The sequence below is a fragment of the Methylorubrum suomiense genome, from assembly GCF_022179765.1.
In the GTDB taxonomy this organism is placed as follows: Bacteria; Pseudomonadota; Alphaproteobacteria; order Rhizobiales; family Beijerinckiaceae; genus Methylobacterium; species Methylobacterium suomiense.
In genome coordinates, this window is record NZ_BPRE01000006.1 from 166,017 (window position 1) to 281,359 (window position 115,343).

General features: G+C 70.1%; 94 protein-coding genes (2 of these 94 cut by a window edge). 60 read left to right on the forward strand and 34 right to left on the reverse strand.

All coding sequences use genetic code 11. The features are described from left to right. The 13 genes from MFF26_RS11395 to MFF26_RS11455 all read left to right on the forward strand — a co-directional run. Positions 1-85: the 3' end of an efflux RND transporter periplasmic adaptor subunit gene (locus MFF26_RS11395; protein WP_238307994.1), read on the forward strand. The gene continues 1,064 nt to the left of window position 1, outside the view; 85 of the gene's 1,149 nt are visible here — the last part of the coding sequence; its start codon lies beyond the left edge, outside the window; its stop codon occupies positions 83-85. 38 nt (positions 86-123) lie between these two features. After that, positions 124-1,260, forward strand: coding sequence for an efflux RND transporter periplasmic adaptor subunit (locus MFF26_RS11400; protein ID WP_137828607.1), 1,137 nt, complete (start codon positions 124-126; stop codon positions 1,258-1,260). A 103-nt stretch (positions 1,261-1,363) separates the two neighbouring features. After that, entirely contained in the window at positions 1,364-4,420 is a 3,057-nt protein-coding gene (locus tag MFF26_RS11405) for an efflux RND transporter permease subunit (protein WP_137828608.1), read from the forward strand. Positions 4,421-4,457: 37 nt separating this feature from the next. Next, the gene (locus MFF26_RS11410) at positions 4,458-5,309 is read left to right on the forward strand and encodes a DUF2490 domain-containing protein (RefSeq protein ID WP_137828609.1); all 852 of its coding nucleotides are present in this window, start codon (positions 4,458-4,460) and stop codon (positions 5,307-5,309) included. A 246-nt stretch (positions 5,310-5,555) separates the two neighbouring features. Beyond that, positions 5,556-6,890, forward strand: coding sequence for an MFS transporter (locus MFF26_RS11415; protein WP_137828700.1), 1,335 nt, complete (start codon positions 5,556-5,558; stop codon positions 6,888-6,890). A gap of 109 nt (positions 6,891-6,999) precedes the next feature. Next, entirely contained in the window at positions 7,000-8,133 is a 1,134-nt protein-coding gene (gene cyoA / locus MFF26_RS11420) for a ubiquinol oxidase subunit II (RefSeq protein ID WP_238307995.1), read from the forward strand. Between the two features lie 38 nt (positions 8,134-8,171). Next, a complete protein-coding gene (gene cyoB, locus MFF26_RS11425) occupies positions 8,172-10,181 on the forward strand; it encodes a cytochrome o ubiquinol oxidase subunit I (RefSeq protein ID WP_137828611.1) in 2,010 nt (669 codons plus the stop codon). A gap of 77 nt (positions 10,182-10,258) precedes the next feature. Continuing rightward, positions 10,259-10,834 carry a cytochrome o ubiquinol oxidase subunit III gene (cyoC, locus tag MFF26_RS11430; protein ID WP_238308031.1) on the forward strand — a complete coding sequence of 192 codons (576 nt, stop codon included), beginning with the start codon at positions 10,259-10,261 and terminating at the stop codon, positions 10,832-10,834. Then, positions 10,831-11,238 carry a cytochrome o ubiquinol oxidase subunit IV gene (cyoD, locus tag MFF26_RS11435; protein WP_137828613.1) on the forward strand — a complete coding sequence of 136 codons (408 nt, stop codon included), beginning with the start codon at positions 10,831-10,833 and terminating at the stop codon, positions 11,236-11,238. Before cyoC ends, cyoD begins: the two co-directional genes overlap by 4 nt. Positions 11,239-11,248: 10 nt before the next feature. Further along, positions 11,249-11,971 (forward strand): SURF1 family protein, encoded by a 723-nt coding sequence (locus MFF26_RS11440; RefSeq protein ID WP_137828614.1) that lies wholly within the window; start codon positions 11,249-11,251, stop codon positions 11,969-11,971. Between the two features lie 370 nt (positions 11,972-12,341). Further along, entirely contained in the window at positions 12,342-12,641 is a 300-nt protein-coding gene (locus MFF26_RS11445) for a hypothetical protein (protein ID WP_238307996.1), read from the forward strand. Positions 12,642-12,826: 185 nt separating this feature from the next. After that, a complete protein-coding gene (locus tag MFF26_RS11450) occupies positions 12,827-13,552 on the forward strand; it encodes a TVP38/TMEM64 family protein (RefSeq protein ID WP_137828616.1) in 726 nt (241 codons plus the stop codon). Next, positions 13,549-15,081 (forward strand): phospholipase D-like domain-containing protein, encoded by a 1,533-nt coding sequence (locus MFF26_RS11455; RefSeq protein ID WP_137828617.1) that lies wholly within the window; start codon positions 13,549-13,551, stop codon positions 15,079-15,081. Before MFF26_RS11450 ends, MFF26_RS11455 begins: the two co-directional genes overlap by 4 nt. 169 nt (positions 15,082-15,250) lie before the next feature. Here MFF26_RS11455 and MFF26_RS11460 read toward each other — a convergent pair whose 3' ends face one another. The 3 genes from MFF26_RS11460 to MFF26_RS11470 all read right to left on the reverse strand — a co-directional run bounded on the left by MFF26_RS11460 (position 15,251) and on the right by MFF26_RS11470 (position 17,998). Next, a complete protein-coding gene (locus MFF26_RS11460) occupies positions 15,251-15,859 on the reverse strand; it encodes a phosphatase PAP2 family protein (protein ID WP_137828618.1) in 609 nt (202 codons plus the stop codon). Positions 15,860-16,013: 154 nt separating this feature from the next. Further along, positions 16,014-17,069 (reverse strand): asparaginase, encoded by a 1,056-nt coding sequence (locus MFF26_RS11465; protein ID WP_137828619.1) that lies wholly within the window; start codon positions 17,067-17,069, stop codon positions 16,014-16,016. Between the two features lie 104 nt (positions 17,070-17,173). Next, a complete protein-coding gene (locus MFF26_RS11470) occupies positions 17,174-17,998 on the reverse strand; it encodes an endonuclease/exonuclease/phosphatase family protein (protein WP_137828620.1) in 825 nt (274 codons plus the stop codon). A 211-nt stretch (positions 17,999-18,209) separates the two neighbouring features. On the opposite strand from MFF26_RS11470, the gene MFF26_RS11475 reads away from it, so the two are divergent. The 6 genes from MFF26_RS11475 to MFF26_RS11500 all read left to right on the forward strand — a co-directional run bounded on the left by MFF26_RS11475 (position 18,210) and on the right by MFF26_RS11500 (position 25,814). After that, entirely contained in the window at positions 18,210-19,097 is an 888-nt protein-coding gene (locus tag MFF26_RS11475; RefSeq protein WP_137828621.1) for an N-acetylmuramic acid 6-phosphate etherase, read from the forward strand. Next, positions 19,094-20,110, forward strand: a complete 1,017-nt coding sequence (locus MFF26_RS11480) for an SIS domain-containing protein (protein ID WP_238307997.1) — start codon at positions 19,094-19,096, stop codon at positions 20,108-20,110. The genes MFF26_RS11475 and MFF26_RS11480 overlap by 4 nt, the downstream gene beginning before the upstream one ends. Next, complete coding sequence (gene nagA, locus MFF26_RS11485) at positions 20,107-21,312, forward strand: N-acetylglucosamine-6-phosphate deacetylase (protein WP_238307998.1); 1,206 nt, start codon at positions 20,107-20,109, stop codon at positions 21,310-21,312. The genes MFF26_RS11480 and nagA overlap by 4 nt, the downstream gene beginning before the upstream one ends. A gap of 31 nt (positions 21,313-21,343) precedes the next feature. Continuing rightward, on the forward strand, positions 21,344-21,607 hold the full coding sequence (locus MFF26_RS11490) for a hypothetical protein (RefSeq protein ID WP_137828624.1): 264 nt from the start codon (positions 21,344-21,346) through the stop codon (positions 21,605-21,607). Between the two features lie 84 nt (positions 21,608-21,691). Then, positions 21,692-23,533: a glycoside hydrolase family 15 protein gene (locus MFF26_RS11495; RefSeq protein ID WP_238307999.1), complete on the forward strand. Its 1,842-nt coding sequence runs from the start codon at positions 21,692-21,694 to the stop codon at positions 23,531-23,533. A 130-nt stretch (positions 23,534-23,663) separates the two neighbouring features. Further along, on the forward strand, positions 23,664-25,814 hold the full coding sequence (locus MFF26_RS11500; protein ID WP_238308000.1) for a protein-disulfide reductase DsbD family protein: 2,151 nt from the start codon (positions 23,664-23,666) through the stop codon (positions 25,812-25,814). Here MFF26_RS11500 and MFF26_RS11505 read toward each other — a convergent pair whose 3' ends face one another. Beyond that, positions 25,815-27,818: an OPT family oligopeptide transporter gene (locus MFF26_RS11505; RefSeq protein WP_137828627.1), complete on the reverse strand. Its 2,004-nt coding sequence runs from the start codon at positions 27,816-27,818 to the stop codon at positions 25,815-25,817. 163 nt (positions 27,819-27,981) lie between these two features. Between MFF26_RS11505 and MFF26_RS11510 the strand changes: the two genes are divergently transcribed. The 6 genes from MFF26_RS11510 to hflX all read left to right on the forward strand — a co-directional run bounded on the left by MFF26_RS11510 (position 27,982) and on the right by hflX (position 36,475). Then, positions 27,982-28,578: a DUF1989 domain-containing protein gene (locus MFF26_RS11510; protein WP_137828628.1), complete on the forward strand. Its 597-nt coding sequence runs from the start codon at positions 27,982-27,984 to the stop codon at positions 28,576-28,578. Positions 28,579-28,745: 167 nt separating this feature from the next. Then, positions 28,746-30,383, forward strand: coding sequence for a DEAD/DEAH box helicase (locus MFF26_RS11515; RefSeq protein ID WP_137828629.1), 1,638 nt, complete (start codon positions 28,746-28,748; stop codon positions 30,381-30,383). A gap of 79 nt (positions 30,384-30,462) precedes the next feature. Next, positions 30,463-32,835 carry a sensor histidine kinase NtrY-like gene (locus MFF26_RS11520; protein ID WP_137828630.1) on the forward strand — a complete coding sequence of 791 codons (2,373 nt, stop codon included), beginning with the start codon at positions 30,463-30,465 and terminating at the stop codon, positions 32,833-32,835. Then, positions 32,832-34,202 (forward strand): nitrogen assimilation response regulator NtrX, encoded by a 1,371-nt coding sequence (gene ntrX, locus MFF26_RS11525; RefSeq protein ID WP_137828631.1) that lies wholly within the window; start codon positions 32,832-32,834, stop codon positions 34,200-34,202. Before MFF26_RS11520 ends, ntrX begins: the two co-directional genes overlap by 4 nt. A gap of 278 nt (positions 34,203-34,480) precedes the next feature. Beyond that, positions 34,481-34,735, forward strand: coding sequence for an RNA chaperone Hfq (gene hfq, locus MFF26_RS11530; protein ID WP_003600267.1), 255 nt, complete (start codon positions 34,481-34,483; stop codon positions 34,733-34,735). Positions 34,736-35,077: 342 nt separating this feature from the next. Next, entirely contained in the window at positions 35,078-36,475 is a 1,398-nt protein-coding gene (gene hflX, locus MFF26_RS11535) for a GTPase HflX (protein WP_137828632.1), read from the forward strand. Positions 36,476-36,585: 110 nt separating this feature from the next. On the opposite strand, the gene MFF26_RS11540 is transcribed toward hflX, so the two are convergent. The 4 genes from MFF26_RS11540 to MFF26_RS11555 all read right to left on the reverse strand — a co-directional run bounded on the left by MFF26_RS11540 (position 36,586) and on the right by MFF26_RS11555 (position 40,804). Then, positions 36,586-38,148 (reverse strand): SulP family inorganic anion transporter, encoded by a 1,563-nt coding sequence (locus tag MFF26_RS11540; protein ID WP_137828633.1) that lies wholly within the window; start codon positions 38,146-38,148, stop codon positions 36,586-36,588. A gap of 11 nt (positions 38,149-38,159) precedes the next feature. Beyond that, the gene (locus MFF26_RS11545) at positions 38,160-38,864 is read right to left on the reverse strand and encodes a carbonic anhydrase (RefSeq protein ID WP_137828634.1); all 705 of its coding nucleotides are present in this window, start codon (positions 38,862-38,864) and stop codon (positions 38,160-38,162) included. Positions 38,865-39,350: 486 nt separating this feature from the next. Continuing rightward, positions 39,351-39,665 (reverse strand): hypothetical protein, encoded by a 315-nt coding sequence (locus MFF26_RS11550; protein WP_137828635.1) that lies wholly within the window; start codon positions 39,663-39,665, stop codon positions 39,351-39,353. 368 nt (positions 39,666-40,033) lie between these two features. Continuing rightward, positions 40,034-40,804 carry a hypothetical protein gene (locus tag MFF26_RS11555; RefSeq protein ID WP_137828636.1) on the reverse strand — a complete coding sequence of 257 codons (771 nt, stop codon included), beginning with the start codon at positions 40,802-40,804 and terminating at the stop codon, positions 40,034-40,036. A gap of 243 nt (positions 40,805-41,047) precedes the next feature. On the opposite strand from MFF26_RS11555, the gene MFF26_RS11560 reads away from it, so the two are divergent. Together MFF26_RS11560 and MFF26_RS11565 are read left to right on the forward strand one after the other, a co-directional pair. Further along, the gene (locus MFF26_RS11560; protein WP_137828637.1) at positions 41,048-42,349 is read left to right on the forward strand and encodes an MFS transporter; all 1,302 of its coding nucleotides are present in this window, start codon (positions 41,048-41,050) and stop codon (positions 42,347-42,349) included. A 90-nt stretch (positions 42,350-42,439) separates the two neighbouring features. Beyond that, positions 42,440-42,865, forward strand: coding sequence for an organic hydroperoxide resistance protein (locus MFF26_RS11565; RefSeq protein ID WP_137828638.1), 426 nt, complete (start codon positions 42,440-42,442; stop codon positions 42,863-42,865). Between the two features lie 196 nt (positions 42,866-43,061). On the opposite strand, the gene MFF26_RS11570 is transcribed toward MFF26_RS11565, so the two are convergent. Then, positions 43,062-43,625, reverse strand: a complete 564-nt coding sequence (locus MFF26_RS11570; RefSeq protein WP_238308001.1) for a CoA-binding protein — start codon at positions 43,623-43,625, stop codon at positions 43,062-43,064. A gap of 44 nt (positions 43,626-43,669) precedes the next feature. Between MFF26_RS11570 and MFF26_RS11575 the strand changes: the two genes are divergently transcribed. After that, positions 43,670-44,101, forward strand: a complete 432-nt coding sequence (locus MFF26_RS11575; RefSeq protein WP_238308002.1) for a PaaI family thioesterase — start codon at positions 43,670-43,672, stop codon at positions 44,099-44,101. A gap of 1 nt (position 44,102) precedes the next feature. Here the strand turns inward: MFF26_RS11575 and MFF26_RS11580 are convergent, their stop codons facing one another. Beyond that, a complete protein-coding gene (locus MFF26_RS11580) occupies positions 44,103-45,425 on the reverse strand; it encodes an MFS transporter (RefSeq protein WP_137828640.1) in 1,323 nt (440 codons plus the stop codon). 299 nt (positions 45,426-45,724) lie between these two features. Here MFF26_RS11580 and MFF26_RS11585 point away from each other — a divergent pair, with 299 nt between their 5' ends. From MFF26_RS11585 to MFF26_RS11615, 7 genes are all read left to right on the forward strand, one after another. Further along, positions 45,725-47,032: an N-acetylmuramoyl-L-alanine amidase gene (locus tag MFF26_RS11585; RefSeq protein WP_137828641.1), complete on the forward strand. Its 1,308-nt coding sequence runs from the start codon at positions 45,725-45,727 to the stop codon at positions 47,030-47,032. Between the two features lie 155 nt (positions 47,033-47,187). Continuing rightward, the gene (locus MFF26_RS11590) at positions 47,188-49,611 is read left to right on the forward strand and encodes a penicillin-binding protein 1A (RefSeq protein ID WP_137828642.1); all 2,424 of its coding nucleotides are present in this window, start codon (positions 47,188-47,190) and stop codon (positions 49,609-49,611) included. 443 nt (positions 49,612-50,054) lie between these two features. Next, positions 50,055-51,155 (forward strand): dimethylsulfone monooxygenase SfnG, encoded by a 1,101-nt coding sequence (gene sfnG, locus MFF26_RS11595; protein WP_137828643.1) that lies wholly within the window; start codon positions 50,055-50,057, stop codon positions 51,153-51,155. 177 nt (positions 51,156-51,332) lie between these two features. Continuing rightward, entirely contained in the window at positions 51,333-52,592 is a 1,260-nt protein-coding gene (locus tag MFF26_RS11600) for an SfnB family sulfur acquisition oxidoreductase (protein ID WP_137828644.1), read from the forward strand. A 161-nt stretch (positions 52,593-52,753) separates the two neighbouring features. Next, a complete protein-coding gene (paoA, locus tag MFF26_RS11605; protein WP_137828645.1) occupies positions 52,754-53,404 on the forward strand; it encodes an aldehyde dehydrogenase iron-sulfur subunit PaoA in 651 nt (216 codons plus the stop codon). An 11-nt stretch (positions 53,405-53,415) separates the two neighbouring features. Then, positions 53,416-54,390 carry an FAD binding domain-containing protein gene (locus MFF26_RS11610; protein ID WP_238308003.1) on the forward strand — a complete coding sequence of 325 codons (975 nt, stop codon included), beginning with the start codon at positions 53,416-53,418 and terminating at the stop codon, positions 54,388-54,390. Positions 54,391-54,484: 94 nt separating this feature from the next. After that, positions 54,485-56,719, forward strand: coding sequence for a xanthine dehydrogenase family protein molybdopterin-binding subunit (locus MFF26_RS11615; protein ID WP_238308004.1), 2,235 nt, complete (start codon positions 54,485-54,487; stop codon positions 56,717-56,719). A 185-nt stretch (positions 56,720-56,904) separates the two neighbouring features. Here MFF26_RS11615 and MFF26_RS11620 read toward each other — a convergent pair whose 3' ends face one another. From MFF26_RS11620 to MFF26_RS11630, 3 genes are all read right to left on the reverse strand, one after another. Then, positions 56,905-57,504 carry a cysteine hydrolase family protein gene (locus MFF26_RS11620; RefSeq protein ID WP_137828648.1) on the reverse strand — a complete coding sequence of 200 codons (600 nt, stop codon included), beginning with the start codon at positions 57,502-57,504 and terminating at the stop codon, positions 56,905-56,907. A 315-nt stretch (positions 57,505-57,819) separates the two neighbouring features. Beyond that, positions 57,820-59,151 carry an efflux RND transporter periplasmic adaptor subunit gene (locus MFF26_RS11625; protein WP_137828649.1) on the reverse strand — a complete coding sequence of 444 codons (1,332 nt, stop codon included), beginning with the start codon at positions 59,149-59,151 and terminating at the stop codon, positions 57,820-57,822. Continuing rightward, a complete protein-coding gene (locus MFF26_RS11630) occupies positions 59,144-62,380 on the reverse strand; it encodes an efflux RND transporter permease subunit (RefSeq protein ID WP_238308005.1) in 3,237 nt (1,078 codons plus the stop codon). Before MFF26_RS11630 ends, MFF26_RS11625 begins: the two co-directional genes overlap by 8 nt. A 335-nt stretch (positions 62,381-62,715) precedes the next feature. Between MFF26_RS11630 and MFF26_RS11635 the strand changes: the two genes are divergently transcribed. From MFF26_RS11635 to MFF26_RS11655, 5 genes are all read left to right on the forward strand, one after another. Beyond that, positions 62,716-63,057, forward strand: coding sequence for a hypothetical protein (locus MFF26_RS11635; protein ID WP_137828651.1), 342 nt, complete (start codon positions 62,716-62,718; stop codon positions 63,055-63,057). 5 nt (positions 63,058-63,062) lie between these two features. After that, complete coding sequence (locus MFF26_RS11640; protein ID WP_137828652.1) at positions 63,063-63,536, forward strand: prepilin-type N-terminal cleavage/methylation domain-containing protein; 474 nt, start codon at positions 63,063-63,065, stop codon at positions 63,534-63,536. Next, a complete protein-coding gene (locus MFF26_RS11645; protein ID WP_137828653.1) occupies positions 63,533-64,336 on the forward strand; it encodes a PulJ/GspJ family protein in 804 nt (267 codons plus the stop codon). Before MFF26_RS11640 ends, MFF26_RS11645 begins: the two co-directional genes overlap by 4 nt. Positions 64,337-64,338: 2 nt before the next feature. After that, positions 64,339-65,283 (forward strand): type II secretion system minor pseudopilin, encoded by a 945-nt coding sequence (locus MFF26_RS11650; RefSeq protein ID WP_238308006.1) that lies wholly within the window; start codon positions 64,339-64,341, stop codon positions 65,281-65,283. Positions 65,284-65,691: 408 nt separating this feature from the next. Beyond that, positions 65,692-66,330 carry a heme-binding protein gene (locus MFF26_RS11655; RefSeq protein ID WP_238308007.1) on the forward strand — a complete coding sequence of 213 codons (639 nt, stop codon included), beginning with the start codon at positions 65,692-65,694 and terminating at the stop codon, positions 66,328-66,330. Positions 66,331-66,344: 14 nt separating this feature from the next. On the opposite strand, the gene MFF26_RS11660 is transcribed toward MFF26_RS11655, so the two are convergent. The 8 genes from MFF26_RS11660 to MFF26_RS11695 form a co-directional block, all read right to left on the reverse strand. Further along, positions 66,345-67,688: an NTP/NDP exchange transporter gene (locus MFF26_RS11660; protein ID WP_137828655.1), complete on the reverse strand. Its 1,344-nt coding sequence runs from the start codon at positions 67,686-67,688 to the stop codon at positions 66,345-66,347. Continuing rightward, entirely contained in the window at positions 67,685-68,401 is a 717-nt protein-coding gene (locus tag MFF26_RS11665) for an NADPH-dependent F420 reductase (RefSeq protein WP_137828656.1), read from the reverse strand. Before MFF26_RS11665 ends, MFF26_RS11660 begins: the two co-directional genes overlap by 4 nt. After that, positions 68,391-69,308, reverse strand: a complete 918-nt coding sequence (locus MFF26_RS11670; RefSeq protein ID WP_137828657.1) for an aldo/keto reductase — start codon at positions 69,306-69,308, stop codon at positions 68,391-68,393. The genes MFF26_RS11665 and MFF26_RS11670 overlap by 11 nt, the downstream gene beginning before the upstream one ends. A 79-nt stretch (positions 69,309-69,387) precedes the next feature. Beyond that, positions 69,388-69,942 carry a 16S rRNA (guanine(966)-N(2))-methyltransferase RsmD gene (gene rsmD, locus MFF26_RS11675; protein WP_238308008.1) on the reverse strand — a complete coding sequence of 185 codons (555 nt, stop codon included), beginning with the start codon at positions 69,940-69,942 and terminating at the stop codon, positions 69,388-69,390. Between the two features lie 34 nt (positions 69,943-69,976). Continuing rightward, entirely contained in the window at positions 69,977-71,881 is a 1,905-nt protein-coding gene (locus MFF26_RS11680) for a pseudouridine synthase (protein ID WP_137828659.1), read from the reverse strand. Positions 71,882-71,982: 101 nt separating this feature from the next. Beyond that, positions 71,983-72,159, reverse strand: coding sequence for a DUF1328 domain-containing protein (locus MFF26_RS11685; protein WP_082552349.1), 177 nt, complete (start codon positions 72,157-72,159; stop codon positions 71,983-71,985). 147 nt (positions 72,160-72,306) lie between these two features. Continuing rightward, positions 72,307-72,510 carry a CsbD family protein gene (locus tag MFF26_RS11690; RefSeq protein ID WP_137828660.1) on the reverse strand — a complete coding sequence of 68 codons (204 nt, stop codon included), beginning with the start codon at positions 72,508-72,510 and terminating at the stop codon, positions 72,307-72,309. A gap of 162 nt (positions 72,511-72,672) precedes the next feature. After that, a complete protein-coding gene (locus MFF26_RS11695) occupies positions 72,673-74,763 on the reverse strand; it encodes a putative bifunctional diguanylate cyclase/phosphodiesterase (protein ID WP_238308009.1) in 2,091 nt (696 codons plus the stop codon). Between the two features lie 273 nt (positions 74,764-75,036). Here MFF26_RS11695 and MFF26_RS11700 point away from each other — a divergent pair, with 273 nt between their 5' ends. After that, positions 75,037-75,951 (forward strand): alpha/beta fold hydrolase, encoded by a 915-nt coding sequence (locus MFF26_RS11700; RefSeq protein ID WP_238308010.1) that lies wholly within the window; start codon positions 75,037-75,039, stop codon positions 75,949-75,951. Between the two features lie 10 nt (positions 75,952-75,961). Here the strand turns inward: MFF26_RS11700 and MFF26_RS11705 are convergent, their stop codons facing one another. Together MFF26_RS11705 and MFF26_RS11710 are read right to left on the reverse strand one after the other, a co-directional pair. Then, positions 75,962-76,663, reverse strand: coding sequence for an SDR family NAD(P)-dependent oxidoreductase (locus MFF26_RS11705; protein ID WP_137828663.1), 702 nt, complete (start codon positions 76,661-76,663; stop codon positions 75,962-75,964). Between the two features lie 93 nt (positions 76,664-76,756). Continuing rightward, entirely contained in the window at positions 76,757-77,962 is a 1,206-nt protein-coding gene (locus tag MFF26_RS11710) for an HD-GYP domain-containing protein (protein ID WP_238308011.1), read from the reverse strand. Between the two features lie 90 nt (positions 77,963-78,052). Between MFF26_RS11710 and MFF26_RS11715 the strand changes: the two genes are divergently transcribed. The 4 genes from MFF26_RS11715 (at position 78,053) to cls (ending at position 83,077) form a co-directional block, all read left to right on the forward strand. Next, positions 78,053-78,469, forward strand: a complete 417-nt coding sequence (locus MFF26_RS11715; protein ID WP_137828664.1) for an HIT domain-containing protein — start codon at positions 78,053-78,055, stop codon at positions 78,467-78,469. Beyond that, the gene (nudC, locus tag MFF26_RS11720; RefSeq protein WP_137828665.1) at positions 78,469-79,398 is read left to right on the forward strand and encodes an NAD(+) diphosphatase; all 930 of its coding nucleotides are present in this window, start codon (positions 78,469-78,471) and stop codon (positions 79,396-79,398) included. Before MFF26_RS11715 ends, nudC begins: the two co-directional genes overlap by 1 nt. A 285-nt stretch (positions 79,399-79,683) precedes the next feature. Then, the gene (locus MFF26_RS11725; RefSeq protein WP_373324464.1) at positions 79,684-81,456 is read left to right on the forward strand and encodes an MFS transporter; all 1,773 of its coding nucleotides are present in this window, start codon (positions 79,684-79,686) and stop codon (positions 81,454-81,456) included. A 184-nt stretch (positions 81,457-81,640) separates the two neighbouring features. Beyond that, positions 81,641-83,077 carry a cardiolipin synthase gene (cls, locus tag MFF26_RS11730; RefSeq protein ID WP_137828667.1) on the forward strand — a complete coding sequence of 479 codons (1,437 nt, stop codon included), beginning with the start codon at positions 81,641-81,643 and terminating at the stop codon, positions 83,075-83,077. Here the strand turns inward: cls and MFF26_RS11735 are convergent. The 4 genes from MFF26_RS11735 to MFF26_RS11750 form a co-directional block, all read right to left on the reverse strand. Then, complete coding sequence (locus tag MFF26_RS11735; RefSeq protein WP_137828668.1) at positions 82,968-83,741, reverse strand: endonuclease/exonuclease/phosphatase family protein; 774 nt, start codon at positions 83,739-83,741, stop codon at positions 82,968-82,970. The genes cls and MFF26_RS11735 overlap by 110 nt on opposite strands. 359 nt (positions 83,742-84,100) lie before the next feature. Further along, positions 84,101-84,430, reverse strand: a complete 330-nt coding sequence (locus MFF26_RS11740; RefSeq protein WP_137828669.1) for a sulfur globule family protein — start codon at positions 84,428-84,430, stop codon at positions 84,101-84,103. Positions 84,431-84,704: 274 nt separating this feature from the next. Next, a complete protein-coding gene (locus tag MFF26_RS11745) occupies positions 84,705-85,496 on the reverse strand; it encodes an enoyl-CoA hydratase (RefSeq protein WP_137828670.1) in 792 nt (263 codons plus the stop codon). A 31-nt stretch (positions 85,497-85,527) separates the two neighbouring features. Then, positions 85,528-85,974, reverse strand: a complete 447-nt coding sequence (locus tag MFF26_RS11750; protein WP_137828671.1) for an Rrf2 family transcriptional regulator — start codon at positions 85,972-85,974, stop codon at positions 85,528-85,530. An 84-nt stretch (positions 85,975-86,058) separates the two neighbouring features. On the opposite strand from MFF26_RS11750, the gene MFF26_RS11755 reads away from it, so the two are divergent. After that, entirely contained in the window at positions 86,059-86,850 is a 792-nt protein-coding gene (locus MFF26_RS11755; RefSeq protein WP_137828672.1) for a class I SAM-dependent methyltransferase, read from the forward strand. Positions 86,851-86,871: 21 nt separating this feature from the next. Here MFF26_RS11755 and MFF26_RS11760 read toward each other — a convergent pair whose 3' ends face one another. Then, positions 86,872-87,270 (reverse strand): RidA family protein, encoded by a 399-nt coding sequence (locus MFF26_RS11760; RefSeq protein WP_137828673.1) that lies wholly within the window; start codon positions 87,268-87,270, stop codon positions 86,872-86,874. 145 nt (positions 87,271-87,415) lie between these two features. On the opposite strand from MFF26_RS11760, the gene MFF26_RS11765 reads away from it, so the two are divergent. The 3 genes from MFF26_RS11765 to MFF26_RS11775 all read left to right on the forward strand — a co-directional run bounded on the left by MFF26_RS11765 (position 87,416) and on the right by MFF26_RS11775 (position 90,469). Then, the gene (locus tag MFF26_RS11765; protein WP_137828674.1) at positions 87,416-88,012 is read left to right on the forward strand and encodes a TetR/AcrR family transcriptional regulator; all 597 of its coding nucleotides are present in this window, start codon (positions 87,416-87,418) and stop codon (positions 88,010-88,012) included. A gap of 99 nt (positions 88,013-88,111) precedes the next feature. Then, positions 88,112-88,723: a nitroreductase family protein gene (locus MFF26_RS11770; protein ID WP_137828675.1), complete on the forward strand. Its 612-nt coding sequence runs from the start codon at positions 88,112-88,114 to the stop codon at positions 88,721-88,723. Between the two features lie 120 nt (positions 88,724-88,843). Beyond that, on the forward strand, positions 88,844-90,469 hold the full coding sequence (locus MFF26_RS11775) for an acetate--CoA ligase (RefSeq protein WP_137828676.1): 1,626 nt from the start codon (positions 88,844-88,846) through the stop codon (positions 90,467-90,469). A 159-nt stretch (positions 90,470-90,628) separates the two neighbouring features. Here the strand turns inward: MFF26_RS11775 and MFF26_RS11780 are convergent, their stop codons facing one another. After that, positions 90,629-91,639: a glycosyltransferase gene (locus MFF26_RS11780; protein ID WP_210236191.1), complete on the reverse strand. Its 1,011-nt coding sequence runs from the start codon at positions 91,637-91,639 to the stop codon at positions 90,629-90,631. Between the two features lie 380 nt (positions 91,640-92,019). On the opposite strand from MFF26_RS11780, the gene ahcY reads away from it, so the two are divergent. The 9 genes from ahcY to addA all read left to right on the forward strand — a co-directional run bounded on the left by ahcY (position 92,020) and on the right by addA (position 107,029). Next, positions 92,020-93,426, forward strand: a complete 1,407-nt coding sequence (ahcY, locus tag MFF26_RS11790) for an adenosylhomocysteinase (RefSeq protein ID WP_137828678.1) — start codon at positions 92,020-92,022, stop codon at positions 93,424-93,426. Between the two features lie 499 nt (positions 93,427-93,925). Next, positions 93,926-96,553 (forward strand): sensor histidine kinase, encoded by a 2,628-nt coding sequence (locus MFF26_RS11795; protein ID WP_137828679.1) that lies wholly within the window; start codon positions 93,926-93,928, stop codon positions 96,551-96,553. A 186-nt stretch (positions 96,554-96,739) separates the two neighbouring features. Further along, a complete protein-coding gene (gene tsaE, locus MFF26_RS11800; protein ID WP_137828680.1) occupies positions 96,740-98,353 on the forward strand; it encodes a tRNA (adenosine(37)-N6)-threonylcarbamoyltransferase complex ATPase subunit type 1 TsaE in 1,614 nt (537 codons plus the stop codon). Between the two features lie 19 nt (positions 98,354-98,372). Further along, positions 98,373-99,122: a nucleotidyltransferase family protein gene (locus MFF26_RS11805; RefSeq protein ID WP_137828681.1), complete on the forward strand. Its 750-nt coding sequence runs from the start codon at positions 98,373-98,375 to the stop codon at positions 99,120-99,122. Positions 99,123-99,175: 53 nt separating this feature from the next. Continuing rightward, positions 99,176-99,646, forward strand: coding sequence for a tellurite resistance TerB family protein (locus MFF26_RS11810; RefSeq protein WP_137828682.1), 471 nt, complete (start codon positions 99,176-99,178; stop codon positions 99,644-99,646). Between the two features lie 44 nt (positions 99,647-99,690). Next, positions 99,691-99,978, forward strand: a complete 288-nt coding sequence (locus MFF26_RS11815; RefSeq protein WP_137828683.1) for a hypothetical protein — start codon at positions 99,691-99,693, stop codon at positions 99,976-99,978. Then, the gene (locus MFF26_RS11820) at positions 99,978-100,439 is read left to right on the forward strand and encodes a PIN domain-containing protein (protein WP_137828684.1); all 462 of its coding nucleotides are present in this window, start codon (positions 99,978-99,980) and stop codon (positions 100,437-100,439) included. The genes MFF26_RS11815 and MFF26_RS11820 overlap by 1 nt, the downstream gene beginning before the upstream one ends. Positions 100,440-100,457: 18 nt before the next feature. Further along, positions 100,458-103,589, forward strand: a complete 3,132-nt coding sequence (addB, locus tag MFF26_RS11825) for a double-strand break repair protein AddB (protein ID WP_137828685.1) — start codon at positions 100,458-100,460, stop codon at positions 103,587-103,589. Beyond that, positions 103,556-107,029 carry a double-strand break repair helicase AddA gene (addA, locus tag MFF26_RS11830; RefSeq protein WP_238308012.1) on the forward strand — a complete coding sequence of 1,158 codons (3,474 nt, stop codon included), beginning with the start codon at positions 103,556-103,558 and terminating at the stop codon, positions 107,027-107,029. Before addB ends, addA begins: the two co-directional genes overlap by 34 nt. 85 nt (positions 107,030-107,114) lie before the next feature. Here the strand turns inward: addA and MFF26_RS11835 are convergent, their stop codons facing one another. Beyond that, positions 107,115-108,413 (reverse strand): PQQ-dependent sugar dehydrogenase, encoded by a 1,299-nt coding sequence (locus MFF26_RS11835; protein WP_238308013.1) that lies wholly within the window; start codon positions 108,411-108,413, stop codon positions 107,115-107,117. A 357-nt stretch (positions 108,414-108,770) separates the two neighbouring features. Here MFF26_RS11835 and trxA point away from each other — a divergent pair, with 357 nt between their 5' ends. Continuing rightward, positions 108,771-109,091 (forward strand): thioredoxin, encoded by a 321-nt coding sequence (gene trxA / locus MFF26_RS11840; RefSeq protein ID WP_137828688.1) that lies wholly within the window; start codon positions 108,771-108,773, stop codon positions 109,089-109,091. Between the two features lie 184 nt (positions 109,092-109,275). Here trxA and MFF26_RS11845 read toward each other — a convergent pair whose 3' ends face one another. The 4 genes from MFF26_RS11845 to trpA form a co-directional block, all read right to left on the reverse strand. Next, positions 109,276-110,169 (reverse strand): outer membrane protein, encoded by an 894-nt coding sequence (locus tag MFF26_RS11845; RefSeq protein ID WP_238308014.1) that lies wholly within the window; start codon positions 110,167-110,169, stop codon positions 109,276-109,278. Positions 110,170-110,317: 148 nt separating this feature from the next. After that, entirely contained in the window at positions 110,318-111,643 is a 1,326-nt protein-coding gene (locus MFF26_RS11850; protein WP_137828690.1) for a bifunctional folylpolyglutamate synthase/dihydrofolate synthase, read from the reverse strand. Positions 111,644-111,777: 134 nt separating this feature from the next. After that, entirely contained in the window at positions 111,778-112,671 is an 894-nt protein-coding gene (gene accD, locus MFF26_RS11855) for an acetyl-CoA carboxylase, carboxyltransferase subunit beta (protein WP_137828704.1), read from the reverse strand. A 120-nt stretch (positions 112,672-112,791) separates the two neighbouring features. After that, on the reverse strand, positions 112,792-113,622 hold the full coding sequence (trpA, locus tag MFF26_RS11860) for a tryptophan synthase subunit alpha (RefSeq protein WP_238308015.1): 831 nt from the start codon (positions 113,620-113,622) through the stop codon (positions 112,792-112,794). Between the two features lie 278 nt (positions 113,623-113,900). Here trpA and MFF26_RS11865 point away from each other — a divergent pair, with 278 nt between their 5' ends. Then, positions 113,901-115,343: the 5' portion of an ATP-binding protein gene (locus MFF26_RS11865; protein WP_238308016.1), read on the forward strand. Its footprint extends 666 nt past the window's final position; only the first 1,443 of its 2,109 coding nucleotides appear in the window; the start codon lies at positions 113,901-113,903; its stop codon lies beyond the right edge, outside the window.

Consider the following 115,343-nt stretch of genomic DNA (forward strand, 5'->3'; position numbering starts at 1 on the left):
GATCCAATTCCTGCGCCCCGGCCAGCGCGTCGCGGTGGCGCCACCGGCGACCGCGGCCTCTGCCGGCGGGGAGGGCGGACGATGACGCGCGGGCCTCTCTTCCCAACATCGTCGGCGGCGATCATGCCCCCCGTCCCGAGGCCGCGTGCGAGCGTCGAACTGTCACGCGGAACGGCGCGCTTCGCCTCGCTCGCCCTTCTGCCTCTCGCCCTCGCCGCCTGCCAGCCCTCGCAGGAGGAGCCCGGCCCGCCGCCGGTGCGGCCGGTGCTGACGGCCCTCGCCGAACCCACCGAGAGCGTTCTCTTCGGGCCCTTCGCCGGCACGGTGGAGCCGCGCTACCAATCGCAGCTCGGCTTCCAGATCGGCGGGCGGGTAGTGGCGCGCGACGTGACCGTCGGGGACGTGGTGAAGAAGGGGCAGCGCTTGGCCGCCCTCGACCCGATCGTCTCGCGCTTCGACCTGACGCGGGCGGAGGCCGAACTCGCCGATGCCCAGGCCCAGTCCGAGAACGCCGCCGCCACCGAGGCCCGTACCCGACGCCTGACGGAGGGCGGCAACGTCACCCAGGCGCAGCTCGACGCGGCCGTGGCCCGGCGCGACACGGCCCAGGCGCGCTTGGCCCAGGCCAGCGCCAGCCTCCAGAAGGCCCGCGACCAGATCGGCTATACCGAGCTGCACGCGGATTTCGACGGCGTCGTCACGCAGCGCCTCGCCGAGATCGGCCAAGTCGTGAGCCCGGGGCAGGGGATCGTCACCCTGGCCCGCCCCGAGACCCGCGAGGCCGTGGTCGATATTCCCGAAACGCTGGTCGGGGCCATGCCGCAGGACGGCGTGTTCACGGTCGCGCTTCAATCCGCACCGGAGGTGACCGCCCGCGGCCGGGTGCGCGAGATCGCGCCCTTCGCCGATACCGGAACCCGCACCCGGCGCATCCGCATGACGCTGGAACATCCGGGCCCGGCCTTCCGGCTCGGCGCCACCATCACGGTGTCCCTGATCCGCCCGACCGCCCGCCGCTTCCTCCTGCCCGCCACCGCGCTCTTGGACGCCGATGGGCGCCGCTCGGTCTGGATCGTGTCGGAGGCGGCGGGCGGCCAGCGGCAGGTGACGCGCCGCGACGTGACGCTCGCCGCCGAGCCCGATGGAGGGCCCCGCATCGCCGTGGGCGGCGGACTGCAACCCGGCGAGCGGATCGTCGTCGCCGGCGTCCGCTCCCTGAGCGACGGGCAATCCGTCCGCCTGCCCGACGAACCGCGCTAGGGGCGGCCCAGCCCCTTAGGCCCCTTGCCAGGCGGCTCTGTTCGACGAACCGGCCCCCGCCGCGTCGGACGGCACGCCCGCTGGCGGAAGAAGGCTCTTTGCCGTGAAGGACTTCAACCTCTCCGACTGGGCGCTTGCCCATCGCTCGCTGGTCTGGTTCCTGATGCTGGTCTGCTTGGCGGCCGGCGCGATGGCGTATGCGGGGCTCGGCCGCGAGGAGGATCCGCCCTTCGCCATCAAGACCATGGTGGTCCAGGCGACGTGGCCCGGCGCGACCATCAAGGACACCCTCGATCAGGTCACCGACCGGATCGAGAAGGAATTACAGCAGATCAACGCGCTCGACTACGTCCGCAGCTACACCACGCCGGGCCAGTCGACCGTCTTCGTGCAGTTCCGCGACACGACGAAGAAGGAGGAGATTCAGCCGGCCTTCTATCAGGTGCGCAAGCGACTGGGGGACATCCAGCACACCTTCCCGCAAGGGGTGCAGGGTCCGGCGTTCAACGACGAGTTCGGTGACGTCTACGGCAACGTCTACGCCTTCACCGCCGACGGCCTGACCCACCGGCAACTGCGCGACTACGTCGAGGGCGTGCGCACCGAAATCCTCAAGGTGCCCAATATCGGCAAGACCCTGCTGATGGGCGTGCAGGGTGAGACGATCGACCTCGATTTCTCGACCCGCAAGCTCGCGGGCTACGGCATCGACATCCAAGCCCTGATCAAGGCGCTGCAATCGCAGAACGCGGTGGCCGCTTCCGGCGTCGTCCAGGCGGGGCCGGAGCGCGTGAGCCTGCGCGTCAGCGGGCAATTCTCGTCCGAAGAGTCGCTGCGCAACGTCAACCTCCGCTTCAACGACCGCTTCTTCCGCCTTGCCGACGTGGCCGAGATCTCGCGCGGCTACGAGGATCCGCCCGCCGCCATGTTCCGCGTCGACGGCAAGCCCGCGATCGGGCTCGCCATCGCCATGCGGCCCAACGCCAACCTCCTCAAATTCGGCGAGGACCTGAAGGCGCGCATGCATGTGATCGAGGGCAAGCTGCCCATCGGCGTCGGCATCCACCTCGTCTCGGACCAGCCCAAGATCGTCGAGGAGGCGGTCGGCGGCTTCACCAAGGCCCTCGTCGAGGCGGTGGTGATCGTGCTCTTCGTCAGCTTCGTCAGCCTGGGGCTGCGCGCCGGCCTCGTGGTCGCGATCTCGATCCCTCTGGTGCTCGCGATCGTCTTCGTGATCATGCAGATCATGGGGGTGACGCTCCAGCGCATCTCGCTCGGCGCCCTCATCATCGCCCTGGGCCTCCTCGTCGACGACGCGATGATCACCGTCGAGATGATGGTCGCGCGCCTCGAACTCGGCGACAACCTCAAGAAGGCCGCGACCTTCGCCTACACCTCCACGGCCTTCCCGATGCTCACCGGCACGCTGGTGACCGTGGCGGGCTTCCTGCCGATCGGCTTCAACGGCTCGTCGGCCGGCGAGTACACCTACTCGCTCTTCGTCGTGATCACCGCCTCGCTCCTCGTATCCTGGGTGGTGGCGGTGCTGTTCGCGCCGCTCCTCGGCGTGACCATCCTGCCCAAGAGTGTGAAGCATCATGCCGAGAAGCAGGGCCTGTTCACCCGCATCTTCATGGCGGTGCTGCGGGTGGCGATGCGGCTGCGCTGGATCACGGTCGCGATCTGCGTGGGTCTGATGGCTCTCGCCGTCGTCGGCATGGGCCACGTCCAGCAGCAGTTCTTCCCGTCCTCGGATCGCGCCGAACTCCTGGTCGATCTGACGCTGCCGCAGAACGCCACCATCCGCGAGACGAAGGCGCAGCTCGACCGGTTCGAGGCCAACCTGAAGGGCGATCCCGATATCGAGCGCTGGAGCTCCTATGTCGGGCAGGGGGCGGTGCGCTTCTACCTGCCGCTCGATCAGCAGCTGGCGAACGCCTTCTACGGCCAGATCGTGATCGTGACGAAATCCCTCGAACTGCGCGACAAGGTCATGGCGCGCCTGCAGAAGGTTGGCCGGCGCGACTTCGTCGGCACCGACGTGCTGGTGCAGCCGCTCAATCTCGGACCGCCGGTGGGCCGCCCGATCCAGTACCGCTTGTCCGGGCCGGACATCCAGGAGGTGCGCCGCCTCGCCCTCAAGCTCGCCGACGTGGTGGCGAGCGACAAGCGGCTCGCCGTGCCGACCTTCGACTGGAACGAGCCCGGCAAGGTGCTGCGGGTCGAGATCCTGCAGGACAAGGCGCGTCAGCTCGGCGTGACCAGCCAGGACATCGCCGGCATCCTCAACGGGGTCGTCGGCGGTCAGGCGATCACGCAGGTGCGCGACTCGATCTACCTCGTGAACGTGATCGGCCGGGCGCGCGCCATCGAGCGCACTTCCCTCGACACGCTCCAGAGCCTGCAGGTCACCCTCTCGAACGGCTCCGTCGTGCCGATCCTGGCCTTCGCCCGCATCGATTACGATCTGGAGCAGCCGATCGTCTGGCGCCGGGACCGGGTGCCGACGCTGACGGTGCGCGCCACCATCAATGACGCGACCCAGCCGCCCACCATCGTGACCGCGCTCCAGCCGGCCATCGATGCCTACGTGAAGGCGCTGCCGGAGGGCTACACGCTGGCGATCGGGGGCGCCGTCGAGGAGGCCGGCAAGGGTCAGGGACCGATCGCGGCGGTCGTGCCGGTGATGCTGCTCGCCATGGCCCTGTTCCTGATGATCCAGCTCCAGAGCTTCCAGAAGCTGTTCCTGGTGTTCTCGGTGGCGCCGCTCGGCCTGATCGGCGTGGTGCCGGCGCTCCTGCTGTTCGACAAGCCGATGGGTTTCGTGGCGATTCTCGGCATCCTGGCGCTGATCGGCATCATCGTGCGCAACGCCGTGATCCTGGTCAGCCAGATCGAGGAATGCGAGGCCGAAGGGATGAGCCCCTGGGACGCCGTGGTCGAGGCCACGCGTCACCGCATGCGCCCGATCCTGCTGACGGCGGCGGCCGCCAGTCTCGGCCTGATCCCGATCGCCCGCGAGGTGTTCTGGGGGCCAATGGCCTACGCGATGATCGGCGGCATCCTGGCCGCGACCTTCCTGACCCTCCTGTTCCTGCCCGCCCTCTATGTCGGCTGGTACCGGATCAAGCCGCCGCCGCGGGGTGCGGCACAGGGTTAGCCGGCGAGGCCCCTCTCCCAGCATGCGGGGAGAGGGGATGCACCGCCCAGGGAGGAGCCTGTCGCCGAAGCGTCACAGCGGCGCTGCCACGGCTCCGACGCGGCGCAAAAAGCTGGACCGCGCCGCCGCCAAGCCCGACATCTGGGCCCGTGCCGCAGACGGATTGCGGGCCAACGCCGCGGAAAGTCCCCTCTTGCCCAGCCGGAAGCGCCTCCTCCTCGCCGCCCTGGCCCTCGCATCAGCCGACCCGGCCGCGGCACAGACGACGCAGGACACCCAGCTCTGGCTCAACACCACGCTGTTCGGCAGCCACGGCGACTTCGTCTATTTCGCCGAAGTCCAGCCGCGTTTCGGCAGCGACATCTCCCGGCTCGATCAGCTCATCCTGCGCCCGGCCGTCGGCTGGAAGCTGAACGACGCGCTGACGGTCTATCAGGGCTACGCCCGCGTCGAGAACACGCCCGTGGGCGCGCCGAGCTTTTCCGAGAACCGCAGCTTCCAGCAGCTCAGCTGGGAGATCGGCGAGTTCGCAAAATTCAAGCTGTCCTCGCGCACCCGGTTCGAGCAGCGCTGGCAGTCCGACGGGCGGGACGTGGGTTTTCGGTTCCGCGAGATGCTGCGCGCCTCGCATCCGATTTTCGACGAGGCGAGCGGCCTCAGGGCAGTGGGCTGGAGCGAGGTTTTCGTGGCGTTGAACGACACGGATTGGGGGGCGCAGGCCGGCTTCGACCAGATCCGCACCTTCGTCGGGCTCGAGATCCCGCTCCAAGATAAGGCGCAGGGCAAGTCGACCGTCGAGGTCGGCTACCTGAACCAGACGGTGAACGCCCCGGCCGCACGGGTCGAGATCAACCACATCCTCTCGCTCAACCTATCCCTGCGCTACTGATCGCCCGGCACGGTTCGGGCGAATCACAAAGTAGTCCAATGCTAGCTTAATTATGCATGTGAGGGCTGGATTTAGGGACAAAATGCCCAATCCATGCCGTCGTTGCATGGCCGGACTGCCGGGCCTCCCGCGACGCCGAAACCTCTTTGCGGATTTTATCCCATCCGCTAGGCACGTGCCGAACGCCGCGTGAACACCGAGGACGGGCGCGGCCACAGCATGCGAGAGGCGAGCCGGCTGCCCGCGATGACCACCGAACCCGCAACGGCCAATTCCCGCCCCCTCGAGCGCGACGCCCAGGTGGCCATGAGCCACCACGACGTGAGCCCGAACGACATCGCGCTCGGCGTGGTGATCGGGCGCGCTTCCGAATACTTCGACTTCTTCGTGTTCGGCATCGCCTCGGTGCTGGTGTTCCCGAAGGTGTTCTTCCCCTTCGCCGACCCGCTCACCGGCACGCTCTATTCGTTCGCCATCTTCGCGCTGGCCTTCATCACCCGGCCGATCGGCTCGATCCTATTCATGAGGATTCACGCCCGCTACGGCCGCGGCGTGAAGCTCACCAGCGCCCTGTTCCTGCTCGGCGGCTCGACCGCGGCGGTCAGCTTCCTGCCGAGCTACAACTCCATCGGCCAAGTATCGATCGAACTCCTGGCCTTCCTGCGCATTCTCCAGGGCCTGGCGCTGGGCGGCGCCTGGGACGGGCTCGCCTCGCTGCTCGCCCTCAATGCCCCGCGCGAGCGGCGCGGCTGGTACGCCATGATCCCGCAGCTCGGCGCGCCGATCGGGTTCATGGTGTCGAGCGCCCTGTTCTCCTTCTTCGTCGTCAACCTGACGACGGACGATTTCCTCGACTGGGGCTGGCGCTTCCCGTTCTTCTGCGCCTTCACCATCAACGTCGTGGCACTGTTCGCGCGGCTGCGCCTGATCGCGACGCCCGAATTCACGCGGCTCCTCGACAAGGGCCATCTCCAGCCCGTCGGCATCGTCGATCTCGCCCGGCACCATGCCCTCGATGTGTGGATCGGCGCCTTCGTGCCGCTGGCGAGCTTCGCCCTGTTCCACCTCGTGACGATCTTCCCGATCGCCTGGAACACCCTGCACAGCGATCGCTCGGCGGGCGACTTCCTGATGGTGCAGTTCTCCGGCGCCATCATCTGCGCCGGCGCGGTCGCTGCCTCGGGGCTGATCGCCGACCAGATCGGACGGCGCAACATCCTCATCATCACCGCCGGCCTCATCGCCGCCTTCGCCTTCGGCTCGATCCTGGCGCCGCTGATCTTCGGCGAGAACGCCATCGGCCAGACCATCTACGTCAATATCGGCTTCATGCTGCTCGGCCTGTCCTATGGGCAGACCGCGGGCGCCGTGACGTCGCGGCTCGGCACCCGCTACCGCTACACCGGCGCGGCCCTGACCTCCGATCTGGCCTGGCTGTTCGGCGCGGGCTTCGCGCCCCTGGTCGTGCTGTATCTCTCCAACGAGTACGGCCTCGCCGTCGTCGGCGTGTACCTGCTGTCGGGCGCGCTCGCGACGCTACTGGCGCTGTCCCTCGACCGCTCCGAAATGCGGCAGATGTGATGATCCCGTCCCGGCCCTGGCGCCGGGACGAACCGAACGCGGTCGCCGCGGCGCGACCCATGAGATGGAACGAAGACCCGTGGCAGGACCCCCGGTGATACCCTCGGCCATGCAGACTTCCCGCCTCCCCGGACACGGCGCCCGTCGGCTCCTGCGCGGCCTGCTGCTGCTGCCGCTGCTGCCGCTGCTCGCGGGCTGCAACCTGCAGGTCATGTTCCCCTCGGGCGACGTGGCGATGCAGCAGCGCAATCTCGTCGTGGCCTCGACCGGCCTGATGCTGCTCATCATCCTGCCGGTGATCGCGCTGACCCTGCTGTTCGCGTGGCGCTATCGCGCCTCGAACACGGCGGCCCGCCACGATCCCGATTGGGACCACTCGACCGCGCTCGAGGTGGTGATCTGGACCGCGCCGCTGATGATCATCATCGCGCTGGGCGCTCTCACCTGGATCAGCACCCACACCCTCGATCCGTTCCGGCCGCTCTCGCGCCTGGAGCCCGGCAAGCCGGTCCCGGCCGAGACCAAGCCGCTCGAGGTCCAGGTCGTCGCACTCGATTGGAAATGGCTGTTCTTCTACCCAGAATACGGTGTGGCGGTCGTCAACGAGGCGGCGGCGCCGGTGAACCGGCCGATCACCTTCAGGATCACCGCCTCCTCGGTCATGAACGCGTTCTACATCCCCGCGCTCGCTGGTATGATCTACGCCATGCCCGGCATGGAGACCAAGCTGCACTCGGTGATCAACAAGGAAGGCGAGTATAACGGCCTGTCGTCGCACTATAGCGGCACGGGTTTCTCGCGGATGACCTTCAAGTTCCACGGCCTCGAAAACGATGGCTTCGACGAGTGGATCGCCAAGGTGAAGAGCGAGGGCAAGGACCTGTCGCGCGATGCCTATCTCGAGCTGGAGCGCCCGAGCGAGCAGGTGCCGGTGACCTACTATTCCTCGGTCGCCGACGGCCTGTTCGGCTCGATCCTCGGCATGTGCGCCATCCCCGGGAAGATGTGCATGCACGAGATGATGGCCATCGACGCCAAGGGCGGTGCCGGCAAGGACAGCCGCGAGAACGTCGAGCGGCTGCAATACGACAACCGCCACGCCGAGCGCGGCGACGAGGCACCGGGTGCCAACGGCCCCGCCTCGCACCACGCGCCGCGCAGCGACAAGCCGTCCGAATCCAAGGACCACGGTCCTCACGGCAAGGGCGAGAACTCGCCCGCGCCCAACCAGCTCAACAACTGATCCGTCGGCGACGCCAAGTCCCCTAACGAGACGATCCCATGTTCTCTGACACGGACCTCCAGAAGCTTCTCTTCGGGCGCCTGACGCTCGCGGACATCCCGTATCACGAGCCGATCCTGCAGGTGACCTTCGCGGGCGTCGCCGTGGGCGGCCTCGCGGTGCTCGCCGCCATCACCTATTTCCGGTTCTGGGGCCCGCTCTGGCGGGACTGGCTGACCTCGGTCGACCATAAGAAGATCGGCATCATGTACGTGGTGCTGGCCCTCGTCATGCTGCTGCGCGGCTTCGCCGACGCGATGCTGATGCGCGCCCAGCAGTCCGTCGCCTTTGGGGCCAACGAAGGCTTCCTGCCGCCGCATCACTACGATCAGATCTTCACGGCCCACGGCGTGATCATGATCTTCTTCGTGGCGATGCCGTTCGTCACGGGTCTGATGAACTACGTCGTGCCGCTGCAGATCGGCGCCCGCGACGTCGCCTTCCCGTTCCTCAACAACTTCTCCTTCTGGATGACGGTCTCGGGCGCCGTCACCATCATGATCTCGCTGTTCGTCGGTGAGTTCTCCCGCGCCACCTGGCTCGGCTACCCGCCGCTGTCAGGGGCCGACATGAGCCCGGGGGTCGGCGTCGACTACTGGATCTGGGGCCTGCAGATCGCGGGTATCGGCACGACATTGTCGGGCATCAACCTGATCGCGACCATCGTGAAAATGCGCGCGCCCGGCATGTCGATGATGAAAATGCCGATCTTCACGTGGTCGTCGCTGTGCACCAACGTGCTCATCGTCGCCGCCTTCCCGATCCTCGGCGCCGTCCTCGTGCTGCTGACGCTCGACCGCTACGTCGGCACGCACTTCTTCACCAACGACCTCGGCGGCAACCCGATGATGTACTTCAACCTCATCTGGATCTGGGGCCACCCGGAGGTCTACATCCTCATCCTGCCGGCCTTCGGCGTGTTCTCGGAGATCATCTCGACCTTCTCCGGCAAACGTCTGTTCGGCTACACGTCGATGGTCTACGCGCTCGTCGTCATCACGATCCTGTCCTACCTCGTTTGGCTGCACCACTTCTTCACGATGGGCTCGGGCGCCAACGTGAACTCGTTCTTCGGCATCACGACGATGATCATCTCGATCCCGACGGGTGCCAAGCTGTTCAACTGGCTGTTCACGATGTACCGCGGCCGGATCCGGTTCGAGGTGCCGATGCTGTGGGCCGTGAGCTTCATGGTCACCTTCACCATCGGCGGCATGACAGGCGTGCTGCTTGCGGTGCCCCCGGCCGACTTCGTGCTCCACAACTCGCTGTTCCTGATCGCCCACTTCCACAACGTGATCATCGGCGGCGTGCTGTTCGGCATGTTCGCGGGCGTGAACTACTGGTGGCCCAAGGCCTTCGGGTTCAAGCTCGATCAGTTCTGGGGCAAGGTCAGCTTCTGGTTCTGGACGATCGGCTTCTACGTCGCCTTCATGCCGCTCTACGTGCTCGGCCTGATGGGCGTTACCCGCCGCTCGCAGCACTTCGACGATACCTCGCTTCAGCCCTGGTTCCTCGTCGCGGCGCTGGGCGTGGGCCTGATCGCGCTCGGCATCGGCGCGATGATCGTGCAGTTCGCCGTCTCGATCAAAAATCGCGAGGCCCTGCGCGATGTGACCGGCGACCCGTGGGGCGGCCGGACGCTGGAATGGTCCACCTCCTCGCCGCCGCCGGACTACAACTTCGCCTACACGCCGGTCGTGCACCAGCTCGATGCGTGGTGGCAGATGAAGGCCCGCAACTTCCGGCGGCCGGTGACGGGCTTCCAGTCGATCCACATGCCGAAGAACACCGCCACCGGCGTGATCCTCGGCGTGATCAGCATCGCCTTCTCGTTCGCGATGATCTGGTACATCTGGTGGCTGGCTGCGCTCACCTTCGCGGCGACGCTGGTGGTCTCGATCGCCCACACTTTCAACTACAACCGTGACTACTACATCCCGGCCGAGACGGTCGTCCGCACCGAAGGGCAGCGGACCGATGCGCTGGCCGTGGCGGGACGGACCTGATCGAGATGGCGACGTACGCAACCGACGCGCTGCACCGGGACCCGGTGGCGGAAGCCGACGAGCTTTCGTTCCAGGACATGGGTCACGAGCATCACCCGGAAGGGAGCACGATGCTCGGCTTCTGGCTCTACCTGATGAGCGATTGCCTCATCTTCACGGTGCTGTTCGCGACCTACGCCGTGCTCGGCCGCAACTACGCGGCCGGGCCCTCGCCCAAGGACCTGTTCGACCTCAGCCTCGTCGCGGTGAACACCGCGATGCTCTTGTTCTCCTCCATCACCTACGGCTTCGCCATGCTGGCGATGGAGCGCGGCGACCAGAGCAAGACGCAATTGTGGCTGGCCGTCACCGGCCTGTTCGGCGCGGCCTTCATCGGCATCGAACTCTACGAGTTCGCCCACCTGATCCACGAAGGTGCCACGCCGCAGCGCAGCGCCTTCCTGTCCTCGTTCTTCACCCTGGTCGGCACCCACGGCCTCCACGTCACCTTCGGCCTGATCTGGCTCGTGGTGCTGATGCTGCAGGTGCAGCAACGCGGGCTGATCGTCGAGAACCAGCGCCGGCTGATGTGCCTGTCGATGTTCTGGCACTTCCTCGACGTGATCTGGATCGGCGTCTTCACCTTCGTCTACCTCATGGGAGTCCTGCAATGAGCGGCGCGAGCGGTCACGCCGCAAACCACGGTCAAGCTCACGGTCACGGTGATCACGGCCACGGCGCCGTGCACGGCCACGGCTCGTTCAAGGACTACGTGACAGGCTTCGTCCTGTCGGTGATCCTGACCGCGATCCCGTTCTGGCTGGTGATGGGCGGCGTGATCGCCGACAGCCTGATCACCGGAATCGTCATCCTCGGCTTCGCCATCGTGCAGATCATCGTCCACATGATCTACTTCCTGCACATGAACACGAAGTCGGAGGGCGGCTGGACCTTCCTGGCGCTCATCTTCACCGTCACCATCGTCGCGATCACCCTCAGCGGCTCGATCTGGGTGATGCACCACCTCAACACCAACATGATGCCGATCACCGCCGACGACGCGCGCCACGCGCCGTAAGCCGGGGCCGATGTCGCGAGGTGTCAATGTCCGGCGGGCCGTCCTGGCGCTCGCCGGGCTCGGCCTCGTCGGCGTCTTCCTGGCGCTCGGCACGTGGCAGATCCAGCGCCGGGCGTGGAAGCTCGACCTGATCGCTCGGGTCGAGGCACGCCTGCACGCGGAGCCCATCGCACCGCCCCCGCCCGCCGAATGGGCGCATCTCGACCCGGATAAGATCGAGTATCGCCGGGTCCGCCTCTCGGGTCGCTTCGCGCACGATCGCTCGGCCCTGGTCCAGGCTCTCACCGAACGCGGCGGCGGCTTCTGGGTCCTGACTCCGCTCGTGCAAGCCGATGGCACCACCGTGCTGATCAATCGTGGCTTCGTTCCCGGCGACCGCAAGGAGCGGGCCGATCGGGCCGTTGGCGAGACGACGGACGAGGTCACCGTGACCGGCCTGTTGCGTCTGCCGGAGCCCGGCGGCGGTTTCCTTCGCCACAACGATCCGGCCAGCGACCGCTGGTACTCGCGCGACGTGGCGGCCATCGCCGCCGCGCGGGGCATCGGTCCGGTCGCGCCCTACTTCGTCGATGCGGACGCCACCCCCAATCCCGGCGGCCTGCCGATCGGCGGCCTCACGGTGGTCGCTTTCCGCAACGACCACCTCGTCTATGCTCTGACGTGGTACACGCTGGCCCTGATGAGCGCGGCCGCATCGATCTACGCCCTGCGGCGACCGCGCCCGGAGGTCTGACCGCCCTTTTGCTCACGGCGTGTCCCGCGCCAAGCGTAATCTGCAAAGAAGTTTTCCAGTCGTGCTGCCTCCGAGCCGGTACACCACCGTGCTTGGCTGTTATTCCTAAATTGCGGTTATCGATTCGCAACGGGCGCCGGGATCGCGCCCTGCGATGAAAAAATGTCCAAGAAATCCCACCGTTCAATCACGGAATGGGAAACCGTCGGACGATCGGGGGTTTGGCTCAGTATCCTCATCGAGCGGAGCAGACATGCACGTGCCGCCTGCCCGAGACAATTCGAGTCCGAAGCCGGCGGATCTTTCGCTTCGTCCGGCGGGCGATCGGTCCAGTCCCGTGCCGGCTCCTCTGGCAGGGCTGATCGTCAGCATGGATCGGACGCTCGCCCGTCTCGCCGACGAAGGGGGTGGACGCGCCGAGATGCACGCCCTGCGCAATCATTTGTCCGACCTCTGTGTGCTGACCGAGGAAGCGCCGCGCATTCTACGGGCGGTCGATCGGCTGGTCTGCGCGGGTGATCGGCTCGGCGAGGCCGTGCTGGCGACCCGCGGCCGCGATTGGCGCGCGTCCCGGCTCGTCAAGGCCAGGGCGGCCCTGGCGGCCCTGGAGCGGACCTTGTCCGGCGCCCGCCCGAGCCGGATCGCCACCCGCCTCCAGCGGGATTGGTGAGGCGGCCCGTCGCGTCCCGATCCGAACGCGGCTGAATCCTCGTGCCGGATCTTGAATCCGGCACACTGCTGAAGGTTCTTGCGCCACATCGGCTATTTTCCGAAAGCCGGCTCCCACCTTTCGGGCCGATGCTCTAGAGCCGGGCTACGATCGTTCCGCGTCCCGAGCCTCCGAGCCGCCCCCTCATGGACAATGCCCGAAGCTGGGTCCGCACCGGGCTCCTGACCGGCGCCGCACTGGCCGTCTGCGTGGGCGCCTGGATCCTCCTGCCGGTCGAGGACTGGCTGCGGGTCTTCTCACGCTGGGCCAACGGCTTCGGCCCCTACGGCCTCCTCGTCTTCGGCGTGCTGTTCTTCCTGGCGACGCTGTTGATCGTGCCGGGGACGCCGCTCACCATCGCGGGCGCCGTCGCCTATGGCTGGGCGGTGATGCCGGTGATCCTGGTCTCGGCGACACTGGGCTCCTGGCTCGCCTTCTTCGCCGCCCGCCACCTGTTCCGTGAGCGGGTGCGGGCCCTCATCGCCCGCAAGCCGGGACTGAAGGCCACGGTGGAGGCGGTGGGCGACGGCGGCTGGCGGCTGCTCACCCTGATGCGGCTGAGCCCGTTCGTGCCGTTCAACGCGCAGAACTACGTCCTCGGGGTGACGGATGTCCGCACCTCCGCCTATCTGGTCTCGACGGTGATCGGCATGCTGCCGGGCACGGTGGTCTGCGTCTATCTCGGCGCCATCGGCCGCCGGGCCGGCGGCGACGAGCCGACCCACTGGATCACCCTCGGTCTCGGGCTCGTTGCCACCGTCGTGGCGGTGGAACTGACCCGGCGGCGGGTGAAGGCCAAGCTGGAGAGCGCCAAGATGGACGGAGCGAAGGGCAGGATGGGCAAGGCGGACGGGACCGGCGCGGGCGCATGAGACGGGACATCGAGGCGGGGGAAGGCTCCGCCGCACCCGAGGGCTGGCTGAGGCCGGGCGTGACCTGCTGGCGGCGGGAGCGGGCGCATCGCGCCGCCGTGCTGCATGACGGCGCCGCCTATTTCGCGGCCGCCCGCGGCGCCCTGGTGAAGGCGCAGAAGACCATCACCCTCATCGGCTGGAGCTTCGATCCGCGGGTGCGCCTGCTGCCGTCCGCGGGCGATCCCGATTCCGACCAGACCCTGGCGGATCTCCTGCGCGCCCTGAAGGCGGCGCGGCCGGACCTGACGATCCGCATCCTGATCTGGGACATGCCCTGGCCGATCTCGGCGGGCAACGACCACACCCCGGAGAGCGTGCGCGCGAGCCTCGGGCCCGGCATCGATTTCCGCATCGACAACACGCTGCCCTTCGGCGCCTGCCAGCATCAGAAGATCCTGGTGATCGACGACGCCGTCGCCTTCTGCGGCGGCAGCGATTTCGAAGTGAACCGCTGGGACACGCCGGCCCACCGCGACCGGGACCCGCGGCGCCGACTGCCCTCGGGCGAGGATTACCCGCCCCGTCACGACGTCATGATGCTGGTGGACGGCCCCGCCGCGGGGGCGCTCGCCGACCTCGCCCGCGAGCGCTGGCGCCGCGCCACCGGCGAGGTGCTCGCGCCGCCCACCCCCGCCGAAAGGGGCGTCGATCCCTGGCCGGAGACGGTCGCGCCGCTGCTGACGGAGGTCGAGGTCGCGCTCTCGCGCACGGAGCCCGCCCAGGATGGGCGCGACGCCGTCGCCGAGAACGCGGCGCTCTACCTCGCGACGATCCGCGGCGCGCGGGAATTCCTCTATCTCGAGAACCAGTACCTCGCCTCGCCGGTGGTGGCCGACGCACTTCGCGCACGCCTCGCCGAGCCGGACGGCCCCGAAATCGTGATCGTCCTGTCCGAGCGAAGCCCCAACGGCTTCGACCAGCTGACCATGGACAGCGCCCGCCGCGGCCTCATCAAGGGCCTGCGCCGGGCCGACCGGCACGGGCGCCTGCGGGTCGTCGCGCCTCATACTCCGAAGGGTCAGCCGATCCTGATCCATTCGAAGGTCGCGATCATCGATCACCGCTTCCTGCGGATCGGCTCGACCAACCTCAACAACCGCTCCTTCGGCTACGACACCGAGTGCGACCTCTCGATCGAGTTGCGCGCCGACGATGCAGCGGGCCGCGCCGCCCTCGACCGCGTGCTGCACGCGCTGCTCGGCCATCACGGCGGCTGCCCCTCGGACACCTTCGCGCAGGCCTATGCCGAGCGGGGCACGCTCCGCGCCGTCATCGACGATCCCGCGCTGATGCCGTCGCCGCGTCTCTGCACGCTCGTCCCCTCCCACCGTGGCCCGATCGCCCGCTTGGTCGAGGCGTATCACCTCGGCGACCCGGCCGGCTCCGAGGACGCCTGGCGCCCGTGGCGGCGGCGCAAGGTGCTGCGCCGGGCGCGCGCGGCGATTGCGGTGGAGACGGTGCCCCCGGTGAAAACGGTGGAAGCGTGATGGATCTGGGGGGAAGTCCTCAGTGTCGAATCTAGAATACTTCCCCAAGTTATTGTGATGCCTCGGTTTCTTCACGAAAGCCGGCACCCACATCTCGGGCCGATGCCCTAGGTTATTGTGACGCATCGGCTTTTTCCGAAAGCCGGCCCCCACCTTTCGGGCCGATGCGCTAAGCCTCCGGCCAGCGCGCCGAGATCACCCGGTCCGTCACCGCCTCCGCGGCCACGCCAATGGCCGCGCCCACCGCCACGTCGACGGGGAAATGGGCGCCGCGCACGAGTTGCACCGCGACGACGCCCGCGGCGGTCGCGTAGGCCGCACCCGCCAGTTCCGGCCGGGACCGGGCCACCGCGCGGGCGACCGCCGTGCTGAGCGCGGCATGGCCCGAGGGAAAGGATTGCCACGGCCCGTCGTTCGGCCCCATCGGGCCACGGACATAGCGGCCGGTATCCATCAGGACGTTGGGCCGGGTGCGGTGGAGCGTGCGCTTCAGGCTGGTCTTGACGAGGCTTGCCAGCGTCCCGGCGGCGAGCATCCGTCCGCCGGTCGCGGCGAGCGCGCGGTCGCGCGTGAGCAGGCCCCAGGCGAGGGTGCCGGCGGACATCGCCAGCAGCGACTCCCAGCTGCCGACCTCGCCCGCGGCGATGACCGTGGGCATGATCGGATGATCCTTGGCTCCCGCCAGCGCGACCCCGGCGCGGATATCCGCGGCTTCCATCGCGCCGACGGAGTCCGCCGCCCGTTCGGTCGCAGTCTTGATGTCGTTGCGCGCAAGCATGGCCCCCAACGCGCGAACCGAGCGGATCGATGCTTGGCCATTCTCCGCCAGCTCCAGGCGTCCACAGCCACGTCCGCAGGCGCGTCCGCGGCCTACCGTGTTCGCTCCGCGCCCAGCGATCCGGTGCCGTCGCTCCTGCCGGGCGCTGGCCGCCTCAGCGGTCGAACAGGGCCTGCAACGCCCCGCGGTCCTTGTTGGTCGGCAGGGCGATCAGCGTGAGGATGCGGGCCTTGTCCGGGGTCAGGTCGCCCGCGAACACGGCCCCGGCCTTGCGCAGGGTGCTGCCGCCGCCCTTGAAGCCGTAGACCGGCAGGGCGCGGCCGTCATAGACCTTGGTCGCCACGATCACCGGCACGCCCTTGGCGATGACCTCGGCGATGGCATCGTGCATCTCGGCGTTGACGTTGCCCCAGCCATAGGCCTCGACCACGATCGCCTCGGCGCCGCTCTCGGCGGCGTGGCGGACCTGGGAGCCGTCGGCACCGGCATACATCGCCACGAGATCGACCCGCGGCATCCGCTCGGGCAGGGGCAGCGTCTGCCGCCGCAGCGACTTGCGGCTGAACACGACCCGATCCTCGTCGACGTAGCCGAGGATGCCGGCATCGCCGGAATCGAAGGTCTCGACATTGCTCGTATGGGTCTTGCGCACCTCGCGGGCGGCGTTGATGCGGTGGTTGAGCGTCACCGTCACGCCCATCTCGGCGGCGCCCTCGGTCAGGATCTGGCGGGCGGCGTTGAGGAGGTTGCGCGGGCCGTCGGCATCGGCGTCCGAGGCGTTGCGCTGGGCGCCCACCAGAACCACGGGCTTGGTGCTCGTCAGGGTCAGGTCGAGGAAATAGGCGGTCTGGTCGAGGGTATCGGTCCCGTGCAGCACGATCGCGCCGCGGATCTCGGGATCGGCCAGGATCGCGTCGAGGCGGCGCGCTAGGGCCGGCCATCGGTCGGGCCCCATATAGTCGCTCGGCACATTGCTGAACTCGGTCACCTGAATCGTGGCGATGTCCTTCAGCTTCGGCACCGCCGAGACGAGATCCTCGCCCGAGAGCGCGGGCACCGGCGCATGGGTCTGCGGGTCGAGCTTCATCGCGATGGTGCCGCCGGTCGCGACCACGGCGATCTTCGGCGGCGCGGCGGCGGCGGGTCCGGCGCCAAGGGTGGCGGCGGCCATCAGGCCGAACGCGGTCAGGTTGCCGATCGTCTTGGTCATCGTCGCAGTCCCGTTCACGGTCGCACGGATCGCCCGGTATAGCGATCCGGGTCGCGAAAGGGATCATTCCTTTCGCGGATCCGGGGCAGCGCCTGGGGACCCCGTCACCGGTCGTCGAGACGGATGTCGGCGAACACCGGCAGATGATCGGAGGCGCGGCGGGGCAGGGGGCCATCGACCACCGCCAGGCGCTCGACGGTCAGCCCCTCGCCGACGAAGACGCGATCGAGGCGCAGCAGCGGGAAGCGGCTTGGGAAGCTCGCCCCACCGCGGCGGCCCTCATTGCGTCCGGCAATGCGACGCGCGTCGGTGAGGCGGCGGGTGAGACGGTGATAGGCGCGGGTCCAGCTCGTTGCGTTGAAGTCCCCGAGCAGAACGGTGGGGGCGCGGCAGGCGGGATCGCCGAGCCAATCGGCGCCGAGCAAAGCCTCGGTCTGCGCGATGCGCTCCGCCCCGAGCAGGCCGAGATGGGTGGTGACGACCTGCAACCGCAGGGCGCCGACCGCGATCTCGACCCAGAGGGCACCGCGGGGCTCCAGCCCCGGGCGCCGGACGAGGCCGGGCAGGGGACCGGCCCGCATCAGCCGCGAGGGGAGGCGGGTCAGGATTGCGTCGCCGTAGCGCTCCTCCTCGATATGCAGCGCCGGATGGAAATGCGGGGTCATGCCCAGCAACCGGGCGATCTCGTCGGCCTGATCGAGGCCGCCGGTGCGCGCCCGGCCGACATCGACCTCCTGCAGCGCGACGATGTCGGCCCCCGTGGCGGCGATCACCTCGGCCACCCGCTCGGGCGCGACCCGCCCGTCGGTGCCGCGGCAATGGCGGATGTTGTAGGTGAGGATCCGGACTCGGCTGCCCGCCACGGTCGCGGGCTCCGGCCCGGTCCCGGCGGCGCCCGCCCGTCCTTCCGCGATTGCCCCCTGATCCACGCGCGCTCCCGATTGCCCCCGCCACCGTGCGGGGCCGCGCGAACCGAACGCCGCGGGACGCGAACCGATCCCTCGCGCCAGCTCTCGCGTCTTGGCCCGGCCGCGCCATATCGGGGCGGACGCGGCGGTGCGGGATCGCGCGGCGGCGCGGCGACTTGTTGGGACGTGAGGCCGAGGACGGGCCGGTTGGACGGGCGAGGGTGACGGGAGAATGAGGACCGAGGACGCCAGTGCCCGCTACGCCGATCTCGACGCCTGGGCGGGCGGCGACATCCTTCAGGCGTTGTGGGAGGGACAGCTCGCCGCCGTCGCGGCGGTGGGTCCCGCGCTTCCCGCCATTCAGGCGGCGGCCGCGGCGGCGGAGGTCGGCCTGCGCGCCGGCGGCCGCCTCGCCTATGTCGGCGCGGGCACTTCGGCTCGCATCGGCGTGCAGGACGGGGCCGAATTGCCGCCGACCTTCGACTGGCCGGGCGAGCGCCTGGCCTTCGCCATCGCGGGGGGCGAGGGCGCTCTGCTCAGGGCCGTGGAGGATGCCGAGGATTCGGGCGAGGCCGGGGCCGCCTGGGTCGTCCGCGCCGAGATCGGACCGGGCGACGTCGTGGTAGGACTGGCCGCGAGCGGGACCACGCCGTTCACCCTGGCGGTGCTCGCCGCCGCCCGCGCCCGCGGGGCGGTGACGGTGGGCATCGCCAACAATCCCGGCACGCCGATCCTGGAGACGGCCGAGCACGGCATTCTCGCCGCCACGGGCGCGGAGGTTCTGGCGGGCTCGACCCGGCTGAAGGCCGGGACCGCGCAGAAGGTGATCCTCAACCTGTTCTCGACGCTGCTGATGATCCGCCTCGGCCGGGTCTATCGCGGGCGCATGGTGGCGATGCGCTCCACCAACCGGAAGCTCCGGGCCCGCGGCATCGCCATGGTGGCCGAACTCGCCGGCTGCGACGCGGGCGTCGCCGAGCGGGCGGCGGCGGAAGCCAACGGCGACGTGAAACTCGCGGTGCTGATCGCGGGCGGCGCGAGCCGCGAGCGGGCCGAGCGCCTGCTCGCCCGCCACGACGGCAACCTGCGCCGGGCACTGGCCGAAAGGGGCGGGGAATGACCGCGACACCGACCTTCATGGCGCGGGAGATCGCCGAGATCCCGCGGGCCGGCGAGCGTCTCCTGGCGGCGGGGGACGCGGCGCGCCTCGCCGAGGTCCTGAAATCGCGGGAGATCCCGTTCGCGGTGATCTGCGGGCGTGGCAGTTCCGGGCATGCTGGCGTGGCCCTGCGCTACCTCATCGAGACCCGGCTCGGCCTGCCGGTCTCGGCCTCGGCGCCCTCCGTGGTGACCGGCTACGCGCGACCCCCACTGGTCGCCGGCGCGCTGTTCGTCGTCGTCTCGCAATCGGGCCGCTCCCCCGATCTCGTGGCCGCGACGGAGGCCGCCCGGGCCGGCGGCGCACTCACCCTGGCCCTCGTCAACGATCCCGATTCGCCGGCGGCACGGGCGAGCGATCTCGTCCTGCCGATCCTGGCGGGGCCCGAGAAAGCAGTGGCCGCGACCAAGACCGTGACCAACTCGATGATCGCGGGCGCCGCCCTGGTCGCCGCCTGGGCCGACGACCAGGATCTCGCCGCCGGCCTCGCCGCCCTGCCCGGGCGTCTCGACGCCGCGCTCGCCCTCGACTGGTCGGATTGGGGCGCCGATCTCGACGGGGCGCCGGCTGCCTTCGTCACGGGGCGCGGCCATGGGCTCGGCACCGTGCGCGAGATCGCCCTAAAGCTCGCCGAGACCCTGCGGCTCCCCGCCCTCGGCTATTCCGCGGCCGAACTGCGCCACGGGCCGCGCGCCTCGGTCTCGGCATCGACGCCGGTGCTGGCCCTGCGCCAGGCGGATGAACTGGCCGAAGGCATCGACGCGCTGGTGCGCGACCTGCGGCGCGACGGGCTGCGGGTCCGGGCCTGCGGCGGGCCGGCGGGCACGCTGCCCTGGCTCGGCGACGGGCATCCGGCCTGCGATCCCATCGCCATGCTGGTGCCGGCCTACCGCGCCATCGAGGCGCAGGCCCGTCGCCGCGGCCTCGATCCGGATGCGCCCGTGGGCCTGACCAAGGTCACGGAGACCCTGTGAGCGAGGCGCCGGACCATGCCATCGCCGCCGCGCGCGTCTTCGACGGCGAGACATTCCTGAACGACCGCACGGTGCTCCTGCGCGGCGGCCGGATCGCGGATGTCACCGCCGATCCGCCGACGGGCATCGCGACGACGCGCCTGCCGCCGGGGGCGATCCTGGCGCCGGGCTTCGTCGATCTTCAGGTCAATGGCGGCGGCGGCGTACTCCTCAACGACGACAGCAGTCTCGCGGGCATCGGACGCCTCGCCGCCGCCCATCGCCGCGGTGGCACCACCGCCCTCCTACCGACCCTGATCACCGACACCCGTCCCGCGATCGCCCGCGCCATCGAGGGGGTCGCGGCGGCGATCGCCGCGGGCGTGCCCGGCATCCTCGGAATCCATCTCGAAGGGCCGTTCCTGAGCCCGCACCGGATCGGCATCCACGATCCCGCCCGTCTCGCCCGCTTCGGCGAGGGCGATGCGGCGCTCCTCGCCGGTCTCGGCGCGCGGGGCCTCACCCTCGTGACGCTCGCGCCGGAAGAGGTGCCGCCGGGCGCGGTGGCCGACCTCGTCGCCCGCGGTGTCCGCGTCTGCGCCGGCCACACCGCCGATGACGGGGCGGCGATCCGGCGGGCGCTGGCGGAGGGGCTCACCGGCTTCACCCACCTGTTCAACGCCATGTCGCAGATGGGCCCGCGGATGCCCGGGGCCGTCGGAACGGCGCTCGGCGATGGACATGCCTATGCCGGCATCATTGCCGACGGCCACCATGTCGGCGATCTCCAACTCCGGCTGGCGCTGACCCTGCTCGGCCGCGACCGCCTGATGCTGGTCACCGACGCGATGCAGCCGGTGGGCGATCCCGGCGGCAGCGACGGGTTCACCCTGTTCGGCCGACGCATCCGCCGCGACGGCGACCGGCTCAGCGGCGAGGACGGCACCCTGGCGGGCGCGGCCATCACCATGATCGAGGCGGTGCGCCACATGAGCCGGCGCGGCGGCGCCACATTGGCCCAGGCCCTGGCGATGGCCTCGCTCACCCCCGCCCGCTTCCTCGGGCTCGACGGCCGGATGGGCCGGATCGCACCGGGATACGATGCCGACCTCGTGGCGCTGGGGCCGGATCTGACGGTGGAGGAGACGTGGATCGGCGGCCGGGTCTCGGCAGCGGGCCGACGCGGGAACACCGTCGGCCCGGCGCGGTTCGCCCCTCGGTAAGCTCACAGACCCGTGATCGGAGAGCGCCCCGATGCCGAACCCGAAACGCTTCTTCCCCCTCGCCCTCGCGGCGGGGCTTCTCCTCGGCGGGGCCACGCTCGCGCCGGCCCAGGACGGCAACGCCAATGCCGGCAGCGGGCTCTCGCCGGGGGCGAGCGCCACCGGCAACGACCGCTCGGCCGGCGTGAACAACGGCAATTACCGGCCGCCGGGCAGCTACGGCACGCGCCGCTCCCTGCGCTCCGGCTTCCATCGCTCGCGCCGCCTCGCTCCGCACCGCCGCCGTCACCGCTGACGGGCGCCGGACACGCCCGGGTGTCGCAGGGAGCAACTTGGCCTCATTCCGAACGTTGCCGCGCCGCGCAACCGGGACGAGGCCGTGACGGACAGACCTATCGCCGACTACGCCGTGATCGGCGATACCTGCACCACCGCCCTCATCGCCCGCGACGGATCCCTCGACTGGCTGTGCTGGCCCCGCCACGACGGGCCGGCCGTGTTCCTGGCACTGCTCGATCGTGACGCGGGCGGCACCTGCCGTCTCGTCCTCGACGGCCTCACCGGCACCGAACGCCGTTATCGCCCCGGCACCAATATCCTGGAGACCATCCTCACCACGCGGACCGGCCGGGTCACGCTGATCGACTTCATGCCGATCGCGCGCCACGAGCCGGTGCCGGAGGAGGGGCCGGACGGGCATCCCGAGGGCCGAGTGGTGCGCCGCCTCGTCTGCGAGTCCGGAACGGTCTCGGGGCATTGGCGCGTGCGGCCGACCTTCGACTACGCCCGCGCCGCGACCGAGGCGACGGGACAGGCCGATGGGAGCATTCTGTTCCGCGGCGGCGGCGACGCGATGCAGGCGGCCGCGTCGATCCCGCTGACGGTCGGGGAGGGCGCGGCCGAAGGCGGGTTCGCCCTCTCCGACGGGGAACGGGTCGACCTCGTCCTCGCCCATGGCGCGGAGGGCGCGGCGGGGCTCGACCGGGTCGAGGCCTGGCTCTCGGCGACGGAGGATTACTGGTGCGAATGGTCGGGCCGCTGCACCTATCGCGGGCCCTACCACGAGACGGTTCTGCGCAGCGCGCTGACCCTCAAGCTCCTCACCCACGCCCCCTCCGGCGGCATCGTCGCCGCCGCCACCATGGGCCTTCCCGAAGCGGTGCCGGGCAATCGCAACTACGATTACCGCTATGTCTGGATGCGGGATGCGAGCTTCACCGTCACGGCCTTCGTCAATCTCGGCTACGATCGCGAGGCCGCGGAATTCCTGCGCTTCATGCGCGACGCCGATCCCAGCCGGGGCCGCCATCTCCAGCTAATGTATGCCCTCGGGGGGCCGATGCCGGAGGAGACGCTCCTCGATCACCTGCGCGGCTGGCGCGGCACCCGCCCCGTGCGCCTCGGCAATGCCGCCAGCGACCAGCGCCAGTTCGACATCTACGGCGAATTGCTCGTGGCCCTGCACCATTATCTGGAGGCGGTCGCGTTCGATCCGCCGGTCAAGGTCAACGACCATCTGCCGGAGGTCCTGGCCCACCTCGCCGGTCACATCATGGATGTGCGCCATGAGCCCGACCACGGCATCTGGGAACTGCGCGGCCCCATGCGCCAGATCCTGCACACCAAGGCAATGCTCTGGGTCGGGCTCGATTGCGCGGTGCAGATCGCCCGCTCCGATTCCAGCCACCGCCTCGCCGCGCCGGACCAGATCGCGCGGTGGGAGCGCGAGGCGGAGAGCATCCGGGCCGAGTATCACGCCGAGGGCTGGAACGCCGACTTGGGCGCCTACACCATGGATTACGGCTCGACCGATCTCGACGCGGCGGTGCTGCGCGCCGTGCTGTTTCGCGCCTTCGACGGGCATTCGCCGCGGGTCGCGGCCACGCTGGATCGGGTCGGCGAGCAGCTCGGTGCGGGCGACCTGCTCTACCGCTACCGCCTGGACGACGGCCTGGAGGGACAAGAGGCGACCTTCACCGCCTGCGCCTTCTGGCGGGTCGGCTGCCTCGCCATTGCCGGACGCCAGGACGAGGCGACCGCCCTGTTCGAGAGGCTCGTCGCCCGCGGCAATGATCTCGGCCTGTTCGCCGAGGAGATCGATGCCGAGACCGGCGAGCAGCGCGGCAACGTCCCCCAGGGCTTCACCCATATGGCGATCATCAACCACGCGGTGCGTCTGGCGCAGACGCAGGACACGGAACGCTCCCCCGCGGATACCTGAAGACCTTAGGGATCATCCTCGGCGGGACGCCGCTTCGCGGGGTCGCGGGTGGGTCCGGCTCCCGCCGGAGCCGCCGCTCTGCTAACCTCCGGCGGACCGGCCGAGGCGTCGGGGCCATCAAGAACGCGACATGCTCCGCCTGCTCCTCCTGGTCCTCCTCCTCGCCGCCCCCGGCCTCGCCGCGGCGCAGGGAGGCAAGGCGCCGAAGGATCTGGTCCGGGCGCGCCTCGTCGCCGAGGCCGCCGCCCTCGCCCCGGGCCGCACGGTGACACTCGGCCTCCATCTCGCGATGAAGCCGGGCTGGCACGTCTACTGGCGCAATCCCGGCGATTCCGGGCTGCCGCCCGAGATGGCGTGGCGCCTGCCCGAGGGGTTCTCGGTCGGGCCGACGCAATGGCCGGCGCCGGAGCGCATCCCGGTCCAGACCCTGATGAATTTCGGCTACGAGGGCACGGTCACCCTGCTGGTGCCGCTCCATGTGCCCGAGACGCTGCCGGAGAGCCTGCGCGCGGGCGGTCGCGTGCCCCTGTCCGGCACGCTGTCCTACCTCGTCTGCGAGGAGATCTGCATCCCAGGGACGGCCGAGCTCGCCCTCGAGATGCCCCTCGTCTCCGATCCGGGCGCGGCCCGAGAGCCCGATCCCGCCCAGGCCCGCCTCTTCGCCGAGGCCCGCGACGCCCTGCCCGTGCCGGCGCCCTTCCCCGTCCGCGCGGTCCGCGAGGGCGAGACCCTCGCGCTCCACCTCGATCGGCCGGACGGCGCCCCGCCGATCCGCGACGCCGCCTTCTTCCCCTACGCGGAGAGCGCCCTCGACAACGCCGCCGAGCAGAACCTTCAGGGAGAGGCGGGCACCCTGCGCCTGCTGCTGAAGCCCGGCGAGGCGGCGGTGGCGCCCGAGGCCCTGGGCGGCGTCCTCACCTTCGACGAGGGCGGGACCCGCAGGGCCTACGCGGTCGGTCCCGAGCCCGCCGCGACCCCGGCCGCCGTTCCGGCCGCAGCGCCCTCCGCCACGCCGCCCCCCGCGCCCGCCACGGCGACGGCGGAGGCCGAAACCCTGACCCTGTGGAGCGCCGCCGGACTCGCCCTGCTCGGCGGCCTCGTCCTCAATCTGATGCCCTGCGTCTTTCCGGTTCTGTCGATCAAGGTGCTGAGCCTCGTGAAGCAGGCGGGCGAGGCGCGCGGGCGGGTGCGCCTGCACGGGCTCGCCTACACCGCGGGCGTGGTGGCGAGCTTCCTGGGTCTCGCGGGCCTCCTCATCGCCCTGAAGGCCGGCGGGGCCGGCATCGGATGGGGGTTCCAGCTGCAATCCCCCGTCGTCGTGATCCTGCTCGCCTACGGGCTTTTCGCCGTGGGCCTGAGCCTGTCGGGGGTCGTGCATGTCGGCGGGCGGCTCGCCGGGCTCGGTGACGGGCTGACCCGGCGCTCCGGCTATCAGGGTTCGTTCTTCACCGGCGTGCTGGCGACCCTGGTCGCCACCCCCTGCACCGCGCCGTTCATGGGCGCGGCGGTGGGTTTCGCGCTGACGCAGCCCGCCTGGGTCGGCCTCCTCGTCTTCGCCTGCCTGGGCCTCGGCCTCGCCCTGCCGTTCCTGGCGCTCACTGCCTTTCCCGGCGCGCTGAGCCTGCTGCCGCGGCCCGGCGCCTGGATGGAGACGGTCAAGGGCGCGCTCGCCTTCCCGGTCTACGCCACCGCCGCGTGGCTCGTCTGGGTGCTGGCCCAGCAGGTCGGGCCCAACGGGCTGCTCGGCGCGCTCGGCGGCCTCGTCCTCGTCGGCCTCGCCGCCTGGGCCTGGGAGCGGGCACGCGCCGCCGGGCGCATCGGCAGCGGTCTCGGCCGGGCCACCACCGTCCTGGCCCTGGCCGGCGCCCTGGCGCTTGCCGCCGCCCTCGACGGGCAGCGGGGCGGAGCCGCGGGCGTGCAGCTCGCCGGCATCGAGGAGCCCTTCACGCAGGCGCGCCTCGACGCGCTCCGGGCGGAGGGGCGCACGGTGTTCGTGGACATGACGGCGGCGTGGTGCATCACCTGCCAAGTCAACGAGCGGATGGTGCTGTCGCGCGAGGCGGTGCAGGCGGCGTTCCGGGCGGGGTCCGTCGCCTATCTCAAGGGCGACTGGACCAACCAGAACCCGGAGATCACGCGCCTCCTGGAGAGCCACGGCCGCTCCGGGGTGCCGCTCTACCTCGTCTACAAGGGCAAGGGCGAGGCGCGGGTGCTCCCGCAGATCCTCACCGAGGCCCTGGTGATCGCCGAGGTCGGCGCGGACAGACTCGCCGCGCGGTGATCATCCCGTCGCCCGGCCGGGATCGGCCGCGATGACCCGGAAGAACACGGCGAGGCCGGTGACGAACACCGCGAGCCCGAGCGCCGTCGCGTAGGGCTCGAAGCCGGGACCGACGAGGGCGAGCGCCGCGCTGCGCCCGGCGAGCGTGTCGCCCGCGGCGAGCACGACGCCGACGAAACTCTCGCCGACGAGGAAACCCGAGGCCAGCAGCACGCCGCGGCGGCGCGCGCCCTCCACCGCCTGCGCCTCGTCCGCCTCGCCGCGCGGGCGTGCCCTGTGCCGCAGCCGCCGTTCCGCGAGCCAGGCCAGCACGCCGCCGATGGCGATCGTCATCTCGACGGCGAGCGGCAGGTACATGCCGATCCCGACGGTCAGCGCCGGGAAGGTGAGCCCGCTCCTGCGCAGCCGGGTCTCGACCGCGACCAGCACGCAGCCGAGCCCGGCGCCGATCAGCACCATGGTCCAGGGCAGGGTCCGGTGGACGATGCCAACGGCGATCTGCGACGTCAGCGCCGCCTGGGGCGCCGGCATGGCGTTGGCCGCCTCCATGCCCTCGCGGGGCAGCGCGCCGACGAAGCCGTAGGCCTCGTACAGGAGCGACAGCAGCGGCCCGATCACCGCCGCGCCGACCAGCACCCCGGCGATCAGGGCGACCTGCTGGCACCAGGGCGTCGCCCCGACGATCCGACCGGTCTTGAGATCCTGGAGATTGTCGTTGGCGATGGAGGCGGTGGTGACGATGACGGAGGCCACCAGCAGCGCCGCCGCGATCACGAAACGGTCGCCCTCCGGACCGGCGGAGGTGCCGATGAGCAGCGGCAGCAGCACGGCCGCCGCCATGGTGGTGAGGATGCCGATGCCGGAGATCGGGCTCGACGAGGAGCCGAGCAGGCCCGCGAGATAGCCGCAGGTCGCCGCCATCAGGAAGCCGAAGACGATCGCGAACACGGTGAGCGCCGCGACCATCACGGTGTGCAGGCCGCCGAGTTCGGCGCTCCCGGAAAACATCCAGAACAGGCCAGCGAGGGGGGCCGCCAGCACCAAGGCCGCGCCCAACACCCAGGTGATCGGCAGATCGCGCTCCGCCCGGGGCTGGTCGTCCCCCGGCATCCCGGAGCCGCTGGCGCGCGCCGAGGCCAGGGCCGCGCGGATGCTCGTGACGATCGGGCGCGCGAGCGAGCCCACGGTCCAGAGCCCGCCCACCGCGATGATGCCGGCCCCGATCAGCCGAACCTGGCCCGACCACACCGACTCGGCCATCTCCGACGCCGTGGCGCCCTCGCCCTGGCCCAGGACCGTCAGGAGCGGCACCGCGATGCCCCAGGCGATGACGACGCCGGTGAGCAGGGCGAGGCAGGCGCCGATGCCGACGAGGTAGCCGACGCCGACCAGCGCCAGCGAGAAGCCGGTGCCGAGGCGGAACGCCGCCCCGCCGACAGCGACCGCCCCGTGCAGGCCTTCGCCCAGAACCCGGAAGCCGGTGGTGGCGAGCCCGATCGTCCCGGCCGCGGCCGCCGCCGTGAGAAGATCGCGCAGGCCCCGCGCGCCGGTCTCCCCCTGGCCGGTGCGCAGGACCTCCGCGGCGGCGACGCCCTCCGGGTAGGGCAGCTCCTCGCCGGAGACGAGGGCGCGCCGCAGGGGGATCGAGAAGGCGACGCCGAGCAAGCCGCCGATGCCGCAGACGGCGGTCGTCTGCCAGAACGGGAAGCCCTGCCAATGCCCGATCAGCACGAGGCCCGGCAGGATCAGGATGACGTTGCAGAGCGTGCCCGCGGCGGAGGCCTGGGTCTGGACGATGTTGTTCTCGAGGATGCCCGACCCGCCGAAGAGCCGCAGGCTGCCCATGGCGATCATCGCCGCCGGGATCGAGGACGAGAACGTCATCCCAGTCTTCAAGCCCATATAGACGTTGGCCGCCATGAACACGACGGTGATGGCCGCCCCGAGCAGGAGCCCGCGAAGCGTGATCTCGACATGCCGCGAGGGCGGACTGGGCGCGTGCATGGCGGGCTGGATCCTGCGCGGCGCGCTCCGGCCGGGCGCGCCGTGGGTGGGAAACTTTGCGGCGGCTACGGTCTTTCCCTGCCGCGGCAACGGATGCCGCGCCACCCGGAGACGCCCCTCGTGCCGAACCGCTTGATGTGCCCCGACGGACGCGTGCGCTGAGATGTGCGGCCGTCATCGGATTGAGCCGCGCTCCGGCGTGGCGTTCACCCTGAACCGTGGCCAGCGGCTCACCGTGATCGACCCGGAGGGCGAGCAGGTCGCCGATCTCGTGGCCTTCGTGCGCGATGACGTCGACGAGGTGATCTCGTCGGGCCGTACCATCGACTACGCCTCGCGCCTGTTCCTGACCAAGGGCGACCCGATCTACTCGAACCGCTCCAACGTGCTGCTGGAGATCGTCGAGGACACGGTAGGGCGCCACGATTTCCTGCTCACGCCCTGCTCGGCCGACACGTTCCGCATCATCTACGGCGACGAGCACCCGCACCGGGGCTGCTTCGGCAATCTCGCCGCCGCGCTCGAACCCTACGGCATCGGGCCGGACCGCATTCCGGTCGCCTTCAACGTCTTCATGCACGTCGCCATCGATGGCCAGACGGGCGAGATCGCGGTGAAGCCGCCCCTGAGCCGGGCCAACGACCGGGTGGTGTTCGAGGCGAAGACGGATCTCATCGTCGGCCTCACCGCCTGCTCCGCCCTGCAATCGAACAATTTCTCGTTCAAGCCGATCGTCTACGAGATCGCCGACCCGGCGTGAGGATCTGACGCTTCCCTGGCTCCTCCCACTCGACCCCCTCATCCTGAGGTGCTGAGCGCCAGCTCAGGATGAGGGGGTCGGTGGGATGCGCGCTGTTGCGGCACACTCGGACGCCGTCTCGCGTTTCCCCTCTGTTCCCCGCAGCCGCGCTTGGCTAAACGGCCGCCATGCTGCGCCTTCGCGAGTATCAGCGCGCCGCCCTCGACGCGCTCCACCAGCATTGGGACGCGGGCGGCGGGCCCGGCCTCGTCGTGCTGCCGACGGGCGCCGGCAAGGCGCTCGTCATCGCGGCCCTGGTGCGCGCGTGGCTGGAGCGGAGACCCCGGGCGCGGATCTGTGTGCTCGCCCATGTGCGCGAACTGGTGGCGCAGAACCACGGCGAGTTGCTGGCCTACTGGGCGGAGGCGCCCGCCGGCATCTTCTCCGCCGGGCTCGGGCGGCGCGAGAGCGCGGCGCCCGTTACCTTCGCCTCGATCCAGTCGGTGCGCGACCGCGCCGCCCTCTTCGAAGGAACCGACCTCGTTGTCATCGACGAGGCGCATCTCGTGCCGCGCTCGGCCGAGACCGGCTACGGCCGCTTCCTGGCGGGGCTGCGCGCGGCCAACCCCGATCTCAAAGTCGCGGGCTTCACGGCCACGCCCTACCGGCTCGATTCGGGTCGCCTCGACGAGGGCGAGGGGCGGGTGTTCGCGCGCATCGTCCACGAATCCACCGTCGGCGACCTGATCGGCCAGGGCTACCTCGCGCCGCTGATCTGCAAGGCCACCGCCCTGACCCTCGACGTCTCGGGCGTGGGCAAGCGCGGGGGCGATTACATCCCCTCCGCCCTCGAAGCGGCGGTCAACCGCGACTGGATCACCCGCGCGGCGGTGGAGGAGATGGCGCGCTACGGCCGGGACCGTCGGGCCTGGCTCGCCTTCTGCGCCGGAATCGATCACGCGGCCTGCGTGCGCGACGCGGTGCGGGCGGAAGGGTTCACCTGCGAGACCGTGACCGGCGAGATGGGCCGGCGCGAGCGCGACCGGATCCTGCGCGCCTTCCGCACGGGAAAGATCCGCTGCCTGACCTCGGTCGGCGTGCTCGCCACCGGCTTCAACGTGCCGGAAGTCGACCTGATCGCGCTCCTGCGCCCGACCCAGTCGGCGGGCCTCTACGTGCAGCAGGTCGGTCGCGCCCTACGCCGGGCGCCGGGCAAGTCGGACGCCATCGTCCTCGATTATGCCGGCCTCGTGCGGATGCACGGGCCGGTCGATGCGGTGACCGCCCGCAGCGTGGCGCTGGGCCCCGCCCTCGGCGGCGCGGCGCGCGCCAAGCCCTGCCCGGGATGCGGCGCGCTGATCGCCCTCAACGCCAGCACCTGCGAGGCCTGCTGGGTCGAGCCCGAGGCGGAAGACGCCGAGGCGCCCCATGCCGCGAGCGCCGAGGACGCGCTGCCGATCCTGTCCGAGACCGTCGCCGGCTGGCGTTCGGTGACGGGCTGGACCCTCGGGCAGGGTCCGGGCGGCCACGGCCCCGACCGGTTGGAGGCGGCGTTGCGCTGGCCCGGCGGCGGCTGCCGGGTCGAGGTCTGCCTGGAACATTCGGGCCATGCCCGGGAGCGGGCGGTGGCGTGGTGGCGCGCCTGCGGCGGGGCGGAGCCGGTGCCCCTGACCGTGGCGGAAGCTCTGGAGCGCCGGGACGAGCTGGAGCGTCCGGATTCCGTGCGGATCGAGGCTGCGGGCCGCTTGTCGGAGAGCGTCGAGCTGCGCTTCCCGGATGGACGGCGGTTTCGCGACCTCCGGCGCTGGGGCGGGGCCGCAGCCTGAACGCCGCCGCACCGAGGATGGGGGCGCGCAGACCCGATTTGTATTAATTTCGCCACACTGTCGTGGCCCTGCATCAGCGATGCCGCTCCTGTCGCGACGCAACCGAGAGACGCCGTCCGACGCCCCGTCCGTAGAGGACGGCGCGGCCGCCCTGTCGCACCGGTTCGACGCCCCGCCGCGGGGGCCGGGTTGGATCGGCGCGGCGGTCGTCGTCGTCGCCCTGGTCTCGGCGAGCGTCACGTTCCTGATCCTGGCGGGGCTGATCAAGGTCACGCCGTCGCAGAACACCGGCATCACCCTGCTGGCGATCAACATCGCCCTGGTGCTCTGTCTCGTGATCGTGATCGCCTGGGAATCCCGTGTCTTCCTGCATGCGCGCCGGGCGCACGCGACGGTGGCGCGGCTGCACACCCGGATCGTCGGCCTGTTCAGCCTGATCGCGATCTTGCCGACGATCCTCCTTGCCATCGTCGCGACCGTGACCCTCGACCGCGGCCTGTCGCTCGGCTTCACCGACCGGGTGCGCGACGTGGTGCTCAAATCCGTCCAGATCGCCGACGCGCATCTGGAGAATCAGTGCCAGTCGCTCGCCCGCGAGATCCGCATCCTCACCGACGACCTGACCCGGGCGCGCCCGCAATTCGACGTGAACCGCGAATGGTTCGAGTCGTTCATGACCACCCGCGCCCAGGCGCTGGGCCTGCCGATCGCCAAGATCATGCGCGGCCCCAACGATGTGGTGGCGCGCGCCAATATCGACGTGCTCAAGCAGACCCGCCTGCCCTCGGCCGCCGCCTTCGAGGACGCGGCGAAATCCAGCGATCCGATCTGCCTGCTGCCAAACGAGGGAAGGGTCTTCGCCGCGCTCCTGCGGATGCCGGCCTACGACAACGCCGTGCTGCTGGTGCAGCGCGAGGTCAGCCAGCTCGCCATCGACTTCCCCGGCGTCTCTCGCGCGGCGGCGGCGGAGTACCTCGCCTTCGACGACCTGCGCTACTCGATCCAGGTCACCTTCGCCTCGGTCTTCGTGCTGATCGCGCTGATCACCCTGCTCTCGGCGGTGTGGTTCGGGCTCAACTTCGCCAACCGCTTCGTCGCGCCGATCCGGCGCCTCATCAACGCCGCCGACGAGGTCGCCGCCGGCAATTTCTACGCCCGCGTTCCGGCGAGGAAATCGGATGGGGATCTCGCGCATCTGGGCGAGAGCTTCAATACGATGACGCAGGAGTTGCGTCGCCAGCACGACGGCCTGCGCGCGGCGAGCGACCTGATCGACCGCCGCCGCCGCTTCACGGAAGCCGTGCTCTCGGGCGTCTCGCCGGGCGTGCTCGGCGTCGATGCGGGCGGGCTCATCACCATCGCCAATCCGAGCGCGGAGAAGACCCTGGGCCTGACCGCCGCCGACCTGGTCGGCCGCCCGCTGACCGAGGCGGTGCCGGAGATCGCCGCCCTGTTCCCGGAAGCCGAGGGCCGCCAGCGGGCGCTCCAGCAGCAGATCCAGCTCGTGCGCGGGGGCCGGGAGCGCACCATCGCGGTGCGGGTCACCAGCGAGCAGGCGCAGGGCGAAGCCCGCGGCTACGTCGTGACCCTCGACGACATCACCGACCTCGTCGCCGCGCAGCGCACCTCGGCCTGGGCCGACGTGGCGCGCCGCATCGCCCATGAGATCAAGAACCCGCTCACGCCGATCCAGCTCTCGGCCGAGCGCATCCGGCGCAAGTACGGCAAGGTGATCGTGACCGACAAGGAGGTGTTCGAGCAGTGCACCGCCACGATCGTGCGCCAGGTCGACGAGATCAAGCGCATGGTCGACGAGTTCTCCTCGTTCGCCCGGATGCCGAAGCCGGCCATCACCCAGCAGGACCTCGCCGAGATCGCCCGCCAGAATCTCTTCATGCTGCGCATGGCGCATCCCGAGATCGAATTTCCGTTCGAGACGACCGGCGAGGACGAGCGCGGCCGCGTCGTCGCGGCCTTCGACGTGCGCCTGTTCAGCCAGGCGCTGACCAACATCCTCAAGAACGCCGTCGAGGCGGTGCAGGCCGTGCCGGAAGACGTGCTGACGGCCGACGGAGGCAAGGGCCGGGTGGCCCTGCGCCTCGCGGTCGAGGGCGGGTTCGTGACCATCGACGTCACCGACAACGGAAAAGGCTTTCCGGCGGAGGGGCGCCAGCGCCTGCTCGAACCCTATATGACGACCCGCGAGGGCGGGACCGGCCTCGGGCTGGCGATCGTGTCGAAGGTGCTCGAAGAGCATGGCGGCGGGATCGAGCTCAATGACAACCCGGAGGGGCGCGGCGGACAGGTTCGCATGCGGCTGCCCCGGGAGGTCGGCGAGGGCGCCGGCTCGGAACGGGACCGCCCGGCGGGTTCGCCGCGTGACGGGACGACAATGGACAAGAACAGGGAGGGCGCCATGGAAGCGCGACGCGTCGCGGAGATGCAGCCATGAGCGCCGACATCCTGATCGTCGACGACGAGGCCGATATCCGCGACCTCGTGGCCGGCATCCTCGACGACGAGGGCCACCGCACCCGCACCGCCGCGGGCTCCGACGAGGCGCTCGCCGCGATCGAATCGCGGCGGCCCCATCTCGTCTTCCTCGATATCTGGCTCCAGGGCTCGCGCCTCGACGGATTGCAGGTGCTCGACCTCATCAAGACCGGCCATCCCGACCTGCCGGTGGTGATGATCTCGGGCCACGGCAACATCGAGACCGCGGTCGCGGCGATCAAATCCGGCGCCTACGACTTCATCGAGAAGCCGTTCAAGGCCGACCGGTTGATCCTCGTGGCCGAGCGCGCGCTCGAAGCCTCCCGCCTCAAGCGCGAGGTGCGCGACCTCAAGGTTCGTTCGGGACAGGCGAGCCGGATCGTCGGCGGATCGGTGGCGGTCAACCAGCTGCGCCAGACCATCGAGCGCGTGGCGCCGACCAATGCCCGCGTGATGATCTCGGGGGCGCCCGGCGCCGGCAAGGAATTGTCGGCGCGCACGCTGCACGCGGCCTCGGCGCGCGCCAGCGGTCCCTTCGTCGTGATCAACGCGGCGACCATCACGCCGGAGACGATGGAGGCCGAACTCTTCGGCGTCGAGGCGGGCGAGGGCCGGGTGCGGCGCGTCGGCGCCCTGGAGGAGGCCCATGGCGGCTCCCTCTACATCGACGAAGTCGCCGACATGCCCAAGGAGACGCAGAGCCGGATCCTGCGCGTCCTCGTCGACCAGAACTTCCAGCGGGTCGGTGGAACGGCCCGGGTCCATGTCGATGTCCGGATCATCTCCTCCTCCTCCCGCGACCTGACCGAGGAGATCGCGGGGGGACGCTTCCGCGAGGACCTGTTCCACCGCCTCTCGGTGGTGCCGATCCGCATCCCCTCGCTCGCCGAGCGGCGGGAGGACGTGCCGGAGCTGATCACCTTCTTCATGGAGCAGATCTCGGCGGCCACCGGCCTGCCGCGGCGGCGCATCGCCGAGGATGCCATGGCGGTGCTGCAATCCCACGATTGGCCGGGCAACATCCGTCAGCTGCGCAACAACGTCGAGCGGCTGATGATCCTGACCCAGTCGGATCCGGAGCAGGAGGTCACCTCCGAGATGCTGCCGACCGAGATCGGCGCGCTGGTGCCGACGACGCCGACCGGGGCGGGCGGGGAGAAGCTGATGAGCCTCGCCTTGCGGGAGGCCCGCGAGATTTTCGAGCGCGAGTATCTCGTGGCGCAGATCGCCCGCTTCTCCGGCAACATCTCCCGCACGGCCGAGTTCATCGGCATGGAGCGCTCGGCGCTGCACCGGAAGCTCAAATCCCTCGGGATCGGGCCCTGATCCCGTCCACCGCGCGCCGTATGGGCGGGGACGAGCAGTCCTGCTCCTGCGGCGGATGTCAGCCCCGGCGACGAATCCTCGCAGGGGTATCACCCCCGACAGGGTGGGCACGGCGTGATGCCGATGCGAGGAAACGCTTGCGTCCGGAGAAGCTTCGCCCTGTAATAAGGTAGGCTTGGGGAAGCGGTCTTCGGTGATGCGGGTGGTTCGTCGCCCGGCATCCTCCAAGACGGGATACGACCTCCCGCGGTGCCGGTAGCGAAGCAAGGATAAGAAAAATGGCGGGCGAGCGCGCTCAGAACCTCCAGGACACGTTTCTCAACCATGTCCGCAAGAACAAGATTCCGCTGACGATCTTCCTCGTCAACGGCGTCAAGCTTCAGGGCGTGGTGACGTGGTTCGACAATTTCTGCGTCCTGCTGCGCCGCGACGGGCACTCGCAGCTCGTCTACAAGCACGCGATCTCGACGATCATGCCGGGCCATCCCGTGCAGCTGTTCGAGCCGGACGAGACCGCGCCCGAGAAGGCGTGAGACGGCTTCCTGGATTTCCAGCCGTCATGACGAGGCGGAGCCGTCCACGGCTCCGCACAGGCCGGTTCGATCACGCCCGTTTCGATGCCGTCTCATCACGTCGCGCGTCCGGGTGGACGCTTGTTCGGCGTGCGCCCCCCACCATCTGCATGATTGCGCCGATGCCTCACCTTGAGGCGTCGTGCTCTGGATTGCTTCGGCTTCGCCTCGCAATGACGGAGGAACGCCCCCGCGCGTCGTGGCCGACGGCGCGATCGTTCACCGTGTCTTCGAAGCGTCCGCTGCGTCCGATCGAACACGGAGCCGGCTTCGCGGTGGCGAGTTGACCGGCGAGAGGCCCGAATGACCGAACTTCAAACACCCGGCGAAGCGCGACTCCAGCGGCAGGCCGCTCCCGAGGGCGACATCGCCGCCTCGACCCGCACGCTGGTGGTCGGCCCCTACCTCACCCGCGCGGCCCAGCGCTTCGCCCCCGGCCAGCCGGAAAACACCCGCTCCGACGATGCGCGCCTCGACGAGGCGGTGGGCTTGGCCGCCGCGATCGATCTCGATGTCGCCCAGGCGATCGGCGTGCACGTCCAGCGCCCGCGACCCTCGACCTATCTCGGCAAGGGCCGGGTCGAGGAGATGGCCGGTCTCGTCAAGGCGGAGGAGATCGGCCTCGTCGTGATGGATTGCGCCCTGTCGCCGGTGCAGCAGCGCAACCTCGAGAAGGCCTGGGGCAGCAAGGTCATCGACCGGACCGGCCTGATCCTCGAGATCTTCGGCCGGCGCGCCTCGACCCGCGAGGGCACGCTGCAGGTGGAGCACGCCCATCTGGCCTATCAGAAGTCCCGGCTGGTCCGGTCGTGGACCCACTTGGAGCGGCAGCGCGGCGGCTTCGGCTTCCTCGGCGGCCCTGGCGAGACGCAGATCGAGGCCGACCGCCGGATGATTCAGGAGCGGATGACCAAGATCGAGCGCGATCTCGACGCGGTGGCCCGCACCCGCGGCCTGCATCGCAAGAGCCGGGCGCGGGTGCCGTACCCGATCGTCGCCCTGGTCGGCTACACGAATGCCGGCAAGTCGACGCTGTTCAACGCGCTGACGAAGGCCGAGGTCAAGGCGCAGGACATGCTGTTCGCGACCCTCGACCCGACGGCGCGCGCCACCAAGCTGCCGCATGGCGAGACGGTGATCCTGTCCGACACGGTGGGCTTCATCTCGGATCTGCCGACCTCGCTCATCGCCGCTTTCCGGGCGACGCTGGAGGACGTGATCGAGGCCGACATCCTGCTCCATGTGCGCGACGTCTCGCACGGCGACACGCAGGCCCAGGCCGAGGATGTGGAGCAGGTGCTGCGGGAACTCGGGATCGAGCCCGATGCCGAGCGGATCGTCGAGGTGTGGAACAAGGCCGACCTGCTCGACGAGGGCGAGCGCACCCGCCTCCTCAACCTCGCCACCGCCCATCGCGGCGCGGGCCCGGCGCCGATCCTGGTCTCGGCCCTGACGGGGGAGGGGCTGCCAGCACTGTCCGAGCGGATTGAGGGGCAGGTGGCCCGCGCCCGCTCGACCTTCGCCCTGACCCTGCCGCCGGAGGACGGGGCGGCGCTCAACTGGCTCTACGAGAATGCCGAGGTGCTCGACCGGCAGGCGCAGGACGGCGGCGACATCGCGCTGACGATCCGCATCGCCCCGGAGAAGGAACCGCGCTTCCTGAACCGTTTCGAGGCCGCCCGCCGGGTCAGCACGCCGTAAGGGGATCCCGAAGGGCGAGCCCTTCCGCGGGTCGTCAGGGCAGAGCCCTGACACGAAGAAGGCCGGTATCGCGGGGCGATACCGGCCTTCTTCCTTCCCGATCGAAAAGATCAGTCCTTCGGCGCGGCATGCGCCGCCATGGCGAGGCTGTTGCGGAGGCCGCCGCCGCCGCCGACCACCTCGACCCGGGCGCCGGTCTTGGCGCGCCGCGCCGCCCATTCCTGGATCATCTCCAGGCAGGTGTGGTCGACATGGTGCAGATCCTGCGCGGCGAGCCGCACGGGGGTGCCTTCGGGGGTGCGCTCCAGGGCCTCGTTGAGATGGGGCAGCTGGAGGAAGGTAGCCGAGCCCGAGAGGCGCAGCTCCGGCACGGCCCGCAGGGTTCCGCCCTGCAGCGTCTCGGCGGCACCGCCCTCGATCTTGAGCCGCCCCTTGAGGAGGTGCGGCACCGCCTGGACGAGGCTGAGGGCGAGACCGATCAGCACGCCGGTGAGCAGGTCGGTGGCGACCACCATCACCAGGGTGACGAGCCAGATCGCGGCGGTGGCGAGACCGTAGCGGGCGTGCAGGTGCAGGGCATGGGCCGGGCTGACGAGGCGCCAGCCCGTGACCACGAGGATGCCGGCCAGCGCCGCCGTCGGCACCAGCTTGAGCACCATCGGCAGGATCAGCAGGAAGGCGAGGATCCAGCTGCCGTGCAGGATGGTCGAGGCGCGGGTGGCCGCGCCCGCCTGGACGTTGGCCGAGGAGCGGACGATGACGCCGGTCATCGGCAGGCCGCCGGCGAGACCGCAGAGCACGTTGCCGACGCCCTGGGCCCCGAGTTCGCGATTGTACTGCGTCCGCGGCCCGTCATGCATCCGATCGACGGCGGCGGCCGAGAGCAGGCTTTCGGCGCTGGCGACCACGGCGAGCGTGAGGGCCATGACGATCATGGTCGGCTCGGCGAGACGGCTCCAGTCGCCCGCGCCCGGCAGGGTCACGGCCGAGAGGATATTTTCGGGGACTTCGACGCGCTTGACCGCGAGGTCGCCGATCACCGCCACCAGCGTGCCCGAGACCACGCCGACGAGGGCGCCGGGCAGGAGCTTGAGCCGGGCCGGACGCAGCTTCTCCCAGCCGAGCATCGTCACGATGGTGGCGAGGCCGACGAGGATCGCGCCGAAGCGATTGCCCTCGCCGGTGACGAAATTGAAGAAGGCCGCGGGGATCGCCACGAGATTGTCGACGCCGCTGGCCTTGGGCAGGGCGTCGGTCAGCACGTGGATCTGCGCCAGCACGATCAGCACGCCGATGCCGGCGAGCATGCCGTGCACCACCGCGGGCGAGATCGCCCGGAACCAGCCGCCGACGCGCAGGGCCCCGGCGAGCAGTTGGATCGCGCCGGCCAGCACCAGAACCGGCCCGAGGGCGTCGATGCCGTGGGTGCGGACGAACTCGAAGACGATGACGGCGAGGCCCGCGGCCGGGCCGCTGACCTGAAGCGGCGCGCCGGCGAGGAAGCCGACGACGATGCCGCCGATCACGCCGGTGATGAGGCCGCGCTCGGCGGGCACGCCGGAGGCGATGGCGATGCCCATGCAGAGGGGCATCGCCACGAGGAAGACCACGAAGGAGGCGGGCAGATCCCGCGCGAGGGTGGGCGGCAGCAGCCGCGAGAGCGAGGCACGCATTGCGATCCGCCTCACTCGGCCGCGACGGCGACGCGCGCCATCTCGGGCGCGGCGATGCGCTGGGCCGGGCTATGGGCGACCGGCATGGCGTCCGCCTCGTCGATCGGCACGAACCGGCCGGCCTCGCCGCAATAGGCCAGGACCTGCCCGCTCTCGATCTCGAAGAACCAGCCATGCAGGCGCAACTGGCCCTTGGCGAGGCCCGCCGCGACGCTCGGATGGGTGCGCAGGTTGCTGAGCTGAACGACGACGTTTTCCAGCGCCAGCGCCCGGTGATGATCCTTCGGGTCCATCCCGGCCGGATAGGCCTCGCAGACGATCTGGCTCGCGGCGTGGCTGTGGCGCAGCCAGGCCGCGACGTTCGGCATCGAGGCGAGGGCCTCGGGCTTCATCAGGCCCTTCATCGCGCCGCAATCGGAATGGCCGCAGATGACGATGTCGCGCACGCCGAGCGCCATGACCGCGTATTCGATGGCCGAGGAGACGCCGCCGTTCTGCTGCGAGAAGGGGGGGACGATGTTGCCGGCATTGCGGCACACGAAGAGATCCCCCGGGCCGGATTGGGTGATGTGCTCGGGCGAGACGCGGGAATCGGCGCAGGCGATGATCAGCGCCTGCGGATGCTGCCCGTCCCGGACCAGCCGCTGATACATCTGCTGCTGCCCCGGAAACACGCTTCCGCGGAAGTTCGAGATGCCTTGAATGATATCGTCCACGCCGATCCTCGTTCTTCAAGGTCGTTCGCACGCTGTCCGTGCATCGAACGACTGAGATAGTCGGTGCGGCAGGCCGGTGTTGTCCCGCCGCAGGCGGCTTCGACTGGTCTAGAGCTGCGCCCGATACACTTGGAGCCGGACGTCTCTTCCGCTCTTTGGTTGGGCCACGCCCTCTTGCGACGAGCCGGATTCCCCATCGTCGGAATGGGTTCCGAGCGCGAGAACGGGTCGCTCACGCCCCGCTTCGGAGGTTCGGGCGGCCTCGAACCGCCCGGTGGGAGGCGGCCGGCACCGATTCCTCCCTCGCTGAGAATCCAGGCACCGCCTTCCGGGCAAGCGGCATCGCGCCGCCCGCCGAGGCGGGGACGACCGGTGAGTCGATGAGGGCGGCGCGGTCGTTCGGCCGCGCCGTCCGGTTCGTCGGGCCGCTCGGGAGGCCGACGCGGGACGGCGACGTCCCGCGTCGGTCGAAGTCCGAACCCCGCGTCAGCGGTGGGTGCGGCGCTTCTTCGTCACGCTGCCCGTCGTCGCCCAGCTCGGATCGACATCGCCGCGGCGGATCGCCGAGCGGACCGGCCCGCCCTTGGCGCCGGCGTTCTCGCTCAGCATGGGTGCGCCGAGGATCTGGCCGGTGCCCGCGCGCTGCGAGTGGAGCGAGCGGGGGTCGTGGTAGGGGTCGTCCTGGTAGCTGCTCATGAAGCCGCCGCCGGCGGGCTGACGGCTGCCGCCGCCGGAATCCGCCTGAGCCGCGAGCGGCAGACCGATCATCGCGAGAACACTGATAACAACGATGCTCTTCATGACGCGTCCTTCCTCGTTAATCCCTGAGACTTGAACTTTTTTGTTCGAATTTCTCTGACAAGAGGAAGGTATTTCTTCGAACTGTATTTTGGAAGTGCGTTTTGTCACGCAGTTTTATTTAAAAAATAATCCGCAGCGGTTGGCCCTGCGGGTGCGCCATGTCACCCGGCGGTCCAAGTGGCGCCCGTGTCGCGGGATGTATTCAGAAATGCGCGCCGAAAGTCGGAAAACCGGACGGGCGTGCCCGCACGTGTCCCGTCACCGGCACTCGGAGCGATGGGGCACGATCGCGGCCTGGCCGTCGGGGCGTGCCCCGACCCGACCGAACCCGGCCGGCGAAGGAGGACAACCGGGCGTCCCGGCCCCACTCAGCGCGGCTCGTCGCGATCGACCAGGAGCTTGATGTCGTATTTCTCGCCCAAAGCGATCAGTTCCTGCGGATCGTCCGGGTACCAGTACGCCTCGATGCCCTGGACGCCGAACCGCCGTTCCAGGGATTGGCGCGTCCAAGTCCAGAGATGCCGCCGGGAGCTGTCCCAACCGGATTTCCACTCCTCGAAATGAGGCAGACGGGGATCGGGTTGGGTTGCCACTCGGCGATCGATTTTCGCCATCCGATAGAAAAGCTGCGACATCTGATAGCCCTGTTGCAGCCTTCCGATGCCGTCGAGAAGCTTTTGCCGCGGCGTGGGCTCGGCTTCCGGCGCCCCATGCCAAGCCAGGATGGTCGAGGGCGCCAGATATTTGCGATGTCCCGCGAGAAAGATGTAATTCGCACAGGCCGATAAGCAGTAATCGTAGGCCGCGACATCGATACGATTTTCTAGGATGAAAACCCCGATGATAGCAGCGGCCGCGGCATCGCCACCAAAACTATTGACTACAAAAATTTTGTTTTTCCCATCCAATTTTTTGACAATTACTTGTTCCGCCAGGCCTGTGATGCGGCCCGCAAAACAGACTGCCGACTTTGTTTCAAGCAACATCCCTCGGTTAGGCTGCGCAGCTTGAGCCGTTTTGCATTCAGCGATTGCCTCGGAAAAGCGTGATGGGCTCGATTCACCGTCCAGAGCTTGCGCAGACCACGCAGCAACGCTGATCAAACAAGATATGGATCCGATCAATGCAGAAAAATACATATCACCTCCATAATCTGCTTTAAGCAAATTATCTCGAATAAATCAGACAGATCAATTTTGCTTTCCAGCAAAAATCTCAGACAAGCGACAGCTTATTCGAAATAGTACAAATCAGATCTGCTCTTGATCGCTCGCTGCGAGAGCCAGGGTCGAGCCGCGCAGCACCATCGCGCTCAACGCCATCGCTTCGTTCTGTTACGGGCTCTTGCGCCCGCACCGCTTGGCCCCGAACGTCCGAGACCGATGAACGCCCCATCCGCCCGCCGCATCCTGATCGCGAGCTTCGTCGGCACCGCGATCGAGTTCTACGATTTCTACATCTACGCCACCGCCGCGGCGTTGGTGATCGGCCCGATCTTCTTCCCCGCGGGCGCCCCCGGGGTGCAGACGCTCCAGGCCTTCGCCACCTTCGCCATCGCGTTCCTGGCCCGGCCGGTCGGGGCGGCGGCGTTCGGGCATTTCGGCGATCGGATCGGGCGCAAGGCGACGCTGGTCGCCTCGCTGATGATCATGGGCCTCTCCACCGTGCTGATCGGCTGCCTGCCGGGCTACGCCGCCATCGGCTGGTGGGCTCCGGCGCTGCTGTGCCTGCTGCGCTTCGGCCAGGGCCTCGGCTTCGGCGGGGAATGGGGCGGGGCGGCCCTGCTCGCGGTCGAGAACGCACCGCCGGGGCGGCGCGCGCTCTACGGCATCTTCCCGCAGCTCGGCGCACCGGTGGGCTTCGTCAGCGCCAACCTGCTGTTCCTCGGGCTCAGCGTGGCGCTCAGCCCGGAGGCTTTCGAATCCTGGGGCTGGCGCCTGCCGTTCCTGGCCTCCGCCGCCCTGGTTGGGGTCGGGCTCTACGTGCGGCTGAAGCTGACCGAGACGCCGGCCTTCCGCGCGGCCCTGGCCGAGGCGCCGCCGGAGCGGGTGCCGCTCGCCACCATCTTCACCCGGCACCTGCGCGCGACCCTGCTCGGGACCTTCGCCATGGTGGCGGCCTACGCCGTGTTCTATCTCTCGACCGTGTTCGCCCTGAGCTATGGCACCGCGAGCCTCGGCTACGCGCGCAAGACGTTCCTGCTGTTCGAATGCGTGGCGATCCTGTTCATGGCGCTGGCGATTCCCCTTTCCGGGCTCGCCGCCGACCGGTTCGGCCGCCGCCCGGTGATGCTGTCGGGACTTGCGAGCACCGCCGCCCTCGGCGGACTGATCGGCCCGATGCTCGGCAGCGGCGAGCCGGTCCTCGTCCTCGGCTTCCTGTGCCTCGCGCTGTTCGCCATGGGCTGGATCTTCGGGCCGATGGGGGCGCTCCTGCCGGAACTCTTCCCGACCCGCGTGCGCTACACCGGTGCGTCGGTGACCTACAATCTCGCCGGCATCGTCGGGGCGGCCGGGGCGCCCTTCGCGGCCCAATGGCTCGTGGCCCAGGGTGGGATCGGCCTCGTTGGGCTCTACCTCGCCGCCGCCGCCGGCCTCAGCTTCGCCGCCGTACTGGCCATGCCCGAGACCGGAGGGCGGCTCCGAGGAGGGGTAGCCATGCATGAAGAGCATAGCGCGCAATAAATAGATTGCGCGCAATCGATCGATTGTCTATCCCTGCCGCCAAGCCGAACGGATCGGCTCTCCCGACATCCGAACCACGAGGATACGACCATGACCGTCGACGTGAAGTACCGCACCACCGCCTCCGCCACCGGCGGCCGTGACGGCTCCGCCCGCACCGAGGAAGGCAATTTCGAGGTCAAGCTCTCGACCCCGAAGGAACTCGGCGGCGCGGGCGGCTCCGGCGCCAACCCGGAGCAGCTGTTCGCGGCGGGCTATTCCGCCTGTTTCCTCGGCGCCCTGAAGGTGGCCGGCGGCCAGCTTAAGCTGAAGGTACCGGCCGAGACCCAGGTCACCGCCACCGTCGGCATCGGCCCGCGCTCGGAAGGCGGCTTCGGCATCACCGCCGATCTCAAGGTCGATCTCCCCGGCCTCGACCGCGCCGATGCCCAGCGCTTGGTCGACGCCGCCCACCAGATCTGCCCGTACTCCAATGCCACCCGCGGCAACGTGGATGTCGGCCTGACGCTGGCCTGATCGGCGTCGCAGCGCTCGCCGATGTGAGGGCGCTCCCGGCTTCGGCCGGGGGCGTTTTTTCTGGCCGGGACACGGCCCCTCTCGGAACTGGCCTCGAGACCGTCACCGTCCTCTCGGGGCGTTGCCTATCACGCCCCGCGCATACAACGGTGTGGGGTCAGGCCGGTTGAGCCCTCAACCGCCCGGAGCGAGCGGATCACGGCGCGTCGATCGTCCGCTTCTGCACGCCGCCCTTGGCCATCACCGGCTTCTTTGCGGAGATGATCCGCGAGTTCACTCCGGTCCAGCCGATTTCGCCCGAGAGCCGCCCGTACTCGATCTTCGGGCAGCGGTTCATGATGACCGCAACGCCCGCCGCCTCGGCGCGGGAAGCCGCCGCGTCGTCGCGCACGCCGAGCTGCATCCAGATCACCTTCGGTCGCGCCGGCAGCGCCAGCGCCTCGTCGACCAAAGGCCCGGCCGCGGCGGAATTGCGGAAGATCTCGACCATGTCGACCGGGCCGGGCAAGTCGGCGAGGCGGGCCACGACCGGCCGCCCGAGCAGGCTCTGGCCGGCCAGGCCGGGATTGACCGGAATCACCGTATAGCCGCGTTCGGACAGGTACTTGAACACGATGTAGCTCGGGCGGGCCGGGTTGGCCGAGGCGCCCACCAGCGCGATCGAGCGCGTCGCCCTGAGGATCTCGCGGATCCGCGCGTCGGGGTAGCGGTCGTGCCGGGTCGCAATGCCCTCTGGGGCGCCGTCGAGGGTCGGGATCATGGCAGCCCTTGTCGGCCAAGGCGCGCCGTGCTGCAAGGCGGAGCATGAGCACCACCGCGATGACGCTCGAGGACACGATCGCCTTCCTCGATCGCGATTTCCCGCAGATGAACGCCGGAACGCGCGCCTATCACCTGGAGGCGGTCGGGCCGCTCTCGGCGCGGATGCGGCTCGACGGCGGGACGCAGCACCTGCGCCCGGGCGGGACCGTCTCCGGTCCCGCCATGATGGCCCTCGCGGATTACGCGCTCTACGCCGCGATCCTGGCCAATATCGGCCCGGTGGCCCTCGCGGTCACGACCAATCTCGCGTTCAACTTCCTGCGCCGTCCCGGCCCCGGCAGCCTCGTGGCCGAGTGCCGCCTGCTCAAGCTGGGGCGCCGCCTCGCGGTCGGCGAGGTGGCGATCCGGAGCCTGGGCGCGGACGAGATCGTCTGCCATGCCACCGGCACCTACTCGATCCCGCCGGAGCGGTGAGCTACTCCGCCGGGACCGCGGCGGGGGTGGTCGGACGGCTCTGTGTGCCGCCCTTGGTGCCGCCTTTCGGCTCGTAGCCGTAGGTCTCGGGCATGAACAGCAGATAGACCACGAAGCCCGCCGCCGCGATCGAGGCGAGAACCAGGAAGGCCGCGGAATAGCCCGCGCCGACGATGATGACGCCGGCGAGCGTCGCGCTGAAGGACGCGCCGAGACCCTGGGCGGTCGCCACCGCGCCCTGCGCGACGTTGAACCGCCCGGTGCCGCGGGTCAGGTCGGCCACGATGATCGGGAACAGCGCGCCGAAGATGCCGGCGCCGATGCCGTCGAGGCACTGCACCGCCACGAGCCAGAACGGGTTGTCCGAGAAGGTGTAGAGCACCCCGCGCAGAGCCAGGAAGCCGAAGGCGGCCAGGAAGATCGGCTTGCGGCCGAAGCTGTCGGCCTTGCGTCCGACCATCACGGCGATCGGCACCATGACGAGCTGGGCCGCGACGATGCAGATCGCGATGAGCGAGGTCGCGTAATCCTTGCCCACCACCTTGGTCAGGAGTTGGCCGACGGAGGGCAGCATCGCCGCGTTGGCGAGGTGGAAGGCGGCGCAGAGGCCGGCGAACAGCATCAGGTGGCGGTTGCGCAGGAGCAGGCTGAGACCCGAGGGCTGCTCGCTGCCCTGGTCCTCGGCCTGATCGAGGCCACGGGCGAGGTCGTCGTCGATCTCGCTGGCCGGCACCGTCAGCATCGCGGCGATGGAGAGCGCGGCGAGGATGCCCATCAGCCAGAACACGACGATCGGCCCGAACAGGTAGGCGAGGCCGCCCGCCAGCATCGCCGAGACGGCGTTGCCCGCATGGTTGAAGCCCTCGTTGCGGCCGATCTGCTTGGCGAAGTATTTCGGTCCGACGATGCCGAGGGTGATGCCGGCGAGCGCGGGCGGGAAGATCGCCCCGGCGATGGCCGAGACCGACTGGGTCGCCGCCACGAGGAAGAATTCCGAGATCCAGGGCAGGACGAGGCAGCTCAGCGTCACGGCCACCGCTGCGGCGATGACGATGGCGCGCTTGTTGCGGCTGCGGTCGATGAAGGCGCCGGCCGGGGTTTGGGCGATCAGGCCGGCAATGCCCGCGATCGTCATGACGAGGCCGATGGTCGCCTCGTTCCAGCCCTGCTCGGGACCGCGCACCGCGAGCAGATAGATCGCGAGATAGGGTCCGAGACCGTCGCGCACGTCGGCGAGGGTGAAGTTGAGCATGTCGAGGCCGCGCAGGGCCGCGCGCGAGGGCTGGCGCTCCGGAGCGGAAGCAGGAGGCGAGTCGGGCACCATCGGCGGTCTCGAGGTTGGAGAAGCGATTCGGGTGGGGCCCGATCATGCTGCGCCGCGCTAAACCCCCCATCCGCAGAGGGTTCCGCGCGAACCGCCTTCGCAATCCCGCACCGGTCTTCACGTTTTCGTGTCTTCGCGCAACGCGGGGTCGGCGTCGACCTCGGCTCGACCGACAGCCACCGATTGCAGGTGTCGCACCGGCACAACAGCGACCGGGCAACCGACCGGGACGCGGTGAGGAACGGTTAACCATCCCGGCCGTATCCCGTATCGGAGGCTCCCGGAACCCTGGCCGACCGATGCAGCCGCGCGCCCGCACCTTTCGCTTCGGACTTCTCCGCTCCCTCCGCGTCGCCGGGAGCTTGGTCGCGCTCGCCCTGGGCCCGGCCCTGATCGCCGGTCCCGCCCCGGCCCAGGATGGGATCGGCGCCGGCCCGGCTCGCAACGCGGCGATCGCCATCGCGGCCGATCTCGCGAGCCAGGGGGGCACGACCAAGCTCGTTCTCACCCTCTCCAAGGCGGTCGAGGCCCGCGCCTTCGTGATGGAGCGCCCCGACCGGGCGGTGATCGACCTGCCCGAGGTGAATTTCCAGCTCGGTAGCGAGGCCGGGCGTCACCGCGATGGCGTCGTCGCCTCCTTCCGCTACGGATTGTTCGCGCCCGGGCGCTCGCGGATCGTCGTCGATCTCGCCGGCCCGGCGGTGGTCGACGCGATCGAGACCACGAAGACCCGCGGCGGGGCGACCCTCGTTACCATCCCGTTCCGCCGGGTCGAGCGCGACGCGTTCCGCAAGGCGTCCGTCGCGGGCGATCCGAATCCCTCGGCCGCCAAGGCACCGCCGCCGCGGGAGGCCGCCGATACGCGCCCGCTCATTGTGATCGATGCCGGCCATGGCGGCATCGATCCGGGCGCCATCGCAGCCACCGGCGTCTACGAGAAGGACATCGTGTTCGGCTTCGCCCAGGCGCTCGTCGAGCGGCTCGAGGGGACGGGGCGCTACCGGATCGCCATGACCCGCGACCGGGACGTGTTCGTGTCGCTCTCCGAGCGGGTGCGCATCGCCCGCGAGGCCAGGGCGGACCTGTTCGTCTCGATCCATGCCGATTCGATCTCGGCGGCGCCCCAGGTGAAGGGCGCCACGATCTATACCGGTTCCGAGAAGGCGACCGACGGCGAATCGGCCCGGCTCGCGGAACGGGAGAACAAGGCCGATGCCGCGGGCGGCGCCGATTCGGGGGAGGGCGCCACCGATGTCGCCGACATCCTGCAGGAACTGACGTTGCGCGAGACCCGCGGCTTCTCGTCGGGCTTCGCCGCGAAGCTGATGGGCCAGCTCTCGCCCGTCATGGAAATGAGCGCGAAGCCCCACCGCGAAGCCGGGTTCCGCGTGCTGCGCTCCCCCGACGTGCCCTCCGTGCTGGTCGAGCTCGGCTATCTGTCGAGCAAGAGCGATCTGGAGAAACTGCTCTCGGAGGAGTGGCGCACCAAGGTCACGGGTTCGATGGCGAAAGCCATCGATCTGTTCTTCGCCGGCCGGGCGACGCTCTCCCGCCCGACGCCGACGCCGCCGCGCAAGGCGGCCTCCATCGCCCCAGTTTCACCATAGAACCGGTGTCGATACGGGGCCTTCACGAGAGACCCCCGCCCGCCCAACACCGCGCGGATCGCGCGGGGTCTCGACACGAGCCCTGAGCCTCGGCCGGCCCCTGGTGCCGAACCCGATCTCAATCGTGCAGCGGACGAGCGACGGACGGACACCGGATGCGTTTCATCCTGCGATTCTTCGCTTTCCTGTTCTCGGCCGGGGCGGTGCTGTTCTGCGTCGCGGCGGCCGTCGGCGCGTTCTTCTACTGGAAGTACAGCCAGGACCTGCCGGACCACGCCGCGCTCGCCAATTACGAGCCGCCGGTGATGACCCGCGTGCACGCGGCGGACGGCTCGCTGCTCGCCGAATACGCGCATGAGCGGCGTCTCTACCTGCCGATCCAGGCGATGCCCAAGATCGTGGTCGCCGCCTTCCTCTCGGCGGAGGACAAGAACTTCTACAAGCACGGCGGCATCGACCCCGAGGGCATCGTCCGCGCGATCCTGACCAACGCGCAATCGGGCAAGAAGCAGGGTGCCTCGACCATCACCCAGCAGGTGGCCAAGAACTTCCTGCTGTCCAACGAGCAGACCTACGACCGCAAGATCAAGGAAGCCCTGATCGCGCTGCGGATCGAATCGGCCTACTCCAAGGACAAGATCCTCGAGCTGTACCTGAACGAGATCTTCCTCGGCACCATCGTGCCCGGACGCAACCTGCACGGCGTCGCCGCGGCCGCGCTCGACTATTTCGGCAAGTCCGTCCACGAGTTGACCATCAACGAGGCCGCCTACCTCGCCGCGCTGCCGAAGGGGCCGAACAACTACCACCCCTACCGCAAGACCCAGGCGGCCCTCTCGCGCCGCAACGAGATCATCGGCCTGATGGCCCAGAACGGCTACATCGCCCAGGACGAGGCGGTGGAAGCCAAGAAGCAGCCGCTCGGCGTCAACCCGCGCGTCGCCTTCCCGAACGCGGCCAACGCCAATTACTTCACGGAAGAGGTCCGCCGCGAGATCTCCGAGCGCTACGGCCAGACCAAGCTCTACGAGGGCGGCCTGTCGGTGCGCGCCACCCTCGATCCGAAGATGCAGTCCTGGGCCCGCAAGGCGCTGGTGGACGGGCTGGTCCGCTACGATCAGGGCCGTGGCTGGCGCGGCGCCGAGCGACAGGTCGATCTCGTCGGCCGCGATTGGGGTCTGGCCGTCTCGGAGATGCCCGCGCTCGGCGACATCGCTCCCTGGCGGCTCGCCGTGGTGCTGAGCACCTCCGGCGGCGTGGCGCAGATCGGACTGCAGCCGAAGCGCGAAGCCTCCGGCGCCGTCTCCAAGGAGCGCGAGACCGGCTCGATCACCGCCGAGGGGGTGAAGTGGACGGGACGCCCGGTCGCCACCGCGCTCAAGGCCGGCGACGTGGTCTATGTCGAGCCGATGGATGCCGGCCGCGCCCTCTATCGCCTGCGGCAGAAGCCCGAGGTGTCCGGCGCCATCGTGGCGATGGACCCCTATACCGGCCGCGTCCACGCCATGGTCGGCGGCTTCTCCTACGACGAATCCGAGTTCAACCGCGCGACCCAGGCGATGCGCCAGCCGGGCTCCTCGTTCAAGCCGATCGTCTACTCGGCGGCGCTCGACAACGGCTACACCCCGTCCTCCGTGGTGCAGGATTCGCCGATCACCATCGAGGCCGGTCCCGGCCAGGAGGCGTGGACGCCCTCGAACTACGACGGCAAGTCGGGCGGTCCGCACACCCTGCGCTACGGCATCGAGCACTCGAAGAACCTGATGACGGTGCGGCTCGCCAAGGATATCGGCATGCCGCTCATCGCCGAATATGCCCGCCGCTTCGGCGTCTACGACGACCTGCTCCCCGTCCTGCCGATGTCGCTGGGTGCCGGCGAGACCACGGTGATGCGCATGGTCACCGCCTACTCTATGCTGGCCAACGGCGGACGGCGCATCCGCCCGACGCTGATCGACCGCATCCAGGACCGCACCGGCGAGACGATCTACCGCCACGACAACCGCAAATGCATCGGCTGCGACGCCGAGAAGTGGTCGGGTCAGGACGAGCCCAAGCTCGTGGACGAGTCCGAGCAGGTGCTCGACCCACTGACCGCCTACCAGATGGTCTCGATCATGGAAGGCGTGGTCCAGCGCGGCACCGCCACGCTCCTGAAGCAGATCGGCAAGCCGCTCGCCGGCAAGACCGGCACGACCAACGACGCCAAGGATGCGTGGTTCGTCGGGTTCTCGCCGGATCTGGCGGTCGGCGTCTATCTCGGCTTCGACAAGCCGCGTTCGCTCGGCGACCGGGCGACCGGCGGCGGGCTCGCCGCGCCGATCGTGCTCGACTTCCTGAAGGTCGCGCTCAAGGACAAGCCGCCGACGCCGTTCCGCGTGCCGCCGGGGATCAAGCTGATCCGCGTCAACGCCTCCTCGGGCACCCGCGCCGGCTCAGGTGAGGGCGGCGGGACGATCCTCGAGGCGTTCAAGCCCGGCACCGCACCGCCCGACGCCTACGTCGCCGCGCCGGCCGGCCCGCCCGCCACCGTCCCGCCGGATGCCGGCGCCGCCGCCCAGGCCGGCGGGGTCTACTGAGCCGGATCACCACGCCGACATGAAGGAGCCGCCCCCGCCGGGGCGGCTCTTTTCGTTTCGGCCGACCGATTCAGGGCCGTTCGAGCCGCGGCAACGAGATTCTTCTCCCTCTTGCGAAGGGGGGAGGGGGCGGCGGGAAGGAGCGTCGCAGCGCCACCTGCATCGGCCCCTGCGTTCGTTCTCGCTGCGCAAGGCGCGAGGAGAGGGGGCCGTTCACGCTCACCGGCCGATTGACGGCATATCGTATTCAGAAAAACGATTGCCGTATCGCCCTCGTCTTTTAAAGAAAGAACTTTCGCTTCGGCGCCGAAAAACGCCGGATCATTCCTTTGACGAAGCGCAAGCGCAAGGCGATGATTTCAGGACGCGAAGACGAGATCGGATCACTATTCCGATATGACCTTCGCGAATTCAGACCATCATCGAACCTGAGTGACGACGCCATGTCCCTGCGCGCCTCTTCCGAGCCGATCCGCTTCGCCTACTGGGTGCCGAACGTTTCGGGCGGTCTCGTCATCAGCAAGGTTCCCCAGCGCACCAGCTGGGACGCCGCCTACAATCGTAAGCTCGCCCAGATCGCGGAGGAGGCGGGCTTCGACTACGCCCTGACGCAGATCCGCTTCACCGCCGGCTACGGCGCCGAGTACCAGCACGAATCGGTCGCCTTCAGCCACGCGCTGGCCGCCGCCACGACCCGCCTCACGGTCATCGCCGCGATCCTGCCCGGTCCGTGGAATCCGACGCTTGCGGCCAAGCAGATTGCCACGATCTCGGAACTGACCGAGGGGCGCATCGCCATCAACCTCGTTTCGGGCTGGTTCTCCGGCGAGTTCCGCGCGATCGGCGAACCGTGGCTCGATCACGACGAGCGCTACCGCCGCTCGGAGGAGTTCCTCCGCAGCCTTCGCGGGATCTGGACGCAGGACAACTTCACGTTCCGCGGCGATTTCTACCGCTATACCAACTACACCCTGAAGCCGAAGCCGGAGCGCCTCCCCGAGATCTTCCAGGGCGGCTCCTCGCGGGCGGCCCGCGACATGGCGGCCCGCGTCTCCGACTGGTATTTCACCAACGGCAATACGCCTGAGGGCATCAAGGCCCAGGTCGCCGACCTCCAGGCCAAGGCGCGCGAGAACGGTCATTCGGTCAAGGTCGGCGTCAACGCCTTCGTCATCGCCCGCGAGACGGAGGAGGAGGCCCGGGCCGTCCTTCAGGAGATCATCGACCACGCCGACCCGGACGCCGTGAAGGCCTTCGGCCACGAGGTGAAGAATGCCGGCAAGGCCTCGCCGGAGGGCGAGGGCAACTGGGCGAAATCGACCTTCGAAGACCTCGTCCAGTACAATGACGGCTTCAAGACCAACCTGATCGGCACGCCGGATCAGATCGCCGAGCGCATCGTCGCCCTCAAGGATGCCGGCGTCGACCTCGCGCTGCTGGCCTTCCTGCACTTCCAGGAAGAGGTGAAGTATTTCGGCGACGAGGTGATCCCGCGGGTGCGGGCGCTGGAGGCGGCCAGGGCCGAGCGCGCCGAGGCGGCGTAAGCCAGCTTCCCCGCCCATTCCCCTCATCCTGAGGTGCGTCGCGAAGCGAAGGCTCGAAGGAGAGCTCCAGCTTGCGCGCGATCCCTGGAGCTCTCCTTCGAGGCCCGCTCAGGCGGGCACCTCAGGATGATGGGGATGGGTGGGCCTTCGCATCTTCCCCCCACGACGGAGCCTCTCATGACCATCGCCGTCAGCCCCACCACCGCCGAAACCGGCAGCCGGCCGCAGGGCACGCCCGGCCCCGCCCGCCCGCAGGAACCGGCCCACGTCATCCGCGACGACGCCGAGGCGATCCGGGTCGCCCACCAGCTGGCCGCACGCTTCCGCGAGGGCGCCTCCGAGCGCGACCGCACCAGCGCGCGCCCGCTCGCGGAACTCGACGCCTTCTCGCAGAGCGGCCTGTGGTCGATCAACGTGCCGCGGGCCCATGGCGGGCCGGACGTGTCGTACCGGACGCTGGCCCAGGTGATCGCGATCATCGCGGCGGCCGATCCCTCGATCGCCCAGATCGCCCAGAACCATCTCGGCATCGTCGCGTCGATCCGCACCGTGTCGGATGCGGACCAGCAGGCCGAACTCTTCGCCGAGGTTCTGGCCGGGACCCGCTTCGGCAACGCCTTCTCCGAGAAGGGCACGAAGCGCGCCGCCGAGTTCGAAACCCGCTTCACCGACCATGGCGACCACGTGATCGTGCGGGGCCGGAAGTTCTACGCGTCGGGGGCGCTGCTCGCCCATCTCGTGCCGATCGTCGCCAACGACGAGGAGGGCCGCGCGTGGTACGCCATCGCGGATCGCGACGCGCCGGGGCTCACGGTCATCGATGATTGGTCGAGCTTCGGCCAGCGCGGCACCGCGAGCGGCACCGTGATCATCGAGGACGTGCGGGTGGAGCGACGCCGCCTCGTGCCGGCCTGGCGCGGCTACGCGCATCCGAGCGCGGACGGGGCGATCTTCCAGATCATCCAGGCAGCGGTCGATGCCGGCATCGGCCGGGCGGCGCTCGACGACACGATCGCCTTCGTGCGCGAGAAGGCCCGTCCCTGGATCGACAGCGGCCAGGACAGGGCCTCGGACGATCCCTACACGATCCGCGCCGTCGGCGATCTGACGATCCGCCAGCACGCGGCGGAAGCCCTGCTCGACCGGGCCGGTCTCGCCATCGACGCGGCGGTCGCGAACCCGACGGCCGAGAGCGTCGCGGCCGCCCAGATCGCGACGGCGGAGGCCAAGGTGCTGACCACCGAGGTGGCGCTCGCGGCCGCCAACACCCTGTTCGAATTGTCCGGCACCCGCTCGACGCTTGCCGAGCACAATCTCGATCGCCACTGGCGCAATGCCCGCACCCACACCCTTCACGATCCGGTGCGCTGGAAGATCGCGATCGTCGGCAATCACGCGCTCAACGGCGTGAACCCACCGTTCCACGCCTGGAGCTGACGGTCTTCGGGCCGCCCCGACCGCGTTTCGGGCAGCTGCGCCATACGGGCGCGGCGGAACGCCGGATCAACCCGGCCCTCCGCCGCGTTCTGCCTTCCGGATTTCGATCAATTCCAGACTGGCCCCCGGTGGCCCGTCGCGGATGAGCGGGACGGCAAGGCATGACAGCAGGCTCGACCAGAGACACGCGCTTCGATCCGACGCGCCGGGGAGTGATGGGGGGATGCGCGGCGCTCGCGACCCTCGGTGCGACCTTGCGCGGTCAGGCGGTCGCCGCCCCGGCCGCCGGGGATCCGCAGCCCCAGACCATGCCGGTCTCGCTGACGATCAACGGACAGCGGCACGACCTGACCCTCGACACCCGCACGACCCTGCTCGACGCCCTGCGCGAGCATCTCGACCTGACCGGCTCGAAGAAGGGCTGCGATCACGGCCAGTGCGGCGCCTGCACGGTGCTGGTGAACGGCCGACGCATCAATTCCTGCTTGAGCCTCGCGGCCATGCACGAGGGCGACAACGTCACCACCATCGAGGGGCTGGCCCAGGGCGAAACCCTACATCCGCTCCAGGCGGCCTTCCTGCACCATGACGGCTTCCAGTGCGGCTACTGCACGCCGGGCCAGATCTGCTCCGCCGCCGGCATGCTGTCGGAAATCGAGGCGGGCTGGCCGAGCCACGTCACCGATGACCTGACACAGACGGCCTCGCTGACCGATGAGGAAATCCGCGAGCGCATGAGCGGCAATATCTGCCGTTGCTCGGCCTATCCCAACATCGTCGCGGCGATCCGCGACGCCTCCACCAAGATCTGAGGGCTGAGCCGATGAAAGCCTTCGCCTACGAGCGCCCCACCACCGTCCAGGACGCCGCACGGCTCGCCAGCGAGCGACCGAACGCGCGCTTCATCGCCGGCGGCACCAATCTGCTCGACCTGATGAAGCTTCAGATCGAGACGCCGGCAACGCTCATCGACGTGAACCGCCTGCCGCTCGCCGAAGTCTCCGACACGCCCGAAGGCGGCCTGCGGATCGGCGCCCTCGTGCGCAATTCCGACCTCGCCGCACATCCGCGGGTGCGCAAGGATTACGCGGTGCTGGGCAAAGCCCTGCTCGCGGGTGCCTCGGGCCAGTTGCGCAACAAGGCCACCACGGCCGGCAACCTGTTGCAGCGGACCCGCTGCTACTACTTCTACGACACGACCCAGCCTTGCAACAAGCGCGAGCCCGGCTCGGGCTGCTCCGCCATCGGCGGGTTCAACCGCATCATGGCGGTGCTCGGCACGAGCGAGGCCTGCATCGCGACCAATCCGTCCGACATGAACGTGGCGATGCGGGCACTCGACGCCACCGTGGAGACGACGAATCCGCAGGGCCAGTCGCGGACGATTCCGATGGCCGATTTCCATCGCCTGCCCGGCGACACACCGCAGGTCGAGACGACTCTGAAGCCCGGCGAATTGATCACGGCGGTGACTTTGCCGAAGCCCGTCGAGGGCGTGCATCTCTACCGGAAGGTCCGGGATCGCGCATCCTATGCCTTCGCCACCGTGTCGGTCGCGGCGATCATCGCCAAGGGTGACGGCGACAAGCCGCGACTGGCCAAACTGGCCTTCGGCGGGCTCGCCCACAAGCCGTGGCGGGTCGAGGCGGCGGAAGCCGCCCTCGTCGAGACCGGCTCGGCCGACGCCGCCGCCGATCGGGTGCTGGAGGGCGCCCGCGGTTACGGTTCGAACGATTTCAAGATCCCGCTGACCCGCCGGACGCTGCGCGCGACCATCGCCGAAGCCCTGCGCGCTTAGGGACCGCGAGCCGCGCTTCCGCACTCCTTTCAAGGTCGGCTTTCCTAGGAGGCCGACCCCCACCTTTCGACTCGATGCTTCGAGGACACCCGCCATGGACATGAACCAGCCGATCGGCACCACGCCGCTGGACCGGGCGGACGGCCTGGTCGGGCGACCGATCGACCGCATCGACGGCCGCCTCAAGGTGACCGGCCGGGCTCCCTACGCCTACGAAGTCCGCGATCTGGCGAAACCGGCCTACGGCTTCATCGTCGAGGCCTCGATCGCCAAGGGCACGATCCGCCGGCTCGACACCGACGCGGCACGGCGGGCGCCGGGCGTGCTGCTCGTCATGACCCACGAGAACGTGCCGGAGCAGGGGGAGAAGAAGGAGCAGGTGTTCCCGCAATTGCAGGGCGCCGAGATCCGTTTCCGGGGCCAGCCCATCGCCTTCGTGGTGGCCGAAAGCTTCGAGCAGGCCCGCGCGGCGGCGGCCCTCGTGAAGGCCGATTACGCGGTGCAGACCCCGCAGGCCTCGCTCCGGGACGCCAAACCCACGGCGTTCGAGCCGAAGGCGATGCAGACGCCGCCGGATTCGAAGCTCGGTGATTTCGACGGCGCCTTCGCCGCCGCACCGGTGAAGCTCGACGTGGAATACACCACGCCGGTGCAGATCCACGCCCAGATGGAGCCGCACGCCACCATCGCCTCGTGGGAATCGGGCCAGGACGGCGAGCGGGTGACGCTGTACACGGCAAACCAAATGCTCAACCGCGGCCAGGCCTCGCTGGCCCAGGTGCTGAAGCTCGACCCGAAGAATGTACGCCTGATCTCGCATTACATCGGCGGCGGCTTCGGCTCGAAACTGCAGCCGCAGCCGGAAGCGACGCTCGCGGCCCTCGCGTCGCGCAGCCTGCGCCGCCCCGTGAAGGTGGCGATGACGCGCCAGCAGGAATTCCACGTCGCGACCCACCGTTCGGACACGATCCAGCGCATCCGCCTCGGGGCCGACGCGAACGGGCGGCTGACCGCCATCGGCCACGAATCCTGGTCGGCGGCCACCCCGGGAGACGGCTTCTACGAGACCTCGGCCAACGTCACCCGCGCGCTCTACGCGGCGGAGAACCGCATCACCCGGCACCGGCTCGCCAATCTCAACAAGCCCGTCGCCTCGGCGATGCGGGCCCCCGGCGAGGCCGTCGGGCAGCTCGCCTTCGAATGCGCCATGGACGAGTTGGCCGAGCAGCTGAAGGTCGATCCGATCGAGCTGCGCATCCGCAACGAGCCGGAGCAGGACCCCGAGAAGAAGGTCCCGTTCTCGACGCGTCAGCTGGTGGCCTGCATGCGCGAGGGCGCGCAGCGCTTCGGTTGGGACAAGCGCGGCGCGGTCGGCGCGACGCGGGACGGGCGCTGGCTCGTCGGCATGGGTATGGCCGCCGCGGCGCGGCTCAACCCGCTGATGCCCTCGCAGGCGAGCGTCCGGCTGAATCCCGACGGCACCCTCACGGTGCGCATGGCCATGACCGATATCGGCACCGGCACCTACACGATCCTGGCGCAGGTCGCGGGCGAGATGATGGGCCTGCCGGTGGAGCGCATCCGTGTCGAGATCGGCGACACGGCCTATCCGAAGGCGGCGGGCTCCGGCGGCTCCTTCGGTGCGGGCTCGGCCGGCTCGGCGCTCTACGTCGCCTGCGACAACCTCCGTCAGGCGCTGCTGACGCAGGCCGGCCTGAACCCGGAGGGCGCGACATTCGCCGAGGGGCGTGTCGTCTCGGGCAACCGATCCGAGGCTCTGACCGATCTCGCCGGCAAGGACGGCGTCGAGGCCAAGGGCGAGATCAAGCCCGGCGCGATGAAGGAGAAATACTCGCAGCACTCCTACGGCGCGCATTTCGCCGAGGTCGGCGTCGACGCTGACACCGGCGAGATCCGGCTGCGGCGCATGCTCGGAGTGTTCACCGGCGGACGCATCCTCAACCAGAAGACCGCCCGCTCGCAGGCGCTCGGCGGGATGATCTTCGGCATCGGCGCCGCCCTGATGGAGGCCGCCGAGATCGACACCCGCACCGGCCAGTTCGTGAACCACGATCTCGCCGAGTACCACGTCCCGGCGCATGCCGACGTGCCGGCCATCGACGCGATGTTCCTGCCGGAACTCGACGACAAGTCGAACCCCCTGAAGAGCAAGGGGCTCGGCGAGGTCAGCATCTGCGGCGCGGGCGCGGCTCTGGCCAACGCCGTCTACAACGCCACCGGCGTGCGCATCCGCGAATACCCGCTCACCCTCGACAAGGTGCTCGAGGGCTGGGACGAGCACGAGGGCCACGCGCAGCGGCGGACCTGAGGCGGCGGCCGGAGAGCGTTTTCCAACCCTCTCCCTCATCCTGAGGCGGCGGCGCGCAGCGCCGCCCTCGAAGGAGGCCTCCAGGAATCGCGCGGCGGTCTGGAAGCCTCCTTCGAGGCTACGCTTCGCTCCGCACCTCAGGATGAGGGGTTGGGTCGGACGAGCGGGTGACGTCGCCGAACGATCTATCCGCGGATCGCCCCCTGATCCGGCGCGACGACCGCAAACAGATCGGCGAGCGCCGCGAGGCTTGCCGATTGAACCGCGGCGGCCGGGACGGTGGCGCCGTCCGGCCCCGGCAGGGCGCGGGTGGCGGTCGCCGCGGCGACGACGGTCGGGCGGAAGCCGAGGCTGAAGGCGCTGCGGGCGGTCGAGTTCACGCACATATGGGTCATGAAGCCCGCCACGATCACGTCCTCGACGCCCGCGGCCTTGAGCTGTGCCTCGAGGTCGGTGCCGACGAAGGCGCTCGGATAGGCCTTCGTGACGATCGCCTCGCCGTCCTTCGGAGCGACCTCGTCGCTGATCTGGCCGATCGGCGCCGTGATGTCGTAGGGCGAGCCCGGCCCGGCATCGTGGCGCACGTGAAAGACCGGGATGCCGGCGGCGCGGGCCCGTTCCAGCAGCGCCGCCGCCTCGCGGATCGCCGGCTCGACGCCCTCCAACTGCATCACGCCCTCGCGGTAGGTGTTCTGCAGGTCGATCATCAGTAGGGCCGAGCCCTTCAGCGCGGCGGGCTCCGGCGGCAGGCCGGAGAGGCTGCGAAGGGTCTTCAGATCGGTCATGAGGCGTCTTTCTCGGTGAGCGTTTCCGGCGGGATGTGAGCCGAGACCGGGCGCGAGCGCAACCGGCCGAAAGTCGGACGGACGATTTGAACCCACCCTCGCCCTCATCCTGAGGCGCCCGCGCAGGCTGGCCTTGAAGGAGGACTCCCGATGTCTCAGAGCCGGCTCGACCGGCTCGTCCCATCAAATCCCCTCATCCTGAGGTGCCGCGAAGCGGCCTCGAAGGAGGGCTCCCGATGTCGTCAGCGATCCCTGGAGCCCTCCTTCGAGGCTTCCGCTGCGCTCCAGCGCCTCAGGAAGAGGGGGAGGGTGGGATCAGCGCTGCGCCGAATGCGTCGGCTTCTCGGGTTGGGGTGCGATCCGGCCACCTTCCTTGAGATCCGAAGGAGGGCTCAGCACGAGGCGCTCTCCGCCGGCCAGACCCTGATCGACCTCCACGGTCGTGCCCTTGTCGCGGGCGATGTGGACATTCGCCCAGGTCACGGTGTCGTCCTCCCGGGAGAGCGCCACGCGGGTACCGCCCTGGTTGAACACCAGGGCCTCCGCCGGCACCGCCACCGTCGGGGCACCGGTGCGGGGAATGGCCAGGGTCACGTAGACGTAGAGGCCGGGCCGCAAGACCCGGTCGGGGTTGGGTACGTCGACCTGCGCCGTGAGCGTGCGCGAGGAGGCCAGCAGCGCCACCGAGGAGCGTTCGACCTTGCCCGAGAAGGTCCGGTCCGGCATCTGCGGCACCTTGATCTCGGCGGCCACACCCGGGCCCACGCCGACGGCCGCGTTCTGCGGCACGTTGACGGAGATGCGCAGCACGTCGTCCCGGTCCATCGACAGGAGCGGCGTGCCGGAGCCCGCATCCGCCTGGACGAGATCGCCGACATCGACATTGCGAGCGGTCACCACCCCGTCGAAGGGCGCGGTGACGATCTCGAAACCGGTCAAGGCCTTGAGCCGCCCGACGGTGGCTTCCTGGGCCTTGATATTGGCCTCGGCCACCTTCACGTCGGCCTCGGCCGAGGCGAGGTTGGCGGCCTGTGACAGCACCCCGGCCTGCGTGTTGTCGGCGTTCTGCTTCGAGGCCCAGCCCTGGCCGGCGAGCGTCGAGGTGCGCGAGTTCGTCACTTGGGCGAGGTTCACATTGGCCTTGGCCTGATCGACCATCGCCTTCGCCCGTAGGAGCTGCGCCTGGAGCTGGCCGAGCTGCGCCTCCGCCTGCATCAGCTGCTGATCGAGGTCCGGGGCGGCAATGCGCAGGAGCACGTCGCCCTGCTTCACCCGGGAGCCGAGATCGACCCGTCGCTCGGCGATGTAGCCGGTGGCGCGGGCGAAGATGCGGGCGGTGGCGAAGGGCTCGGTCTGCCCCGGGAGGGTGAGCGAGACGGGGCCTTCGAGGCGCTTGGCCTCCACGGTCCGGAGCTTCGGGACGAACGTATTCTGCCGGCGCTGCGTCTCCTCGGCGCGCGCCGCCCGCTCTCCGTGACCATGCGCGCCCCAGGCGATCAACCCGGCGGCGACGAGCGCCGCGAGGACGAAGCCGCGCTTGCGCGGCGGCGGCGGGATTTCGGCTGCGGGCTTGTGTTCCGACGCGCTCAAAGGCCGATCCTGGGGTCGCGGCAGCCCGCCGCCGTCTTGGTCGCGAACATCATACATAATCCTGAAGCGGTTTGACCGCGCCGCGACGCAGCAGGGTGTAGAGGAAGGGCACGAACAGCAGCGTCGAGGGCGTGCCGAGCGCGATGCCGCCCATCACGGCGCGCGCCAGCGCCGCGTTCTGCTCGCCGCCCTCGCCGGTGCCGAGCGCCATCGGGATCAACCCGAGGAACATCGCGCCCGCCGTCATCAGCACCGGCCGCAGCCGGGTCTCGCCCGCGGCGATCGCCGCCTCGAAGGCGGAGCAGCCGGTCGCCTCGCGGTGCTCCTTGGCGAAGGTGACGAGCAGGATCGAGTTCGCGGAGGCGATGCCCACCGACATGATCGCCCCGAACAGGGAGGGGATGGAGAAGGCGGTGTTGGTGATGAACAGGCTCGCGACGATGCCGCAGAAGGCGATGGGCAGGGCCGCCAGAACCACGAAGGGATCGCCCCAGCTCTGATAATTCACCGCCATCAGGAGGTAGACGGCGACGAGCGCGATGGCGAGCCCGATGCCGAGCCGGAAGAAGGCCGAGCGCATGTTCTCGATCTGGCCGCGCACGACGATCTTGTCCGGGGCGGGCAGCGCCTTCTGTTCCTCCTGAACGATCCGGTCGATCTCGCGGGCGACGGAGCCGAGGTCGCGGTCCTGCACCGCGGCGTAGACGTTGAAGGTCGGCTGCGTGTTGACGTGGTTGATCACCGTCTGGGTCGGCTGGCGGGTGATGCTGGCGACACTCGACACCAGCGTCAGCGCGCCGGGCCCGAAGCCGCCGGTGGCGGAGGCGCGGGCGAAGAGCGGCGTGTTCTGGAGCGCGGTGAGCGAGTCGTTGCGGTATTCCGGCGTCTGCACCCAGAGCTGGTAGGGAATGCCGGTCTTCGGATCGGTCCAGAAGTTCGGCGTGACCTGGAAGGAGCCCGACAGGGAGACGTTGAGGCTCTGGGCCACCTGCTGCTGCGTCAGCCCCAGTTCGGACGCGAGGCGCCGGTCCACGTCGATGAAGAATTGCGGCATGTCGACGATCTGGTGCAGGTGCACGTCGACGAGGCCGGGCATCGCCTTGAGCCGCGCCTCGATCCGGCGGGCGGCGGCGAGATCTTTCTCGAGGTTGCGGCCCGAGACCTGCACATCGATCTGCGAGATGACGCCGAAATTGAGAATTTGCGTGATGATGTCGGAGGGCTGGAAGTAGACGATCAGGTCGGGAAAGCGCTCGTGCAGGACTTCGCGCAGGCGGCGCGTGTAGTCCGCCACGGACCCATGCCCCTCATTCAAATCGATCAGCATCTGCCCGTCGTTGTAGGAGACGAACGAACCGTCGGAGAAGGCGAAATTGTAGTTGTTCGACGGCAGGCCGATATTGTCGAGGATCTGCCCGATCTCCTCCTCCGGGATCACCTCGCGCACGGTCTTCTGCACCTCCGCGAAGACCTGCTCGGCGGTCTCGATGCGCATGCCGGGGCGGGTGCGCAGGTGCAGCGTCATCTGGCTCGATTCGACCTGCGGGAAGTAATCCTGGCCGGTCTGGACGAAGAGCACGCCGGTGCCGGCGAACAGCAGCGCGACCAGCGTGACGGTCGCGACGCGGCGGCGCAGAACCACGTGCAGCAGCCCGACATAGCCGCGATGGAAGCGGACGAACCCCGCCTCGAACCGGCGGCGGAAGGCGCCCGCGAACCGGAACAGCGGCCGCGTCAGCCAGATCACGGCGCGGGCGATCCGGCCCTGGCGCGGCGCCTCGTCCGCGCGCCCATGGTGCTGGAGGTATTCCCGCTCCACCAGCACGTCGATCATGACCGGCACAAGCGTGCGCGACAGCAGGTAGGAGGTCAGCATCGCGAACACGACGGCGAGCGCCTGCGGCGTGAACAGGTATTTCGGCGTGTCGGTGAGCGCGAAGACGGAGACGAAGGCGGCGCAGATCGACAACGTCGAGATCAGCGCCGGCTTGGCGATGCCGGCCGCGCCCTCGACCACGGAATTGCGGAAGGGGCGCCCCTCCTCGAACAGGCGGTAGGTGTTCTCGATCGCCACCGTCGCGTCGTCGACCAGGATGCCGACCGCGAGGGCGAGGCCGCCGAGCGTCATCACGTTGATGGTCTGGCCGAGCGCGGCGAGGATCGCCAGCGAGGTCATGATGCAGAGCGGGATCGAGACCAGCACGATCAGCGTCGAGCGCCACGAGCCGAGGAACAGCAGGATCGTCAGGCCGGTGAGCGCGGCGGCAATAGCGGCTTCGTGCAGCACACCCTCGATCGCCGCCGAGACGAAGACCGACTGGTCGAAGAGCGGCTTGATCTCCATCCCTTCGGGGGCCGCCGCGCGGATGTCGGGGAGCGCCGCCTTGAGGTTGTTGACGACGTCGAGGGTCGAGGCGGTGCCGTTCTTGAGCACCCGCATCAGCACCGAGGCCTGCCCGTCGGCGCGCACGATGTTGACCTGCGGCGGCCCGCCGTCGCGGACATAGGCCACGTCGCGCACCAGCACCGGCTGGCCGCCGACGACCCGGATCGGCATCTCGTTGAGGCTCGCGATCGCGTCGGGCGTCGCGTTCATCTGCACCGGATATTGCTGCTCGCCGATCTTGGTGAGCCCGGAGGGAATCGTCAGGTTCTGCTGGGTGACGGCGTTGGTGACGTCGAGCGGCGTGAGCCCGAGGGCGCGCAGGGCGTGCAGGTCGAGATCGACCATGATCTGGCGCGGCGCGCCGCCGAACGGGGAGGGGAGCGTCGAGCCCGGCACCTGCGTCAGCCGCTGGCGGATGCGGTACTGGGCGTAGTCGTAGACCTTGTTGAGGCTGTCCTTGGTCGAGGTCAGGGCGAGCTGGATCACCGGCACCGAGGAGGCGGAGAAGCGCACGATCACCGGCGGCTGCACGCCCGGCGGCATCAGCGCGCGGATCGAGTTCGTCGAGGAGACGATCTGCGCGATGGCGAGATCGATGCTGACGCTCTGATCGAAGTAGATCTTCATGATCGACGTGCCCTGAAGGCTCGTCGATTCCATCCGGGCGATGTTGTTGACGTTATTGGAGATGCCGAACTCGGAATAGGTCGTGATCCGCTTCTCCATCTCCGGCGCGGACAGGCCCGTATAGGTCCAGACCACGACGACGACCGGGATGTCGACGGTCGGCAGCACGTCCTTCGGGGTGACGACGATCGCGCCCAGGCCGCCGAGCATCATCAGCACGGCGAGCACGTAGGTCGTGATGCGGAATTTGAGGGCGTACTGAACGAGACCCATGCATGCCTGCGTGATGGGCGGGGCGGGGCGCATCGGACCCCGGCCATGTTTCCATTCTATGTCCGGAGACGATGCGGAACAGCGCCGCGCTGCGATGCCGCAGCGCTCTGTCCGGCCGAAACGACCGTTGTGCTCAGCGTCGACTCACCACGCGTGACTGTAGACTATCAAAGGTTTCGCCGTCCGCGCCTCCTCTCGGCCGATCTGTACTGATTTCGCGAAGTGTTGCGGAAATCCCACGTCGGACGATTTCTGTCGCGAAGCTTCGCCATTCGCGGGACGATCGGAGCGACGCAGCCTATAGCGGAGAGGTTCGCGCATCGGATGCTCCGTCGATGACTCCTCTGCGACCGGCGATGATCGTGCTGTTCAGTCTGGGCTCGGGATCGGTCGCGCTGATCGTGCCCGGCTCGGCGCAGACAATGCCGCGGCTCGGGCTGTCCGGGCCCGAGGTCGGAATGGATTTCGCCGCTCGTCCGCTGCACGGGGGAGGGGCCGGCCGCCCCGAGGCCGACGCGGTGATCCGCCCACCCATGGGGCCAGGCCGCAACCGCACCCTCGCCATCGGCGTCCCCGAGGACATCGACCGCCCGGCCGCCGATACCGGGCAGGGCGGCTGGCCGATCGACCTGCGCCGCTTCGCGCCCCCGCCGCGCGCCGCGGCGGTCGAGCCCTGACTCCGGTGTCCATCGCGATGCGCACCGTCTCGCCCCCTCGAATGGCCTCCCCGCAGGCCGGCTTCACCCTGCTCGAAACCGTTCTGGCTCTGGCGCTGATCGGCCTCGTGGCGACGCTCGCCCTGCCCCGCGGCTCGCCCCGCGACAGCGGCACCTCCCTGCGGATCAAGGCCTACGAGATGATGGCCCTGCTGCGGGCCGACCGGGACGCGGCGCGATCCGGCGGCGTTCCGGTGGTGGCGCGCGTCGATCTCACGGATCGCATGCTGCGCTCCGGCGCCTCGGACCGTGCCGTGGCGTTGCCGCCCCGGATCGCCATCCGGATCTCGGAAGGGTTGGCCGGCGGGGTCCGCTTCCTCCCCGACGGCACCGCCACCGGCGGCGAGATCTTCCTGGCCCGCCCCGGCCTCGGCGCCTTGCTGGCGGTTCGGATCGACGGTCTGACGGCGGCGATCGATCTCGACGAGGGCCGCTCGTGAGGGCCGGCGCGCGTCCCGGCCGTGCCCCCCGGCTCCGCCCTCGCCGTTCCCCGCGCGACGCGCGCGGCGGCTTCCTGATGGTCGAGGCGCTGGCGGTGCTGGCGATCAGCGCCGCGATCCTGCTGGCGCTCGGCTCGCTGACGCGGCTGATGCTGCACCAAGCCGACAGCCTCGCCGGGCGCACCGCCCGGCTGGAGCGGACCGAGCAGGGACTCTCGGCCCTGGCGCGGGACATCCGCCGGATGGCCCGCGCCCGGTGGGACGGGCCGGACCGGGAGCGCTTCGTGTTCGCGGGCGGCCCCTGGCAGCTTCTCTTCGCCCTCGACCGGCCGGTGGCCGAGGGCAGTGCCCTGCGCGAGACCGTGGCGGTGCTGCTGCGCAGCGAGGGGGATGGAACGGGCGGACGCCTGACCCGCGCGGAGGCCCCGCTGCCGCCGGACCTGCCCGGCCCCGGCGCGCTCGCCTTCGGCCCGGACCAGCTACTCTACGAGGGCCCGGCCCGCATCCGGTTCGCCTACGTGGCGCCCCGCAGCGACACGACCCCGGAGGTGATCGTCGATGCCTGGCCGCCGGCCGGGCCGCCGCCGGTGGCGGTGCGGGTCGGTCTCGCCGATCCGGGCACCGGCGACGTGGCCGCATCGTTGCGCGTGCCCGTGCGCGCCGAGGCCGAACCCGGCTGCGTGCGCCCCCGAACGCATTACTGCAGCCGCACCGAGGAGGGCGCGGGCGACGACGAGGCGGCGCTCGGCGCCATCCTCAACGCGGTGACGCAGGACCGCGCCGCCCAGAGGCGGAACTGAGCATGCCGAGGCGCGTCGCCGGAGCGAGGGGCGAGGCCACGGGCGCCAGCATGGCGGCGCGCAAGGCCCCAGGCCGGGACGGACGCGGCGGCTTCATCCTGGTGGCGGTGCTCGGCGTCATGGCCCTGTTGGCGAGCCTGCTGGGGGGCACCACCGTGCTGGTGCGCGCGGCCTTCGAAGGAGTGCAGGCGAAATCCGACGACCTCGCCCTGGACGGCCTGGTGCAGGCCGGGCTCGACCTCGCGGCCTACGAACTCTACGGCCTCAAGCTCGCCCCGGCGCAGATCGACGGACAGGAGATCCGGCTCGATTCCGGCACCGTCACCCTGTCCGTGAGCGACGAGGCGGGCCGGATCGACCTCAACGGCGCCGATCCGGCGCTGCTGGCCTCCGCCTACCGCGCCGTCGGCGGCCGCAGCCTCCGGCCGGAGGAGTTCGCCGCAAGGGTGGTGGCGTGGCGCGACCGCTACGAGCCGAAGGATGAGCAAGGGGCCAGCAAAGGGGCGCTCACCGCCGCCCCGCCCCGGCCCGACGACGGCGCGCGCCCCCATCGCCGCGAAGGGTTTCGTCAGGTCGGCGAGTTGCGCTGGCTGCCGGGCGTCGATCCCGCCGAGGTCGAAGCCCTGGCCGGGCTTCTCACCGTCAACAATCCCGGCGGCAAGGTCGACGTGACGAGCGCTCCGCCGCCGGTGCTGCTCGCCTTGCCCGGCCTGCAGGCACCGCTCGTCCAACAGATCCTCGCCCTGCGTCGCCGCCCCGACGGGCCTGACCGCCTCCTCTCGCTTCTGAAGGGGCAGGAACGCTTCGTCGTCACCAAGGGCGGCAGCGCTCACCGGGTTCGCTTGGAGGCCAGACGGGGCGCGGGCGTGACGCGGCGGGCCGAGGCCGTGATCACGCGCGCGCCGGCCAAGCTGGCGCCGTACTTCGTGGTGGAGTGGTCGGGATAGGAGGCGCGACGGGCAGGACGCTTGCCAACCGCAGGAACCAAGAACGGACGCGCCAGCACCGGATTCCCATGGAATCCGGACGGACCCTATTTTTCTACATTCATCCGAACAATACATTTATGTATCTAGCAGCGGCGAAGGACACTAGACAATTTTTAATCCGCTCGACGCAATGAATATTTGCACGAATACATTCGCGTGATACCCATTCATCGATCCGCAAATATTCGATTCGCGGATACGGCTCCTCGGAGCCCAACAGGGGGTTGGGGAATGTCACATTTAAAGCATAAACTCGGAACGGCGACAGTTCTTGGGGGCACAGCCCTGGTCGCAATGCTGATGTCGAGCGCCGCCTGGGCCCATGAAGACGCAGAGAGGAATCCGGGCGGCGGTCCGTCATGCCCGGTGAGCCATGGACAACTCAAAGCCGCCGTGACGCAAGCGGCGGCCGCCGATTCCACAGGACTCAACAACGATTTCTGGGCCGTCGCGGTGACGCGGTCGGGCCAAGTCTGCGCCGTCGCCTATTCCGGCGGGAACATCTACGCGCAATGGCTCCTGAGCCGTCAGATCGCGGCGGCCAAGGCCTACACCGCCAACGGCCTGAGCCTCGACGCACCGAAGGGCCCGCTCTCGACCGCGCAGCTCTACGGCTTCGTGCAGCCGAGTCCGAGCGGCGGCAACCCGCTGTTCGGCCTGGAGGGTGGCAACGTCCTCGACGCCAGGGCGGCCTATGACGGCAACGTCGCCGAGTTCGGCACCCCGCGCGACCCGATGATCGGCCGGCGCGTCGGCGGCACGATCACCTTCGGCGGCGGCCTCGCGCTCTACGACGGCAAGCGCGCCATCGGCGGCGTCGGGGTGTCCGGCGACACCGCCTGCGCCGACCATTCGGTGGCGTGGCGCATCCGCTCCATCCTGAAGCTGGTGCCGCCGTCGCCGACCGACACCATCACCCTGACCGCGGGCGCCACCCCGGCCACCGGCGGCCATCCGCGCTGCCCGAACGACACGGGCACGCAGGGCCAGACGGCGACGAACTGAGCTGTCCGCGCCGCTCAGCGCGGCGCGACGGACACGGATGCGTCCTCCTCCCGGCCGGCCGGGGGGAGGGGGCTCTCCGGGTCGCTCGCGGCTTGCCGGGCCGCCTGCGCCCGTCCGAGCCAGAGCGCGTTGGCAAGCCACGCCGCGGACAGCGGCACCGCGACGATGGCCGCCGCGTGACCGCCATAGCCGAGGGCGCCGAGCCCGGCATAGGACCACGCGCCGACCTGATCACCGAGGCGGTAGACCACCGTGTCGATGAAGCTCTTGGCCTTGTAGCGATCCTCCCGCGCGACCACGGTGAACAGCACTTCGCGGATCGGCCGGGCGATGGCGAAATTACCGGCCCGGCGCAGGACGTAGACGACGACCACCACGCCCACCGTCGGCGAGAGGGCGAGCGCGGCGAAACCGACGATGCTCGCCGCCGGCAGCAGCGCCAGCGTGACACCGACCCCGAGGCGCCGCACGATCCGGCCGGTGAAGAACAATTGGACGCCGAGCGTCAGGGCGTTCACCGCCAAGTCGACGGTGGCGAAGAAGGCGGTCTGCGCCCCCCGGTCGGGGAAGCTGCGCTTGGCCACCGCCGCCTGCTCGAAATAGAGGAACGTCGCCGTCACCGAGAACAGAGCCAGGAACAGCGCGATGTTGAGGAGATAGGGCGAGGACACGGTCCGCTGGATGCCCGCCAGCACGCCGCCGCCGATGGTCTCACCCGCGCGGGAGGCTTCCGGCACCGCGTGCAGGCGTCCGATGATGCCGGCCAGCCCGCGCATGGCGAAGACGGCGGCCTCCAGCAACAGAGCCGCCGCGACCAGCAGCACCCAGGTCGGCACGTCGCGGGCGAGTGTCGCGGTCACCGCCGAGCCGCAGATGGCGCCCAAGGTCGCGCCTGCGGCGATGAAGCCGAACAGGCGCTTGCCCTGCTCGGTGGTGAAGACGTCGACGATCGTGGCCCAGAAGATCGAGACCACGAACAGGTTGAAGATCGAGAGCCAGACGAAGAAGGCCCGCCCGACCCAGAGCGCCGCCTCACCCTCGGTGACCGCGATCAGCCCGGCGAAGACGAGGATGTTGAGGATGAAGAACCGGTAGGTGAGGGGCACGAACCGCGCCCGCGGCAGGCGCTTGACCAGCCACGCGAAGGGCAGGTTGAGGGCGAGCATTCCGACGAGGGTCGCCAGGAACAGCCATGGCAGGTTCTCGAGCCCGCCCGCCACGCCCATCTGGTCGCGGATCGGGCGCAGCACGTAGTAGCTCGCCAGCAGGGCGAAGATGTAGGCCCAGGACCAGGCGAGCGCCGGCCCCTCGCCCGGCCGCACATCGACGAGGCGCGCGAGCCGGGCGCGCAGGCTCAAGGCGCGACCCCGAGCTTCGCCCTGAGCTCCGGCGCCGACAGCTCATGACCGAAGCCGGGGGAGCCCATCGCGAAGGTTTTGGCCGCATCGAGTTCACCCACGACCACCGGATCGAAGCCGGCATCGGTGACCAGCGTGCGGGCGGTCTCCAGCGCTTTCGGGTCGTCGCCCGCGATCGGCACCGCCATGCGCGGATCGGGCCGGCCCGCATTCTTGAGGAAGATCTTGTAATTGGCCGCATTGAAGGCGCGCACGATCCGGGCGCCGGCGAGGTACTTGGCGGAGACGGCGCCGATCCCGTCCTTCTCGACCTCGTCGTAAATCGCGCCGTCGCGGGTCTTCACGGCATTGCCCGCATCGATCACCACCTTGCCCTTGAGGGCGGCGGCATTCTCCTTCCCGAGTTCGGGATAGGCCTTGTAGGGCACCGCGATCAGCACGGCGTTGCCGAAGGCGATCGCCTCCGCCGGCGTGCCGGCCCGGGCCTTGGGACCGAGTTCCTCGATCAGCGCCTTCAGCTCCTCCGGATGACGGGAGGAGAAGAACACCTCGTAACCGGCCTTGAGCCAGAGCCGCCCGAGCGTGCCACCGATATTCCCCGCCCCGACGATCCCGATCCTTCTGGGACTTTCGGATTGTGCCATCGCCGGGACGGCGAGGGTGCAGAGCAGGACCGCGAGGACGCTGCGTCGCGCAAGACGATCAAACCGCATCGATGAAGGCCTCCATCTTGCGCCGCTCGGCGGCGTCCGGCAGGCGCCCACGGGCGGCGCCGAGGTTGTCCTCGACATAAGCGGCCTTGGCCATGCCGGGGATCGGGCAGGTCACCGCCTCGTTGGCCAGCACGTATTTGAGGAAGAACTGCGCCCAGCTGGCGCAGCCGAATTCCCGCGCGAAATCCGGCACGGGCTTCCCCTTCACGGCGGTGAAGAGCCGGTCGCGGCCGAACGGCACGTTGACCATCACGGCCACGCTCCGCTCCTGCGCCAGCGGCAGGATGCGCTCGGCGGCCTTGCGGCTGTCGAGGGCGTAGTTGACCTGGAGAAAGTCGAGCGTCTCGCGCTTCAGGACCGTTTCGAGTTCCGGAAACTGGTCATCGCGCCAGACCGTGACGCCGACGGTGCGGATGCGCCCCTTGTCCTTGAGGCCGCGCAGGATCGCGAGGTTGGATTCCGTGTCGATCAGGTTGTGCACGGCGATCAGATCGATCGTGTTGGTGCGCAGGCGCTTGAACGAGCGCTCGATCTCGGCCTCCGCGGCGGCGCGGCCCGTCGCGGCGACCTTGGTGGCCAGGAAGATCTTGTCGCGAAGCCCTTCGAGGATCACGCCGAGCACGTCCTCGGCGGTCCCGTAGCTCGGCGCGGTGTCGATGACCTTGCCGCCGAGCGCCACGAAGCGCTCCACCGCCTCGCGCAGGGGCGCCGTCGCCTCCGGCGTCACCGCGACCTCGTAACGGCGCGAGGTGCCGATCCCCATCGCCGGCAAGCGCTCGCCGGTCGCGGGAACCGTCCGGACGATCAGCGGCTCGTCGGCGGCGCGGGCGGGCGGGATCGCCCTGAATCCGGCACCGGCAGCGGCGATGGCCGCTCCGTGCAGGAGGGTTCGGCGGGAGATCGGCATGGGGCCTCCTTCGGGCGTGCCCGAGGGAGATAGGGCGGCAGGCCGATGGCGCGACCCGGCGCAGGCACCGGGCTGCGCCTCAACCCTCGAAGCGCCCGATGGTCACGACCGTCTCGCCGTAGGCCCGCCGCTCCAACTCCGAGACGCGATCCGGCAGAACCGGACCGGCGCTCGCCACCTCTTCGACGAGGACGAGGGCACCGCCCGCAAGCCAGCCGCCCTTGGCCGCCGCCGTGAGGGCGGCGGGGGCGAGACCCTTGCCGTAGGGCGGATCGCAGAAGACCAGCGTCGCCGGTGTGTCGGCGGTGGGGCCGAGTCGGGTCGCGTCGCGGCGGATGAGCCGCGCGCGGTCGCCGCAGGCGAGGGCCGCGATGGTGTCGCGGATCAGGCCGCCGGCCTCGCGGCCGTCATCGACGAGGAGCGCGCTGGCGGCACCCCGCGACAGCGCCTCGAAGGCCAGGGCACCGGTCCCGGCGAACAGGTCGAGCACGACGGCGCCCTCGACCGCGTCGTCGTAGGCATGGGCCAGCACGTTGAACAGGGCCTCGCGCAGGCGGTCGGAGGTCGGGCGGATGCCCTCGCCCTTCGGGCCGGCGAGCCGGCGCCCGCGCCATTCCCCGCCGACGATCCTCACGCTCCACCCTCAGCCGACTGTGCGGCCAGCCGCATCAGGCGCCGCCACGCGGCGGACGGCCTCCACCGCGGGACCCGCCGGGCTTGCCGCCGGGGCGGCCCCCACCGCCCGCACCGCCGGGACGACCGCCGCCGCCGGGCCGCGCACCGCCGGACTTGAACCCGCCGCCCGGGCGACCACCGCCACCGCCGCCGCCGGCCTTGAACCCGCCCTTGAAACCGCCCTTGCCGCCGTCGCGGGCCTCGCCCTGGCGCGCGCCACCCTTGAAGCCCGGCTTGCCGCCGCCGCCGGCAGGCCGGCCGGCGCCCTTGAAGCCGCCGCTGCGCTCCGGACGACCCTCCTGCCTGTTCTCGAAACGCCCCTCGCCGCGCGGAGCGCGGGGCGGGCGCGCGTCACCGCCCGAACGGTCGGGCCGCGGCCGGTCGCGCGGAGGACCGCGGCGCTCGGGGGCACCCGCATCGAACGACCGCTCGCGACGGGGCGCGCCCTCGTTGCGCTCCCGGGGGGGACGGCCCTCGCCGTCGGTCCGGTGCTCGCGGGGCGGCCCACGGCGCTCGGCACCACTGTCCTCGTCGCGGCGGCGGGGGCGGGCATCGCCCGCGGGCGCCCGGCGCGGCGCGGCCGACCGTGCGTCGCCGCGCTCCGAATTGCGCTCCGGACGATCCTCGCGCGGACGGCGGTCCTGCCGCTCGGCGCCCTCCTCGTTGTTGCGGAAGCGGACGCGGCGATGCGGCTCGGCGGCCGGGGCCTCCGGGGATGCCTGAAGCCGCTCGACCAGCACCCGACGCTCGCCCACCGCCTTGATGGCGCCGACGCGCTCGCGGCCGCGCTCGGCCGCCGCCGCACGGGCGGCCTTGGGATCGCCGCCCCGGCGCGGCACCTTGGCGGCGCGGGGCCGCTCCTCGTCGTCGGCCCGCCATACGGTGGGGGAGGGCGCCCGCGCCGGCGCCATCGACGTCTTGGCCGGAGCCCGCGCCGCGCCTCTCGGAGCGGAAGCCGGTCGCGCGGGGTCGCGCGGCGGACGGCCCGCGCTGCGGGCCTTCGGGGCACCGGAGCGCTCGCCCTCCTCGGCGCCGCGGGTCGCGGCCTTCGCGGCCTTCTTGGGGCTGCCGAACGGGGCGATCGCCTCGCGCACCGGGCTCTCGAAATCGACGCCGGCCTCCTCGGCGAGGGTCTTGCCGAGCTGCTCCTTGAGCACCTTGGTCCGGATCTCCTCGACGAGCCCGACTTCCAGGTCGCCGAGCTGGAACGGCCCGAACGAGAGGCGGATCAGCCGGTTCACCGACAGACCGAGATGCTCGAGGATGCGCTTGACCTCGCGGTTCTTGCCCTCGCGCAGGCCCAACGTCAGCCAGACGTTGTCGCCCTGCGCCCGGTCCAGCGTCGCCTCGACGGGACCGTATTCCATCCCGTCGACGGTCACGCCCTTCCGGAGCTTGTCGAGATCGGCCTGGTTCACATCGCCGAAGGCGCGCACGCGGTAGCGCCGCAGCCATCCGGTATCCGGATGGGCGATCACCTTGGCGAGGCCGCCGTCATTGGTGAGCAGCAGCAGGCCCTCGGTGTTGATGTCGAGGCGCCCGATGGCGACGACGCGGGGCAGTTCGTCGGGCAGCCCGTCGAACACCGTGGCGCGACCTTCCGGATCGCGGGCGGTCGTGACGACACCGCGGGGCTTGTGCAGGATCCAGAGCCGGGTGCGCTCACGGGCCGGCAGCGGTTCGCCGTCGATGACGATCCGGTCCGCCTCGGTCACGTTGATGGCGGGCGAGGTCAGCACCTTCCCGTTCAGGCTGACGCGGCCGGCCTCGATCATGGCCTCCGCGTCGCGTCGGGAGGCGATGCCGGCGCGGGCAATGGCCTTGGCGATGCGCTCGCCCTCGGGCGCGGCGGGGGCCTCCGCGGGCGCGGCCTGGGTGGGGTCGGTGGTGTCGGTCATCCTGGCCCCTTAGCAGAGCGAGGGGCCGCGCAAAAGGAAAAGGCGGCCCTCAGGACCGCCTCTCCTCGATCGGGCCCCTCAAGGCCCGAAGCGATACGACGTCAGAGTCGCGGCGAGCGACCGCGCACCGCGCCCATCACCGCCGAGATCAGGAACAGCGCGATGGCGACGAAGAAGACAATCTTGGCCGCTTCCATGGCGGTACCGGCGATGCCGCCGAAACCGAGCAGCGCGGCAACCAGGGCGACGACGAGGAAAGTGACTGCCCAACCGATCATGGTATCCTCCTGAAAGGTCCGTTCTGGCTTGAAGAATTGTCAAGCTGCCCGGTTCGTTCCGTTGATGGTCCGGAAAACGTCTCCCGGGCAAAACGGTTCGCCGACGCGGGGGCGATCCCGTGCCGGCGAGGCCGGATCACTCCGCGATCAGTGCTTGCCCTTGATCGCGTCGGCGGTGTCGTTCACGGCCTGCTTGGCGTCGCCCTTGAGCTGCTGGCCCTCGCCCTTCACCTCTTGGGCCTTGCCCTCGGCCTGAAGCTTCTCGTTGCCGGTGGCCTTGCCGAGACCCTGCTTGACGTTGCCGGCGGCCTCGTTGGCGAGGCCCTTCACCTTGTCGGCGGTGCTGCTCATGGCGCGTCTCCCGTATCCACGGCCCGTCCCAACGGTGGCGTCGGGCTCGGGGGGACGGACGGCAACGAAAGCCCCCGTGCTCATGTTCCGTCGATTAACATTGCCCCGCGGATCGGAAGGCCCGCTCCGAGGAGCCGTCCGGCCTCTCGTCAGGTCACGGAACTAGGCCACCCGGGTGACCGGCCCGGCCGTGTCATCCTGGGCAATCAAGAGAGCGGCGATCTCGCCGGCGGGCCGCGGCGGGCTGAACAGGAAGCCCTGCACCTCCCGGGCGCCCTCCGCCCGGATGGCGGCGAGCTGCGGCTCGGTCTCGACCCCCTCGACCAGCGTCGTGATGCCGAGGCTGGTCCCGAGACTGACGATGGCCCGGATGATCGCCCCGGCATCGGGGTTGCCGGCGCAATCGCGCACAAAGGAGCGGTCGATCTTGATCTTGTCGAAGGGGAAGCGGCGCAGGTAGCTGATCGAGGAATAGCCGGTGCCGAAATCGTCCATCGAGATCCGGATGCCGAGCTTGCGCAGGGTGTGCAGCGTCTCGAGATTGGTCTCGGTGTCGTCGAGGAGCACGCTCTCGGTGATCTCAAGTTCGAGCCGCGTCGCGTCGAGCCCGCTTGCGGCCAAAGCGGCGACCACCGTCTGCGCGAAGCCGCGATGGCGCAGTTGCAGCGGCGAGACGTTGACCGCGACGCTGATGTCGCCGGGCCAGCCGACGGCGTCGCGGCAGGCCTGCCGCAGCACCCAATCGCCCAGCGGCACGATCAGGCCCGTCTCCTCGGCCAGGGGAATGAACAGGGCCGGGCTGATGAGGCCGCGCTCGGGATGGCGCCAGCGCACCAGCGCCTCCATGCCCTTGATGCGATTGTCGGAGAGATCGACCAGCGGCTGGTAATGCAGCTCGAACCGGTCGCCCTGAAGGGCCTCGCGCAGCTCGCGCTCCAGGGCGAGCCGTTCGCGCGCGACCTCGTCCATCTTCGGCTCGAAGAGACGGAAGGTGCCGCGCCCCTCGGCCTTGGCCTCGTAGAGAGCCATGTCGGCTTCCTTGAGCAGGCGCTCGATATCGCCGCCCGGCGTGCCGGGAACGGCCAGCGCGACGCCGACGCTCATGCCGATCTCGGCGGTGACGCCGTCGAGCCGGTAGGGGGCGCTGACGACCCGGATCAGGCGCTGGGCGAGGGCGGCCGCCCCTTCCGCGTCGTCCACGGCATAGAGCACGGCGAACTCGTCGCCGCCGAGCCTCGCCACCACGTCGCGACCGCGCACCTGCGCCCGCAGACGCGCCGACACCGCCTTGAGCAGACCGTCGCCGACCGCGTGGCCGAAGCTGTCGTTGATCGGCTTGAACCGGTCGAGATCCAGGCACAGCACGGCGAGCCCGCCCATCCCGGCTTCGCGCGCCTCGCGCAGCAGCTCGGCGCCGATCTCGCGCAGGGCCGTGCGATTGGGCAGGTCGGTCAGCCCGTCATGGCGGGCCATGTGGATGATGCGGGCCTCGTTGCGGCGGCGCTCGGTGATGTCCTCGAAGGTCGCCACCCAGCCGCCGCCCGGCATCGGCCGGTGAGTCGCCGCGATCACCCGCCCGTCGGCCAGTTCGCGCAGCAGCGATTTCGGGCCGTCGGCGGCGAGCGACGTGCGCGTGCCCTCGCTGACGGAATCGACCGTCGCCCCGCTCCGGTAGCACCCGAGACGGACCAGGCGTTCGATCACCGCCCGCTGGCTCATGCCGACCTGCAGCGCGTCGGGTTCGAGCCCGAAAATCTCGAGGTAGCGCCGGTTCCAGACCAGCAGCCGCTGCCCGGCATCGAACAGGCACAGGCCCTGGCTCATGTTCTCCAGCGCCGCGTCGAAAAGCCGGTTCTGCTCCGACAGCTCCGCATGAGCCCGGACCAGGGCATCGCGGGTGCGGTGCTGTTCGGTCACGTCGCTGCCGACGCCGCGATAGCCGAGAAATGTGCCCTCCGCGGAATGGCGCGGGCGTCCGCTGATCTCGAACCAGCGGGGGGCGCCGTCAGGGTGGCGGTAGACGTAGGTCAGCTCGCGGAACGGTCGCCGGGCATCGAGCGCCGCACGATAAACCTGCAGCCCCTCGGCCTCCGTCTCCCAGGCCAGATCCGCCCGCGCCGCGCCGACGAGCGCCGCGGCCGGGCGCCCGAAGAACCGCTCGGCCTCGGGCGAAAGGTGGCAGAACCGCCCGCCGACATCGGTTTCCCAAATCCAGTCGGCAGCGATTTGAGCAAAATCTTCGAGGGGCGTCATCGTCATGTCGAAAGGCCCAAGTCGTGACGGCGCTCACCGTGAAGCGTCGTCATGAGGCCGTCGGAGTGAATCCGGGGCAGAACAACTGTGTCGCCATCGAAGGTGACCGATAAGTCTTAATTTTCATCATGCCCAATACATAGGCAATATGCTGAGACATTGATCGAGCAACGAAAACTCTCCTCAGCGGCCTGTCGGCATAGATGTCATCGGAGCCTTCGCGATCCGGCGCCGTTGTCACCGACCCTTGGACGCCCTGCGAGGACCCTGTCGATGGCGGACGGCGACGACCTGTTTCCCGGCTTCGAATCGCTCTGGATCGATGGCCCGTCCGGGCGCTGGTTCGCCCGGGCCGGGGGCCGGGAGGACGCAGCACCGCTCCTGCTGCTGCACGGCTTTCCCCAGAGCCACGCGATGTGGCACCGGCTGGCCCCCGCCCTGGCGCGGACGCACCGGGTGATCGCCCTCGACCTCAAGGGCTACGGCTGGTCGGCCGCCCCCGACTCGGAGGGTGGAGCGGCTTACGCCAAGGCCCAGGTCGGGGCCGAGATCGTCGCGGTGATGGAGCGGCTCGGCCATGTCCGCTTCGGGCTCGCCGGTCATGATCGCGGCGGGCGCGTCGCCTACCGTCTGGCCCTCGACACGCCGGGCCGGGTCGAGCGCCTCGCCCTCCTCGACATCGTGCCGACCTTCGTCCAGTGGGAGCGGATCGAGGCGAATCCGGGGATGAACCCGCACTGGCCGTTCCTGGCGCGAGCCGCGCCGGAGCCGGAGCGCGAGATCGGCCGCGACCCGGACGGCTATTTCGAGGATTTGCTGCGCCAGTGGAGCGCGGCCAAGGATCTCTCGGCCTTCGACCCGCGCGCCCTCCGGCTCTACGCGCAGGCCTGGAACGTTCCCGAGCGTATCCACGCGATGTGCGAGGATTACCGGGCGGGCGGCGCCGAAGGGGCGGACCGCGCCGCCGATCGCGCAGACCTGGCGGCGGGCCGCACCCTGCCGATGCCGGTCCTCCTGCTGGCGAGCCGCGATTACCTCGACCGGGACAAGCCCGAACCGGCCCTCGACGTGTGGCGGAGGAGCTTCGCCCCCAAGGCCGAGGGCGTCTCGATCGCGAGCGGCCATTTCATGGCCGAGGAGACACCGGAAGCGACGCTGGCGGCGCTGGAGGCGTTCTTCGCAAGGTGAGCGAGCGGCTTCAGAACCGCTCCACCCAGGGCCGCACGGCGACCTCGTCGCTCCAGGCGCTGCGATCCTGGCGCAGCAGCGCGAGGTAGGTTTTGGCGATCGCCTCCGGGTCGAGGGTGGCGTCGGGCGCGTCCTCCGGATCGGGGCGGGTTTCGGAGCGGATCGCGCCGTCGACGATGATGTGTGCGACGTGGATGCCCTTCGGCTGCAGCTCGCGGGACAGGCTCTGGGCGAGGCCGCGCAGGGCGAATTTGCCCATGGCGAAGGGGGCGGAGCCCGAGAATCCTTTCACGCTGGCCGAGGCGCCGGTGAACAGGATGGCGCCGTGGCGGTGGGGCAGCATCCGCCGCGCCGCCGCCTGAGCGACGAGAAATCCGCCGGTGGCCGTGACCGAGAGCGACCGGGCCACCGCCGCGGGATCGAGATCGGCGATCCCGCCGCGCAGCCGGGCGCTGGCATTGTAGACCACCACGTCGGGCGAGCCCCCGAGCGCCGGTTCGAGACGGGCGAACAGCGCCTCGACCGCGTTCGGATCGGTGGCGTCGCAGGCATGAAGCGCGGCGCCTGTCTCGGCCGCGAGCCGCCCGAGCTTCTCGACGTTGCGCGCGGCGAGTCCCACCGCGAGCCCTTCCGCGGCGAAGAGCCGGGCCAGGGCCGCGCTCAGGCCCGGTCCGGCGCCGACGATCAGGGCACGCTCATAGGTCGGGACCATGGGACGCCTCCACGTGCGACGGGTCGATCGAAGGGCAGAAACCGGACCGGGGCGGCTTGTTCCGGCCGGGTCGCGGAGCCGAGGGGCGATGCCTCAGGCCGCCCGCTCCTGCACCAGGGCGACGATGTCGTCCCAGCGCGAGAGGAAGGCCGCGACGCAGGCCGGATCGAAATGACGACCGGCTTCCGATTCGATATGGGCGCGGGCCTTCTCCAGCGGCCAGGCCGCCTTGTAGCTGCGGGCCGAGATCAGCGCGTCGAACACGTCGGCGACCGCCACGATCCGCCCTGACAGGGGGATCTCCTCGCCCTTGAGGCCTCGGGGATAGCCGGTCCCGTCCCAGCGCTCGTGATGGGTGAGGGCGACCTCCGCCGCGATCTGGAGCAGGCGCGAGGGACTGTCGTGCAGCATATGGTAGCCGCGCAGGGCGTGCTGGCGCATCTCGGTCCACTCCTCCGGGGTGAGGGGGCCGGCCTTGAGCAGGATATGATCAGGCACGCCGATCTTGCCGATGTCGTGCATGGTCGAGGCCAGCGCGATGTCGTCCGCCTCCACTTGGCTGAGGCCGAGGCCCTCCGCCACCGCGATCACGCCGCCCGCCACGCGGGTGAGGTGGTCGCCCGCCTGATCGTCGCGGAACTCGGCCGCCAGCATCAGGCGGCGAATGATCTCGCGCTCGCGGGCCGAGGTCTCGGCAATGGCGCGGGCGGCGTCGCGGCGCATGGCGAGCGCCCGGCGCTCGCTGTCGGCGCGGGCCTGGGCAAGGGCGATCAGCACGCCGACCCGGTCCTGAAGCTCCCATTCGTCGAAGGGCTTGGCGACCACGTCGCTGGCACCGACCTCGCGGGCAAGGCGGCGCAGGGTCCGGGGGGCTCCCTCCGCGACCAGCAGCACGGGCGTCCGCGCCAGATCCTCGCAGGCGCGCAGGGCGCGGATCAGGGCCGGAGCATCGAAGCGCGCGGGCTCGGCCTCGACCACGATCACGTCGGGGGCCTGCGCGATCAGATCCTCGATCACCCGGGCACCGACCGCCACGATGCCGGTGGCACAGGGCAGTCCGTGCAGCGCCAGAACCAGGGGCGCGGGCGTGCGCGCCGCCACGATGGCGACGAGGGCGCGGCTCTGATCGGGGCCATCGACGTCCGGCGGTTCGGCCCGCCCGGCCGGGGCGGGATCGGACAGGCGGGCCGGAGGCGGCACCGGCTGAACCGGGTGTTCCTCGCCCGCCGGGAGCAGGCGCCGGGATTCGAGCGCCGCGCCGAGCCGGGCGAGAACGCGCTGGACGGGCGCCGGGATCATCGCGTCTCATGCTCCGCGGCGGAGGGACGACGCGGACTTTTGCGGGTCCCGCTCGCCACCTTTCGAACCCGTGCGCTAAATCCCCCCCTCATGAGCGAAGACTTCTCCCTCGACCCTCGGCTGATCGCCGACACCCACGCCGTCGGCGACCTCGCCCTGTGCTCGGTCCTGCTGATGGACGACGCGCGCTTTCCGTGGCTGATCCTCGTGCCGCGCCGGCCTGCCGCGAGCGAGCTGACCGATCTGAGCGACGCGGACGCGGCGACCTTGACCGGGGAGATTCGCTTGACCATCAAGGTGATACAAGCGCTCGCAAAGCCCGACAAGGTGAACGTCGCGGCGCTCGGCAACGTGGTGGCGCAGTTGCACGTCCACGTGATCGCCCGCTTCCGTTCGGACCCCGCCTGGCCCGATCCGGTCTGGGGCCGCGGGGAGCGCAAGCCCTATCCGCCGCATGCCCGCGCCCAGATCCTGGAGCGCGCCGCCCAGCTCTTCGCGGACGCCTGATGGACCGCCGGGCAACGAGCGGGCGCGCGGCCCTCGCCTATGTTCAGAATCGCCTCGTGCGCCATTCGACGGAGGCCGGGGCCGCCCCAGCCCTCGCGGAGGCGGAGGCGGGGGCCGGGCTGGTCCTGATGGTCGGCGAGCAGGTAATCCTGCGCGCCGCCCCTGGTCCGGCGACGGTGCTGCTCGACCCCGGCGAGGGGCGACGGGTCGGCCCCCTCAGCCACGAGGTGTTTCTCGGGCGGTTCGAGGACCGGCCGGTCTTCGCCGCCGCGGCACCGCCGGAGGCCGCCGACCTGTTCGCCGAGCCCGACCACCGGGCGGTCGACCTGCGGGCGCTCGCCAGCGAGGGGCAGGTGGCGCCGGCCGAACTCGGCCTCGCCGCCACGGCGAAATCGCTGCTGGCCTGGCACGCCCGGCACGGCTTCTGCGGCCGTTGCGGCAGCCCGACCGATGTCGGGGCCGGCGGCTTCCGGCGGGAATGCCCGCAATGCGGCCTGCACCATTTCCCCCGCACCGATCCGGTGGCGATCATGCTGGTGCGGCGCGGGGATTCCTGCCTGCTCGGGCGCAGCCCCCACTTCAAGCCGGGGATGTATTCCTGCCTCGCGGGCTTCATCGAGCCCGGCGAGACCATCGAGGACGCGGTGCGCCGCGAAACCGTCGAGGAGACCGGCATCCGGGTCGGCGCCGTCGCCTATCGCGCCTCGCAACCCTGGCCGTTCCCCTCATCGCTGATGATCGGCTGCATCGCCGAGGCCGTCTCCGTAGACATCGCGATCGATCCTGCCGAACTGGAGGACGCGCGCTGGATCACCCGCGACGACGCGGCCCGGATGCTGGCGGGCACGCAGCCCGACGGCCTCAGCCTGCCGCCGGCCACGGCCATCGCCCACCTGCTCGTGCGCGACTGGGTGGAAGGCCGGATCTGAGCGTCGGTCGACCAGCGCCCCGGCCCGGCGACACTCGTTGCAAAAATCAAGAAAAAGCGGGGAATAAACGTACATCTCGAACGTGCGCTGACGCTCCAAGTGAGCATTGAACAGCACACCCTCAGTCGTTTTTGAGAGACGACCACCGAAGCCCATAAAAATCTTGATGAAAAAACCGATTCCGGCCCCTCCGGCCCTCTTCTTCCTTAGAGCGTGTTGACATAGCGTCGCCGTGCACCACGAGCGGTGTCAAAAAAACAAGTTCAAGACCTGGAGGAACGCCGGATGGCGACAGCAGCCGCAATACCGCGGACGGACGCGGACGTCAGACCGATGACCGGAAACGAGAAGAAGGTCATTCTGGCCTCCTCCCTCGGCACGGTCTTCGAGTGGTACGACTTCTATCTCTACGGCTCCCTGGCCGCGATCATCGGCGCCCAGTTCTTCTCGGCCTATCCGGAAGCGACCCGCAACGTATTCGCGCTCCTCGCCTTCGCGGCGGGCTTCCTGGTCCGTCCGTTCGGCGCGCTGGTGTTCGGCCGGCTCGGCGATCTGGTCGGGCGTAAATACACCTTCCTCGTCACCATCCTGATCATGGGCATCTCGACCTTCTGCGTCGGCCTGCTGCCCTCCTACACCACCCTCAACGCCTACGGCGTCGGCTGGATCGCCCCGGTGACGCTGCTGGCGCTGCGCATGCTTCAGGGCCTCGCCCTCGGCGGCGAGTATGGCGGCGCGGCGGTCTACGTGGCCGAGCACGCGCCGAAGGGCCGGCGCGGCTTCTACACCGCCTTCATCCAGACGACGGCGACGCTCGGCCTGCTGCTGTCGCTGATGGTGATTCTATTCACGCAGATCTACGTCAACGCCAACTACGCCCCCGTCCCGGTCACCGCCGCCGACGGCAGCGCCTCGACCATCACGCCATTCGCCGCCTGGGGCTGGCGCATCCCGTTCCTGGTCTCGATCGTGCTGCTCGGCATCTCGGTCTGGATCCGGATGCAGATGCAGGAGAGCCCCGCCTTCAAGAAGATGAAGGAGGAGGGCACCGGCTCCAAGGCGCCGCTTTCCGAGGCCTTCGGCCAGTGGAAGAACGCCCGCTGGGCCCTGCTGGCCCTGCTCGGCCTCACCGCCGGCCAGGCGGTGGTCTGGTACACCGGTCAGTTCTACGCCCTGTTCTTCCTGCAATCGATCCTGAAGGTCGACCAGTTCACGGCCAACGTCCTCATCGCGTGGTCGCTGATCCTGGCCACCGGCGGGTTCCTGTTCTTCGGCTCGCTCTCGGACAAGATCGGCCGCAAGCCGATCATCCTGGGCGGCTGCGTGCTGGCGGCGCTGACCTTCTTCCCGCTGTTCAAGGCGCTGACCGCAGCGGCCAACCCGGCCCTGCACGCGGCCCAGCAGAACACGCAGGTCGTCGTGAAGGCCGACCCGGCGGATTGCTCGTTCCAGTTCAATCCGGTCGGCACGGCCAAGTTCACCAACTCGTGCGACATCGCCAAGGCGCTGCTCGCCCGCGGCGCGGTGAACTACACCACGGAGAACCAGCCGGCCGGCACCAAGGCGACCGTGAACGTCGCCGGCAAGGAGTTCGCCGCCTCCGACCCGACCTTCGCCAAGGATGTCGGCGCGGCGCTCACCGCGGCGGGCTACCCGGCCGCGACCGATCCGGGCATCGTCAAGATCGCGATCGATCCCAAGGACGGCCTGTCGAACTTCGCCAAGGTGGTCGACATCTTCTCCGCGCAGAAGCTGACGATCATCGCCATCCTGACGATCCTCGTCCTCTACGTGACGATGGTCTACGGGCCGATCGCGGCGGCGCTGGTGGAGCTGTTCCCCACCCGCATCCGCTACACCTCGATGTCGCTGCCCTACCATATCGGCAACGGCTGGTTCGGCGGCCTGCTGCCGGCGACTGCCTTCGCCATGGTGGCCCAGACTGGCGACATCTATTTCGGCCTCTGGTACCCGATCGTCATCGCGCTGATGACCGCCGTCATCGGCCTGCTCTTCGTCCCCGAGACCAAGGACCGGGACATCTTCGCCGACGATTGATCGTCGCCGGCACAGCGAGAAGAGAGGAGGGGCTCCGCCGCGAGGCGGAGCCCTTTTCCGTTCGGACGCGTTCGGCTGTTCGCGGGCCCCGGCTTGGCTTATGGCCGGGGGCGGCGGCAGGCCCCATGACGGCCCGGCGCGCCTCGGCACGATTCTGGGTAAGGCACGGAGCGGCGGGCAGACAGTGGAAGAGGCCCTCACCCGTTGGCTCGTCTATCCCGGCGTGCTGCGCGCGGACCTGCTGACGGCGGCGGGCGTCCTGATCTCACTCGGCGTCAGCCTCCACATCCTGATGCGTAAGCGCGTCGTCGGCTCGGCGATCGGCTGGACCGGGCTGGTGTGGCTCTCGCCGGTCTTCGGCACCGCGCTCTACCTCACCTTCGGCCTCAACCGGGTCGAACGCCGGGCGCGCAAGCTCAAGCGGCGGCCCTCCCAGCAATATGACGAGACGCCCCAGGCGCCCGCTTCCGTGCCGGAGGCCTACGCGCCCCTCGACCGGGCGGTGCGGGCGATCACGAACCTGCCGACGGTCGCCGGCACCGACATCACCGTCTACCGCAACGGCGACGAGGCCTATCCGGCGATGCTGGAGGCGATCGCGGGGGCGCGAAGCAGCGTCGCCCTGTCGAGCTACATCTTCCTCGACGACGAGATCGGACAGACCTTCATCGCGGCGCTGAAGCAGGCGATGGACCGCGGCTGCCAAGTTCGCGTCATCCTCGACGGCATCGGCAGCGGTTACTTCTACCCGGCGGCCTGGCGTCGGCTCCGGCGCTTGGGTGTGCCGGCAGGGCTGTTCATGCACTCGGTGCTGCCCTGGCGGATGCCGTTCCTGAATCTGCGCACCCACAAGAAGCTGCTGATCCTCGACGGGCGCGTGGCCTTCACCGGCGGCGTCAACATTTCCGACGGCAACCGCGTCGCGCGCAAACCCAAATTCCCGATCCGCGACACCCATTTCCGGATCGAGGGGCCGGTGGTCGAGCAGCTCACCCAGGCCTTCCTCGTCGATTGGGCCTTCGTCGCCGGGGAGGAGTTGGAGGGCGAGGCGTGGATGCCACGCCTCTCGCCTGCGGGACATCTCACCGCCCGCGTCGTCACCTCGGGGCCCGACGCCGACATCGAGAAGATCGCCACCGTGGTCCTGCAGGCGATTGCCTGCGCCCGGACCTCGATCCGACTGACGACCCCCTATTTCCTGCCGAACGACCTGATCGTCAGCGCGCTCTGCCTCGCGGCGGCCCGCGGCATCGCCGTCGACGTGGTGATCCCGCGCCGGAGCGACCACCGCATCGTCGATTGGGCGACGCGGGCCCATATCGATCCGCTGCTGGAGAACGGCGTCCGGGTCTGGCTCGACGAACCGCCCTTCGACCATTCGAAGGCGCTCTCGATCGACGGCGAATGGTGCTTCATCGGCAGCGCGAACTGGGATTCCCGCAGTTTCCGCCTGAATTTCGAACTCAATGTCGAGGTCTACGATCCGGGACTGGCCCGCCGGCTCGACGCGTTCATCCTGGACAAGTGCGAGACGCCGCTGACCCGGGCCGACCTCGACGCCCGCCCGCATCTCGTGCGCCTGCGCGACGCAGCCGTGCGACTGCTTCTGCCATACCTCTGAACCGCCCGCCGTCCATGCCCCCCTCCGGCGCGGGCGAGAGCCGCACCGCGATCGGATGATGGTCGGACAAGCCGCGCGGCAGAACCGTGCGCTCGTGGCAGACGAGGCCGCGCACGAGGCAGCGATCGAGACGCAACGGCAGCACGTCGACCATGGCGTGGGTCGCCCGCCGCGGGCCGACATCGCGGAAGCCGGGCAAGAGGGCGGGGCCGACGATGTTGTAGTCGCCGAGCACCGCCGCCCGCGCCGGCAGGTGACTCTCGATGCGCCGGAGCTGGCGGCGGTTGAGCACCTGCCCGTGCGAGAGATGGACGTTGCCGACGCCGAAGCCGCCCCAGTCGAGCACTTGGCAGACCCGATCGATCAAGACGCCCGGCGGCAGGGGAACGATCGCGGGCGGACGCTCCCACGGCGTCGGGCTCCACATCGCCAGCCCGTGAATGCGCCCCGGCAGTTGCGCCCAGGCATAGACCCCACCGACCCGTTCCGGCAGGGCGCCGATCTCGCGGGTCGCCTCCTGCATCAGCAGGAGGTCGGGCTGCTCCCGCTCGATCAACTCCACGAGGCAATCCACCGCCGCGCCGGTCCGGCGCAGCAGGTTCCAGCTCACGATCTTCTTCGCGTTCGGGCCGGGCTCGGGGAGGGGAGGGCGTCGCAGCAGCATGGGGTCCGTTCGCGAAGACTCGTGGCGGCCCGGAGCGCGTTTCGATGCGGCGGGCGCCGCTTCGTCGCCGGAATGCGCGTCAAAACGAGGGCCTCGGAATAAGCCCCAAATCGGCCCGATGAGATGGGGCGCGGCGAGGCTCCCTTCCGGGCCGTTCGAACGGACAAGAGATCCGTCCGGCCACCGAAGGTGTCCGGACGTCGGCGATTCGGCGCGTGCCCGATAACCTGCGGGGCGAGAGCATCGTGCCGGATCCTCTTCCCTTGCGATGCTCTCAGCCCTGGCGCCGCAACGACGCCTTCCTCAGGCCGGCATCCCTCCTCGTGGCGATGCTTCGAGCCGCGCGCATCTCCGGCCGATCAGCACGAGAGGCGCCGGCCTTCACGACGACCGAACACTTGGTAATGCACGATGCCGGATTCCATCGTGCCCCGACGGACGGCGCGACGGACGTCCGGATTGCAGCGCAGGTACTCGCGCTCATCGAAACCGTAAGCGCGGTCATAGCCACGATCGTAGCCGCGATCATAATTGCGATCGTACCCCCGGTCATAGCCCCGATCGTAGCCGCGGTCGTAGCCACGACCCTCATATCCATAGTCACGGCCGCCATAGGGTTGAGCCGAGACTGAGGCGATGGTGCCAAGCATGGTCAGGCCGACGGCCGCCACTGCAAACACTGCCTTCATGACGGGTATTCTCCTCGTTAGGAGCTAGGAACGCGACGGAAGGATTTTGGTTCGGCTCCGTCGCGGCACGGCCAAGCATGATCCCCAGAATTCTCGTCAGGTCGAGGGGGTCACGCGCACGGCCCGCGCGACCCTGCCGGATGCGGGCGCCCCCGATCGATCCGCGAAGCGCGCTAGAGCGTGCTGCATTTCTACGGAAACAGCGGCACGCTCTATCTCATTGTGGTCGCACGATGATTCCGGAAAACCGGATTCCACTTTTCCGCATCGTGCTCTAGCGCCCCTTGCGGGCGAGGAAGGCACCGATGCCCTCCTCCGCCGCCCGGGCCAGCATGTTCTCCGCCATCACCCGGCCGGCATGAGCGTAGGCGTCGGCGAGCGGCATCTCGATCTGCGCGTAGAAGGCGCGCTTGCCCACCCGCACGGTGTCGGGGCTGCGGGCCGCGATCCCCCTCGCCAGATCCTGCGCGGTGGACAGGGCCGAGCCGGGCTCGGCGACGTGGCTCACCAAGCCGAGGGTGCGCGCGTCCTCGGCCTCGATCATCTCGGCGGTCAGCAGCATCCGCATCGCCGCCTTGCGCGACAGGTTGCGCGAGAGCGCCACCATCGGGGTCGAGCAGAACAGACCGATCTGCACGCCGGGCGTGGCGAAGCGCGCCTGCCCGCCCGCCACCGCAAGGTCGCAGGCGGCCACGAGTTGGCAGCCGGCGGCGGTGGCCACGCCCTCCACCGCCGCGATCACCGGCTGGGGCAGGGCGGGGATCGCCATCATCACCGCCGAGCACAGATCGAACAGCTCCGCGAACTTGCCCGCCCCGCGGTCGGCCTCGCCGCGATAGCCGGTCATCTCCTTGAGGTCGTGCCCGGCACAGAAAGCCGGCCCCGACGCCGCCAGCACCACGGCGCGCACGGATTCGTCCTCCGCCAGCGCCGCGAAGGCGTCGCGCAGGGCCTCCAGCAGGGCGAAGGACAGCGCGTTGCGGGCCGACGGCCGGTTGAGCGTCAGCGTCGCGACGCCGTCCCTGTCCTCGCGCAGAAGAAGAGGGACCGCGGCGGGTTCGATCATGGGCGTCTCCTCGCATTCCTTAGGGGCCGGATCACCCAACGCCGCAATCGGCCGCACTGGCGCAATGCGCGTCGAAGCTGCGGGCAAGTTCCGCGAGGCTGATCCGGCCGAGCCGGGCGATCAGCAGCGCCTCGGCCTCGGCCAAGGCCTCCTCGATCGCCGCATTGACGACCTTCTCGACCGCACAATCGGGATGCGGACGATCGTTCCCGATCGCGAAGATGCGTGGTCCGCCGACGGCGCGGTGGATATCGAGGAGCGACACCGTGCCGAGGTCGGCCGCGATCGCCCAGCCACCGCCATGGCCCTTGTCGGAGCGCACATATCCCGCCTCGCGGAGGCCTGCCATGGTGCGCCGGACCACGACGGGATTGGTGCCCAGCATCGCCGCGATCGCCTCCGACGTCATCGGCCCTTCGTGCCGCGCCATGTGAAGCAGCACGTGGAGCATCCGGGAAAGGCGGCTGTCGCTTCGCACACCGCGATCCTTCGCAGGACGGCTACGATCGGCAAGTGGCGGCCATCACGATACTCTAGATGTTACGTGATTGGAGGATCGGCGATGCGCGATTTCGAGGATCCGGGCCGGTGGGATGCGGCGGCCCGCCATTACGCCACGACGGCCCATCCCTTCACGGCGCTCTACGCCGAGGCGGCCCTGAAGCGGGTGCCCCTGGGCCCAGCGGATCGGGTCCTCGACGTGGCGGCCGGCACCGGCGCCCTGGCCCTGGCGGCGGCGCGGACGGGGGCGCAGGTGCTGGCGATCGATTTCTCGCCCGGCATGGTCGCCCGGATCGCCGAGGCCGGGCTCCCCAATGTCGAGGCCCGCGTGATGGACGGTCAGGCGTTGGGCCTGCCCGACGGGAGCGTCGATGGCGGCTTCGACGCGGTCTTCTCGATTTTCGGCGTGATCATGTTCCCGGACTGGCGCCGGGGGCTGGCCGAGATGGCGCGGGTGACCCGGCCCGGCGGTTACGGCGTGGTCGCCACCTGGCAGCGCGGTGGCGCGGCGACGTTCCTGCTGCTGAGCGAGGTGCGCCGGCGTCTGTTTCCCGGGATCGAGGGGATGGCGATGCCCGACGGCGTGATCGGCCTGAGCGATCCGGAGGCCTTCGCCGATGCGCTCGTCGAAGCGGGCTACCGCGATCCGCGCATCGAGGTGGTCACGTACGATTACGCGCTCGAGGTCGCCGCCCTCGCCGACCCCGAGGCCTTGTTCGGGATGTCGCCGGACTGGGCGCGCCTGACCGAAGTGCAGCGCGCGGCCGTCATCGGCGAGATCCGCCGGATGGCGGAGGGGCGCCCGGTCCGCCCGGTCCCCTCGACCGCCCTGATCGGCGTGGCGCGGCGCTGAGGGCCGGCCGCCCCCGCCCGATCAGGCAACGGGCGGGATGCGCGCGATGACCTTGATCTCGAAGTCGAAGCCCGCGAGCCACGTGACTCCGACGGCGGTCCAGTTGGGATAAGGTGGGGTGCCGATCACGGTGTCGCGCACGGTCATCATGGTCTCGAACTGCGTCTCCGGATCGGTGTGGAAGGTGGTCACGTCCACCACATCGTCGAAGCTGCAGCCGGCCGCCGTCAGCACCGCGTCGAGCCGCTCGAAGGCACGCCGCACCTGGGTCGCGTAATCCGGCTCCGGCGAGCCGTCCTCGCGGCTGCCGACTTGGCCGGAGACGAACAGCAGGTCGCCGGAGCGGATCGCGGCGGAGTAGCGGTGCTGGTCGTAGAGCGCCTGTCGGCCGGGCGGAACGATCGCGTCGCGCTTCGCCATGATCTTGTTTCCTCCGTTGCGCACCGGGGTCTCTTCCCCGACGCCGAATCGCGTTTCATATACGCGCCGTATGCCGCGAGATTGGCGACATACGGCGCGTATGTCAATTCGCATACGCGATGTATGCGAATATTCGAGGATGACGATGACGGTTGGACAGCGCGCGCGCATGATGAAGGAGACGCGGGCCAAGCTTCTCCGGGCGGCGCGGGCAGCCTTCGCCGAGAAGGGCTACGCGGCGGCATCGATGGACGAGCTGACCGCCGCGGCCGGGCTGACGCGCGGGGCGCTCTATCACAATTTCGGCGACAAGAAGGGCCTGCTGCGCGCGGTGATCGCGCAGCTCGATGCCGAGATGGTAGCCAAGGCACGGGCCGCGCGCGACCGGGCGGCGACGCCCTGGCTCGGCTTCCTGGAGGAATGCGTCGCCTATATCGAGTTGGCGCTGGAGCCCGAGATCCAGCGGATCATGCTGCTGGACGGACCGGCGGTGCTCGGCGACCCCTCGCAATGGCCGGAGCAGACCGCCTGCCTGCGCACCACGACGGAGACGATCCAGACCCTCATCGAGTCAGGCCTGCTGCGGCCGGTCGATGCCGAGGCCGCGGCCCGGCTGATCAACGGCGCGGCTCTCGACGCCGCCCTCTGGGTCGCCGCGGCGGACGAGCCCCGCGCCGTCCTGCCCAGGGCCGTCGACGCCTTCCGCTGCCTCTCTTCCGGTCTGCTCAAGACCGACGGATAGGGTGAACGACGCCACCCTTTTGCACCGCACCGCGCTCTGCCCTACCTCTTGGCACGGCGGCGCCCGGCGGCGCCGGTCAAGACAGGAGACCGCGCGAAGGTGACGACCGAAACGGACCGCCCGACCACCCGCACACCGGACCACGCCATCGATCCGCTCTTCGTCGAGCGCTGGTCGCCCCGGGCCTTCACCGGCGAGGCGGTGCCGGAGACCGATCTGATGCGGATGTTCGAGGCGGCGCGCTGGTCGCCCTCCTCGTACAATTCGCAGCCCTGGCGCTTCGTCTACGCCCTGCGCGACACGCCCGATTGGGCAGTTTTCCTCGACCTGCTGGTGCCGGGCAACCGCAAATGGGCGGTGGACACCGGGGCGCTGGTCTTCCTCGTTTCCAACAGCCGGATGAAGGTCGGCGACGAGTTGAAGCCCTCCGCGAGCCATTCGCTCGACGCGGGCGCGGCCTCGCTCGCCTTCGCGCTGCAGGCCAACCGCCTGGGCTGGCATGTCCACGGCATGGGCGGGTTCGACCGGGACCGGGCGCCCGGCGTTCTGAACGTGCCCGAGCATCACCGGATCGAGGCCGCCTACGGGGTCGGCCGCGCGGTGCCCTGGGCCGAATTGAGCGAGGAGCAGCGGGAGAAGGAGCGCCCCAACAGCCGCCGTCCGATCACCGATTTCGTCCATGCCGGCGGCTTTCCGAAGCCGGGGGCGTAAGCCGAAGGTACGGATTGCGGCGGGCCGGCTCGCGCAGCGAAGAGACGGCCCGCTTCGGATGAACGGGAAGGCGCGGGGTCCGGCGACGCGGGCGCCCCGCCGGGATCGAGGAATATCGCGGTGCTGAAGCCGGCCGCCACCTACGAGGCGCTGACCGAGAATTTCCGCTGGGAGATCCCCGAGCGCTTCAACATCGCCGGCGACGTCTGCGATCGCTGGGCCCTGACGGAGCCGGAACGCCCGGCCATCCTCGAAGTCGGCCCCGACGGTACGGTCGCGACGGTCACGCAGGGAGATCTGCGCGCCCGCTCCCTCGCCCTCGCCGCCGGCTTGGCCGCCCGCGGTGTCGGGGTGGGCGACCGCATCGCCGTGCTGCTTCCGCAATCGGCGCAGGTGGTGGTGGCGCATCTGGCGGCCTACCGCCTCGGCGCGGTGGCGCTGCCGCTTGCCGGCCTGTTCGGTGCCGAGGCCCTGCGCTACCGCCTCGGCGATGCCGGGGCGCGGGCGATCGTCACCGACGCCGCCGGCTTCGCCAAGATCGCGCCCCTGCGTGCCGCCCTGCCGGACCTCGCCCTGGTCATCCGCGTCGACGGTCCCGCCGATGGCGCCGAGAGCCTCGCCGAGATCGAAGCGGCGGGAAACCCGGACAGGTTCGAGACGCGGGCCACCGGGCCGGACGACCCGGCCCTGATGATCTACACCTCCGGCACGACCGGCCTCGCCAAGGGGGCGCTGCACGGACATCGGGTGCTGCTCGGCCACATGCCGGGCTTCCTGATGATGCACGATTTCCCCGGGCCCGGGGACGGCCCGATCTGGACGCCCTCCGATTGGGCCTGGGCCGGGGGCCTACTCAACGTGGTGATGCCGAGCCTGAGCCTCGGGATGCCGGTGGTGGCACGCGCCGTCACCCGGTTCGAGCCGGAGGCCGCGTTCCGGCTCATGGCCGATCTGAGGGTCAGCCACGCCTTCCTGGCCCCGACCGCCCTGCGGATGCTCCGCGCCGTGGCGGCCCCCCGCACGCGCTTCGACCTCTCGGCCCTGCGCAACGTCGCCTCGGCGGGCGAGGCCCTCGGGCCGGAGACCTTCGCCTGGGCGCAGGAGGCGCTCGGCTTGACCATCGGAGAGGCCTACGGGCAGACGGAGTGCAACCTCGTCCTCGCCGCCTGCCGCAGGGCGGGCATCGCGCGCCCCGGCTCGACCGGGCGGCCGGTGCCGGGCCATCGCGTCGCGGTCCTGCGGGCGGACGGGAGCGAGGCAGGTATCGACGAACCCGGCGAGATCGCCGTGAGGGCTCCCGATCCGGTGCTGTTCCTCGGCTACTGGAATCAGCCCGAGGCGACGGCCCGGAAATTCCGCGACGGCTGGTGGCTCACCGGCGACACGGCCCGGCGGGACGCGGATGGCTATGTCCATTTCGTCGGCCGCGAGGACGATCTCATCACCTCGGCGGCCTATCGCATCGGCCCGACCGAGATCGAGGATTGCCTCCTGCGCCACCCGGCAGTGGCGCTCGCCGCCGCAATCGGCGTGCCCGATCCGCTGCGCACCGAGATCGTGAAGGCCTTCGTCGTTCCCCGCGACGGGGTCGTCCCCTCCGAAGCTTTGGCGAGCGACATCCTGGCCTTCGCCAAGCGCCATCTCTCGGGCCACGAAGTGCCCCGCAGCCTGGAATTCCGCGACAGCTTACCGATGACGACGACGGGCAAGATCATTCGCCGGGCCCTGCGCAACGATCCGGCTTGACCCGCGCTTGCCGTCGAGAGCGGCGCGCCGACCCTTCGCCCTGGATCGGCCCGGTGCCTCGCGGCCGACCGCGACCGGGGCCGGAGGGGGCGGGCCGACCGAGCGCTCGATAGCCGCGATGCCCGCGTGAGAACCTCGAACCCGCCGCAGCGCGGTGCCTCATCCGGCATCGAGAAAGAAGCGCTCGCGACGCTGGCGCTCGCTCCAATGACTGTCCGGCAACCGGTAAGAATCATGGGCGTACAGAGTGAAACCGGAATCGCCGTTGTTTTTCATGAAATGGACGGCGACCCGATTCTGGAGTTCGGCCTTGATCTGCGGTCGAGGCGGCCTGTGCTCGAAGAAGGCGCTGACGATGAGTGCCGTGCCGGTCACGTGAAACAAGTCATATGGCACGTAATCGTCCGTCACAGCTTCCTTCTTCTTGTGCTCGAGCACATTGTGGATCAATTGATCGATGATCCCGTCGAGCTCGCGGGCGCCGCGCCGGGCTGCCATGACCGTGTTCATCAGATCGAAATCCGTCTCCGTCTTCATGGCCCAGCCCTTGCCGAAGACGATGATGTCGCGATGATCGAGGTCTCGCATCGTCTCCACGAGCTGCTGCGGTGCCGCCGGTCCGACATGCGCATCCACGTAGAGTCCGCCATGGGCCCGCAGCAGGAAAATCCGCGCGATGTCCGATTTGGCCGAGGGCAGACGAATCGACGTGAAGACGGGAACGAAGTCTTCGGGCAGGAGCGGAATGACGTCCCGATCGGTGAAGACTTTGAACTTCGGATAGAGAGCTCTCCAGGCCTGGGCCCCAGGAGGCTCCGCGAGGTCCTGGCTGGTCCAGTACATGAAGATTGCGGCCTCCTCGACGAAGGCTCTGAGCGGCCCCTCGAACTGATCGATCGGGAAGCGCGGAGCCGGCGGGGGCAAGGCCGGATCCTTCCGCCAGCCCGTCCGCCCCGCCGACAATCCAATCTCCAGAAAATGCGTCAGCGGGTCGGACCCGCTGTCCCGGGCATCAGGATTGGCGGCGAGATAGCCGTTGCTGCTGAACCCGGCGCTCGGATCGCGGCCTTCCCTCCAGCCGAACAGGCGATAATGCTGCAGCGGCGGTCCGGGGAACCGCTCCACATCGGGATAGGCCCGCAGATAATAGGCCTCGTCGAAGCCCGGCATGCGGTGCGGTTCCGGCGCGGGGCGTCGCTTCCGGAAGAGGCGCGGCAATCTCATGAGCGACGTCCTCACAAGGTTTTCGGCGAAGCGAGGGCCGCCGCGCCACGAGTACCGCCGGAACTGGGCCGAGGGCGCGGCCCGGCCCGAGGCGGGCGGGTTACGGCTCTAGGGCCTGAGCGCGACCCGCACCAGCCGGCCGATCGTGACGGCTGTCCCGAACCGCGATGCCGGCAAAACGCATAAAGACATCTTTATGTCTTGATTGCTCCCTAGCCAGAGCCCTGCTACAGGAACGGCCGACCCGGCCGGGTTCGCAGACCGGCCGAAGCGCCGGGTCGCCGCACGCCGCAGGCGCGTCGACCGAGACTGAAGAGGGACACCATATGGCCGCTGCCAACGATTACATCGTCCGCGACATCGGGCTGGCCGATTACGGCCGCAAGGAAATCTCGATCGCCGAGACCGAGATGCCGGGCCTGATGGCGACCCGCGCCGAATACGGCGCAAGCCAGCCGCTCAAGGGCGCGAAGATCGCCGGCTCGCTGCACATGACGATCCAGACCGCGGTGCTGATCGAGACGCTCAAGGCTCTCGGCGCCGACATCCGCTGGGTGTCCTGCAACATCTACTCGACCCAGGACCACGCCGCCGCCGCCATCGCCGCCGCCGGCATCCCGGTCTTCGCCGTGAAGGGCGAGACCCTGACCGAGTACTGGGACTACACCTCGAAGCTGTTCGACTGGCATGACGGCGGCATGCCGAACATGATCCTCGACGACGGCGGCGACGCCACGATGTTCGTCCATCTCGGCCTGCGCGCCGAGAACGGCGACACCGCCTTCCTCGACAAGCCGGAGTCGGAGGAGGAGGAGATCTTCTTCGCGCTCCTCAAGAAGAAGCTCGCCGAGAAGCCGAAGGGCTGGTTCGCGGGTCTCGCCGATTCGATCAAGGGTGTCTCCGAGGAGACCACCACCGGCGTGCACCGCCTCTACAACCTCGCCAAGGAGGGCAAGCTGCTCTTCCCGGCGATCAACGTGAACGACTCGGTCACCAAGTCGAAGTTCGACAACCTCTACGGCTGCAAGGAGTCGCTCGTCGACGGCATCCGCCGCGGCACCGACGTGATGATGGCCGGCAAGGTCGCCATGGTCGCCGGCTTCGGCGATGTCGGCAAGGGTTCGGCCGCCTCGCTCCGCAATGCCGGCTGCCGCGTGATGGTCTCGGAGATCGACCCGATCTGCGCGCTCCAGGCCGCGATGGAGGGCTACGAGGTCGTCACCATGGAAGACGCCGCGCCCCGCGCCGACATCTTCGTGACGGCCACCGGCAACAAGGACATCATCACGATCGAGCACATGCGCGCCATGAAGGACCGCGCGATCGTGTGCAACATCGGCCACTTCGACAACGAGATCCAGGTCGCCGGCCTGAAGAACCTCAAGTGGCAGAACATCAAGCCGCAGGTGGACGAGATCGAGTTCGCCGACGGCCATCGCATCATCCTCCTGTCGGAGGGTCGTCTGGTGAATCTCGGCAACGCCACCGGCCACCCGTCCTTCGTGATGTCGGCCTCCTTCACCAACCAGACGCTCGCCCAGATCGAGCTCTGGACGAACCCGGGCAAGTACGAGAAGCAGGTCTACACGCTGCCCAAGACCCTCGACGAGAAGGTCGCGGCCCTGCACCTGGAAAAGATCGGCGTGAAGCTCTCCAAGCTCCGCCCCGATCAGGCCGCCTATATCGGCGTCTCCGAGACCGGCCCGTTCAAGCCCGAGCATTACCGCTACTGATCGGGGCGTCGCCGGCCTAGTGCCGGCGCTTCATCGCTGCGATCCTGGGAGCTCGGCCGCTTGGCCGGGCTCTCTTCGTTTGGCCCGAATCGTTCCGCGCCCTGGGTTCGGCGTGCAGGCAGGGGCCAGCGCTCGGAACAGGCGGCGCCCACCGCCGTCCGGATGGTCGGGCGCGCCCCGCCGGGGTCCGAACGTGAACCGGGGCGCCGCGCGACGCGGGATATCGACGCTGAGGCCCAAGCTAGGATTGAAGCCGGGATTGAAGCCGGGACCGACGCGGCACTGTGTCTTTTCTGCGCCCCGCGTCATCCGAATGCGACCCGGTCGCCCTCCGAACCACAAAGGCGCTTTCAGCCGGAATCCCGCCCGCGTTAGGATGGGGTGATTGGTACGGAGCGGATGCCCGACGCCCCAGTTGCAGGACCGGGCGTGTCGGGAATCCTTTGCCCGGACGGCGGCGCTTGCCTGCTGTCCGGCCGGGTGTTCGAAGGGCTTGAGGATGGGTCTGGAACGGGCGGCGCGCGCCCTCGCGCGTGTCGGCGTCCTCGTGATCGCGGCGCCGCTTGCGGCGGCCGCGGAGGGCGCTCCGTCCGGTGGCGCGGGGTCGATGCTGGGGCCGATGCACACGCACAACGTCGCCGGCCTCGCCGTGCTGATCGGGCTGACCGTCTTCGCGACGATCCTCTCCCTGCTGCACATGCGCGAGCGCGCCCGCTGGATGCGCCGCGAGCGCGCGTTGCAGGACGCGCTGGCCGGCCTCAGCGGCGCCCATGACCGGGCCGAGATGCTGCTCCATTCCGAGCGGCAGGTGCTCGTCACCTGGACCGGGCGCGGCGAGCCGGCGGTGGAGGGCGATGCCGGCTTCGCCCAGGATCTCAGGGCAGCGGAGCTGCGGGCGGGCGATCTCCGCGCCGCCGACCTGCGCGGCACCCAGAACGGGACCCGGCGGCTCCTCGCCTTCGGCACTTGGCTCGCGGCCCAGGACGCGCATCTCCTCGACGGCGCCGTGGCCGCCCTGCGCGAGCGCGGCACCGGCTTCCGGATGAACCTGCGCAGCCTCGCCGGCCGCTATATCGAGGCGCAGGGGGGAGCGGTCGGCGGACGCGCCCTGCTGCGACTGCGCGAGACCACGGAAGAGCGGCGCGAGCTGATCGAGCTGCGCGGCACGCTCGACGAGACCAAAAGCGGCCTCGCGGCGCTCGCCGGGCTTCTCGACGCCATCCCGCAGCCGATCTGGCACCGCGCCCCGGACGGGCGCCTGGACTTCGCCAACGCCGCCTACGCCGCCGCCGTGGAGGCCCCGGGCCGCGAGGCGGTACTGGAGGGTGGGCTGGAATTGCTCGACCGCGCCGCCCGCGAGCAGATCGCCCGCCGGCCGGTCGGCGCCGCAGCCCGGGCACCGGCGCAGCCCCTGCGCCTGTCCGCCGTGGTCGCGGGCGCCCGGCGCATCCTCGATGTCTGCGAGACCGCGACCGAGACGGGACGCGTCGGCATCGCCGTCGACGTCTCGGAACTCGAGAGCGTGCGCGCCGATCTGCAGCGGCAGATGGATGCCAATGTCCGCACCCTCGACCAATTGCCGACCGCCGTCGCGATGTTCGACGCGCGCCAGCGCCTGATCTTCCACAACGCCGCCTACCAGCGGCTCTGGGGCCTCGATCCGGCCTTCCTCGACGCCAAGCCCCTCGACGGCGAGATCCTCGACCGGCTGCGCGCTGCCCGCAAACTGCCGGAACAGGCCGATTTCCGCTCGTGGAAGACCGAGGTGCTGGCCGCCTACCGGGCCGTGGAGGCCACCGACACGCCCTGGTACCTCCCCGACGGGCGGACGCTGCGCGTCCTGGCCGATCCCAATCCCCAGGGCGGCCTGACCTATCTGTATCAGGACGTCTCCGAGAGCATGAAGCTCGCCTCGCGCTACGACGCGCTGATGAAGGAGCAGGCCGAGACCTTGGAGGCCCTGAAGGAGCCGGTGGCGGTGTTCGCCGCCGACGGACGCCTCACGGTGGCCAACCGCGCCTTCTCGGTGACGTGGCGGGTCGATCCGGCGACGCTCGCGGGCAAGCCGCATGTCGATGCCGTCATCGCCGCCTGCCGGGCGCTCACCCCGGATCAGGGGCCCTGGGCCGGCATCCGCCAGGCGATCACGGGCCTGTCGGAGACCCGCAGCGGACATTCCTGCCGCCTCGACATGAGCGACGGCACGGTTCTCGATTGCTCGGCCCAGCCGCTGCCGCTCGGCGCGACGCTGCTCACCTTCATCGACGTGACCGCGAGCGCGAATGTCGAGCGGGCGCTCACCGAGAAGAACGATGCCCTGGAGCGCGCCTCGCAGCTGCGCGACACCTTCGTGCACCACGTCTCCTACGAGCTGCGCTCGCCGCTCACCAACATCATCGGCTTCACCCAGCTTCTCGGCGACGAGACGGTCGGGGCTCTGAACGAGCGCCAGCGCGAATATTCCGAGCACATCATGCGCTCCTCGGCGGCGCTGCTCGTCATCATCAACGACATCCTCGACCTCGCCTCGATCGATGCCGGCTCCCTGGAATTGCAGCGCGAGACCATCGACGTGCGCGCCACGGTCGAGGCCGCCGCCCGCGGCATCGAGGATCGGCTCGCCGAATCCCACATCACCCTCGACCTCGACGTGCCGGAGGGCGTCGGCAGCGTGTTCGCCGACGGCAAGCGCGTGCGGCAGATCCTGTTCAACCTGCTGTCGAACGCCGTCGGCTTCTCCGAACCCGGCCAGCATGTCCGCGTCGAGGCGCGGCGCCAGGGCGGCGCGCTGACCCTCGCGGTGATCGACCAGGGCCGCGGCATTCCCACCGAGGTGATCGATCGGGTGTTCGACCGGTTCGAGAGCAACACGCTGGGCACCAAGCACCGCGGCGTCGGCCTGGGCCTCTCCATCGTGCGCTCCTTCGTCGAGCTGCATGGCGGCCGGGTCGAGATCAGCTCGGCGCCGGGCCGGGGCACCCGGGTTTCCTGCCTGTTCCCCGCCGAGCCGTCGCCGGGCGGCGGCCGGCTTCCCGGCCCGCCTACGGAAGCCGGGACCACCCGCGGACATCCCGACGGAGCGAAGCCGAACGGGCGGGCCGATTCAGGCCTGGAGGCCGCCGAGTAGGGGGGGCCGAGCGCCGAAAGCCGCGGGTCCGCCGGGACTTGGCCAAGCACGGGACTTGGCCCAGGACTTGGCCCAGGACTTGGCCCAGGACTTGGCCCACGAAACGCGGTTTTCGCCTGCGGCGTCGATTCCGGTTAAACATCCGCTGCTAGGATCGGTCGAAATCGTCGGATCGGGCGTCCGGCGATGCGTGCGGAGGGTGAGGCGTTGAGCGAGGATTCAGACGGCACGGCCCGGGATTCCTCGCCGAGCGCATCGGAGATGCCCGCGCGGCGGCCCGCCTGGGAGGTGCTGCTGCCGGAGGAGGGCGCCACCGAGGACATGGCCGCCTTCCTCGCGGGCTTCCTCCTGCCCGGTGACCTCGTGGCCTTGTCCGGCGGTCTCGGCGCCGGCAAGACGACCTTGGCCCGCGCCCTGATCCGCGAACTCGCCGGCGATCCGGACCTCGAAGTACCGAGCCCGACCTTCACCCTGATGCAGCCCTACGAGTCCCGTACCGGCCAAGCGGTGATCCACGCCGACCTCTATCGCCTGCGCGGACCCGACGAGCTGATCGAACTCGGCTTCGACGAACTGGCCGAGACCGCCATCACCCTGGTCGAGTGGCCGGAGCGGCTCGGCCCGCGCGACAACGAGATCCTGTCCGTGGATCTTTCGCTGAGGGCCGAATACGGCGAGGGCGCCCGCCTCGTGCGCATCGACGGCACGGCGGGCATGCGCGAGCGCCTCGACCGCGCCCGCGCGGTGCGCGCCCTCATCGCCCGCACCGGCTGGGACGAGGCCGACCGGGTGCCGATGCAGGGCGACGCGTCCTCGCGCGCCTACGAGCGGCTGGTGAAGCCCGACGGCGAGACCGCGGTGCTGATGATCGCCCCGCCCCGCCCCGACGGCCCGCCGGTCAAGGACGGGAAGCCCTACAGCGCGATCGTCAAGCTCGCCGAGAGCATCCACGCCTTCGTCGGGATGGACCGGGCCCTGTGTGGGCTCGGCATCTCGGCCCCCCGGATCCTCGGCGAGAATCTGAAGGCCGGGCTGCTGATCCTCGAGGATCTCGGCGCCGAGCCCGTGGTCGAGAACGGCGCACCGCGGCCCGAGCGCTACGCGGAGGCCGTCCGGCTGCTCGCCAAGCTGCACGCCACCGATCTGCCCGACCGGGTGCCCGTGGCGGAGGGCATCGAGCACGTCCTGCCGCCCTACGATCTGGAGGCGCTGCTGTTCGAGGCGGAGCTGATGCCGGAATGGTACGCGCCGGCCATCCGCAGCACCCAGCTGCCCGCCGAGGCCCGCCGGGACTTCCTGTCGCTCTGGAGCGACGCGCTCAGGGACCTGCTGACGGAGCGCCCGACCTGGACGCTGCGCGACTACCATTCCCCCAACCTGATCTGGCTGCCCGCCCGCGAAGGGCTGGAGCGGGTCGGCGTGATCGATTTCCAGGATGCGGTGATGGGCCACCCGGCCTACGACGTCGCCTCGCTGCTGCAGGATGCCCGGGTCGATTGCAGCGCGGATTTCGAGCTGCGGCTGCTCGGCCTCTACATCCGCGAGCGCCGCGCCCGCGATCCCGGCTTCGACCTTCAGGCCTTCGCCCGCTCCTACGCGGTGCTGGCGGCGCAGCGGGCCACGAAGATCCTCGGCATCTTCGCCCGCCTGGACAAGCGCGACGGCAAGCCGGGCTACCTCGCCCACCTGCCGCGGATCGAGGGCTATCTCGCCCGCAATCTCGCCCATCCGGCGCTCGGCGCCCTGCGGGCCTGGCACGAGACTCGGCTTCCGAGCCTCGTGATCCCCGCCGCCTCCTGACCCATCGAGCGAAGCCGCCATGAGCGACGCACCCGAACACCCCAAGAAAATCACGCGCGCCTTCGTGCTGGCGGCGGGCCTCGGCAAGCGCATGCGGCCGATCACCGCCACGGTCCCCAAACCCCTGGTCGAGGTCGCCGGCAAGGCGCTGATCGACCATGCCCTCGACCGGGCGGCGGAAGGCGGCGTCGAGACCGCGGTGGTGAACGTCCACTGGCTCGCCGACCTGATGGAGGGGCATCTTTCCCACCGGACCGGCGGTCCCGCCCTCGTCGTCTCCGACGAGCGCGACGCGCTCCTCGAGACCGGCGGCGGCATCCGCAAGGCGCTCCACCATTTCGGCGCCGACCCCTTCGTGGTGTTCAACTCCGACTCGTTCTGGCTGGAGGGCCCGCGCCCGAACCTGCCGCGCCTGATCGAGGCCTGGAATGCCGAGACCATGGACATCCTGCTCCTCGTCGCCCCGACGGCGACGAGCCTCGGCTACGAGGGCGCGGGCGATTTCGACATGGACGCCGACGGCCGCCTCTCCTGGCGGGGCGAGCGCGAGGTCGCGCCCTTCATCTATGCCGGCGTCGCCATCCTGAAGCCGGACCTGTTCGCCGACACGCCCGAGGGGTCCTTCTCGCTCACCCTGCTGTTCGACCGGGCGGCCAAGCGGGGGCGGCTGCACGGCCTGCGCCTCGACGGCCAGTGGCTGCATGTCGGCACGCCCGAGGCGATCGAGGCCGCCGAATCACAGGTTCGTCGGAGCGCCCAAGTGCCGTGAACCGAACGCCGCACGGCGTGTTGAGGCGGTTCGGGGAGACGGCGGGGTTCGGAATGGGATTTCTGTTGGAGACGGTGGAGCGGTTCCGCCGCACGCTGACGGCCTATGCCGGCGATGAGAGCCTGATGCAGGGGGCGGTCTCGGCCTGCGCCAACGTCGCGGTCGCCGATGGCGAGCTGATGAGCGAGGAATTCGAGACGGCTCTGGCGGGCCTGCGCGCCAATCCGATCCTCGAGAAGGGCTACGACAGCCTGATGCTGGAACATGCCCTCTACGAGGGCTTGGGCCGCGCCCGCACCCGCGCCGGCCGGGCCGAGAACCTCGTGCGCATCGCCGGCCTCGCCGACCGGCCCGAGGAGCAGCGCCGCAACGTCTTCCTGATCGCCGCCGACGTCGCCGACCACGAGGGTATCGGCCCGCAGGAACAGGCGGCGCTCGCCGAGATCGCCGAAGCCTTGGGGGTCGATGGCGCGGGGCTGCTGGCGCGGTTCGGGCAAGGAACGCTTCATCGGGCCTCCCCCTGACCCGCGGCAGCGCTTACATTCGCGCGTGACGCCCGGAGGTTGTCATGGACGTGAAGGAAGCGGTGGCGAAGGCGAAGACGTATGTCGCGGAGGCTTTCGCCGGGGAGAGCTTGAGGGATCTGGGACTCGAAGAGATCCGCTTCGAGGAAGAGTCCGATGCTTGGCTGATCACGCTCGGCTTCTCCCGCTCCTGGGATGCGCCGAAGATCGTCACCAACCGCCTCGGGCGCGATCTCGACCTCAATCGTACCTATAAGACCCTGCGGATCGCCGATCCGGACGGACGGCTCCTCGCACTGGATGACCGGGTGCCCCTGATGGCCGATGGGTGATGCGTGCATGCCTCCTCGACACCAATCTGCTGGTGTTGCTCGCCGTCGGCCGCGCCTCGCCGGCTTTCGTGGAGGTGCATAAGCGGACGCGCGGCTACCGGAGCGAGGATCTGCCGCTGCTGGAAGCGCTACTGGCACGAGCCGCCCGGCTCGTTACGACGCCGCACGTGTTGTGCGAGACATCGAACCTGATCAGACAGTTTCAGGAGCCCGGGCGCGGGAAGATCGTCGAGGCTTTGCGGAATTTTGCCGCCAGGGCCGATGAAATCCATCTGCCCTGTATGACAGCGATGGCACGGCCGGAGTTTATCCGCCTCGGACTGACCGATGCCGGCATTCTGGTCGCACAACGCGACGATGTCGGCCTCGTCACGGACGATCTCGACCTTTATCTTGCGAGTGTCGCCGCCGGGCTCGACGCAATCAACTTCACGCATGAGCGCGCCCGCCGTTTCGGGTGACGGCCAAAAGCGAAATCCATGTCCGCCCCCCGCGTTCTCACCATCCCCCCCGGTGCGCCGTTCCTGCCGACGCTCGCCGATGCGCTCGTCTCGGGCCGTCTTGTCGGTCCGCTCGGCGACGACCCGTTCGCGCTCGCCTCCGTGACGCTCTACCTGCCGACGCAGCGCGCGGTGCGGGCGCTCTCGACCGTGCTGGCCGAACGTCTCGGCGGCGCGGCCCTGCTGCCGCGGATGATCCCGCTCGGCGAGGCCGACGAGGCCGAACTCGACCTCTCGGCCAACGCTCTGCTGGAAACGCCGGAAGAGCTTTTGCATCCGGCGGTCGCGCCGCTGGAGCGGCGGCTGATTCTCGCCCGCCTCGTCCAGAAATGGGCCGAGACCGTCGACCGTGAACTCCTGCCCATCGACGACGAGGTGCCCTTCCTCGTGCCGTCCTCGCCCGCCGATGCGGTGGCGCTCGCCGCCGATCTGGAAGGCCTGATGGATGCGCTGACCGTCGAGGGCCTGCCGTGGAACGAGATCGGCGCGGCGGTGGAGGCCGAGCATTCCCGCTATTTCGGCCTCACCCTCGATTTCCTGCGGATCGCCGCCGAGAATTGGCCGGGCATCCTCGCCGCCCGCGCGCTGGCCGATCCGGCGGTGCGCGCCCGCCGCCTCGTGCTGGCCGAGGCCGACCGGCTCTCCCGCGAGCGGCCCGGCGATCCGGTGGTGGTGGCGGGCTCGACCGGATCGGTCCCGGCCACGGCCCGGCTGATCGCCGCGGTGGCGCGCCTGCCCCGCGGCGCCGTGGTGCTGCCCGGCCTCGATCTCCATCTCGACCCGGAGGGCTGGGAGGCGATCGACGGCGGCGGCAATCCCGAAGAGGTCGCCCACGGCCATCCGCAGGCGATCCTGCGGCAGCTGATGGGTCGCTCCGCGCTCGGGGTCGGGCGCGAGGCGGTCGCGCCGCTCGGCGCGCCCTCGGACGAAGCGACCGCGCGGGAACGATTGCTGTCGCAGGCCCTGCGCCCGGCCGAGACCACCGATGCCTGGGCCGCCCTCGCCCCCGACGAGCGGCTGGCGCTGGCCCGCGATGGCCTCGCCGGCCTCACCGTCGTCGAGGCCGCGGACGAGCGCGAGGAGGCCCTGGTAGCCGCGCTCGCCCTGCGCGAAACCCTGGAGACGCCCGGAGCGACCGCGGCGCTCGTGACCCCCGACCGGGGGCTGGCCCTCCGGGTCTCCGCCGAACTCGCCCGCTGGGGCATCGTCGCGGAGGATTCGGCCGGCCTCGGGCTCGCCCGCTCGCAGGGCGGACGCTTCGCCCGGCTCGTGGCGGAACTGGCCGCCGAGCCGTCGCCGTCCCGGGTGATCTCGCTGCTCGCCCATCCCTTCGTGCGGCTCGGGCTCACCCGCAGCGAGGTGGTGCGGGCAGGCGCCGCCCTCGAGATCGGGGGCCTGCGCGGCCCGGCTCCGGTTCCGAAGAACAGTTTCGAGGGCATGCGCGTCGCGCTCGAATTCCAGCGCACCACCACCGGGCGGGTGCCGCGCGCCAAGAAGCGGCTCAAGCCGATCGACTGGGAACTCGCCGCCGCCGTCCTCGACCGGCTGGAGATCGCCCTCGGCGAATTCCGCGACGATCGCCAGCCGGCGGTCGGCAATCTCGTCGCGCTCGCCGCGCTGCATCGCGAGGCCTGCGAGCGGATGATCGCGGGATCCGAGACGTCGCCGGAACCCGAGATCGAGGATCCGTCCCTCGACACCCTGGATCAATTGTTCGACGATCTCGAAGCCGCCGCCGACGAGGACTTGCCCGGCCGTTTCGGCGATTACGCCGCCGTCTTCACCGCTCTGGCCCGCGACCGCACCGTGGCCTGCGCGCGCGACACGGCGCATCCGCGGTTGCGCCTGCTCGGGCCGCTGGAGGCGCGGCTGCTCACCGTCGATCGGGTCGTGCTCGGCGGTCTCGACGAGGCGGTCTGGCCGGTGCGCCAGACCACCGACGCCTTTCTCAACCGGCCGATGCGGGGCCAGGTCGGCCTGTCGCCGCCCGAGCGCCGCATCGGGCAGGCGGCGCACGACTTCGTGCAACTCCTCGGCACCCACGACGCCGTGCTGACCCGGGCGGCCAAGCGCGAGGGTTCGCCGACGGTGCCTTCGCGCTTCCTCCAGCGCCTGCGCGCCTTCGGCGGGGAGGGGTCCTGGGAGGCGGTGCTGGCCCGCGGACGGCGCCTGCGCGGCCTCGCGGCGATCCTCGACCGGGGCCGGGAGCCCGCGCCGCCCCGCCTCGTGCGCCCGGCGCCCCGGCCCGATCCCGCCCTGTTTCCGCGTCGCCTCAGCGTCACCGAGATCGAGACGCTGGTGCGCGACCCCTATTCGATCTTCGCCAAGCACGTGCTGGGCCTGGAGGCGCTGGAGCCGGTCGCCGTGGTGCCGGGTGCGGCCGAGCGCGGCACGCTGATCCACGCGATCCTCGGCGATTTCGCCACCGCCCATGCCGGGCCGCTGCCGCCGCGGGCGGACGAGCTGCTCTACACCATCGCCCTCGAAGCCTTCGGCCGTCTCGAGGACCAGTATCCGGAACTCTACGCCGAGTGGTTCCCCCGCTACGAGCGCATGGCGATCGAGTTCCTGGAATGGGAGCGCGCCCGCCGCCCGGATCTCGCCGGGATCCACCCGGAGATGTCGGGGAAGTGGGTGATCCCGCTCGGCTCCGAAACCTTCACCCTCACCGGCCGGGCCGACCGGATCGAGCGTCGCACGGATGGCGGCTTCTGCATCGTCGATTTCAAGACCGGCACGCCGCCCTCCAACCGCACCGTGTTCGCCGGCTTCTCACCGCAGCTGACGCTCGAGGCCGCGATGCTGATGCACGGCGCCTTCGAGGGTTTGAAGTCGGAGGCCGTGCCGGACCTCCTCTACGTGCACGCCTCCGGCGGACGTGAACCGTTCCGGCCGATCCCGATCAAGCCGCCGCCGGGGGAGGGACGGGCGGTGGACGCGATCGTTGCGGAGCACGTGACCCGGCTGCGCGGCCTCATCGCCCGATACCTGACCGGGGAGGCAGCCTACGTGTCGCGGCCCTTCCCGCAATACGTGCGCGCCTACAGCGATTACGATCATCTGGCCCGCGTCCTCGAATGGTCGCTGGCGGGCGAGGGAGAGGGGGCGTGAGCGGCTTCATCGTCGACGAGCGGACGAAATCGGCCCAGCTTCAGGCGGCCGATCCGCGCCTCTCGGCCTGGGTCTCGGCCAATGCGGGGGCGGGCAAGACCAAGGTGCTGACCGACCGGGTGTTGCGGCTGCTGCTGGACGGGGCCCCGCCGGGGCGCATCCTCTGCCTCACCTTCACCAAGGCGGCCGCCGCCAACATGTCGATCCGGGTGTTCCAGCGCCTCGGCCGCTGGGTGACGCTGGACGATGCCGCGCTGACGATCGAGCTCACCGCGCTCACCGGCGAGCGCCCCGCGCGGGCGACGCTGCGGCTCGCCCGCCGCCTGTTCGCCCGCGCCGTCGAGACGCCGGGCGGCCTGAAGATCGAGACGCTGCACGCCCTCTGCGAGCGTCTGCTGCACATGTTCCCCTTCGAGGCCAACGTGCCGGCCCGCTTCGTCGTGCTCGACGAGACCCAGGCGCGCGACATGTTCGAGATCGAGACCGACAACGTGCTGGCCGACGCGATCCTCGGCGGCGACGAGAGCCTGTCGCGGGCGCTGGCGATCGTCGGTGCGGAGGCCTCCGGCGACACGCTGCGGGATGCGATCCGCGCCGCCATGCGCACGCGGGCCCTCTTCTCCGACCACCGGGCCCTCGGCCCCGCACTCGCCCGCCTGCCGCGGGCCCTGTCGCTCAAGGACGGCGCCAGCGTCGAGAGCATCGAGGCCGAGATTCTGGAAGGCGGCGACCTCGGCGACTGGTCGGCGCTCGCCGCCAAACTGCGCACCGGCAAGGCGACCGACGAGCGGCTCGCCGACGCGCTGACCGAGGCGCAGACCCTTCTCGAGGTCGGCAAGGCGCTCGATCCCTATCGCTCGGTCTTCTTCACCGACAAGGACGAGCCGCGGGCCGAAAAGTCCCTGGGCACCAAGGCGGTGCCGCCGGAGGTGAAGCAGGCGCTCCTCGACGAGCAGGCCCGGCTGATCCCGCTGTTCGATGCCTTGCGCGCCGCCCGCGCCCTTGCCCGCACGGAGGGGCTCTACCGGCTCGCCGCCGAGATCCACCGCCGGATCGAGGCGCAGAAGTCGCGCCAGGGGGCGCTGGATTTCGACGATCTGATCCACAAGACCCTCGATCTGCTCTCGCGGGTCGGCGCCTCATGGGTGCTGTACAAGCTCGACCGCGGTGTCGATCACGTGCTGGTCGACGAGGCGCAGGACACCAATCCGCAGCAATGGGAGATCCTGCGGACGCTCACCGCCGAGTTCGCGGCGGGCGAGGGGGCGCGGGGGCTGCGCCGGACCCGCTTCGCGGTGGGCGATCCCAAGCAGTCGATCTACAGCTTCCAGGGCGCCGATCCGCGCGAGTTCGAATTGACCCGGCGGGCCTGGGGCAAGGCGGCGGCGGACGCGGCGATCGGCTTCGCCGATGTCGGTCTCACCCTCTCGTTCCGCACCGCCTCCCACGTCCTCGCGGCGGTCGACGCGGTGTTCCGCATTCCCGAGCACTTCGCCGGCCTGTCCTTCGAGGACCGGGCGATCGGCACCGTTCACGCCTCCGCCCGCGGCGGCGTACCGGGCGCCGTCGAACTCTGGTGCATCGAGGAGCCCGCGGAGGCGGAGGAGCCCGATGCCTGGGCCGCCCCGGTCGATGCGCCGGAGGCGAACGCGCCGGCCATCACGGTGGCCCGCCGCATCGCCCGCGCGGTCAAGGCCTGGACCACCACGGGCGATGCCTGTGGCCGGGTCTGGCGGCCGGGCGACGTGCTGATCCTCGTGCGCAAGCGCTCGGCCGCCTTCGAGGAGGTGATCCGGGCGTTGAAGGGGCTCGGCGTGCCGGTGGCCGGCCAGGACCGTCTGGAGGTCGCCGGCCATATCGCCGTGCTCGACCTCGTGGCGGTCGGCCGCGCCGGGCTCCTCCCCGCCGACGACCTGACGCTGGCCACCGCCCTCAAGACCCCGCTGGTCGGCCTCACCGACGACGACCTGACCCGCATCGCGTCCCGCCGCCCCCTCGCGGAGACCCTGGAGGATGCCCTGACCCGCCACGCCGAAGCCGGCGACGCGGCCGCCATCCGCGGGCGCGATGCGCTGGCCCTCTGGATCGGGCTCGCGGCGACGAACGGCCCGTTCGGCTTCTACGCGGCGCTGCTCGGGGCCCATGGCGGGCGCAGCCGCCTGGTGGCGCGGCTGGGCGGCGAGGCGGGCGACGCCATCGACGTCTTCCTCGCCCAGGCCGCGGATGCCGAGGCCGGCGCCGATGCCGCCCCCTGCCTCGACGCCTTCCTCGCCGATTACGTGACGCGCCCCGGCCGCGGCCGCACTGGCCTCTCGGTCAAGCGCGACCTGGAAGCCGGGCGCGACGAGGTGCGGGTGATGACGGTGCACGGCGCCAAGGGGCTGGAGGCGCCGGTCGTCGTGGTTATCGACGGCTGCGAGCCGCTCGGGCGCAACGACCCGCCGCTCCTGCCTCTCGAGAGGCCGCTGGACATGCCGGCGGACGGTCCGCTGCCGCCGGTCTGGACCGGGGGGCGCACGCAGGATTGCGCGGCGACGTTCAACGCCCGGCAGGCGCTCCAGGCCCGCGCGCGAGAGGAGCACAACCGCCTCCTCTACGTCGCCATGACGCGGGCGGCGGATCATCTCGTCATCGCCCCCTATCGCGGCGCGACCCGCGAGACGCCGGCCTCCTGGTGCGAGATGGTGCGCCTCGGACTGGAGCGGGGCCTCGGGCCCGGCGAGAGCCTGGAGACGGCGCACGGCCCGGTCACGATCTGGCGCGAGGGCGGGGCGCCCTCTCTGGCGAGCGCCGAGCCCGAAGCCCTCCCGGAGCCGGAGGCGGCGCCGGATTGGCTGTTCGCCCCGGCCGCCCCAGAGGTCGAGGCCGCGCCGCCCTTGAGCCCGTCGAGCGCGCTGGGCGCTGCGGACGGGCGGCGCGAACCGCGTCGCCGCCAGGGCGATGCCGAAGCCCGCCGCCGCGGTGCCCTGATCCACGCCCTGTTGGAGCACCTGCCGCGGATCGACCCGGCCCGCCGAACGGAGGCCGCTGCCCGCTTCGCCGGGGCGAGGGCGCCGACACTAGATGAGGGCAAGCGCGGGGAGCTGGTGCGCGCGGTGCTGCGGCTGATCGAGACGCCGGATCTGGCGCCCTTGTTCTCCCGCGAGGCCCGGGCCGAGGTGGCGCTCTCGGGTCGTCTCACGATCGACGGCGTCGAGCGCGACGTGACCGGCCGCATCGACCGCCTCGTCGTCGATGCGGACACCGTGACCCTCTGCGACTTCAAGACCGGCCGCCCGCCGGAGGAGGGCGCCCCGATTCCGGAGCGCGAGGCGGCGCAGGTGGCCCTCTATGCCCGGCTCGCCGCCGCGGTCTGGCCGGGCAAGCGGATCACATCGCTGCTGGTCTGGACCTCGGGGCCGGTGGTGCGGCGGCTCGACGGGGCGGCGATGGGGGACTGACCGTCATCCCACCCAGGCCCTCATCCTGAGGCGCCGCGAAGCGGCCTCAAGATGAGGGGGTTTGCGATGGGACGCGGGAGCGTCCTCAGTTGCTCTTCTTCGGCGTGATCTTCACGATCTGGCCATCGTCTTCGGTGAGCGCGTAGACCGCGCCGTCCGGACCGACCTTCACGTCGCGGACGCGGTGGTCGAGGGGGACGCGCTCCTCGGTGACGACCTTGTCGCCATCGACCTTGAGCACCACGAGGCCGGTGCTGACGAGGCCGCCGATCAGGAACTCGCCCTTCCAGTCCGGAAACAGGTCCTTGTCGTAGAAGGCCATGCCGGACGGGCCGATCACCGGATCCCAGTAATAGACCGGCTGCACCGTACCGCCCGCCTGGGTCTGCCCGTCGCCGATCTTCTCGCCGGAATACTCGATGCCGTAGGTCACCACCGGCCAGCCGTAATTGAGGCCGGGGCGCGGCCGGTTGAGTTCGTCGCCGCCCCGGGGGCCATGCTCCACGGTCCAGAGCCGGCCCTGTCCGTCGAGGGCCGCGGCCTGGACGTTGCGGTGGCCGTAGGACCAGATTTCGGGCTTGGCCTTGTCGCCGCCGACGAAGGGATTGTCCTTCGGCGCGTTGCCGTCGGTATCGATGCGGAACACCTTGCCGAGCCCGCTCGACAGGTCCTGCGCCTGCACCCGTGTCTGCTTGTCGGAGCGCTCACCCACCGTCACGAACAGCTTGCCGTCCCCCGCGAAGACCAAGCGCGAGCCGAAATGCTTGTCGCCGTCATAGGTCGGCATCTGGCGGAAGATCACCTTCACATCGTCGAGGCGGGCCTTGCCGTCGCTCTCGATCAGCTTGGCCTTCGCCACCGTGGTGCCGTTGCCCTTGTCGCGCGGTTCGGCGTAGCTGACATACACTGTGCGATCGGCGCTGAAGCTCGGGCTCAGGGCGATGTCGAGCAGGCCGCCCTGGCCCCTGGCATCGACCTTGGGCACGCCCGCCACCGGCTGGCCGGGCGTGCCGTCCTTGGCGACGATGCGAATCTTGCCCGCTTTCTCGGTCACGATCACGCGGCCATCGGGCAGGAATTCCATCGCCCACGGACTGTCGAGTCCCTTGGCGAAGACCGCGCTCTCGATCTGCGCCTTCTGGGTCGGCTCGGGCGCCCGGGTCTGGTTGGGCAGGAGCGGCTTGTACTCGGTGTTGGGCGGACCCTGCTCCGCGGTGGTCGTGCCCGCGCTCGGGGCGGCCGGCGCCTGGAACGCTTCGCCCTCGACGCGGGAGGGGCGCGCCTCCTGGGTCGCCTCTTGCGCCGCGGAAGACCGAACGAAGGCCGACGCATCGAGGCCGAGGGCCGCGACGGTGGCGAGCAGCAGGGGGAGGGTGCGCGTCACGTGGTAGGTTCCTTGTCCGCCTGTCCCGGCATCTGCCCGCCAAATGGGGCGCGGAGCCGCCATGGCGAGGGCGAGCAGCCCAGCATCGCGGGGATCCGAGCCGCGCGGCGGCCCGATCCGCGGCCGGCGCGGCGGCCCCTTACGCCAGACGCCGCCCGTCTTCCAGTCCGCCCTCCCCGCCTGTGGAGTGCTGTTGAACACCTATGCTCAACCCGCGCCTCAGACCCGTGCGGGCTTCTCGGACGGGGCAAGGCGCCTTGACCGCCGCGGGGGGCGTGGCCAATTCTCCGGTCAGCCTGGAGGCGCCGACCCCGCTCCCCGGTGCCCCGAAGGATTACGTGTCGAAAGGACGTTGAGATGGCGACGGTGAAAGTAACCGACGCGAGCTTCGAGCAGGACGTGCTGAAGTCCGCCGAGCCGGTCGTGGTGGATTTCTGGGCGGAGTGGTGCGGCCCGTGCCGTCAGATCGGCCCGGCCCTCGAAGAGATCTCCGTCGACCTGCAGGGCAAGGTGAAGATCGCCAAGGTCAACGTCGACGAGAATCCGCAGATCGCCTCGACCTACGGCATCCGCTCGATCCCGACCCTGTTGATCTTCAAGGACGGCAAGCTCGCCAGCCAGAAGGTCGGCGCCGCCCCGAAGGGCGACCTCTCCCGCTGGATCCAGGCGAGCGCCTGATCCGCGGCCATCGGATCGGCTCGACCGACTGACGACGGAGCCCGGCCCATCGGCCGGGCTTTTTCGTGCCCGAACCGACCTTCGCGAGCGATGGGCACCGTCGGCGGGCGGGCAACGGACAAAAAGAAAGGAGCCCGGCCTTGCGGCCGGGCTCCCTCGGTTTCGAAACCCTTATGGGTTCGGCTTAGTAGCTGCCGAACTTGTAGTTCAGGCCGGCGCGGACGACGGCGAAGTCGTTGTCGCGGCGGGCGAAGTTGTTGACGAGCACCGAGGTGCTGCTGGTCGGGCTGGCGGTGATGATGGTGCCGTTGGCGTTGGCGAAGCCGCCGCGGCTCTGGTTGCCATCGAAGTTCACGTACAGACCTTCGATCTTGAGCGTCACCGCCGAGGAGCGGAAGAAGTTCAGGAACGAGTCGGTCGGGAGGGCGTACTCGACACCGCCGCCGACGGCGTAGCCGGTCTTGAAGTCGTCGGTGTCAACGGCGCGGCCGCCACCGAAGCTGCCGTAGGCGAAGCCGCCGGTGCCGTAGAACAGGACGCGGTCGAAGGCGTAACCGATACGACCGCGGACGGTGCCGAAGAAGTCGAGGCCCTGGAGGCCGGTCGGGTTGATCAGCGTCACGCCCGGCTGGAGCACGCCACCGGCGGTGAAGGCGCAGGAGACGCCGCCCGTGCCGCAGACACCGTCGCGGCCGTTGCGGCCACCGAGATCGGCGTACTGAGCGTCAGCCTCGATACCGACGACGATGCCGTTGCCCGGGGTGAACTGGTAGTTGTAGCCGATCTGACCGCCGCCGACGAAGCCATCCTGGCGGCCGCCGTTGCCGAACAGGAAGGCGCCGACGGTGCCGGGCGGGCCGTTGATGACGCGCTGGTCAATGGTGTTGACCTGCGTCGGGGCCAGCGAATCCTGCACGCTGAAGCCGTAACCAGCGTTGAAACCGGCGTAGAAGCCCGTCCAGGTGAACACCGGAACCGGGGTGAAGATCGGCGGAGCGGCGCGACGCGGAAGGTCGGCAGCGGAAGCGACGGTGGTGAGCGCCGTGAAGGCGGCGAGCGATGTCAGAAGCTTTTTCATTTTTTGATCCCCAGCAGAGTGCCCGATCGCCGTGAAGCTAGACCATTTCCGCCCCCCAGGATGTAGCCGCCAAGCCACACCCGCTGATGGCGTTTCGGGCAATCGCGGGGGTCGAAACCGTCTCGGACGGTTCGGCCTCCCCTGAACCTCAGGTGGGAATCGTCCCGTTCGCCTCGAGGACGGCACCGGCGAGGTAGAGCGAGCCGCAGATCAGAACCCGGGGCGGGCGCTGGAACACGGTGTCGGCGAGGGCGGCGATCGCCGCCTCGACGCTATGGGCGGTGCCCGCCTGCAGGCCGACGGAGCGGGCGATCTCGGCCACCTCCTCGGCGGGCCGGGCCGCCATCTGGCCGGAGATCGGCACCGCGACGAGGGAGCGGGCCAGCCCGACGAAGTTCTTCAGGAAGCCCTCCGCGTCCTTGGTGCCGAGCAGGCCGACGATCAGCACGAGCGGCGCGTCGCTGCGCTCGCCGAGATCGGCCATGGCGGCGGCGAGGATGCGCCCGCCATCGGCGTTGTGGCCGCCGTCGAGCCACAGCTCGGCATCCCGCGGCATCCGCTCGGCCAGCGCCCCGCGCTGGAGGCGCTGGAGCCGGCCGGGCCAGTCGACGCTGCGCAGGCCCGTCTCGAAGGCCGCCGTGCCGAGATCGCCGAAGCCTGCCGCCCGCAGAGCCGCGATGGCGGTGCCGGCATTGGTGAGCTGGTGACGCCCGGTGAGCTTCGGGCGGGGCAGGTCGAACAATTCGGTCTCGTCCTGATAGACGAGCCGGCCGCTCTCCTCGTGGACGGAGAAATCCTGGTTTCCGACGCGCACCGGGCTCGCCCCGACCCGCTCGGCGGCGCGGCACAGCACGGCATCGGCCTGGGCGTAGTCCTGGGCGGCGATCACCGCCGGGCAGCCGCGCTTGAAGATGCCAGCCTTCTCGGTCGCCACCGCCTCGACGGTGTCGCCGAGATACTCGGCGTGATCACGTCCGATCGGCGTGACCACGCTGCAGGCGGGCCGATCGATGACGTTGGTGGCGTCGACCCGCCCCCCCAAACCGACCTCGAGCAGCAGGACGTCCGCCGGGCATTCCGCGTAGAGAAGCAGCGCCGCGGCCGTGGTGATCTCGAAGACGGTGATTGGCTGCGACTTGTTGGCCGCCTCGCAGCGGGCGAAGGCGTCGGCGAGGCGGTCCTCGCCGACGAACTGTCCGCCGCCGATGCCTCCGAGGCGGATGCGCTCGTGGAAGCGCACCAGATGAGGCGAGGTGTAGACATGGGCGGCCAGGCCGCCCGCTTCGAGGATCGCCCGCATGAAGGCGATGGTCGAGCCCTTGCCGTTGGTGCCGGCGACGTGGATCACCGGCGGCAGGCGCCGCTCGGGATGATTCAGCGCGGCCAGCAACCGCTCGATCCGCCCGAGCGACAGATCGATCGTGCGCGGATGCAGGGCGAGGAAGCGCGCCATCAGCGCGTCGGACGATTCCATCTCACGCTCGAACCTTCGGCGGGGGCGTTTGTCCGACGGGGTGGATACCGGTTCGCCGGAGGCAAGCGCGTCAGAACAGGGGTCCGGAGCCGTGATCCGATCCGGGGTGGTCGGGTCCGGCTCCGAGGGGCGGCTCAGGCCGCGTCGGGCAGGGCGGCCGGGGCTTCCCGGCGCACGTCCATCAGAAGTCCGCAGAGGCGGCCGATCGTGTCCTTGAGCTGGTGCCGGTGCACCACCTGATCGACCATGCCGTGCTCGCGCAGATATTCCGCCCGCTGGAAGCCGTCGGGCAGCTTCTCGCGAATGGTCTGCTCGATGACGCGGGGCCCGGCAAAACAGATCAGCGCGCCGGGCTCGGCCAGATGCACGTCGCCGAGCATGGCGTAGGAGGCGGTCACGCCGCCGGTGGTCGGGTTCGTCAGGACGACGATATAGGGCAGCTTGGCCGCGTTGAGGCGACGGACCGCCACGGTGGTGCGCGGCATCTGCATCAGGGACAGGATGCCCTCCTGCATCCGGGCACCGCCGGAGGCCGCGAACAGCACGTAGGGGGTGCGCTTCTCCAGGGCGGTCTCGGCGCCGCGGATGAAGGCCTCGCCGCCGGCCATGCCGAGGGAGCCGGCCATGAAGCTGAATTCCTGCACCGCGAGCGTCATCGGCAGGCCGCCGACGCGGCCGAAACCGACCTTGAAGGCGTCGGTCATACCGGTCTTGGTCCGTGCCTCCTTGAGACGATCGACGTAGCGCTTCTCGTCGCGGAACTTGAGCGGGTCGGCGGCGACCTCGGGCAGCGGCACGTCGATCCAGGTGCCCTCGTCGAACATCATCTTGAGGCGCGCCTGGGCCCCCATCTTGAGATGGTGCTCCGAGCCGGGAATGACCCAGTGGTTCTGCTCGACCTCCTTGTGGAAGACCATCTGCCCGGTATCGGGGCACTTGATCCAGAGGTTCTCGGGCGTCTCGCGCTTGAACAGGGTCTTGATCTTGGGGCGCACGACCTCCGAGATCCAGTTCATCGCCTCGACCATGTCGCTCCGCTCCTCACGCCGTGACACGCTGATATCGGACCGCCGCCGCCGCTCCGCCATGGGCAGGGCGGTCGGGGCGTCGGGAAGACGGATCCGACCGTCGGCCCCTCCCGGTCCCGGTCAGCCCTTCGACACGCCGCGCACGCCCGCGGCGAGCTCGCGCACCAGCCCGGCGACCGCCTCCACCGTGCCCTCGCTGCCGCGCCCCTCGGTGTCGAGGGTCCGGGCGAGGGCATCGACGAGCGCCGAGCCGACCACGACGCCGTCGGCGCCCCGCGCCACCGCCGCGGCGTGTTCGCCGGTCCGGACGCCGAAGCCGACCACGACCGGGAGATCGGTCTGCGCCGAAATCCGCGACACCGCCTCGGAGACCTTGCCGAAATCGGGCGTCGCCGTTCCGGTCACGCCGGTGATCGACACGTAGTAGACGAAGCCCGCCGTGTTCGCGAGCACAGCCGGGAGGCGGCGGTCGTCGGTGGTCGGGGTGGCGAGCCGGATGAAGGCGAGGCCGTGCTCGCGCGCCGGCAGGCACAGTTCGTCGTCCTCCTCCGGCGGCAGGTCGACGACGATGAGGCCGTCGATGCCGGCCTCGCGGGCATCCGGCAGGAAGCGGTCGACGCCGTAGGTGTGGATCGGGTTGTAGTAGCCCATCAGCACCACGGGGGTGTCGGCGTCGCGCTCGCGGAAGCGGCGCACCAGCGCCAGGGTGCCCTTGAGATCCTGGCCCGCCTTGAGCGCCCGGAGGCCTGCGGCCTGGATCGCCGGTCCATCCGCCATCGGGTCGGTGAAGGGCAGGCCGAACTCGACGATGTCGGCGCCGGAAGCCGGAAGCGCCTCCAGCACCTTCAGCGAGGTCTCGGGATCGGGATCGCCCGCCATCACGTAGGTGACGAGGGCGGCCCGCTTCTCCGCGCGGCAGCGGGCGAAGGCGGCGTCGATGCGGGCGGTCATCCGTCGTACTCCCGGGCGGCAAGGCCGGGATTTTCGCGACATACGGGGCCGTGCGGCTCCGCAGTTCCCAGACCAGGGGCGCGCCTACACCATCCGCTTGCCGAGGTGAAGCACCGGCGGATCGGGTCGGCTCCCGGCACTCGGCGAAATGCGCAAATCCCCCCGTTTTCGGTGACGCTCCCCTAACCGCCTTTCTCAAGTCCGACTTCACGCGCGCCTGTCAGGGTCGCCACCGACCGGCCGCCACATCCGGCGGCCCAGGAGCGGCGTACCGAGCGATGAACCTCGCGCTGACCATCATGGGCCTGAGTGCCGTCGTCGGGCTCGCGGGTCTGATCGTCGCGGGGTGGCGGCGGCGTGCGACGCCGGTGACGGCCTTTCCGTCGGAATCCCTGCAGGACCGGCTCTGGCAGGTCGCCGAGAGCGAGGAGCGCTACCGGGTGCTCGTCGAGGCCACCACCCAGGCGGTGGTCCAGCGCGACGGGCAGGGGCGGATCACCTTCGCGAGCGAGGGGTTCGCCGCCCTGCTCGGGACCCAGCCGCTCGATCTGATCGGTTCGACGCTGACGCCCCAGGTGCTGGAGCGCGGCCCGGTGGAGGTGCGCCCCGACGGCGTGCGGCAGGTGGAGGAGCGGCTCGTCCCGGTCGACGGCAAGCCGCGCTGGTTCTCCTTCGTCGAGCTGCCCGCCGCGGGCAGCGAGGGCGGACCGAACTGGCTCCGCGCCGGCAGCGACGTCACCGAGCGGGTCGAGGCAGTGCGCTCGCTCGACGAGGCCCGGAGCCGCGCCGAGGCCGCCAACGTCGCGAAATCCCGCTTCCTGGCGACCGTCAGCCACGAGTTCCGCACGCCGCTCAACGGCATCCTCGGGATGGCCGACCTCCTGCTCGACACCTCCCTCGACCCCGAGCAGCGCACCTATGTCGAGGCGCTGCGCACCAGCGGGAAGGCCCTGCTGACGCTGGTCGACGGCATCCTCGATTTCTCGCGGATCGAGTCCGGACGGCTCGACCTCGCCGCCGAGCCGTTCGACGCCGCGCTCCTCGTCGAGGGCGTGGTGGAACTCCTGGCGCCGCGCGCCCAGGACAAGGGCCTGGAGATCGCCCTCGACATCGCCGACGACCTCGTGCCCCTGCGAGTCGGCGATGCCGACCGGGTGCGCCAGATCCTGCTCAACCTCGCCGGCAACGCCGTGAAGTTCACCCAGGCCGGCGGCGTCGGCGTGAGCCTGACCCGCGAAGGGGAGGGGATCGCGCTCACCATCGAGGATACCGGTCCGGGCATGGCCGAGGACCGCATCCCGATCCTGTTCGAGGAGTTCGAGCAGGGCGACGGCAGCGCCAGCCGCCGTCACGAGGGCACGGGCCTGGGGCTCGCCATCACGCGCCGCCTGGTCGAGCGGATGAACGGGACGATCGAGGCGCGCTCGACCCTCGGGCGCGGCTCCACCTTCCGGGTCGTTCTGCCGCTTCCCGCACCGGAGGGCGCCGCCGCTTCGGCCACCACGCCTCCGCTTCAGGCCCGGCGCGTGCTGATCGTGGCGGATTCCCCTTTCCAGGCGCCCTATCTCGCCCGCCGCCTGACCCGCTCCGGCGCGGCGGCGGTGGTGGTCGGCAGCGTCGAGGCCGGGCTCGACGCCCTGGCGGCGGCCTCCTTCGATGCGGTCATCGCCGACCGCTGGCTCGGCGACGCCCCCGTGCGGGCCCTGGCGGCGGAGGCCGGG

Coding starts and splice junctions, on each gene's coding strand:
- hfq (WP_003600267.1), top strand. CDS start 34,481: ATGGCGGGCGAGCGCGCTCAGAACCTCCAGGACACGTTTCTCAACCAT.
- MFF26_RS11625 (WP_137828649.1), bottom strand. CDS start 59,151: ATGTATGATGTTCGCGACCAAGACGGCGGCGGGCTGCCGCGACCCCAG.
- MFF26_RS11685 (WP_082552349.1), bottom strand. CDS start 72,159: ATGATCGGTTGGGCAGTCACTTTCCTCGTCGTCGCCCTGGTTGCCGCG.
- MFF26_RS11670 (WP_137828657.1), bottom strand. CDS start 69,308: ATGCCGATCTCCCGCCGAACCCTCCTGCACGGAGCGGCCATCGCCGCT.
- nudC (WP_137828665.1), top strand. CDS start 78,469: ATGGACCGCCGGGCAACGAGCGGGCGCGCGGCCCTCGCCTATGTTCAG.
- MFF26_RS11745 (WP_137828670.1), bottom strand. CDS start 85,496: ATGATCGAACCCGCCGCGGTCCCTCTTCTTCTGCGCGAGGACAGGGAC.
- MFF26_RS11575 (WP_238308002.1), top strand. CDS start 43,670: ATGAGCACCACCGCGATGACGCTCGAGGACACGATCGCCTTCCTCGAT.
- MFF26_RS11480 (WP_238307997.1), top strand. CDS start 19,094: ATGACCGCGACACCGACCTTCATGGCGCGGGAGATCGCCGAGATCCCG.
- MFF26_RS11455 (WP_137828617.1), top strand. CDS start 13,549: ATGAGACGGGACATCGAGGCGGGGGAAGGCTCCGCCGCACCCGAGGGC.
- MFF26_RS11740 (WP_137828669.1), bottom strand. CDS start 84,430: ATGAAGGCAGTGTTTGCAGTGGCGGCCGTCGGCCTGACCATGCTTGGC.
- MFF26_RS11780 (WP_210236191.1), bottom strand. CDS start 91,639: ATGCCGGGCTTCGACGAGGCCTATTATCTGCGGGCCTATCCCGATGTG.
- MFF26_RS11400 (WP_137828607.1), top strand. CDS start 124: ATGCCCCCCGTCCCGAGGCCGCGTGCGAGCGTCGAACTGTCACGCGGA.
- MFF26_RS11690 (WP_137828660.1), bottom strand. CDS start 72,510: ATGAGCAGCACCGCCGACAAGGTGAAGGGCCTCGCCAACGAGGCCGCC.
- MFF26_RS11580 (WP_137828640.1), bottom strand. CDS start 45,425: ATGGTGCCCGACTCGCCTCCTGCTTCCGCTCCGGAGCGCCAGCCCTCG.
- addB (WP_137828685.1), top strand. CDS start 100,458: ATGTCCGCCCCCCGCGTTCTCACCATCCCCCCCGGTGCGCCGTTCCTG.
- MFF26_RS11735 (WP_137828668.1), bottom strand. CDS start 83,741: ATGCTGCTGCGACGCCCTCCCCTCCCCGAGCCCGGCCCGAACGCGAAG.
- MFF26_RS11710 (WP_238308011.1), bottom strand. CDS start 77,962: ATGATCCCGGCGCCCGTCCAGCGCGTTCTCGCCCGGCTCGGCGCGGCG.
- MFF26_RS11445 (WP_238307996.1), top strand. CDS start 12,342: ATGGATCGGACGCTCGCCCGTCTCGCCGACGAAGGGGGTGGACGCGCC.
- MFF26_RS11560 (WP_137828637.1), top strand. CDS start 41,048: ATGAACGCCCCATCCGCCCGCCGCATCCTGATCGCGAGCTTCGTCGGC.
- accD (WP_137828704.1), bottom strand. CDS start 112,671: ATGGTCGAGGCGATGAACTGGATCTCGGAGGTCGTGCGCCCCAAGATC.
- cyoC (WP_238308031.1), top strand. CDS start 10,259: ATGGGTCACGAGCATCACCCGGAAGGGAGCACGATGCTCGGCTTCTGG.
- MFF26_RS11705 (WP_137828663.1), bottom strand. CDS start 76,663: ATGGTCCCGACCTATGAGCGTGCCCTGATCGTCGGCGCCGGACCGGGC.
- ahcY (WP_137828678.1), top strand. CDS start 92,020: ATGGCCGCTGCCAACGATTACATCGTCCGCGACATCGGGCTGGCCGAT.
- MFF26_RS11500 (WP_238308000.1), top strand. CDS start 23,664: ATGCTCCGCCTGCTCCTCCTGGTCCTCCTCCTCGCCGCCCCCGGCCTC.
- MFF26_RS11610 (WP_238308003.1), top strand. CDS start 53,416: ATGAAAGCCTTCGCCTACGAGCGCCCCACCACCGTCCAGGACGCCGCA.
- MFF26_RS11475 (WP_137828621.1), top strand. CDS start 18,210: ATGAGGACCGAGGACGCCAGTGCCCGCTACGCCGATCTCGACGCCTGG.
- cyoA (WP_238307995.1), top strand. CDS start 7,000: ATGCAGACTTCCCGCCTCCCCGGACACGGCGCCCGTCGGCTCCTGCGC.
- MFF26_RS11815 (WP_137828683.1), top strand. CDS start 99,691: ATGGACGTGAAGGAAGCGGTGGCGAAGGCGAAGACGTATGTCGCGGAG.
- MFF26_RS11695 (WP_238308009.1), bottom strand. CDS start 74,763: ATGACGCCCCTCGAAGATTTTGCTCAAATCGCTGCCGACTGGATTTGG.
- MFF26_RS11505 (WP_137828627.1), bottom strand. CDS start 27,818: ATGCACGCGCCCAGTCCGCCCTCGCGGCATGTCGAGATCACGCTTCGC.
- cyoD (WP_137828613.1), top strand. CDS start 10,831: ATGAGCGGCGCGAGCGGTCACGCCGCAAACCACGGTCAAGCTCACGGT.
- MFF26_RS11590 (WP_137828642.1), top strand. CDS start 47,188: ATGCGTTTCATCCTGCGATTCTTCGCTTTCCTGTTCTCGGCCGGGGCG.
- MFF26_RS11460 (WP_137828618.1), bottom strand. CDS start 15,859: ATGCTTGCGCGCAACGACATCAAGACTGCGACCGAACGGGCGGCGGAC.
- MFF26_RS11715 (WP_137828664.1), top strand. CDS start 78,053: ATGAGCGAAGACTTCTCCCTCGACCCTCGGCTGATCGCCGACACCCAC.
- MFF26_RS11565 (WP_137828638.1), top strand. CDS start 42,440: ATGACCGTCGACGTGAAGTACCGCACCACCGCCTCCGCCACCGGCGGC.
- MFF26_RS11510 (WP_137828628.1), top strand. CDS start 27,982: ATGTGCGGCCGTCATCGGATTGAGCCGCGCTCCGGCGTGGCGTTCACC.
- MFF26_RS11755 (WP_137828672.1), top strand. CDS start 86,059: ATGCGCGATTTCGAGGATCCGGGCCGGTGGGATGCGGCGGCCCGCCAT.
- MFF26_RS11440 (WP_137828614.1), top strand. CDS start 11,249: ATGTCGCGAGGTGTCAATGTCCGGCGGGCCGTCCTGGCGCTCGCCGGG.
- MFF26_RS11805 (WP_137828681.1), top strand. CDS start 98,373: ATGAGCGACGCACCCGAACACCCCAAGAAAATCACGCGCGCCTTCGTG.
- trpA (WP_238308015.1), bottom strand. CDS start 113,622: ATGACCGCCCGCATCGACGCCGCCTTCGCCCGCTGCCGCGCGGAGAAG.
- MFF26_RS11615 (WP_238308004.1), top strand. CDS start 54,485: ATGGACATGAACCAGCCGATCGGCACCACGCCGCTGGACCGGGCGGAC.
- addA (WP_238308012.1), top strand. CDS start 103,556: ATGGTCGCTGGCGGGCGAGGGAGAGGGGGCGTGAGCGGCTTCATCGTC.
- MFF26_RS11620 (WP_137828648.1), bottom strand. CDS start 57,504: ATGACCGATCTGAAGACCCTTCGCAGCCTCTCCGGCCTGCCGCCGGAG.
- MFF26_RS11555 (WP_137828636.1), bottom strand. CDS start 40,804: ATGTATTTTTCTGCATTGATCGGATCCATATCTTGTTTGATCAGCGTT.
- MFF26_RS11490 (WP_137828624.1), top strand. CDS start 21,344: ATGCCGAACCCGAAACGCTTCTTCCCCCTCGCCCTCGCGGCGGGGCTT.
- MFF26_RS11520 (WP_137828630.1), top strand. CDS start 30,463: ATGCCGCTCCTGTCGCGACGCAACCGAGAGACGCCGTCCGACGCCCCG.
- MFF26_RS11765 (WP_137828674.1), top strand. CDS start 87,416: ATGACGGTTGGACAGCGCGCGCGCATGATGAAGGAGACGCGGGCCAAG.
- MFF26_RS11810 (WP_137828682.1), top strand. CDS start 99,176: ATGGGATTTCTGTTGGAGACGGTGGAGCGGTTCCGCCGCACGCTGACG.
- MFF26_RS11550 (WP_137828635.1), bottom strand. CDS start 39,665: ATGAAGAGCATCGTTGTTATCAGTGTTCTCGCGATGATCGGTCTGCCG.
- MFF26_RS11515 (WP_137828629.1), top strand. CDS start 28,746: ATGCTGCGCCTTCGCGAGTATCAGCGCGCCGCCCTCGACGCGCTCCAC.
- MFF26_RS11795 (WP_137828679.1), top strand. CDS start 93,926: ATGGGTCTGGAACGGGCGGCGCGCGCCCTCGCGCGTGTCGGCGTCCTC.
- MFF26_RS11585 (WP_137828641.1), top strand. CDS start 45,725: ATGCAGCCGCGCGCCCGCACCTTTCGCTTCGGACTTCTCCGCTCCCTC.
- MFF26_RS11630 (WP_238308005.1), bottom strand. CDS start 62,380: ATGGGTCTCGTTCAGTACGCCCTCAAATTCCGCATCACGACCTACGTG.
- MFF26_RS11410 (WP_137828609.1), top strand. CDS start 4,458: ATGCACCGCCCAGGGAGGAGCCTGTCGCCGAAGCGTCACAGCGGCGCT.
- MFF26_RS11635 (WP_137828651.1), top strand. CDS start 62,716: ATGACTCCTCTGCGACCGGCGATGATCGTGCTGTTCAGTCTGGGCTCG.
- MFF26_RS11665 (WP_137828656.1), bottom strand. CDS start 68,401: ATGCGGTTTGATCGTCTTGCGCGACGCAGCGTCCTCGCGGTCCTGCTC.
- paoA (WP_137828645.1), top strand. CDS start 52,754: ATGACAGCAGGCTCGACCAGAGACACGCGCTTCGATCCGACGCGCCGG.
- MFF26_RS11845 (WP_238308014.1), bottom strand. CDS start 110,169: ATGAAAAAGCTTCTGACATCGCTCGCCGCCTTCACGGCGCTCACCACC.
- MFF26_RS11725 (WP_373324464.1), top strand. CDS start 79,684: ATGGCGACAGCAGCCGCAATACCGCGGACGGACGCGGACGTCAGACCG.
- cyoB (WP_137828611.1), top strand. CDS start 8,172: ATGTTCTCTGACACGGACCTCCAGAAGCTTCTCTTCGGGCGCCTGACG.
- hflX (WP_137828632.1), top strand. CDS start 35,078: ATGACCGAACTTCAAACACCCGGCGAAGCGCGACTCCAGCGGCAGGCC.
- MFF26_RS11760 (WP_137828673.1), bottom strand. CDS start 87,270: ATGGCGAAGCGCGACGCGATCGTTCCGCCCGGCCGACAGGCGCTCTAC.
- MFF26_RS11415 (WP_137828700.1), top strand. CDS start 5,556: ATGACCACCGAACCCGCAACGGCCAATTCCCGCCCCCTCGAGCGCGAC.
- MFF26_RS11465 (WP_137828619.1), bottom strand. CDS start 17,069: ATGACCAAGACGATCGGCAACCTGACCGCGTTCGGCCTGATGGCCGCC.
- MFF26_RS11570 (WP_238308001.1), bottom strand. CDS start 43,625: ATGATCCCGACCCTCGACGGCGCCCCAGAGGGCATTGCGACCCGGCAC.
- MFF26_RS11540 (WP_137828633.1), bottom strand. CDS start 38,148: ATGCGTGCCTCGCTCTCGCGGCTGCTGCCGCCCACCCTCGCGCGGGAT.
- MFF26_RS11650 (WP_238308006.1), top strand. CDS start 64,339: ATGCCGAGGCGCGTCGCCGGAGCGAGGGGCGAGGCCACGGGCGCCAGC.
- ntrX (WP_137828631.1), top strand. CDS start 32,832: ATGAGCGCCGACATCCTGATCGTCGACGACGAGGCCGATATCCGCGAC.
- MFF26_RS11850 (WP_137828690.1), bottom strand. CDS start 111,643: ATGGAATCGTCCGACGCGCTGATGGCGCGCTTCCTCGCCCTGCATCCG.
- MFF26_RS11450 (WP_137828616.1), top strand. CDS start 12,827: ATGGACAATGCCCGAAGCTGGGTCCGCACCGGGCTCCTGACCGGCGCC.
- MFF26_RS11700 (WP_238308010.1), top strand. CDS start 75,037: ATGGCGGACGGCGACGACCTGTTTCCCGGCTTCGAATCGCTCTGGATC.
- tsaE (WP_137828680.1), top strand. CDS start 96,740: ATGCGTGCGGAGGGTGAGGCGTTGAGCGAGGATTCAGACGGCACGGCC.
- MFF26_RS11600 (WP_137828644.1), top strand. CDS start 51,333: ATGACCATCGCCGTCAGCCCCACCACCGCCGAAACCGGCAGCCGGCCG.
- sfnG (WP_137828643.1), top strand. CDS start 50,055: ATGTCCCTGCGCGCCTCTTCCGAGCCGATCCGCTTCGCCTACTGGGTG.
- MFF26_RS11820 (WP_137828684.1), top strand. CDS start 99,978: ATGCGTGCATGCCTCCTCGACACCAATCTGCTGGTGTTGCTCGCCGTC.
- MFF26_RS11680 (WP_137828659.1), bottom strand. CDS start 71,881: ATGACCGACACCACCGACCCCACCCAGGCCGCGCCCGCGGAGGCCCCC.
- trxA (WP_137828688.1), top strand. CDS start 108,771: ATGGCGACGGTGAAAGTAACCGACGCGAGCTTCGAGCAGGACGTGCTG.